Source organism: Streptomyces sp. NPDC002537, from assembly GCF_053594975.1.
The window spans coordinates 1-110,310 of sequence record NZ_JBSFWT010000015.1; the positions used below are offsets into that span (position 1 = coordinate 1).

Genomic DNA, 110,310 nt, shown 5'->3' on the forward strand with positions numbered 1-110,310 from the left:
GTCGCCCTCCACGAACTCACCCGCACCGTCACCACCGAATGCGCCGCCACCAAGGACGCCCACGCACACAACATCACCATCCGCGCCCACACCACGCCCCTGACCGTCGACGGCGACCCCGTCCTCCTCGCCCACCTCGTACGCAACCTCGTCACCAACGCCGTCCGCCACAACCACCACGACGGCCACGTACAGGCCGACATCCACGGCCGCACCCTCACCGTCACCAACACCGGCCCCCACGTCCCGCCCGAGACCGTCCCCTACCTCTTCGAACCCTTCCGCCGCCTGCGCGAACGCGGACACGCCCCCGGCGAGGGCGCGGGGCTGGGGCTGTCCATCGTCACCTCCATCGCCCGCGCCCACCAGGCCGAGGTCGACGCCGAGGCCAACCCGGACGGCGGCCTGACCGTACGCGTCACCTTCCCCTGACGGCCGGGGCCGTCGTATGTGCCCGGACGTCAGCCGCAGTTGCCCGCCGGGCGGGTGCGGGTGACCAGGTCGGTGGAGCCGGTCGTCGCGTCGATCCACACCACCTGCCTGCCGCCCGCGGCCGCGGGCGCGAGTTGCTCGCCGCGGTTGCAGGAGACCCGGCCCTTGCGCGAGCCGTCCGGCGAGAACTGCCACAGCTTGCCGAGCGTCTCGTTGCGCACCTGGGTGTCGGGTGTCCGCGCGGCGACGGTCACCGCGTCGTCGGAGGCGGTCAGGCCGACGCCCCGCAGCGCGTCCTTGCCCGTGCCGGGGCTGAGGTCGACGAGGCCCGTGCCGTCGAGGTTCGCCCGGCGCACCGAGGTCGGCCCGTCGGCCCAGTCGTGGTCGGCGAGCCAGTACACGTACGTGCCGGTGATGGCGGTGTGCCGGATGTCGGGGGCGTCGGGCTGCCGCACCCGCGTCCGCTCGCCGGTCGCGACGTCCACGATCTCGACGTCCCATCGCCATCCGGTGGGTCCGCGGTGCAGATCACTGAAGGAGATCCTGCCGTTGCCGAGAGACGGGGCCTCCGTCGCGGCATAGCGTGCGTAGGGGTCCGGGGAGACCACGACCGGATCGGTCTCGCCCATCCTCAGATACACCACGCGGGGGCCGGCGCGGTGCGGGTAGACCGTGAAGGCCACGGTCCTTCCCTCGACGCGCAGGTCCTGGACGCGGCCCAGGAAGGAGCCGCTGTGGAACAGCGTCTTGACGGGGCCGCCGGCGAGCGGCCGCGCCAGCACCTCCGAGGTGAGGCCGTGGTCCACCTTCCACACCACGGTTCTGCCGTCGGTGACCGGATCGGTGTGGTAGCGCCCGTCGTTGGGGCTGATCAGCTTCTTCTCGCCGGTGCCGTCGAGGCGCCCGGCCCAGACCGAGTACGGTTCGGAGCCGTCGCCGTCGGACCTGGACGCGACCCACCAGCCGCCACCGGCCCCCACCGCCGTGCCATGGCTGTCCTTGGTGTCGACCTTGCCGAGCAGCGGGTCGGAGTCCACGCCCATGGCCGTCTCCCAGCCGGGGACGATGCCGTGGGCGTCGAAGGCGCGCCCGACAGACCTGAACTGACCGACTGTCACCTCAAGGTCCCTGGCGGCGGCGAGCACCGCGGCGCGGCCCTCGGTGAAGCCGTCCAGCGGGGTCAGGTACTCCGTGAGCGCCTTGTAGACGATCCTGTCGGCGAGCGTGCGGTCCAGATCCTTGCGGATGTCCCACAACGCGCCCGAGAAGATGGTGGAGTTGAGATGGACGCCGCCGTTGTCGGTACCGATCGAGACGCCGACGAAGGACTTGGACGTGGTCCTGCCGTCGTTCATGTCGCGGGTGGCGCACTCGCGCGGGGCCTTCGTCCGGCACAGCGCCCCGCCCACCAGCCCGGAGTCGGGGCCGTCCATGGGGATGCCGTACGTGTCGGTCCTGACGGCGCCGCCGAAGTAGTCGGCGATCGCCTCGTCCAGGGCGCCGGACTGGCCCGCGTAGACGAGGTCCGCGCTGTTGTCGACGACCGCGTAGGTCATGTCATGGCCGACGACGTCCAGCGCGGCGGAGAAGGAACGGTACTCCTTGTCGCCCTCTCCGTAGATCATCTTGGTGCCGTCCCACAAGGCGTTGGCGTACGGCTGGTGCGGGCCGACGCCCACAAGCGAGTCGACGGCCGTGCCGTGGCCGTCGAGGCCGTTCCGGCCGTGGACGTCCTTGTAGTAGTCGTGGACCTTGCCCGCGCCCCAGTGCGCGTCGACCGCGCCGGTGTCGGTGGCCTCCTGGCCGAACGACGGGTCCGGTGAGGCGAACTCCTTGATGCCGGGCGGCCAGACGCCGCTGACGTCGTACCACTTCAGGCCGCGCGCGTCCCAGGTGGAGATCCGGTTCTTGTCGCCGCCTTCCGAACGGGAGCGGTCGCGCAGCACGTACGCCTTGCGCGCCTCGTCCCGGTCCACCTTCAGCTCGACGGTCCGCCCGTCGAGCCCGACCCCGGAACCCTTCGTCCCGCCGTCCCGCACAAGGGCCCGGCGGGCCCGGTCCGGTGAACCGGCCGCACCAGCCGCACCGGCCGACTCCGCGGGGCCCATGAACGTCTTGATGCCGCTGTACTGGAGCAGCGGATGACCGGACCGGGCGTCGACGTACACCTCGCGCAGCACGGGATCGCCGGTGGCCGGGTCGGTGCCCCGCACGGTGACGTGCTGGGTGAGCACGCCCGCGCCCCTGGGCAGGACGACCGGACCGTGGGCGGTGCCGGTCAGCGTCTCCTTCTCGTCCGGCCCGTCGGCCATGCTGCCCGGGGCGGGCCGCCACGGGCCGAGCCGCTCCTCGACCGCGTCGACCGCCCGCTCGACCGCCGTCTTCTCGTCGATGCCGGGCTCGGTCGCGACCTTCAGGGCGGTGAAGTACCTGCCGGAGGTACCGGTGACGACCCGCTTGCCGTCCTTCTTCTCCATCCGGACGACGTACTGCCCGCCGAGAACGTCCACTCCCCGGTGCCGCTGCTGGAACCGCACGGTCTCCGAGCGGCCCGCGGTGACGGTCCGCACCGGCCGCAAATCCCGGTCGGGACGAGGAATCCGGTAGCGGCTCTCCTTGTCCGCGAGATGCCCGCGCGCCGCGTCGGCGGCGCTCCCCGCCGGCTTCGCCTGCTCCCGGAGGCCGGCCACCAGAGCGGGTGTCACGGTGCGCTGCCCCGGGACCACCTCCCCGGGACGGGAGGGCGGCGCCGCGGCCGCGTGCGCGGGCACCGCGGAAACGACGAGTGCGGCGACGCCGATCAGCGCCGCCGCACCGGATAAGCCGCCCCGTGCTCCGGATGCTTTCGTTCTCGGCCTCGTTCTCGGCCTCGGTCTTGCCGTACGGGCCACGGGCTTTCGCACGGTATCTCCTTCCAGGAGACATCTGACAGAACATGCCTGACAGCCGGTCGCCGGTGCCGTGTCACTGCACCGGGGTGCCCACCCGGAGGCGGTTGCCGTCCGGGTCGCGAAGCTCGACCTCACGCGCCCACGGGGCAACCTGTACGGACACCCCGAACTCGGCGGCCACGGCATCGACATCGCTCACGCGGAGATACACCAACGTATCGGGCCGGGCGTCGCCCCGGTGCTCCGACAGGAACAACCGCACGCGGCCACGCGCGACCTCGACGAAGGCGGGCAACCCCGGCTCGAAGCGATGCTCCCACTGCTTGGCGAAGCCCAGGCGGGCGTACCAGCCGACCGCCGTGGCGGCGTCCTCGACACGAAGGATCGGAATGACTTCCTCGTCCATGGGTCCATGTTCTCAGAGTTCTCAGAGAGGGTGCGAGGTGAGGGCAGGCTACCCTCCACGCGCCCCCTCGGTGCGCCATGAGCCGTTGTGCGGTGCTGGTGCGTGCGTCAACAATTCGGGAGCGGACGGGGCCGGGGCGGGCGTGATCGGCGCCGGTGCCGGTGCGAGATCCTGACTGCCTTGACGCAGGGGGAAGTTCATGAGTGTTTCTCTGTCGAAGGAGAACGTGCCGCCGGGCGGGCCGGCGGCGGGAACGGCCGCGGTGACGGTCGGCCTCGGCTGGGGCGTGTGCGCCACGGCGGACATGGAATGCGACCTCGACGTCTCCGCCTTGCTGTGCGACCGGTCCGGCAAGGTGCTCTCCGACCGGCACTTCGTCTTCTACAACAACCTTTGCAGCCCCGACGGTTCGGTCCAGCACATCGGTGACTGCGTCACCGGCGGTGGTGACGGCCTCGACGACGAGCAGATCCTGATCCACCTCTCCGCACTGCCGGCCGAGGTGGCCAGGATCGCCTTCCCGGTGTCCATCCACGAGGCCGACAAGGGCGGGAGGAAGTTCGGACAGGTGTCCGGTGCCTTCGTCCGTGTCGTCGACCAGGCGGACGGCCGTGAGATCGCCCGCTGCGACCTCACGCAGGAGGCCTCCACCGAAGCCGCCGTGGTGTTCGGGGAGATCTTCCGGCACGGGGCGTCCTGGGAATTCCGTGCCATCGGGCGCGGGTATTCCTCGGGCCTGCCGGGAATCGCCAGGGACTTCGGCGTCAGTGCCTGAAGCGTCAGTGCTTGAAGCGTCGGTGTCTGAAGCCTCGGTGCCTGAAACGTCGGTGACTGAGTCGGTGACTGAAGCGTCGGCGTCCGAGCCGTGAGCCTCTGATCCCGCCGGTGGGCGGTCGACAGCCTTCCCCCTTCCGAACCCTCGCCGAACCCCCGCCGACCCAGAGGCGATCACCAGGAAGGACCGTGGAACATGCGGTGGGAACACCGACGCAGGCGTAAACCGGCCGCCCCCTCCCGCACCCCGGCACCCACGTCGATACCCGCGCCGAGCGAGGCGGGCGGCAGCCTGTGGGACTACCTCATGCGCAACCGCAGCCATCCCAGGGGGAACGCCTTCAAGGATCCGCTGCACAGCCGGCTGTCCAAAGGCCACCCGGTGGTCTCGCTCGCCGACCACGGCGCGACGGCCGGCACCCTGCGGGTCAACCTGACCTGGCAGGCACCGTCGGCCGAATTCCGTCCACCGCGGGCACCCCTGTTCCCACGGCGGCCGAGGCAGCCCGCCCCCTGGCAACAGGCCCCGGGCCCGGTCATGGTGACCGTGGACCTCGACCTGGCCTGCATGTACGAACTGGCCGACGGGCGGAAGGGCGTGGTCCAGCCGCTCGGCGGCCTCTGCGGAAACCTCCACCGCCCGCCGTACATCACGCTGGGCGACGACAACCGCTTCGGCGCCGCCTCGGGGGAGACCCTCTACATCAACCTGGACCGGGCCGACGAGTTCAAACGCCTGCTGATCTTCGCCTACATCTACAGCGGCGCCCCCGCCTTCAGCCGCGTGCACGCCGCCGTCACCCTCCATCCGCCGACGGGGCAGCGCCTGGTCGTCGAGCTCCACGAACGGGACCCCCACGCCCGCTCGTGCGCGGTGGCGCTGATCGAGAACAGCGCCGGGCGGCTGACCATGCGCCGCGAGGCGCGCTACGTCTACGGCTACCAGGCCGACCTCGACCGGCTCTACGGCTGGGGTCTGCAATGGGGGCGCGGCCGCAAGGCCACCGAATGACCGGCTGATCGCGTCCGTCACCGTGCCGTGCCGCAGGTGACGGGGCCACGGGCCGACCGTCGTAGGCAGGGGGAGCAGGTGTCAGATGTCGTCAACGTCCGGTTCGCAGTCCGAGACCGCCTCGTGCCGGTCCGGCACACGGAACCCGAGCAGCCTCCCGCAGGGATGGCGGACCGGCCCCGTCACCTGGCGCACGTATCTGCGCGCGGTCGGGCCCGGCCTGGTCGCCGGTGCCTCGGACACCGACCCGACGACGGTGGCCACCATGGCCGTCATCGGGTCGGACACCGGCTACGGCATGGGCTGGTGCGTCGTGCTGCTGTTCCCGGTCATCGCCGTGATCCAGTCGATGGCCACCCGGGTCGGGATGGCCGGCCGGCTGGACCTGCAGGAGGCGGTCACCGCCATCCACCGTCCGGCTCTCGGACGGCTGCTGCTGGGCTCGATCCTGGCCGTCAACATCGTCACCGTCGCCGCGGACCTGGAGGCGGGCGCCACCGCGCTCGGACTCCTCACGGGCCAGGACTGGCACTGGTTCGCGGCCCCGCTCTCCCTGGCCCTGCTGGCGGCGGTGCTGCTGCTGGGCTACCACGTGCTCCAACGGGCCCTGAAATACCTGCTGCTCGTCCTGCTCGCGTACGCCGTCGCGGCGGTACTGGCGCACCCCGACTGGGGCGCGGTGGCCTACGGCAGCCTCGTCCCGCACGTGCGCTGGAGCCGGACCTTCCTCTTCGATGTGCTGTCACTGATCGGCACGACGGCCACGAGCTACGTCTACGTCTGGCAGACCATTTCCCAGTCGGAGGAGAAGGTCCCCTGGCGGTGGCACCGCGTCCGGCAGTTCGACGCGCTGGCGGGCAGCCTCTTCGCCACGGTGGTGTTCTGGTTCATCCTCGTCGCCACCGGGGCCACGCTCGGGGTGCGCGGACTGAGCGTCACCACGGCCCAGGACGCCGCGCAGTCCCTGCGGCCCGTGGCCGGGGCCTGGGCCGGCGACCTGTTCGCCCTCGGCCTGCTGGCATCCGCCCTGGTGGCCCTGCCCGTCATCATGGCCACCACGGCCTACGTCACCGGAGCCCACCTCAACTGGCGGCGCGGCCTGTCCCTGCGCCCCCGGGAAGCGCCGCGGTTCTTCACCGCCATGGCGACGTCCATCGTGGTCGGCCTGGTCGCCACCTACGCCGAACTGCCGCCCATCCAGCTCCTGTACTGGGTCGGTGTCGCCGGGGCCGTCGGCACCCCCATCGGCCTGGCCCTGCTTCTGCGGGTCGCCTCGCACCGCGAGCTGATGGGGGGACACGCCATAGGAGCCGGGACGAAGGCCGCAGGGTGGGGCATCACCTCGGTGATCACGGCGGTCGGCGTCCTCGGGCTCTACCAGCTGATCACCGCCGGGCCCTGAACCGGGCCCGCCCGCTCGCAGGACCGATATTCGCGCAACCGGACGCGAGGGAGCAGCAGTTGTCACAGGGACAGTCACCGCCGACAGGCAGCGCCGCGGACACGCGCATCGCGGAAGTGATGTCCGAGATCGAGGCCCTGCGCTGCGCGCTGCGCGCCACCGGCGACGGCCCCCGCCGCACCAGGCTGCTGATCGAGATCGCCCTGGCCGGCCAACGCCTCGCGGACCTCGCGCTCGTGCTGTCGGGAAGCGGGGAACCCCCGCCCCGTTCGCGATGGGGGCGCCGACGGGTGCTGGCGGCCCGTGGAGCCGCCTGGATCCTCTCGTGGACGAGCCGCGACAGCCACCGTGACAGCCGTCGGGACAGCCGCCACGACGGGCATGACCTCCGGGAGAAGTGATCCGGAGACACGGCCCGCGGAGGCCGTCGCGGCCCGGCGCGGATGAACCGACCGTGCGCGGTTGGTGTGAGATAACTGTGGATCTGCCCCAAAAACCCTCTGATACGCAACACTTGATGCGGGTGGTTGAGGATGCGGGGGAGGGCGACCATATGCAGAGTTCGTCGGCCGTGCTGCGGAAGGAACACCGCACGGAAGCGGAGGGCCTGGTGCGACGGGCCGTGGAGGAGGAGGTACGCCGGTCCGGAGGGCGTACGGACGGCGAGGCGCTGATGCGCCGGGCGCTCGGCGAGGTGGATGCCCTGACGGCCGCCGCCGGGGAGGAATACGCGGCGTACGTACGGGCCCTGGACGCCGACGCGGCCTCGGTGCGGCCGCTGGCCGCCCGTCTCTCGCGGGCCTCGCTCGGCACCCCCGCGCTGGCGGCGGCCGTGGCGGCGGTCGCGGCCTGCGGGGCGGACCTGGGGTACGGCACCTCGGCGGCCACCGCCGTCGGCACGGGGGTCGTGGCGGCGGTGGCGGGTTCGGCGGCCGCCGTCGTGAAGCTGACGGCCGGTCATCTGCCCGCCCTGCACCGGCGCGCGGGCAGGCGCGGACAGCCCGGAGGCGCCGAGCAGTTGCGGCTGCAGTGGCTGACGGCGGTCGAGGTGCGGGGCGTCCGGCCGTTCCTGGACCACCAGCGGATGGTCTCGGGCTCGACCCGCGGCCGCATCCCGCGGCCGGACAAGGGCGGGGCGGTCACGGGGAGGGGACCGGCGATCCGCGGCGTGGACCGCAGCGCGGCGGCCCAGCGGCGCAACGCGCTGGGACGGTCCTTCGACCGGCTGCCCGAGGCCGTGGGGCCGTTCGCCGGACGCCAGGCGCAACTGAACCGGATCGCCCAATGGGTGCACCAGGCGCGAGCGGCCACGGAGACCAAACCGACGGTCGTGGTGCTGCACGGGGCGCCGGGTTCCGGCCGGTCCACGCTCGCGCTGTGGGCCGCGCACCATCTGCGCGACCAGTTCCGCGCGGCCGGTGCGGTGGACCTGCGCGGCGAGAGCCCGGACGAGCAGCCGATGCCGACCAGGGACGTGCTGATGCACCTGCTGAACCAGCTGGGCGCCCCGCGCGAACAACTGCTCTTCCGGGAGCGGTCCTCGCAGGAGCAGCACCTGACCAGGCTGACCGAGCTGTACGACCGGCACTTCACCGGTCTGCCGGTCATCATCGTGCTGGACGACGCCTCCGACGCCGAGCAGGTCCGCACGCTGGTCCCGCGGGGCTCCGACAGCCTGGTCCTGGTCACCACCCGTACCCCGCTGCCCCTGCCGCCCGACCTGGCGGCCTGGGTGCACGAGCTGCCCGTCGACCCGCTGGACGCGGCCGGCACGGAAGAGCTCCTGCGGAACGTGACCGGGGAATCCGCACCGGGCCCCTACGACGCGACCGCGCTGGCGCGCGTGCGGGAACTGTGCGGCGGGCTGCCGCTGGCGCTCCGGATCGCGGGCTCGGCGCTGGGACCCCGCAGCCTGCGCGCGCTGGGCGCCGAACTGGCGGCCTCCGGGCAGAGCGACCCGGTCGAACGGGCGCTGTGGCTCCGCTACTTGGACCAGAGCGACGGCGCCCGGCGGCTCCTGCGCCGCCTGGCACTGGTGGGACGGGCCTCGCTCGGCCCCGCGGCGGCCGCCGCGCTGCTGGACGAGGACAAGCACGAGGCCTCCGAGGTGCTGACGGCGCTGGCACGGGCCGGTCTGGTCGAGCCCGTCCGCGCCAGCCGGTACCGGATGCACGACCTGGTGCGCTCCTTCGCACAGGCGCGGCTCCAGGACGAGGACGGGCCGGACGAGCGCAACGCCGCACAGGACCGGCTGATCCGGAGCTACGCGGAGCTGGCGGACACGGTCATCAGGATGGTGGACGGAAAAACCTCGACCCGGGCCGACATGTTCAGCAAGGGCGCCGCCGGGGTGCACGGCTTCACCTCGCTCGACGCCGCGCTGCGCTGGCTGGACGACGAGTCGGGCTTCATCACGGCGGCCCTGCGGCACGCGGAGGGCACCGACCAGGCGGCCGTCCTGCACCTGCTCGGCGCCCTGTGCGACTACTGCCTGCTGCGCGGCGACCTCCACCGGCTGGGCGAGCTCAACGAGCTGGCCCAGGCCATGGGCCAGGGGCTGCTGGTGCGTTCGGTGCAGTGGCGCACCGGCGTCGCGGCCCGTCAGCTCGGCGAACTGGACAAGTCCCGCGCGACCCTGTCCTCGGTCGTCGACCTGTACTTCGGCGCCCAGAACCAGACAGGGGCCGCGCGGGCGCTGCGCGACCTGGGCATCACCCTCCACCACCAAGGTCAACTCGCCGAAGCCGCCACGAAGTTGCGCGAGGCGCTGGATCTGCAGGCCGCACCCGACCTCGGCGGCGACAGGGCCTGGACGCTGCACGCGCTCGCGGCGGTCGAGCGGGACCGCGGGGAAGTCGGCAGGGCCCTCACCCTGCTGAACGACGCCCTGGCGCTGCACCACGACAGCGAGAGCCTGCACGGCCAGGCCTGGGCACACCTCCAACTCGGCCAGGTGCGGCTGTGCGCGGGCCAGGCGGGCGCGGCGGAACGGGAGCTCGGCCGGGCCCTGGAGCTGTACCGGCAGACCCAGGACGCCCGCGGCGAGGCATGGGCGCTGACCCAGCTCGCCCGTACCGCCTTGATGAACGGCAACGCGTCGGCGGCGGCCGACCAGTTGCGGCGCGCGGCCGCCCGGCACCGGGAGCGCGAGGACGCCCGCGGCGAGGCCTGGACGCTGTACCACCTGGGGCAGGCACTGGAGGACCTCGGCGACCGGGCCGCTGCGGTGCGCGAACTGGAGAAGGCCCGCACGATGTTCAACCGGATGCGGGACGCGTACGGGCTGGCCTGCGCCCGGCACCACTCGGGCCGCGTCACCCGCGACCAGCGGGCCGCCCAGACGGGATCGCTGCGCAACAGCGGTTTCGCCCGGCAGCTGCTCCAGGAGGCCCGGACGGACTTCCGGCGGGCGGGTGCCCCGCACGGCGAGGCGTGGTCCTGTGTGGAGCTCGCCGTCGTCGACGCGGGCAACGACCGCACCGCACCGGCACTGGAGCTGGCGGACGAGGCCGTACGCCTCTTCACCGGCTACGACGACCAACGGGGCGCGGCCTGGGCCCGTTTCCTGCGCTGCACCCTGCTGCCGTTCACCTCACCGGGCGGCTCGGTGGTCGGCACGGCGGTGGCCGAAGGGGAACTGACCCAGCTCCAGCGGGAACTGCGCGACGGCGCATGGCCCGCCGACCCGACACTGGAGGAGGCCGCGGGCGCGTACGCCCTGGTGCTGCAACAGGACGTCGACCCGGAGACGGGCTGGCAGCCCTGGCACCTCGGCATGGTCCCGGGACGCCGCGCCCGCGATGTGCTGGCGGTGCTGCCCGAGGGCGTATGAGCTGTTGCTCCACGTGCCGAAGGCCGTGGCACGATATCGCGACGCGGACGTCCTGATGGCCGCCGGTCAGGACCCGGCGATCCGCCCGTGGAACCTTCTGGTGGTGGAGTCGCCGGAGGCCGGGCGGGAGAGGATCGAGCGCATGCACCGGCGGTGGCAGGACGAGGAGGGCGCGATCTGGGCCATCGCCCGGTCGGGCGGCGGCGCGGCCATGGGGCTCATCGGGTGGAGCGACATCGACCTGGAGGGCGGCAGCGCCGAGATCGTCCATTGGGTCCTGCCCGCGGGCCGCGGCCGTGGCGTCGTGGTCGACGCCGTGCGGCGCGTCAGCCGGTGGGCCCTGGAGGACCTCGGCCTGCACCGCCCGCGGCTGTGCCACTCGGTGGCCAACCCGGCCTCCTGCCGAGTGGCGGCGAAGGCCGGTTACTCCCACGAAGGCACCATGCGCAGCGCGCTGTTGCACGCGGACGGATGACACGACCAGCATCTGCACGCCCTCGTCCAGGGAGACACATAAGGCGGCCGGCAGGCGCGGTGCGTTCTTCACGGCGGTCGTCGGTGCGGGCATGCTGAAGGCGTGTGAGCAGGACGCAACCGACCTTCAGGAAGGTGTCGCCGTGTTGTACGCATTCGGCTTCGAGCGGATCGGCGTGGTGGTGAGCGACCTCTACTTCGTCGATCCCGATCCGTTGCCCGGCCAGGAAAGCCCCGAGAGAGGGGTCCGGCTGGAGCTCCGGCTCTTCGAACGCGGAGAGCTGAAGGGGGACATCTATTCCGCGCGTCCCGTCGCGATCGACAGGCCGCTCTGGCGGGTGGATCTGCTGGAGTCGGTGGACTCCGCCCCCGGAAGCCTCGACCGGGCCCATCATCACCCGCGTTTCCAGGGCTGGAACCCGGGCTCCAGGGTGTTCGTCAAGGAGCTGTCCGCCGACCCCGTGCCATGGCTGACCGGGAAACTCGCGGACGTCGACGCGCTCCTGGAGGAGATCGGGGTGTCCCCGGAAGAGATCGCGCCGACGGACCCGGCCGAACTCCGGGCGGCCGCACCGCAGATCGTGGACGTCGTCGGACGCCTGCTCGCCGGGGTACGGGCCGGAGAGCTCGCGGTGGCGCCGGGCGACGGGCCGGTCAGCAGCGCCCGCGTCAGCTGGCTCTGACCGGCCCGGACGGGAGCGGCCTCCGTCAGCCTCTCCGCGGCCGGCCGGTCCTCACCCCCTGACGGCTCCGGACCGATGACCGGGTGATGCCTCCAGGTCCCGGCGCGGGGCGAAGGCGAGGATGGCGACGTCGTCGTGGAGCGAACGGGCGTGGCGGGGGAGGTCGGTGTCGAGGAAGTCGATGACGTCGGTGGGCCGCGGGGCCGGCCGGCCGGCGAAACGGTGGCGGAGCCGGTCGAGAAGCGGGTAGAAGGCACCGTTCCGGTCACGGGCCTCGATCAACCCGTCGGTGCAGAGCAGCAGGACGTCGTCGTGCGCGAAGCGATGGGTGTAGGCGACGGGGTGTTCGGGAACCAGGGAGCCCAGGCCGAGGGGGAGCGCGGGCGGCCCGGTGAGGGCGTGGACCTCGCCGCGCGAGATCAGGACGGGCTCGATGTGGCCGTGGTTGACGATCGTCACCCGCTGGGCGACGGGGTCGTGCTCGATCAGGACGGCGGTGACGAACAGTTCGTCGTCGAGGATCGCTTCGGCCTCGTGGGCCATGCGGCGTTCCATGCTGGCGGCGACCTGCTGCAGGCCGCCGGGATCGTAGGCGGCCTGCCGGAAGCTGCCGAGGACGTCGACGACGGTGCGTACGGCCTCGAGGCCTTTGCCCCGTACGTCGCCGATGATGGCGCGGTCGCCCGTACCGGTGGCGCGGATGTCGAAGAGATCGCCGCCGACCATGGTGCGGGCCTCGGCGGGACGGTAGAGGCTGGCCGCCAGCACATGGCCCACCTTGTGCGGAACCGGCGGCAGCAGGGTGTGCATCAGCGCCTCGGCCACCGAGTTGGCGCGGACCAGATGGGCTTCCTGATGCTTCCGGTGGGCGGCCAGGGCCGTGCCGAGGACGCCGACCAAGGCGGTGGAGACATACGCGCCCACGTAGTGCCGCTCCCACAGGAGGTGCGCGGCGCGGCCCGCGCAGCACACGGTGCCGGCCAGGACGCCCTCGAACGCGATCGCGAAGGCCGTGACGCCGGCGACGCCGACGGGACCGAGGGTGAAGGCGGCGACCAAGGGCAGCGCGATGAGCGCGAAGCTCACGGGCCACTCGACCGGTGTCACGGGTTCGAGCGCCAGGACGGCGGCGACGTAGGCGGCCGGCATCCAGCGCATCCAGGCCGGCGGGGAGGGCACGCCCAGGCCGGTGTTGCTCAACCTCGTCGCGAGGTGTTCCGAGGCATCGTCGGCATCGCCGCGGTGTCGCTGGTTCACCTATCACTCCCAGCAGGGTGCAGCGGGCTCCTGAGACCATGGGCAGGGCTCGCAGCGTGCCGTGGAAACCGCCCCGACGCCGCCATTACGCCATCGGCGGCATGTCACGCGCTCCCCGGCCGGGCCCCGCGCGAGGCGGGGCCCGCTCCTCGGCGCCCGTCGCCCGGCGCGAGGGAGCGGCCGGGCGATTTTCCGTCCATCGGAGGAATCCGGGTACCGTACCCGGCCACTGCCGGGGCATCCGCGACGCACACCGACCGGCCCGGCGGTTCAGCCCTCCAGGAGGGTTCTGCCCAGCCAGTCCTTGGTGTCCCTGACACCGGGCAGGGCGAAGAAGTAGCCGCCCCCGGTCGGCGAGATGTAGTCGACGAGCGGCTCGTCCTTCAGGCGTTCCTGGTTGGCCTCGAACTGCCGCCGCACGTCCTGCTGGTAGCAGCAGAACACCAGGCCCATGTCGAGGTTGCCGACCTGGTCGATGCCGCGGTCGTAGTTGTAACCGCGGCGCAGGATGCGGGAGTCGTCCGTCTTGGCCGTGCGGGGATTGGCCATGCGGATATGGGCGGTGAGCGGAATGGCCTCGCCCTTGGGGTCCTTGGCGTAATTGGGGCTGTCGGTCTCCTTCGCCCCGTCGAGGGGGGCGCCGGTGTCCTTGCGGCGGCCGAACATCTTCTCCTGCTCGGTGAGCGAGACCCGGTCCCAGAACTCGACCAGCATGCGGATGATGCGGATCACCTGATAGCTGCCGCCGGCCGTCCAGGCGGGCTCGCCCAGCTGGCCCGTCACCCACACCAGATGCTTCATCTCCCGGGCGGACTCCGTGTCCGGGTTGACGATGCCGTCCTTGAAACCGAGCAGATTGCGCTGCGCCCCCGTCGGGCGCGGCGCGTTCTGGAACCCGTCGATGCGCCACTTGATCTGCATCGCGCCGCGCGTGTGGCGGGCGATGTCGCGCAGCGCGTGGAGGACGACGTCCTGCCGGGCCCCGCAGATCTGCAGGGAGAGGTCGCCGTGGCACTCGGCGGCCTGCAGGTCGTCGTTGGGGAAGGTGCGCATCGGGGTGAGCTTGCGCGGCTTGGAGCGGGCGAGCCCGTACCGGTCGTCGAAGAGCGAGGCGCCGACGCCGAGGGTGACGGTGAGCTCGTCGGCGGGGACCGTCGGACCGAGGATGCCGCTGTCCGAAGGCGGTGCGCCGACGCCCAGGTCGGCCGGGGTGCCGCCCGCGGTCAGCAGGCGGGCCCGCTCGGTGACGGTCCGGAAGAGGTCCGTGAGGTCCTTGCGGTTGTCGGCGATGACGTTGAAGGACACGAAGCTCGCGGCGGCGGGCTGCGGGGTGGTGATGCCCGCCTGGTGCATTCCATGGAAGTCGACCTTCCGGCCCTCCCCGCCCGTGCTGTCGGCGGCGTGCGCCTGCCCGGCACCGGCCTGGCCGAGCGCGAAGCCGCCGCCCGCCAGGGCGGCTCCGGCCGCGCCCGCGCCCAGCGCCGTCCTGACGAAACCCCGGCGGCTGGCGGCGAAGCCGTCCTGTGGGCGTGCGGAGTCGGCGGTCATGTCGTGGTTCCTTTCGGGGACGTGCAACTGCGGAGCGCGGGTCAGGCGGACTTGCGGATCTCGAGGAGGTCGGGGATCGGGGCGAGATCCTCCAGCAGCTGCCCCGTGGCCCCGTCGATCCGGGCCCGGCCGTCCGCGTCGAGCCGGTCGACCGGCGTCCACCCGCTGTCGTGGTGCGCGCTGTCGAGGAGCTTCTGCACCCGGGCGATGTCGCCGTCGATCGTGGCGATCAGCTTCGGGTCGCGCCGGACGAGCAGCGGATGCAGGACGTCGAGGAGTTCACGGGTGCCCGCGAGGTTGGCGTCGGCGGTGGCCAGGGTGGAGCCGCTGCCCTGGTCGGCGGCGCCGGTGAGTTCGAACTGGAGGGTGTTCTCCAGGATCTCGTGCGTACGCAGCGGCAGGTCGGCGGGGTCGAAGTCCTGGGTGGGGAAGGCCTTCTGCAGCCCCTTGACGTTCTCGGTCAGCTGCTGCGCCGGTGCGCGCAGGTCGTCGGCGGACTGGCCGTGCCACAGGCCGTACTCGACGCGGTGGAAACCCGTGAAGTCCTTGTCCCGCACTCCGTCCGGGAGTCCGGCGGTGCGCCCGTTGATCTTCTTGTCGAAGTCCTGGAAGGTGCCGTAGGCCGCGCCGAGGGAGGAGTAGGTGCGGTGGGCGGTGAGCCAGTCCGTACGGGCGGCGTCGAGGTCGCCGCCCTGGATGTCGGCGTCGAGCTTGTCGGTCTGCTCGGTCAGCGTGGCCAGGCCCTTGGCGACGTACTCCTTGTAGGAGCGCAGCGGGGCTTCCAGGTCGGCCTCGGAGACGGGCACGACGGCCCTGGCGCTGCCGCCGCCGCTCACCCGTACCGGCGCGGAGGTGACGGCCTTGCCGCCGGTGGGGACACAGCGCCAGGCGTACTGGCCGCCGCCGACGGTGGCCACCAGGTCGCGGGTGGTGCCGGGGGCGAGGCCCTCGATCTCGCCGTAGACGGCGTTGGAGGCCGGGTCGACGAGGTAGACCTCGGAGGCCTTGTCGCCGGTGTTGTGCATGCGGAACGTCCGGCGGCCGGGCTCGGGTGCGGAGAACCCCTTGCCGCACTCCTTCTCGGAGACCGCGATGGTCTGCCCGTCGGAAGGCTTCGAACCGCTGAAGGCGACGACGGCACCGGCGACCACGGCGGGCACGGCGACGACGGCCGCGGGCACCACCCACGCGGGGCGGTGGCGCGGGGTTCTGTCCGGTGCGGCGTCAGGACCGCCCTCGGGGGACCCGCCCTGCCCGGTGCCGCCTTCCGCCGCGACGGCCTCGGCCGCGCGCTCGGGCCGGACACCCCGTACGCCTCGTACGAAGAGGGTCAGCACCACGGACAGATAGGCCACGTAGGCGACCACCTGCAGCCACGTCATGGCCGGGGTCAGGTTGAACACGCCCTGTACGAGGGTGCTGTACCAGGAGCCGGCGTCGATGCTCCCGCTCACGTCGAAGGCGAAGGCGGCCTTGCCGGGCAGCACCCCGCCCTCCTGCAGATCGCGCAGGCCGTAGCCGAGCACGCCCGCGGCGATGACGACGAGGACGATGCCGGTGGCGGTGAAGAACTTCGTCAGGTTGATCTTCAGTACGCGGCGGTAGAGCCCCCAGCAGAGGGCCGCCGCGATCACGAGTCCGGTACCGGCGCCGGTCATCGGGCCCGCCGATTCCCCGGCGGCCCGCGCGGTCGTCCACAGGAACAGTGCCGTCTCCAGTCCCTCGCGGCCCACCGCGAGGAAGGAGGTGACGATCAGCATTCCGGCGCCCATGGCGAGCGCGCCGGTGACCTTTTCCCGGATTTCTCCGGAGAGGTTGCGGGCCGAGCGCCGCATCCAGAAGACCATCGCGGTGACGAAGGCGACGGCGATGACACTGAGGGTGCCGCCGAAGGCTTCCTGCGCGGTGGCGGAGAGGGTGGCGGCGGTGAAGGTGAGCACCGCCCCGAAGCTCATGGACAGGGCTATCGCGGCCAGCACGCCCGTCCACACCTGCGGCAACCGTGATTTCTCCCCCGCGCGCACCAGGGTGGCGACGAGAACGGAGACGATGAGCCCGGCCTCAAGCCCTTCTCTCAGACCTATCAAGAAGCTGGGAAACGCGTCGTCCCACATATCTGTTCCCTCCCGGCACAAGGCCGGCTCACCCTGGTTAGCGAAGGCATACCTTAGCCAGGCGAACCTGAGGTGATGACAAAGCCGCAGTCAAGAACTCGTGTTATTCCGGCATGGTCGCTTGACTGCGCAATTCATGATCTTGAATTTATTGCCGAGGTCTTTGCCGAGGGTGTCGGGACGCCGTCGCCCGGGGTGGTGTCAGCCGATGCCGAGAACCATCCCTCCGGTCGCACTGGTGAGTCCGGTGGTGAGGCACTGCAGGAACCCCGCCTGGGGAATCGTAATGATCTGCACCGCTTTGCGTCCCTGGAAGCGTCCTTGGGTGACGGTGCCGGTGATCGTGGTGATGACCTGGCCGGCCACGGCGGTGCTGCTGCCGGTGGCGTCGACGACGCTGGTGTCGCCGGTGTCCCAGGTGAAGGTCCGCTGGACCGTGAAGCCTTCGAGGAGGTTGTTGCAGCCGGCGAAGAGGGTGAACCGCTCCGCGTACGACCCGCTCGTCACCTTTGCCCTGTGCTTTGCCCTGCCTGCGCTGTCGGTGCTGCCTGTGCTGTCGGTGCACGAGCCGAAGTGCCCTTCGGTCGTGACGGTGAAGTCCCGCGGCAGGAGCGTGACCCCCGGGCTGTAGGCGACGGACTCGGTTCCGTGGCACTGCAACTGCCCGGACGGGGGCGGGTGGGCGGAACTCGTCGTCGGAACGGTTGCACCGAGCAGGGCGACGGCTGCCAGGGCCGTGCAACGCATCCATGATCTGCCGAGGGCCACGGGCGGTCTCCTTCGTCTCTCTCGGGATGTGTGACGTGAGGAGTGCGATGCCCTGCCCGGCCGCCTGTGAGACGAGCGTACGGAAGTGAGAAGAGTGCGAGCGATTCCGCGGAGGGCGCGCGACGGCGTGCGCGCGCGTGCCACTGCCGGGACGCTGCGTCGGGCCGCCCGGGAACAGCGGGGGCCGTGTACCGAACCCCTTGTCATCAGTAGCCTTGTCGCGATCCTCCGACGGCGTACCGGTTCCGGACCTGGAGCGTGATGGACACCCTGGAGACCGGCACGCTGGCGGTACCCGGTGCGAGGCTCCACTTCGAAGTGCGCGGCACCGGGCCGCTCCTGCTGCTCATCGCGGGCGGCGGCTCCGACGCGGCCGTCTTCGCACGCCTGGCCGCCGTCCTCGCCGGGCACCACCGCGTCGTCACCTTCGATCCGCGCGGCAACTCGCGCAGCCCGCTGGACGGTCCGCCGGAACAGCAGCGGATCGAGGTGCACACCGACGACGCGTACCGTCTGGTGCGCCACATCGCCGGTGCGGACGAGCCGGTGCGGGTGTTCGGCAGCTGCTCGGGCGGGCTCGTCGCGCTGGAACTCGCGACGCGCCACCGGGACCGGGTCCGGTCGGTGGTCGCGCACGAACCGCCCGCGATGACACTGCTGCCGGACGCCGGGCGGCACCTGGCGCTCTTCGACGAGGCCTACGAGACGTTCCGCCGCGAGGGCGTCGCGCCGGGCCTGCGCGCGCTCCGGCCCGTCTTCGGCGGCCGTCCCGCGCCGCCGCTGCCCGAAGCGCACGACAACAGCGCGTTCTTCCTGGGTCATGTGATCCGGTCGACCACGCGCCACGTCCCCGACCTCGCCGCGCTCGCGACCGTCGCGGACCGGGTCGTCATGGCGGTCGGCCGCGACTCGCGCACCCACGTCATCGGCCGCCCGGCGGCCGTCCTCGCCGAGCGGCTCGGCCGCGGGCCGGTGGAGTTCCCCGGCGGCCATGCCGGCTACGCCGGACACCCGGCCGGCTTCGCCGCGCGGCTCGTCGACGTGCTCACCGCCCCGCCCGCCCCCGTGCCACGGCACCGGGGCTGACGCCGTGCGCATCGTCATGGGAGCCCAGAACTGCGGCTTCGGCCCGGCCGCCGAACTCGTCGCGGTCTCCCGGCTGCTCCCCGGCCACGAGCGGGTGTTCGTGGGCGACGGTGTGGCGGCGGCGTTCGCGCGCCGCAACCCGGACGCGTTCGACGACATCCGCGTGACCACGGGCACGCACGGGACGGCCGGGACGGCCGGGACCATGTCGGCGATGGTCGACGACCTCGTGGCGTCCGGTGATCAGGTGGTCTCGGTCATGGACGCCGACCTGGTCGTGCGGTCCGTCGTGGCGGGGCGCCCGGTGGTCATGGTGGACAGCCTGTTGAGCTTCTGGCGGATCGGCCGCCCGCTGACCCGCATCCGTGACCTGTGCGCGAGCATGCCGCGCTCCTCCTTCGCGGCCGCCGACCGGCACTTGAGCGAACTCTCGCCGCACGAGCGCGTCATCGCGGCCCACCTGCTCGCCACGCACAGCGTGGTGCAGAACTTCCCCGGAGTCGCCCGGCGCATGGCCGAACTCGCCGGCCTCGGCACGGGCCTCACGATGTACGCGACCGGCTCGGTCGTCGACCTCGAAGGGCTGCGGAACGTACCGCGCGACGCGGAACCGGAATACGACCTGCTGGTCAACGTCGGCGGATTCAAGAACTTCCTCCTGGACTTCGACGTCAACAACGACTACGTGCTGCTGCTCCACCGGTGGATCGGGGATCTGCTGCGTGACTGGCACCGGTTCTCCCGCGTCCTGGTCTGCGGCGGCCCCTTCGGCGAACACCGGGAGCGGACCGTCCAGGTCGCCGGCCGACAGGCCCACTGCCGCTTCCTGCCGCAGCGCGAACTGCTGCGGCACGTGGCGAGCACACCCCATTACCTGCTCGCCCCCGGACTCACCGCGCTCCACGAGTCGACCGCTCTCGGCCGGCTGCCACTGGCGATCCACGAACAGCACTACGCGCACGTCTTCACCCTGCGACAACTCGACGGCACACTCTTCGGCCGGACCGCCGCCCGGTTCGCGGACGCCGTGCCGCGACACCGCATACCCGAGGACGACTTCGCCGGGACCGCCGCCCTCGTCGGCATCGCGGGCCGCGTCCGGGAGGACGACGACCTCTACGCCCGGTTCCGGCGGACGTTCAACGAACGGATCGAGCGCCATGTCGCGCTCACCCCGGCACAGCGGCGACAAGGCGTCACGGAACTGCGGGACGTGCTCGGGGGCGACCCGATCTCCTCGGTGATGGCCGAGATCATCGCTCCCCGGCACACCGGCTGACAGGGTGTCCGCACGGCATTCCGGCGGGGCCGGCGTCAGGAGGAGTCCGGGCACACGGGATCGGACGTCTGGCCCCGAAGGTACGAAATCCGTTCGTCCTTGGTGAAGTCCCGGTGGAGAGCCCGGCAGATCCTCCTGCCCGCCTCGGCCGCGTCGGGAAGGTCCATCGCCCAGAGCCGCACGGTCGTGTCGCTGCCGGTGGTGGCGAGGGTCCTGCCGTCCGGGCTGAATGCCACCGAGGTCACACGGCTGGTGTGGCCGGTGAGGGTGCTGCGGGGCTTGCCCGTGGCCACATTCCACAGCCGCGCGGTCTCGTCGCCGCTGGAGGTGGCGAGGGTCTTGCCGTCGGGGCTGAACGCCACCGAACTGACCGGCCCCGTATGGCCCGCGAGGATGGTGCGGGGCCTGCCCTCGGCCAGGTCCCAGAGGCGTACCGTCTCGTCGTCACTGCCGGTGGCCAGTGTCGCGCCGTCCGGACTGAAGGCCACCGATGCCACGACGTCGCTGTGCCCCGTGAGGACGGCGCGGAGTACGCCTGTCGCCACGCTCCACAGCCGTACGGTCCTGCCGCCGGTGGTGGCGAGGACGGTGCTGTCCGGGCTGAACGCCGCCGATGCCACGCTGTCGCTGTGACCGGTGAGGGTGATGCGGAGCGCTCCTGTCGCGACGTCCCAGAGCCGCGCGCTCTTGTCGCCGCTGGTGGTGGCGAGGGTCCTGCCGTCCGGGCTGAAGGCGACCGACGTCACGCCGTCGGTGTGACCGGTGAGCGTGCCGCGGGTTCTGTCGGTGTACAAGTCCCAGAGCCGTACGGTCCTGTCGTCGCTGCCCGTGGCGAGGGTCTTGCCGTCCGGGCTGAAGGCGACGGACGTCACGCCGTCGGTGTGGCCGGTGAGCGTACGGCGGGTCTCTCCGCCGTACGCGGACCAGAGCCGCACGCTCTTGTCGCTGCCGGCGGTGGCGAGCGTCGCGCCGTCAGGGCTGAAAGCGACCGCGGTGACGGTGTCGGTGTGGCCCGTGAGGGTGTTGTGAGGTTTGCCCGCGCTCAAGTCCCAGATCCGCGCGGTCTTGTCGTAACTGCCGGTGGCCAGCGTTCTGCCGTCGGGGCTGAAGGTCACCGAGGCCACATGATTGCTGTGACCGATGAGGACACCGAGGGGCTTGCCCGTGGCCGGATCCCAGATCCGCGCGGTCTTGTCGATGCTGCCCGTGGCGAGGGTGTTCCCGTCCGGTCCGAACGCCACCGACATCACGCCGTCGGTGTGCCCGGTGAGCGTACGGCGGGACGTTCCGTCGGCCGTGTCCCAGAGCCGCACCGTCTTGTCGTGACCGGCGGTGGCCAGGGTCCTGCCGTCGGGGCTGAAGGCCACCGACGTCACATGGTTGCCGTGCCCGGACAAGGTGTTCCTGGATCTCCCCGTGCGCAGGTCCCAGAGCCGCGCGGTCCTGTCGTCGCTGCCCGTGGCGAACGTCCTGCCGTCGGGGCTGAAGGCCACGGACGTCACGGCGTCGGTGTGGCCGGTGAGGGTGTCGCGAGGCCGGCCGGTGCCCACGTCCCAGAGGCGTACGGTCCCGTCGTCGTCGCCGGTGGCCAGGATGCCCCCGTCCGGGCTGAAGGCGACGGACGTCACGCCGCCGGTGCGGCCGGTGAGCGTACCGCGGGGTTCGCCGGTGGCCGCGTCCCAGAACCGGACGGTCCTGTCGCCGCTGCCGGTGGCGAGGATCTTGCCGTCCGGGCTGAAGGCGACCGAGGTCACCGTGTCCGTATGGCCGGTGAGCGTGCGGCGGCGTTCGCCACCGGCGGTGTCCCAGAGCTGCACGGTCCTGTCGTGACTGGCGGTGGCCAGGGTCCTGCCGTCCGGGCTGAACGCCACCGAGGCCACCGTGTCGGCGTGCCCCATGAGGCGCTGGCGAAGAGGGAGCGCGGCGGCCATGTAGAGGCTGGCGGTGGCTTCGTCGGTGGGGCTCGTCCGATGGGCCTGAAGGGCCAGGAGCGAGGCCAGATCGGGGTCGGAATCGATCAGGGCGCCGGATTGCGCGGCCAATTGCCGTGACTGGGCCTGGTGCTGGGCGGTGACGGCCGACTCCCGCTGCCGGAACGCCACTCCCGTGGCGATCAGGGCCAGCGCCATGAGGACCGCGAGGCCGCCGGCCAACTGGCGCAGCCGCCTCGTACGGCGGCGCTCCCGCTTCCGCTCGGCGGCCTCGTGGTCGGTGCCGGTGTCGAGGAACGCCTGTGCCACGGGCCCCAGGGTGACGCGGCGCGCCGGGTCGGTGGCCCACTCGCGGGCGATGGCCAGCCGGGTGCCCCGGTAGAGCAGTCCCGCGTCGCGGCCCTCGCGCTCCCAGGCCTCGGCCGCCTCCAGGAGCGACTGCCGGGTGCGCAGCGCCGCGCGGTCCTCGTCGATCCACTCGCGCAGCCGTGGCCAGGCGCGCAGCAGGGCCTCGTGGGCCAGCTCCACGTGTTCGGCGTCCAGGGTCAGCAGCCGGGCCTGGGTGAAGACGTCGAGAACGGCCGCGGCGGTGTCCGGGTCGGGGGCGCGCTCCAGCAGCCTGCCGCGCTCCATGCGGTGGCTCGTCTCGCCGGTGTCGTCGACACGGACGAGATGGAGCAGCAGATGCCGTGCCACGGTCTGCCGGTCCGGGGGCAGTGTGGTGTACGCGCGTTCCGCGGTGGCGGCGACGGCTCCCGAGATCCCGCCGGTCAGCTGGTAGCCGTTCACGGTCAGGGTGTTGTTCTCGCGGTGCTGCCACGTGGTGAGGAGGGCGTGGGAGAGGAGAGGGAGGATTCCGGGGCGCAGTGTCCCCGGGGCCGGGGTGTTCCCGGTGGTGTCGGAGGTCATGGTGGCGTCGCGGAGGAGGATCTCCACCAGCCCCGGTTCGATGTCGAGGCCCGCTTCGTCGGCGGGGCCGGTGATGGCCACCCGGAGCTGGGTCACGTTCATGGGCCCCAGGGGGACATGGCCGTGCTGCAGGGCGGCGACCAGCTCGGGGCAGGTCAGGCACTGGCCGTAGAAGTCCGCGCGGATGCCCAGGACGACCAGCCCGGCGGAACGCGTGGGTCCGTCGGCTTCATCGGCCTCGTCGGTCTCATCGGCCTCGCCGGTCTCGTCGGCGCGGGAGGCCAGGGCGTGCAGCGCCCGGACGAAGGTCCGGCGTTCCCGCGGGTCCTGGCAGAGGGTGAAGGTTTCCTCGAACTGGTCGACGACCACGACCACTTGGACCGCTTCACCGGCCGTCCCGTAAGGGGTGTGCGAGGGCTCCGGATTCATCGCGGCGGACACCGTGGCGGCCAGGCGCCGCGCGGAACGGCCGAGGGCCCGGACGAGGTCGGCACGGGGAGCCCCCGTCGCCTCGGCGATCCCGGACAGAAGCTGTTCGACCGGGTGCTCGCCCGGTGTCAGCAGCACCACGGGCCACTGGCTGGACTCCGCGACGGGGAGAACACCGCGGGCGAGGGCCGGGAGCAGCCCGGCGCGCAGCAGGGACGACTTCCCCGCGCCCGAAGGAGCGACCACCAGCAGTGGACCGACCCCTTCCAGATGGTCCGTCAGCTTGGCCAGCAGGGAGGCGGTGGCCTGGGACCGTCCGAAGAACCAGCGGGCGTCGTCGGGGCGGTACGCGGCCAGCCCCCGGTACGGGCACACGTCGTTCGGCTGCCGCCCGGAGCCTCCGTGCGCGTCGGCCCGGGACTCCGGGAGCATCTTCTCCAGCACGCCGCCGGAGTCCAGGGCCCGGTCGCACGCGCGGGCCAGATCGAGCGTCAGCGGCTTCTCGCCGTTCTCCACCTTGCTCAGGTGGCCCTTGCTGTAGAAGGCCATGCGGGACAGCACCGCGAGCGAGACCCCCCGCTCCTGACGCAACCTCCGTAACTCCGCGCCTGTTTCACCCCGGCCCTCGCTCCCGGGCCGGTCCTGTTTCCCGGAACCCGGCCGCTTCTCCTGTTCCTGTGCCACGCGTGAGCCACCCTCCTCGGTGCCTTCCAGGAGCGCATTGTCGGCGCGGGCGAGGCGATTTCGGAAGCCGGACGGTGGGCTTCGGCCATGCGCTTTCCCCCTCGCGGAGTCCTTCGACGGGACGAGGCTGCCACCGGGAGCGTCGCGTTCCCCGGTGGGACCGGCGCCGACCCCGGTCACCCGTATCTGATCGCCTCCAGGTATGCGCAGGTCAGCAGCGGTTTCCCTGTCCGGCGCCGGGAAAGGAAACAGGAAACGGCTCGACTCCCGGCGCCTCATCGGCTGAGCTGTTGGACGTCGGCCGACCCGGACCGGGGGAATGGCGATTCCCAGCTGGAGTCCATCGGGGGGCAGCTGGGAATCCGCCGGGGTCGGCCGACGCCGCGTCGCGGAACCACATGTACGAGGGGCGGAAACTTGTCACGGTGGGATCGTCCGGCACGGTGCGAAGCCGCGACGCGACGGTGCCGCGCCCCCCGCCGTCACCCGCTCCGCCGCGCCGGCCGCCTGGGCTCCGCCGCCCGGCCACCGGACCCCCGAGGTTGGAGGCAGTGATGCCAGAGTTCACGATGACCATCGGCGGCAGAAGCGTGTCGGCGTCGAGTGCGTTCGGGGTCGTGAATCCTGCCACCGGCGAGGAGGCGGCGCACGCGCCCGACTGCTCGCCCGAACAGCTCGACCAGGCGATGGCCGCCGCTGCCGCTGCCCGCCGGGCATGGAGCGCGGACATCGACACGCGCCGCAAGGCGCTCCACGCCGCGGCGGACGTGCTGATGTCGCATGCGGGCGAACTCGCCGCCGTCCTCACCACCGAGCAGGGCAAGCCGATACCGAACGCCAGGTCGGAAGTGATGAGTTCCGGATACTGGCTCAAGCACTTCGCCGACCTGGAGATACCCCGCCAGGCCGGCGAGGACGACGGGAAGGCGTCCGCCGTGATCGTCCGGCGGCCGGTCGGCCCGGTCGCGGCCATCACGTCCTGGACCTTTCCGCTCGCGCTGGCCGCCTGGAAGATCGGACCGGCGCTGCTGGCGGGCAACACCATGGTGCTCAAGCCGTCGCCGTACACCCCGCTGTCCACGCTGAGAATGGGCGAACTGCTGCGGGACGTGCTGCCCGCGGGAGTCCTCAACGTGGTCAGCGGCGGTGACGAGCTGGGCGCCCGGATGACGGCCCACCCCGTACCCCGGAAGATCAGCTTCACCGGCTCGGTGGCCACCGGCAAACGGGTCGCCGCGGCCGCGGCACTCGGCCTCAAGCGGGTCACCCTGGAACTCGGCGGCAGCGCCCCGGCGATCCTGCTGGACGACGTCGATCCGGCGGGTGTGGCCGACAGGATCTTCGACGCCGCCTTCCGCAACAACGGCCAGTGGTGCTCGGCGCTCAAGCGGGTGTACGTGCCCCGGGCGCTCTACGGAGAGGTGGTCGAGGCGCTGGCCGGCCGGGCCCGGTCGGCGGTCGTCGGCAACGGCGCCGATCCCGGTGTCCGGTTCGGCCCGGTCAACAACAGGCCGGCGTTCGACCGGGTCGCGGAACTGGTCACCGACGCGCTGCGCGGCGGGGCGCGGGCCGCGGCGGGCGGCAAACCCATCGACCGGCCGGGGTACTTCTACGAGCCGACCGTGCTGGCCGACGTCGACGACAGCAGCCGGATCGTGGCCGAGGAGCAGTTCGGACCGGCCCTGCCGGTCGTCGCGTACGCCGAGCCGGCCGACGCCGTGGACCGCGCCAACGCCACCCGCTTCTTCTCCGGTTCGGTATGGAGCGCGGACCCGGAGCGGGCGGCTCATATGGCCGGACAACTGGAGTGCGGCACGGCCTGGATCAACGCCCATGGCCTGCTCGCCCCCCACGTGCCGGCGAGCGGCCTCGAATGGCGCGCCGCCGGCGTGGAAAGCGGAATCTGGGGAGTTTACGAGTCCACCGAAATCCAGGTCCTGCACCAGGCCCGGGTCTGAACACGCGATCAGCTCAGGGGCTTGATGAACATCTCCCTGGTTGTCGGGGCGGGAACCGTGCATCGCATCGCGCGATGCACGGTTCGGCGGAACGGCCGGGCCCTACGTCCGGTCGGCTCGCAGGCCGGCGATCAGCCACTCGACGGCCGGACCCATGCCGGGGTCGGCGGGCAGACCGCCGAGCACCGAGACGAGCCGCCGATACCGCTCGTAGCCCGAGGCGTTGCCGATCTCCATACGGTCCAGCAGCCAGGCCCGGAACTCCGGCCCGTCCTCGCGGCCGACGTCGAGGCCGCCGAAGGCGCTGTCGACGAAGTCGTGGATCAGGCGGGCAGGTTCCGCTCTACGGCCGCCACGACCTCGGCGGAGTCCGGCTCGGTCCGCGGGGAGAAGCGGGCCGCCACGGTGCCGTCCGGGGCGATGAGGAACTTCTCGAAGTTCCAGCGGATGTCCCCGGTGTGGCCCTCGTCGTCCGCGGTGGTGACGAGTCCGTCGTACAGCGGGTGCCGCCCGTCCCCGTTGACCTCGATCTTCTCGGTCATGGGGAAGGTCACCCCGTACGTGGCCGAGCAGAACTCGGCGATCTCCGCCGCCGACCCGGGCTCCTGGCCCAGGAACTGGTTGCAGGGGACGCCGAGGACGGTGAAGCCACGAGCGGCATACCGCTCGTGCAGGCGCTCCAGACCGGAGTACTGAGGGGTGAGGCCGCACTTGGAGGCGACGTTGACGATGAGCACGGCCTTGCCGCGGTACTGCCCCAGGTCCGCGGGACCGCCCTGGAGCGCGTTGATCTCTACTTCGTGAACAGACATGCCCGGATGCTAGCCGGGCACCCGCGACCATGGACACGGGCCCTGGGGCCGGGTGCGAAAATCGGATGCGCGCGGGTGCGCCGGTCCGCACACTGACCGTCATGGACGCTGCGCGAGTCAGGCCGATGCGACCGGACGACCTCCCCGCCGCGGAGCGCGCCTCCGCGGTGACGTTCTTCGAGGCGGACCGGCTGAGCAGGCGGGTCTGCGAGCCGGAGATCGAACCCCGCTCGGCGTCCGCCACGCGGCAGTGGATCGACCGGGTGGGGTATTTCCTCGCCCGGGACCCCGGGGGCTGCTGGGTGGCCGTGGACGACGCCGAGGTCGTCGGTTTCGCGGTCGCGCAGAATCGCGGCCGGTTCTGGTACCTCGCCACGTACGGTGTCGTGCCCGCGCGTCAGGCCAGGGGCATCGGGCGGCGGCTGATGGACGCGGTCCTGGCGCACGCCGACGGCCGGCAGGGCATGTTCTCCTCGACCGTGCACCCCGGAGCGACCCGGCGGTACCGGCTGGCGGGCTTCTCGCTGTATCCGCAGATGCGGATGGTCGGCACCGTCGACCGGTCCACGCTCCCGGCCGTCACCGGGCTCCGCGAGGGGCGGGCCGACGACATCGACTGGATGAACCGGCTGGACCAGGACCTCCGCGGGGCCGGTCACGGATCCGACCACAGCCACATGCTCGCCACCCTGCGGCTCGTCGTGTCCCGCACGAACGGCGGGCCGGGCTATGTGTACATCGACGACCGGGGAAGAGCGGCGCTTTTGGCCGCCGCGGACACGGACACCGCGCGGAGCCTCCTGTGGGAGGCCCTGGCCGCCTCCCGTGGAGACACCCTCGTCAACTGCGTCACCACCGCCAACGAGTGGGCGGTCGACGTCGGCCTGGCGGCCCGCCTCGACATCGGCCAGGAGGGATACCTCGCCGTCCGTGGCATGACGGCCCCGGCACCGTACCTGCCCAGCGGACACTTCCTGTGACCCATGCCGCCGTCCCGCCGTCCCGCCGTCCGGTGGAAGATCAACGGTGTGCGAGTGCGGCGCGGAACTCCTCGGTGGTGGTCAGCACGGCGTCCCCCGCGAAGCGCAGTGCCGCCAGTGACCGCTCGGCCGCCTCCGGGTCGCCCGCCCCGCAGGCGTCGGTGACGACGACCGGGATGTAGCCGAGGTCCGCCGCGTGGCGGGCGGTGGGCTCGATGCCGATCTCCAGGGCGACACCGACGACGGCGACCGCCGTGACCCCGCAGTCGCGCAGGGCGATATCGAGCCAGGTGCCCTCGAACGCCGACATGGTGATCTTGTCGATCACCGCCTCGCGGTCCATGGGCCGCAGCCCGGGGAGGAGTTGGGTGTGCGCGGCGTGCGGCGGGAAGGGGGACACCACATCGGCCGCCCGTTCCGCCCGCTGCCAGCCGCGCCACATGCGCAACTGGGAGACGCCCATCAGCTCGACGGGAAGCGTGACATGGCGCAGGAAGTACGTACGGACCCCCGCGGCACGTGCGGCGTCGAGCACCTCCGTCACCCGGCCGACGACACGGTCGCGCTCGCCGATCTGCTCCAGGATGCCGACCTGCATGTCGTACACGAGCAGTGCCAGGCGCGCCGGGTCGCACACCTCCGCCAGGGAACGGGGAACGGCCAGGCCATTGCGTTCGTCCATGGAGGGAAGCTATCCGCTGTCCCGGTCGCGGCCGCGCATGCGCGCGGGAGTCATGCCGACGGCGTCGCGGTGACGGGTGGGCGGACTTCCAGGACGGTCGCGGTCCCGGCCACCGTCCGGTCCTCGTACATGGTGATCCGCCGGCCGGGCCGGAGGTGCCGCCACCGGGAGGGGACGAGGGGGGAGAGCCGGACCGGCGACCGGCCGCCCGGTTCCAGGGAATGCCTGCCCTCGACCCACAGCGCGGCGATGTTGACCGCCGGCTCACCGGCGGGGGAGCGATGCCCGATGTCCCACATCGGCCGCAGGATCCCGGCGCCGGGGACGGGCGTCTTGCGGCGAGCTTCCTCGGCGGGCCGCAGCGTCAGGTCCGCCCGGATCACACCGTTGAGGGCTTCGTAATGGCGCCAATGGCACCAGGCCGTGCTTCGCTCCAGCCTCAACTGCCGGGCGGCGTCGGCGAGTGTCTCCCAGAACTCCGGGGGCAGCGGACGGCCGTCGCCGAGTTCCTCGAGCAACTCCAGGGCGACGTCCCACTCGTCGCCGACGAGGTGGTCCCAGACGTCGTTCACCGTGATGTCGTTTCCGGTGGCGGTCTCTTCGGGAACCAGCAGGGAGGCGGCTTCGAGCAGCTCGGGGACGTTCATACGGCGATTGTCGGTCATGTCCGTCGCGGTCCGCGTCGGGGGCGGCCCGTGGAAAACTTGCGCAGTCCTGACCCGGCGCACACCCCGGGCAGAGGCACCACGGGGTAGAACCGAAGTCATGACGATCTATCAGCATCTGCCGCACCCGCACATCGCCTCACGGGACGCCCAGGGACCGGTGAAGGTCACCGACCAGCACCCGCAGGGCAACGCGGTCACGCGGTTCAACACGAAGGTCGCGATCGTCGTCACACGGGCGGTCGGCAGCATGTGGTGCGCCTACGTGTTCGCGCTGTTCGACCTGATCAGCCTCCCGGACGCGATCAAGGCCGGTGCGGCGGCGATCGTGTCCTGGGTGGCGCAGACGTTCCTGCAACTCGTCCTGCTGTCGGTCATCATGGTGGGCCAGAACGTACAGGCCGCCGCGTCGGACAAGCGCTCCGAGGCGACCTTCCACGACGCGAGCGCGACCCTGCACGAGATGGCGCACCTGCAGGGCCACCTCGCCGCGCAGGACGTCCTGCTGACCCGGATCGCCGAGAAGATCGGCCTCGAACCGGTGCCGGTGATCGACCCCCCGGCGGGCACCGAGCCGGAGGAACAGCGGCCGGCGGGCTGACCGCGGCCCGGCTCCCGCACGCGTACGCCGACGGCCCGCAGTACGGTGCGGGTGCCGGTCGGCCGCCCCCGCACAACGGTTGACCAACCCTTCCGAGCCCCCTACCTTCAGCCTGAGGCCCGGCCCATGAACGGGTCCCGCCACGGCACTTCGGGGGGCGAACGTGCACTGGTACGTGGATGTGCTCAAGAAGTACACGGCATTCAGCGGGCGGGCAGGCCGCCAGGAATTCTGGATGTTCACTCTGATCAGCTTCGTCATCAGCATCGTGGTGGCCGTCGTCGACGCCGCGCTCGGCACGAGCCCTCTCCTCGGGGCGCTGTACAGCCTCGCCGTGCTCCTGCCCAGCATCGCCGTCGGCATCCGCCGGCTGCACGACACCGGCCGGTCGGGCTGGTGGCTGCTCATCGGCCTGATCCCGTTCGTGGGCATCATCGTCCTGGTGGTGCTCTGGGCCCTCGACAGCACGCCGCACGACAACGCCTACGGCCCGAGCCCGCTGCCCGCATAGGCCCGCTGAATATCGCGCACTGGCAGGGCGGGCGCTGTCAGGAACCCGCGCATTCCCCGTCCCGCGTCACCGCGAGCAGCGCCATGTCATCGGTGATGCGGCCGCCGGCGTGCCGGCCCACGTCGGTGAGAAGAGCGTCGAGCAGCGCGTCGGGCCCGGGGAAGTCGTGCCCGGCCAGCCGGGCGCCGGGGTCGTAGAAGACCCCGGCGCGGTTCCGCGCCTCGGTGAGGCCGTCGGTGTACAGCAGCAGGGTCGTCCCAGGGGGGAACGGCACCGTGTCGGTCCGGTCCTCGCCGGTGCCCAGCTCCCCCAATGCCAGAGGGAGTGCCGGAACGGACGGTTCCGCACAGTGCACTTCACCGCCGCGCAGCAGCAGCGGGGCCGGGTGGCCGTGGTTGACCAGCCGCAGTTCGTCGCCGGAGTGCGGGATCTCGGCGAGGAGTCCGGTGACGAACCCCTCGGTCTGCTCGGGTCCCGTCCGCCGCCTCGCCTCCCGCAGCAGCGCCCGGTCCAGCCTGGCCGCGATCCGGACGAGCGTGGGCTCGTCGTCGGCGGCCTCCCGGAACACCCCCAGCGCCACGTCCACCGCCTTGACGGCCTCCATGCCCTTGCCCCGTACATCGCCGATCAGACAGCGCACCCCGTACGGGGTGTCCTGCACGCTGTACAGGTCGCCGCCGATCTGCGCGTCCTTGACGGCCGACTGGTAGCGCACGGCGATCCGCAGCGGCCCGATCGAGGCCGGCGGCTGCGGCAGTACGGCGCGTTGTACGGCGAGGGCCACCTTGCGCGCGGACCGCAGGCGTACGTCGCTGTAGTACATCAGACGGTTGACGACGACGGCGAAGGCCGAGACGGTCGCGACCGCAGCCAGCTCGCTCCGCCCGCCGGAATCGTCGAGGAAGCCGAAGTGGGCGAGCAGCGCGGCGTCGGCGGCGCAGGCGCCGAGGCCCGCCAGGACCGTCGCGCGCAGCGACAGCAGCGCAGCGGCCGTCATCGGGGCGGCCGTGTAGAAGGCCTCGGCGCTGAAGTGCGGAGAGGTGTTGTAGTCGAGGATCACGCCGACGACGAGGAGGAGGACCGGCAGCAGCTGGAGGTGACGCAGGCACCAGCGCCCCATGGCAGCGCGCCTCGCACCCGGTGCCCTCACGTACCCGCTCCCGCTCTTCCGCGTTGTGCGACACGCTCCAGCATCCTCGGGCCGGATCACGGCTGCCAGTCGTGGCGCGGCCGTACGGGTACCCAACGAGGTAGAGATGGAATTCATTTTCATGTACGGTCGCCGATGACGCCGATCACCTCACTCAGGAGACCCTCATGGCCGTCCCGAAGCGGAAGATGTCCCGCAGCAACACCCGCCACCGCCGAGCCCGGTGGAAGGCCGCGACGCCGCGGCTGGTGCCGGTGACGATCGACGGATCGGTGCACCGGGTCCCGCAGCGGCTGGTGAAGGCGTACGAGCGCGGCCTGCTGCGCCCCGAAGGCTGACCGGCATGGCGCGCGAGCGACTGCCCGTGACCGTTCTGTCCGGGTTCCTGGGGGCGGGGAAGACCACCCTGCTCAACCATGTGCTCGGCAACCGGGAGGGCCTGCGGGTCGCGGTCGTCGTGAACGACATGAGCGAGGTCAACATCGACGCCGCGTTCGTCCGCGGTGGTGAGGCCGCCCTCTCCCGCACCGAGGAGCGCCTGGTCGAGATGACCAACGGCTGCATCTGCTGCACCCTGCGGGACGACCTGCTGGAAGAGGTCGCCCGGCTGGCCCGGGAGGGCCGCTTCGACCATCTGCTCATCGAGTCCAGCGGCATCTCCGAGCCGATGCCCGTCGCCGCCACGTTCTCCTTCCCGCGCGACGACGGTGCGACGCTCGGCGACCTCGCCCGTCTCGACACGATGGTCACCGTCGTCGACGCCGCCACCTTCCTGACCGAGCTGGAGGGCGGGGACGAGCTCGCCGAGCGGGGGCTCGACCAGTACGAGGGCGACGAACGCACCGTCAGCGACCTGCTGATGGACCAGGTCGAGTTCGCCGACGTCATCGTCGTCAACAAACTCGACCTGGTCGACGCGGACGCGGCCGACCGCCTGCGGGCGATGCTGTCCCGGCTCAACCCGGCCGCCCGCGTCATGTCCACGACCCACGGACGCGTGGCACTGGAGGATGTCCTGGGCACCGGCCTGTTCGACCTCGAACGCGCCCAGCAGGCGCCCGGCTGGGTCAAGGAGCTCAACGGCGACCATGTGCCGGAGACCGAGGAGTACGGCATCTCCTCCACCGTGTTCCGCTCGCGAGCCCCCTTCCACCCGGGGCGTCTGTGGACCTTCGTCACCGAGGAGCTCGACAGCGGTACGTACGGCCGGGTCCTGCGCTCCAAGGGATTCTTCTGGCTGGCCAGCCGCCCCCGGGTGACCGGCCTGTGGTCACAGGCCGGGGCGGTGGCCCGCTTCGAGCCCTCCGGCGCCCGCGAACCGGGCACCGCCCAGGGCCAGGAACTCGTCTTCATCGGCACCGGCCTGCGCGCCGAGGCCCTGCGGGCGGCGCTCACGGCGTGCCTGCTGGCCGAGGGCGAACCCGTCCCCGTCGAGGACGGGTTCCCCGTATGGGAGACATACGGGATCGACGCCGCCTGCGAACACGAACACGCGGCCGGCGCGGCCTGAGGGTGAGGTCGTTGCGTGCCATGGGGCCGGTCCGGGCGGTATGCATGTACTCACACAGAAACGCTCGCTCGGTGGAGGCCCCATGACCCCCGTGACCGGCAGGACCGTTCTCATCACCGGCACCTCTTCCGGCATCGGCCTCGCCGCCGCGGTCGGCGCGGCGCGTGCCGGCTGGCGGACCGTCGCGACGATGCGCGACCCGCGCAAGGCGGACGCCCTGCTGAAGGCCGCTTCCGAGGCGGGCGTCGGCGATCTGGTCCGGGTCGGGCGGCTGGACGTGACCGACGCCGGGTCCGTCACGGACTGCCTGGCGGAGGTCGTCGCCGAGTACGGGCGGCTGGACGCCGTGGTCAACAACGCGGGCGCCGGTCACATCGGAACCGTCGAGCGGGACGACATGGCCGCCGTCCGCGCCGCGATGGAGGTCAACTACTTCGGCGTCGTCGAGGTGACGCGCGCCGCGCTGCCGCACCTGCGGGCGTCGCGGGGACGCGTCATCACCGTGACGAGCGTCGGGGGAGTGGTCGGCCAGCCCTTCAACGAGGCCTACTGCGCGGCGAAGTTCGCGGTGGAAGGGTTCATGGAGTCGCTGGCCCCGGTCGCGGCATCGGTCGGCGTGCACGTGACCGTGGTCGAGCCGGGCGCGGTCGCGACCGAGTTCGTGGCCGGACTGGGGCTCGACATCCCGGCCCTGCTGGCCGCGTCCGGCCCGTACGCCCCCGCGCTCCAGGCGTACATCGACCGCGCCCAGAAGTCCTTCGGCACCGCGCAGTCCCCGGCCGAGGCCGCTGCCACGGTCGTCGACGCGCTGACCGCCGAGTGGCCGGTGTTCCGTGCGCAGACCTCCGACTGGGCCCGTGACTTCACGGCCACCAAGCTCGCCGACCGCGACGGCTCGGCGGTCCAGTCCCTGATGGCCACCTGGGTGGGCACCCGGGGTTCCGGCGACTGATCCGGATCGGAACGGGCAGCCCGTCCTCAGGGCCGGCTGCCCGGGCGAGGCCGTCAGGTCGGCGACGAGCGTCGGCGCCTTGCCGGAGCGGCCCTGACGGCACACGGCTGAGCGGCCATGAGGAGGGGGCGGCGAGAGCCGTCAGGCGGAGACCGCGGACAGCAGGACGCGCAGCGACTCGTCGGCGAGGCGCCGGGCGCGTGGGGCCGGGACCAAGCCGTCGACGTGGCTGAAGTTCCAGGCGAGGCCGCCGTGGCTGGTGTTGGCGGTCGCCACGATGGCGCCCGTCACCGAGACGGCCGCGACGAGCTGGGTGTCCGAGATGCTCCAGGGGCCCAGCCGGCCGGGGAAGTCGTAGCGGCCGATGTTGGAAAGGCACAGGTTGAGCGGCCCCTGCTCGTCCATGTACCGCATGAAGGCCTCGCCGTCGGCGGAGGTCTTCGGCCCGGCCCGGTCCATGAGGTTGAGCATGGTCAGGTGCTCCTCGCGCTTCCGGCGGCCCGTCAGGTCCCGGCCGATGGCGCGGGCCATGGGCCACAGGCCGGCGCCGGGCTCGTAGCGGACGCGGGAGGGCAGGGTGGAGGCGTAGCTCCCGGCGTCCTCGTAGGAGACGGCCGTCTCCAGCTCCCGGCGGAAGTCGACCGGGGAGCCGATCGAGAAGTACGCGGGTTCCGTGGTACCGGCCTCCTGGGCGACGGCGGTCACCATCGCGGCGGCGAGGGCCCCGTGGACGGTGGTGTCGTGCCGCTTGCAGGCCTGCGCCAGCAGCTCCGACTGCCCGGCGGTGAGCGACCGGTGCACCAGCCGGGTGCGCCGCCGCTCGAAGGGCACCGCCCGGCTGGGGAGGACGCGGCGGGGCCGCAGCCGCCGGACTTCCTCCTCGTCGCGCCGGAGCAGCTCCTCGAGGGCGGCGGCCGCCTCGGCGCCGCGGTGCCGACGGGGGAGCAGGTCCTCCGCGGCGGGCAGTGCCGGGCGCGACGCGCGCGTCGGTTCCCCGCCCGCGGCCAGTTGTGCGGCGATGCCGAGCAACTCCTCGAGCAGGGACAGGCCCGTCATGCCGTCGGCGACGCAGTGGGAGGCCACCATGAGCAGGTCGTGGACGGCCTCCGGGTGCTCGGCGTCCGCCTCCCGTGTGATCAGGGTCGCGCGCAGCAGCGGGCCGGTGCGCCAGTCGACGCGCTCCATGAACTCGTGCTCATTGGTCTCGTGTTCCCACCGGGTATCGGCCTCGGGGTCCCCCGGTGCCACCTCGACGTGGCGCAGCGGTATCGGCGTCTCCACGGGCCGGAACGCGAGGCGTTCCCCGTCGCCGTCACCCGTGATCGCGACGCGCAGCAGCGGGTGCCGGTCCTGGAGGACGTCCAGGGCGCGGCGCAGCAGCTCCGGCGGCAGGTCCCCGTGGACGCGGGTGCGGACGAGGCCGCTGAGCGGCGAGGTCCGGTCGGCCGTCCAGTACCAGCGCTCCACCGGGCTGAGCTCGCGCCGCAGATGGGTGCCGGTGCCGGTGACCGGTCCGGGGTGCTGCTGTGACATGGCGTCAGTTCTCCTCGGGGATCGGCGGGACCGCTCATGATCGACATCATGTCCGGGGAGAAGCGGGGCGATGCCGGGAGAGTGTGACGGCAGGGTGGATCAAGCCGGGGGCCCGCCGACGGTTCTCGACGCCTTCGGCAGCCGCATATCGGGTCGAAAGGTTCAGTGGTGCTTCAGTCGACCCCGTCCGATACGGCGTGGCATGTCCGGACTACCGCCGAGAATGGCGGGAATTGACGGGTGTCGAACCTGCCGGTCGACGGCGGCTCCCCGGCCGCCCTCCCGGAGGCCCGTACACGGCGTCCGGAGGGCGGCCGGGAACCCGGCCTCAGACCGTGACGATCGCCGGGTCGCTCACCCCCGGCTCGCCGTTCTCGACGTGCCCGGCGAAGCGGCGCAGGAAGCCGCGGTCGGTGTCGCAGACCACGGACACGTCGTACCAACGCCTGCTGTGCCGTAGGTCGACCTTCCGCACCACGCGCTTGCCCGCCCGCACCCGGACCGTCTCGCTCTTCCCGCCGTAGGCGTCGGTGAGGGTGAGGCGGCAGTCGGCCTCGCCGTGGTTGGCCAGGGTCAGTTCGACCCGGCCGCCGTGGGCGTCGTGCCGGGCGGTCACCTCGGGTCCCGCCGTGGTGCCGGAGCCCTTGAAGGCGCGCAGGAAGCCGTTCGGCCCGTGCACCGCCAGGTCGTACGCCCCGTGCGAGGAGGCCGTGTTCCAGGTGTCGGAGAGCCCGGCGCCGGCCGCGGTGGTGTACGTCCACGGCCCGTCCGCGCGGTTCGCGGAGGTGACGGTGAAGCACACGCCCGCCGCAGGGCCCCCGCTGAAGGTGAGCGTGACGCGCCCGGTCGAGGGTGTCACCGCCGCGTCCACCACCGGGGCGTACGGCAGCGGGCGCGCGGGCCGCGAGCCCCGCTCCTGCTTGGGCAGCGAGGGGTGGGCGGGCGGCGTCGGCACATAGCTGGTGTGCCGGAGCCGGTCCTGCGGCGCGTACGCGCGGGTGTCCGGCAGCCGGGCGGGCGCCGTCTGCCGGAGCCGGAAGTCGAACGCCGAGGTGAGGTCGCCGCAGATCGCCCGCCGCCAGGGCGAGATATGGGGCTCGCGCACACCGAAGCGGCGCTCCATGAACCGGATGATGGAGGTGTGGTCGAAGACCTCGGAGCAGACGAAGCCGCCAGTGCTCCAGGGGGAGACCACGAGCATGGGCACGCGCTGACCGAGTCCGTAGGGCCCGGCCGCGTAGTGGGCGTTGCCGGGGAAGAGGTCGAGCGCGGTGTCCACGGTGGAGGCGCCCCGGGCGGCGGAGGCGGGCGGGAACGGCGGTAGCACGTGGTCGAAGTAGCCGTCGTTCTCGTCGTAGGTGATGAACAGGGCCGTCCTGCTCCACACCTCGGGGTTCGACGTGAGGGCGTCCAGGACCTGGGAGATGTACCAGGCGCCGTAGTTCGCGGGCCAGTTGGGGTGTTCGGAGAACGCCTCCGGGGCGGCGATCCAGGAGATCTTGGGGAGCTTCCCGGCCTTCACGTCGGCCCGCAGGACGTCGAAGTAGCCGTCACCCTTCTTGACGCTGGTGCCGGTGCGCGCCTTCTCGAAGAGCGGGTCGCCGGGCTTGGCGTCGCGGTAGCGGTTGAAGTACAGCAGCGAGTTGTCGCCGTAGTTGCCGCGGTAGGCGTCGTCGAGCCAGCCCCAGGAACCGGCCTTGTCCAGGCCGTCACCGGTGTCCTGGTAGACCTTCCAGGAGATCCCGGCCCGCTCCAGCCGCTCCGGGTAGGTCGTCCAGTCGTAGCCGGCCTCCTCGTTGCCGAGGACGGGGCCGCCGCCCTTGCCGTCGTTGCCCGCGTGGCCCGTCCACATGTAGTAGCGGTTGGGGTCGGTGGCCCCCATGAAGGAGCAGTGGTAGGCGTCGCACACGGTGAACGCGTCGGCGAGCGCGTAGTGGAAGGGGATGTCCTCCCGCGTCAGGTACGCCATCGTGCCCGTGCCCTTGGCCGGGATCCACTGGTCGTACTTCCCGCCGTTCCACGCCTGGTGGCCGCCCGCCCAGTCGTGGTTGAGGCCCGCGATGAACTGCATCCCGAGGTCCTTCGCCGTCGGGCGGTAGGGCAGCACGTCCTTGGTGCCGTCCGACTGGTGCCAGACCGACCTGCCGCCGGAGGGCGCGGCCGGACGGGGGTCGCCGAAGCCGCGCACTCCCTTCAGCGAACCGAAGTAGTGGTCGAAGGAACGGTTCTCCTGCATCAGGACGACGATGTGCTCGACGTCCTCGACCGTGCCGGAGCGGCGCTTGGCGGGAATGGCGGCGGCGCGCTCGATGCTGCTCGACAGAGCCGCGAGACCCGCGGTCGCGCCGGCGATCTGGAGGAAGCGCCGGCGATTGAGTTCGGACATGAGACGGGGACCCCTTGGGGTGAGGAATACGGAGCCTGCGGTGCGATCCAAGAGCAGCGAGCATGGAAGAGGGGAAGGTGTCGCTGGAGTGAAGCAATGCGGTACGCGAGGCGAACGTAGCGGACGGCGTGACCGTGCACCAGGGGTCTCCGGCAGGCTCTCGGCCCCCCTCAGCGCACGGCCGCCGCCGGCACCTCGTCGTAGGGCAAGGGGGGCAGGGGGTCGTGCCGGACGCGTCCGGCGGGCAGCCCCGCACCGGCGAGCCGCGCCACGGCCGCGCGCACCATGGCGGGCGGGCCGCTGACGAAGGCGAGGTGTCCGGACCGGTCGCCGTGGCCGGCCGCCGCGTCCACCAGCGGCCCGTACGGGTCCGCGGCCGGGCCCTCGCCGATCACCGGGACCACGCGCAACCACGGGCGGCGGCGCTCCAGATCGGCAGGCGACTCCTCGCCGTACAGCCCGCCGGGACCGGGGACGCCGAGGAACAGGAATACGCGGTGGTGCGCCTGCCGACGGGCCGCCAGCTCCTCCAGCAGCGCCTTGACGGCGGCCCATCCGACATCGCTCGCCACCATCAGCAGGTCGCGCGGGAGGCTGTCGTCGAGTGTCATCGTTCCGCCCGCCGGGCCCAGCCGGAGCGTGTCCCCGACACGGGTGCGCAGCACGAGCGCCTCGCTGACCCCGCCCGCGCCGGTCAGCCGCACATGGAACTCCAGCTCCCCGTCCGGGTGCGGGGCGCGGGCCAGCGAGTACTGCCGCCACGCCTGCGGCAGCAGCGGGGAGGCCACGGACGCGTACTGCCCGGCCCGGTACGGGTAGGGCTCGTGCGGCCGCACCCGCAGGACGGCGAGGCCCGGCCGGCGCGGCTCGTGCGAGACCACCGTGGCCTGCCAGGCCGGGGGTTCGGCGAGGGCGGCGTCCGCGCCCTCGGCCATGGCCGTGACGGCGAAGCGCAGCATGCGCAGCCAGGCTTCCTCCATGGCCCGGTTCCACCGTGTGCCCGCCGTGCGGCGCAGGGCCTCGCGCAGCGCGGCCTCGAACGTCGCGAAGTGCGCGGGCCGCACCCCGAGCTTGCGGTGGTCGCGCCCGAGCCGGGCGAAGGCCTCCCGGATCTCCTCCGGCCGGTGCAGGTTCTCGATCAGGTAGTGGAGGATCGCCGCGAGGTGGCGGCGCTGGAACTCCATCGAGGCGGGGAACAGCGACCGCAGGAAGGGGCGTTGCGCGAACATCGCGTCGTAGAGGTGGCCGATCAGCTCGTCGAGGGGCAGCACGAGATCGAGGTGACGGAGGATCACCCGCTGGTCGGCCGCGCCGTCGTGGCGCCGGGCCGTCTCGTCCGCGGCACGGTCCGTGTCCGTGTGCCGCCCGGGGGACAGCAGCCGTTGCCGCAGCCGCATGGCGTCGTGCCGGGCGAGCAGCGCGTGGTAGTCGGCGTTGACGGGGGTCACGGTGGGGGCTCCTTACGCGGGCGCGGCATGTCGCGCCGATGGGTCCGGCGGGCGGGGGTTCCGGCCCGTCCGGCGGGTGGGCGGCGTCAGTATGGCAACCCCCGGCAGGGCCCGTTCGGCCCTATCCACCAGGGCCGTTCGGCCCTGCCCGGCAGGTGGGCGGGGGTTTTCGGCCGGCACCGCACCACCCGGCGAGGGCGACCCGCGCGCGTCGCCGTGCCGGGCACCGGCATACAGTGGACCGGCAATTCGGTACATCCCGCCCGACGGAGTGAGCAACGCATGGACAGTTCTGCGGCGCCCCTGCGCGTCTTCGTCCTCGACGACCACGAAGTGGTGCGCCGAGGGGTGCGCGACCTCCTGGAGGCGGAGGAGGACATCGAGGTGGTGGGGGAGGCGGCCACCGGACCCGCCGCGCTCACCGGCGTGCTCGCCGCCCGCCCGCACGTGGCGGTCCTGGACGTACGGCTCGGCGGGCGCGGCGGCGACCACGAAGGCATCGGGGTCTGCCGGGAGTTGCGGGCGCGGATGCCGGATCTGGCCTGTCTGATGCTGACGTCCTTCGACGACGACGAGGCCCTCTTCGACGCCATCATGGCCGGTGCGGCGGGCTACGTCCTCAAGCAGATCAACGGCTCGGACCTGGTGACGGCGATCCGCACGGTGGCCTCGGGCGAGTCGATGCTGGACCCGCGCACGGCCTCGCGCGTGATGGCCCGGCTGCGCGCGCCCGAGGCGTCGCGGGCGGAGCCGGACGGCCCGGCGCTGGACCGGCTCTCGCCCCGGGAACGGCAGATCCTGGAGCTGATCGGCGAGGGATTGACGAACCGTCAGATAGCGGACAGGCTGCTGCTGGCGGAGAAGACGGTCAAGAACCGCGTCTCCTCCCTCCTGGCCAAGCTGGGCGTGGGCCGCCGGGTCCAGGCGGCGGAGATCGCCGGGCGGGCCCGCGGACAGCTGGAAGGGCGGGGCGCGCGGCGACCCTGACGGGGACGCCTCCCGCGAGCCCGGCGGTCACCCCGGCAGCGGTACGCGCCAGACGATCCTGGTCCCGCCGGCCGCGGGTGACTCCACCGACAGCGCGCCGCCGTGGAGTTCGGCCCGTGACCGCATGTTGGCCAGGCCGCCCGTGTGCGGGCCGCCGCCGACGCCCACACCGTCGTCCGCCACCGTCAGTGTCACGTCGTCGGCCACCACCAGCGTGATGTCCACGCGGCGGGCACGCGCGTGCCGGGCGGTGTTGCTGAGGGCCTCGACCGTCACCGCCAGGACCTGCGCGGCCAGTTCGTCGGGCACCTCGGTGTCCGCGGGGCCGTCGATCCGCAGAGCGGGCGCGAAGCCCAGCGTACGGGTGGCGGCCTGCACGGCCTCGGCCATGCCGCGGCGCAGCCCCGCACCGCCGTCACCGGCCGTGCGGAGCCCGAAGATGGTGGACCGGATGATCCGGATGGTGGTGTCCAGGTCGTCCACCGCGCGGCCGACGCGCTCGGCTGCCTCCGGGCGGTCGATGAGCCGGGTCGCGCTCTGCAGGGTCATGCCGGTGGCGAAGAGGCGCTGGATCGCCAGGTCGTGCAGGTCCCGGGCGATCCGGTCCCGGTCGTGCAGCACCGCCAGCTCCTCCGACTCGGCCCGCCGCCGGGCGAGTTCGAGGGCGATCGCGGCCTGGTCGGCGAAGCCCGAGACCAGCCGCACCTCGGTGTCGTCGAACGCGGGCCGCCCGGCCAGCCGGCTCAGCCGCAGCGCGCCGCGGGCGCCGGAGCCCGTCGGTAACGGGACCGCGATGGTGGGCCCGCAGCTCGCCTCCGCGCTCTCGTCGCTCTCGTCGAGGGGGTGCGCCCGCGGGTCGGAGCGTGCGTCGGCGCTGGCCACCGGCGACCCCGTGCGCGCGGCGGTCCCGGCCAGCGAGCCCGTCGCCGGGACCGTCCGGCCGCGCAGCCGGTCCGCGCCGGGCCCGTGGGCCACCCGCACGGTCAGCAGGGGCTCCGTACCGGACGCCGGAGCCGGGAGCAGGACGACGGCGCGGTCGGCGCTCGCGACCTCCATCGCGCGCTCGGCGATCGACTGGAGCGCCGCGTCGGCGTCCGTACCGGACAGCAGGCTCCGGGTGATCTCGCCGAGGGCCTCCAGCCAGCGCTCCCGGCGGCGGCTCTCGTGGTACATGCGCGCGTTGTCGATGGCCACGCCCGCCGCCATGGACAAGGTCGTCAGCACGGCCTCGTCGTCCTCGTCGAAGGCGCCGCCCCGCTTCTCGGTGAGGTAGAGGTTGCCGAAGACCTCGTCCCGGACCCGGACCGGCACGCCGAGGAAGCTGCGCATCGGCGGATGGTGCTCGGGGAAGCCGGAGCTGCGGGGGTGGCGCGAGAGATCGGTGAGCCGCAGGGGCGAGGGGTTGTGGATGAGCTCGCCGAGGATGCCCCGGCCGCAGGGTGTGCGGCCGATCCGGGCCGTGAGCTCGTCGGACATCCCGACGGGCAGGAACTCCGACAGCCGCTGCCCGTCGCCGACCACCCCGAGCGCGCCGTACTCGGCGTCGGTGAGCGTGACCGCCGCCTGGACGATGCCGCGCAGCACCTGGGGCAGCTCCAGACCGTGCCCGAGGCTCATCACGGCGTCGAGCAGCCCACGGACCCGCTCCGGTTCGAGCAGCTGCGGCCGCAGCTCCTCCCGTGCACCGTCCGCGGTTGTCGACATGGCTGCTCCGAGGGTCAAGTTGCCTGGTCAGAAGCCTACGCCAGCCTTTCGGCGGCCATCGGCGCGGGTGGTCACCCCGGGTGTGCGAGCGGTCGCTCCGGGTCGGCCGGGAGGCCGCCCCGTGTGAGGCCGGGCATAGGAGCCAGATCACTTACGAACCTCGGTAGTGACCCCCGCAAGCGGTCGAACCGGGCATTTCTTTGGGTCCCGGCGACCCCGGCGGTATGAAGCGCGGTAGTAGGTCACACCTTTGCCAGCGCCTTTCGCCGCCGCTAACAATTGCCGAGTCGCACGGCGCCGTCGATCGAGACACGGCGCTTTTCGTTCGCGCCGATCCGGGCCACTGCGACTCACGCGATTGGAAGAGGTTCAGCACATCATGCGCTCCACCATCTCCGGCTATACCCGTCTGCCCAAGGCTCACAAGATCTCCGCCGCAGGCATCGCCGCGGCCGGTGCCGCCATCCTGGCGTGCGCCGCCGTCCCGAACGCCTTCGCCGCCTCCGACACCCAGCCGGTGGCCGTGAAGACCGTCGCGTGGAACACCACCGCTTCCGACGACTCCGGCCAGGCGCAGCAGGCCCAGCAGGCCGCTGTCACCCAGGCCCACGCCGACGCCGCCAAGACCAAGGGCGACCGGGCCGCCCAGCAGGCCGCCGCGAGCCGCTCCGAGGACCGCAAGCCGGTCGAGACCCGCAAGGCGTACGCGAACAACCTGGACGGCTGGATCACCGAGGCGCTGGACATCATGCACGCCAAGGGCATCCCCGGCTCCTACGAGGGTCTGAAGCGCAATATCATGCGCGAGTCGACCGGCAACCCCCAGGCGATCAACAACTGGGACTCCAACGCCGTCGCCGGCATCCCCTCCAAGGGCCTGCTGCAGATCATCGACCCGACGTTCAAGGCGTTCCACGTCGACGGCACGTCCTGGGACATCTACGACCCGGTCGCCAACATCGTCGCCTCCTGCAACTACGCCGCCAAGACCTACGGCTCCATGGACAACGTCAACTCCGCGTACTGATCCGGAGCCCGGCTTCCCACCCGCCGAAGGGCGGCGGCACCACCACGGTGCCGCCGCCCTTCGGCGTACCCGGCTCCCGTCACGGGAGACGGCCACCACGCAGACGGTGCTGTCAGCCGGCCAGTTCGCGGGCGGCCAGGGCGGTGCCCTCGATCCGGGCGCGGATCTTGGCGAAGGCGGTGTCGCGGGAGGTGGAGGTGTCGTCGGCGAAGGGCGCGAAGCCGCAGTCGTCGCAGGTGCCGAGGCGGTCGGCGGGCAGATGACGGGCGGCGGCCAGGACCCGGTCGCGGACCTCCTCGGGGGTCTCGACGCGCGGGTCGATCGGGTCGGTGACGCCGATGAACACGCGGGCGTGGCCGGGCAGACGGTCGGCGAGGAGACCGAGAACCTTGTCCGCTTCCGGCTCGCCGGCCAGCTGGACGTAGAAGGCCCCAGCCTTGAGCCGCAGCAGCGCGGGCAGCAGGGTGGCGTAGTCCACGTCGAGGCTGTGGGTGGAGTCCTGGTCGCCGCCGGGGCAGGTGTGCACGCCGATCCTGGTCCGTTCGACGGCGGAGAAGCGTTCCAGCACACGGTTGTTGAGCGCGACGAACCGCTCCAACAGGCCCCCGCCCGGGTCCAGCTTCAGCGCGAGGCGCGCCTCGGTGAAGTCGAGCTGGACGACATGCGCACCGGCGTCCAGACATCCGCGGATGTCGGCCTCGGCCTCGGCGGTGAGATCGTCGAGGAAGACTTCCCGGGGGTAACCGGCGATGCCTTCCGGCGGGTAGAGCAGGCTGAGCGCCGAGGGGGCGATGACGGCCTGTTTGACGGGAACGGTCGCGTACCGGCGGGCGGCCCGCAGATACCGGTCGGCGTGCACGGCGTAACGCAGCGGCCCCGCCGTCAGACGGGGCAGCCGCCGCTCGTGCCCGTCGGCGAAGGGGATGACGACACCGTCGGGTGCCAGCCGGTCCAGTCCGGCGACGGGGTAGGTGGCGAAGCTGGGCTTGGACTGCTCTCCGTCGGTGACGACCGGCGAGCCGATCTCCTCCAGACGGCGGACGGTGTCACGGACCGCGCGGTCCTGGACGGCGGCGAGTTCGTCGTCCCCGATCCGCCCGGCGCCATGGTCCGCCATGGCCGCGAGCAGCTCGGCGGGCCGGGGGATGCTGCCGATGGGCTCGGTGGGGATCCCCACGAAGGCCCCGGTCACGGCCGGATCTCCAGCTGCGCCTGGCCGTTGCTTCCCTTGATGCCGGAAGCGAGGCACTCCGTGGACAACTGGCGAGGCAGCGCGAGGAGCACGTCCCGCCGAGCCGACTGCCCTTCGCCACGCCCTGCGGTGACCCGGCCCGACAGGGTGACGTCAAGGGCGCCGGCGACACGGGTGGTCGTCCCGCTGTCGTAAACGATCGACGACCACTTGCCGTCGGCATACCGCACGGTTTCCGTGAGGCGGGGGCTGGCCACACCGTTGCAGGACGCCGCCGGTGACACTCCGTCCAGAGAGCCGGTGGCCGATTCGGTCCGGCCGGGTGCGACGGTGCACGCGTACTGGGCCTCCGTGTGGACGCGGGTATCGCGTGGCGCAAGCGTCAGCGGCGGGTCGTACGTACTCTCGCTGGGCCCTGTGCACAGGACGCCCCATCTGTGTCCGCTCCCGTCAGCCTGACCGGTGGGCGCCCACACCAAGGACGAGCCCACCAGGAGCAGGGAACTCAACGCCACTGCCGCACCACGCCCACCGGCCATGCACCCTCCAGAATCCCGAATCCGCTACCGCCCCTGACTACCCCGGATCCCTCCCGCCGTCCCCGGCTCCCGGCAGCGGGTCGCCCGCGCGCGTTCCGCCCGTGCGCGGGACACGCGCCACACACACCACATCACCGTGACGCGAGCCGTCCGGGCCGCCTTGAACCCCGGGGTGCCGGGTAAGGACAGCCGAGCGCGAACGCCGCGCTCACGACCGGATGTATCCGATGTATCTGGAGAAAGGGATCTGGTGGACGACATCACCGCGAAGCGACTGGTCTTCGCCATGCTGGACGCGGACGGAGACGGGGTCATCTCGAAGGCCGAGTACTCCGCGCGGGCCGAGCGCGTGGCACTGGCCACGGGACATGCCGAGGACGATCCACTGGTCGTCGTCGCCCGCACGGCCGGACAGCGGGCGTGGGCATCGATGGACGCGGACGACGACGGTGGGGTGACCTTCGACGAGTACGCGGCGTGGGCCGGCGCCGAGGCGTTCGACAGCATCTGCGAGCCCGTGCTCGGCGCACTGTTCGACCTTGCGGACACGGACAAGGACGGCGCCCTGCGCCTGCCGGAGTTCACGATGTTGCGCACGGCGCTGGGGAATCCGGTCAGCAGTGTCGAAGCGGCCTTTGCCGCACTGGACACCGACGGCGACGGTCGCATCAGCCGTGACGCCTACCTCGCCTCCGTCCGGGCCCATGTCTCCGGGGAGAGCTCCCCCATGGGCGAGGCCCTGTACAGCAGCACGACAGCGGGTGCCGTAGAGGCACGGTGAAGGCCGGCCCCCCGGCGCTCGCGCAGGGGGCTCCGCCGCCGGCCGTGCCGAGTCATACGTCGGCCGCGTGCAACTCTCGCTGCGCCCTGTCCAAGCCGTGGAGCACCAGGGTCTCGACCGTGTCCGCGCAACGGTCCAGAAGTGTCGGCAGCTCTGTTCGTTCGTCCTCGGAGAACTCCTCCAGGACGAACTTCCCTATGGTCCGGCCCTTCGGCGGCCGGCCGATTCCGAAGCGGAGACGCATACACTCGCGGGTGCCCAGAGCGTTGATCACCGAGCGCTGTCCGTTGTGCCCGCCCGGACCGCCACCACGCTTCAGCCGGATGTCGCCGAACGGGAAATCCAGGTCGTCCTGCACCACGAGCAGACGATCGGCCGGAATGCCGTAGTTCCGCATGACGGTGACGACGGGGCTGCCGGACAGGTTGATGAACCACTGCGGTTCGGCCAGGATCACACGACGACCGCCGATCTCGGTCTCCGCGACACGGGACCGGACCTTGTGCAGCCTGAACGTCGCTCCATGACGCTCGGCGAGCCGGTCGACGACCAGGAATCCGGCGTTGTGCCGCGTGCCGCGGAACCACGGCCCCGGATTGCCGAGCCCCGCGACCAGCCAGCACTCATCGGAATTCATGGGCCGGGACCTCCAGATGTCAGCTTTCCGCCGACTCCGAACCGGCCGACGCGACAAGCATTCTGACGGACGGCCCCGAAACCGCGGAGCCCGGCCCACGGACGCGACCGCGTCGCTCAGCAGAGTTCCTCGGGAACAGCCAGCTGCGCCACCTTGGCGGTCGTCAGCTCGGTGGCCAGGACGCTGCGCTCCAACGGCAGCAAGCGGTGCGCCTTGCAGTGCTGCGTCGGCAGTGCCGCGTAGCCCTCCCCGACGATCCGCGTCCAGGACGGGTCGAACCGCACCCGGACGATGAGGTCCTGCACCTTGTCGGAGACGATCGACGATCCCAGCAGCCACAGACCGGGCTCCCGCCCGCGTTCCGTGCCCGGCGGATCGAAGGCCAGGTGCAGCAGCCCCGCCGAATGCCCCTGCGGATCGCGCAGCCGGTGCCAGTCGATCCGTCCGTCCTCGTCGATCCGGCCGAATGTGCCGGTCCCCGCCTCCGCCGTGCCGAGCAGCACCACCCAGACGCCGCCGGGCCCGCTGATCAGCCCCACCGGTGTGCTGCCGCGCTCCGCCGGAACGGGAATCTGCGACGTGCGCCCGCTCCGCGGGTCGATCCGCAGCAACGAACTCGCGCTGTCCTGACTGACGTAGAAGTCCCCGCTGACCGGGTGCCGGGCGGCGAAGATGGGCTGGGACTTCGCCTCGAAGAGCCGATGGCGGTCCGGACACGTGTGGTCCAGGGCCAGTACCTGGTTGCTCTCCTTCAACGTCACCCACAGCACGTCGCCGTACTCGTTGACGTAGTGCGGCCCGTGGCCGCCGCCAGGGACGGCGATCTCCCGCTCCACACGCGGCGCGGCATCGAGCGCGTCCGCCCCCGGGTCCACCAGAAGCAGCCGGTTCCCGCCCTCGTGCGTGGCCCAGATCCTCCCGGGGTGCCGCGCCGAGACGGCCAGTCCGTGCAACAGCGCGTCCGACGGCCCGAGAGGGAACGCCTTGATGCCCGTCACCTGCTCGGTACGCGGGTCGAGCCGCAGCTTCACCAGATGGCTGTTGGACATCTGCGACACCAACACCATCGGCCTGCCGGGCATTTTGACGATCTCATGCGTCTCCGCGGCGAACGGCAGCCCGTGCTCCACCACCGATCGCGGCATCCCCTTGCCCACCGGACCGGCGGTCGCCGCCTCCGGTGCCCCGAACAGTGCTCCGGCCGCGGTCAGACCCCCCAGGGCGAGCAGCCGACTCTGAAATGTGCGGCGGTCCAAACGGTTCCCCCTCGTGCGCGCAGCCCCTCGTCGACGGATCCATGGAAGCGGTGTGTCCCGACCATCGGATGACAGACGTACTGTTCTCACCCTTGTGGGTGACTGGATCGGACGGTCCCGCCCCGTCGGCGCCCCTGGCGGTCGGCCCTACCGCGGCGTTCACGGCGCGTCCACTTCGCCGTAGTAGGCGAAGGATTCACGGTATGGCCGAAATCAAGTGGCATGCGCACGTATGCTGTTGAAGCTTCACTGTCAGCCGACTATCGTGATTTTCGGCTCGATTAAGGCGCTATTTCCGGGGTGAGTCGGTTGCCTGATCACGGTACGGATCCTGCCCACCCCCGGGGCCGCGAGCGTGAATGGTCGCTCGTGCCCGTGGTGTTGCTGCGCCAGGCCGGGTTTCCGGCCGATCTCCTGCGGCAGTTCACCGACCGTCCGGCCGCCGACGCCGCCGACGCCGTACTCGCACAGGACGGCACGGTGCGCCGTCTCGCCCGACAGGTCAAAGCCGAACTGCGGACGGCGCGCGTCGGCCGTGAGGGAGACCTCGCCTCCGGCGTCGGCATGGCCCGTCCCCTCCCGCGGCGGGAGCTCGCCCGGCTGCGTGCCCGCCTCGCGCCGCCTGCCCTCGGCGCGGTCGAGCGCTACCAGGACGCCGTCGGGCTCCTGGACGCGATGTGGACCGCATACGAAAGGGACTTCACCGAGCGGTTCGCCGATGCGCGCCGCCGAATGGCCGGGCTTTTCGGCGAACCGGACCTGAAGCAGGTCCTCCTGCTCTCGAACGACGCCCGCTTCGGGGAATTCGAGGCGTGGATCGACCAGGGGGCCGGCGGGTCGACCGGCCACGTCCGGCGCATGACCGACCTGCTCGCGATGTACCTCCAGCGCGTGACCACGAAGAACGAGACCCACGCACACTTCGGCCCCCTGTCCGTGGCCAGGGTGACCCCGGAGGCCACCGGCATCTCGTGGGACGTCGGACCGCTGCGGAGGGTGGCTTTCCTGAGCCACTGGGCGGGGGAGCGGCTGGCGGAGGTCTTCAGCCGACGGCCCGCGGCGTTCGAGGGAGTGCGGCCCCGGCGGCGGCCGCTCGCGTTCACCGAAGGCGCCGACATCGCCCTGTACGCCTTCGAGACCACCACCGGCATGCCCGACGACTGGCGTTTCGTCGCGGTGGCCACCGACACCCTCGACGCCGACCAACTGTGGCTGTGGCAGCGGTGCGACGGCGAGCGGACGGTCGCGTCACTGCGCGCCGAGTGGTCCCGCCGTGGTGGCGGACCGGACCGGCTCGACCGCGCCCTGCACGAACTGATCGAGAAGGACTGGCTGGTCGGCCGCTGGGAGATCCCGATCGGAACCGCGGACCCCTTGGACGTGCTGAGCGAGCACCTGCGGCACACGTCGAGCGGAGCGCGGGACCTCACGACTGTCCGGAAATTCCACGACGGTCTGCGGGAGTTCGCGTCCGGAACCGCCGAGAGCCGCCCACCGCTGCTCGCCGCCATGAAGAAGACCTTCGAGGACGTCACGGGAACCCCGGCCAACCGGTCCGCCGGCGCGCACTACGCCGACCGCGGCATCTTCTACGAGGAGGCGTACGGCCCGGTCCGTGACATGCGCATCGGCCAGGACATCGCCGATCTGATCGGCCGTGAGCTGTCCGTGGTCTACGAGTTGGCCCTGCTCGCGCCGCGGCTGCGCGTCCGCCGGGAGCGGGAGATCCTCCGCCGCTGGGTCGAGGAGCGCTTCGGTCCGGGAACCACGGTGCCGCTCCAGCGCTTCTACGCCGGCTTCTACGCCGACAAGCCGGGCCTCGCCCGGGAGTGCGAGGAGATCGACCAGGACATCGCCGCGCTGGACCGGGAGATCACCGCGGCACTTCTGGAGGGCCACGCCGACGGCGAGCACGAAGTCGCCGTCGAGCGGGGACGCCTGGAGGAGTTGCTCGACCGGTTCCCGGCGGCACCGCCCGCCCTGTGCAACCCCGACGTCATGCTCGCCGCGGCGGACGCCGGCGCGCTCGCCCGCGGGGACTTCCTCGCGGTCGTGGGCGACTGCCACGCCGTACGGGAGGCGCTGACCCACTCCAGCCTCGCGCCGCTGATCCACGCCGAGGCCCCGGAACTCCTCACGGAGGTCCACTCCCGCTATCTGGATCTCCTGGCCGAGGACGAGGTCCTCGTCGACCTGGCCCGCGCGCACCCGGACAAGACCGGGGCCCAACTGGTCTATCCCTGCCCGGATCTGGAGGTCCACGGCCTGTCGCCCAAGGGCCGGGAGCGTGTGCTCCACCCGCAGCAGCTGTACGTCACGGCCCGGGACGGGCGTCTGGATCTCCGCGCGCACGGGACCGACGGGCGGCTGAAGCTGCTGGCCCCGCTCGCCGGGGGCCCCGGCATCCGTCAGGACCCGCTCTCCCCGTTCGCCTTCCCCCGGCACTTCGGCGGCGTCGGGCTGCGCGGCGCCGGCCGCGACCACCTGCCGAGGATCCGCTGCGGCCGCGTGGTCCTCCACCGCGAACGCCGGCGGATCCCCGCGGCAGCCTTCCGCGGGTGGAGCCCCGGCGTGCACCCGGCGCGCGGCGACGCGGCCGAATTCGCCGCCGGACGCCGGCTCCGCCGCGACCTCGCGCTCCCGGACCAGGGCTTTGTGAAGATCCCCGGCGAGCCGAAGCCGGTGTTCGTCGACTGGGAATCCCCACTCCTCGTACGACAGCTCTTCCGCCTCGCACGGAAGAGCGGATCCCCCGTCGAATTCAGCGAAATGCTGCCCGCCCCGCACCAGCTGTGGCTGGAGATCGAAGGACAGCGCCACACGAGCGAGCTGCGTTGCGCGGTCTTCTCCCGAGGACAGCGCGGACAGGACTGACGCGGCCGCACCGGAACGGAAAGGAGCCCGTCTCTCTCCGAGCACTCCCCGAAGAATCCCATGAGCGGGGGAACCATGACCAAGAGCTGCATCGTCCAATTGCCCTTCCCCTCCACACAAGACCCCGACACACGGCTGTCCGCCTACTACGAGGACTACGACCGCCGCTTCCGCGCATTCCTCCCGGAATACTTCATCCCGTCGGACGGACTCTGGGAAATCCCCCTGTGGGTGGCCCATTTGACGGCTCTGCTGGACAGCGCGGGAATCGAGTCCTGCTTCCGCGACCTGTCCCGCACCCCGGCCGACACCGAGTCCTGCCGCGATCCGCTGCTGGCGTCGACCGCACCCGGCGACCTCGTCCTGATATCGCCCCTGGCGCAGAACTTCCGGCTCGCCCTGGACCTCGCGCGCGAGCTGGAGAGCGCCGGACGGCGCGTCGTCCTGGGCGGCAACATGGCCCCGCTGGCCCCCGAAGGCGCCGTGCACGCCGTGCACCGCGGCCAGCTCGACGCCGGCTTCGCGGCCGTCCTGGTCGAGCTCGCCTCGGGACGCGGCGGCCGTACGGAGAAGCCCGCACCGCGCGGGCTCGTCGCCGAGCGGATCACCTGGGCACCGGACTACCGGCACCTCGGCGGCTACAGCGGCAAGGTGCCGATGCTGCGTCTCAACGCCAGCCACGGCTGCCTCTACCGGTGCGCCTTCTGCGGCGACGCCTGGAGCAAACAGCTCACCCTCGTGGACAGGAACGCCCTCGCCGCCGAAGTGGACCAGCTCGCCGGCCGCTTCCCGGACACCCGCATCGTCTACATCGGCGACAAGACCTTCGGACAGTCGAAGAAAGCGGTGGACAATCTGCTGGAAGTCTTCCGCGACCACCCCGGATACAGGTTCATCGCGCAGACCCACGTCATGCAGGTGAAGGACTGGGTCATCGACGCCATGCTCGAACTCGGCGTCGCCGTGGTCGAGCTCGGATTCGAATCCGCCGATTCCCGGATGCTCAAACAGCTCGGCAAACTGTCCCGCGGTCTCGACGACTACACCGAGAAGATCCACGCACTCAATGACGCCGGTCTGAAGGTCGTCCTCAATATGATGGGCGGGCTGGACGAGGAGACGGAGCGCTCCCACACCCAGACCGTCGACTGGCTGGAGACCAACAGCCGGGCACTGTGGCTCTTCAACCTCTACAACTTCGTCCCCTATCCGCTCACCCCCGACTTCCCGCGCCTGCGCGGCCGCATCTTCAACTGGGACTTCGCCCAGTGGCGGGAGGACGCCCCGGTCGTCTACCGGCCCGCCCACCTGGGTCCGGAACGCAGCTGGGAGCTCTTCCAGGAGAAGATCGCCGCCGCCCACCGCATCGTGCGCACCCCCGAACCGGCTCCCCCCGACCGCTCCGCAAGGGAGGCGACATGACCGAGATCCCCGACTTCGAGGCGCTCCACCGCAGCGTCAAGCCGGAGGAGTTCGAGGCGGACCCGCTGCCCGGCTGGGCCGGTCTCGCCACCCTGTTCGGCGCCCCCGTCACGTCCCCGGCGCAAGTGGACGTCGGGGACGACGGCTGGGTCGCCTCCGCCGTCCCCTTCGACGCCACCGCCAGCTCCCGGCCCGGCGCGGCCGAAGGCCCCCGGGCCATCCGCCAGGCGAGCCTGGTGTTCTCCAGCTACCTCACCAGCCTGGGCCAGTGGCGGATGCTGGACACCCGCAGCGGCCGGACGTTCCGCTACCGCGCCCCGCGCGTGGCCGACGCGGGGGACCTGCACATCTACCCCACCGACACGATCCGCACCTTCCAGGCGGTCGCCGCCGGGAGCCGGAGGCTCAGCCGTACGGCCCCGCACCTGATCTTCCTCAACGGCGACCACTCCGCCACTTTCCCGACCTTCGCGGGCTTCCGCGCGGGCAGGCTCGACCGTGGCGCGCGGCGCGTGGGATTCGTGAACATCGACCACCACTTCGACTTCGGCAACTGGAGCACCCTGCACGGCCCGCTCTACCACGGGTCGAACTCCCGCCGGATCAGCGAACTCCCCGGCATGCGCCCCGAGGACATCGCCTTCGTCGGCGTCGGCGACGTGACCAAGTACGACCAGTTCCGCGACCTGATCGACCGGGGCTTCCACGTGGTGCCGGGGGCACGGATCCTCCGGGACGGCGCGGCCGCGGCCCTGCGCCCGCTCGTCGGGGAACTCGGCGAGCGGTGCGACACCGTGTACGTCTCGCTGGACATCGACGTCCTCGACAGCGCCGTGGCGACCGGGACCGGCCATGTGACCATGGGCGGCATCGGCACCGGACACCTCCTGGACGTCTACGAGGAACTACGGGCCTTGCCCGTGGAGGCCGTGGACATCGCGGAAGTGGCCCCGCGCTACGACCCGTCCGGCAGCACGGCCCAGATCGCCGCCCGGCTGCTGTTCGAATTCCTCTTCCGTACCGATTGCGCCGCGCCGGACCTGGCGCCCTGGACGGACCCGCGGGAGGAGCCGTGAGGTTCGCACCCTCCGAGGCGCAGCTGGACTGCACCGACCTCGTCCGCACACCGCCGGGCGGACCCGACGCGGCACTGGAGCGGCTGGCCCGTGAGGCCGCCGGGCTGCTGCACCGGACCGGCTACGCCGTCTTCCGCATCGGCCGCCTGCGACTGGGCGTCGAGGACAGCAGGCGGCTGGCCCTGGCCCTCGCGGAACGGCTCCGGGACGCCCTGCTCGTCCGGGGCGCCCCGGCGGGCATGCGGCTGGAGGTCGACAAGCCGCAGCCGACGTACGTCCCCGAGGGCTTCACGACGCGCACGCTGCTGCCGCACCACGACGGGCAGCACTGCTCCTACCTCACCCCCAGCCTGCTGGACGCCCCCGACTGGGATCCCGCGTGGCGGGAGTTCGGCTCCGCGGGCTACACCACGACCCCGGCCCACAAGATGTACCAGGGCATCTTCCTGCCCGCCGCGGGCGAGGGACTGAGCGTCACCACGTACTACGACTGGCTCGCCATCATCGAGGACACCCTCGACCGGCGCGCCGTCCCCACCGGCCACGACCCGGTGGGGACCGCGGCCCGCTGGCTCGGCCACAACGTGCGGACCGCGCTGGAGCGCCAGTCCGAACACGGCTGCCCCTACCCGTCGTTCGGCGCCATGCTCGGGCTGGAGGAGCCCCTCTGGCACGGCCTGTCCTTCCACCATGGCGAAGCGGAACTGACCGAGGAGGACCGCATCCGTTACCCGGCCGCCGTTCCGCTGTCCGGCCGCTGCGCGTGCGAGGAATGCCGGGGCGCGGCGGCACGGCTGTTCTGCCACCAGGTGACCATGGCCACCGGCTCGACCTGGGCCTCCTTCCGCTCCCGCTGGGAGGTGCTCGTGCCGGGAGACCAGTGCGACCTGGTCTTCGGGCACAACCTGACGATGCTCCACGGCGGCCTGGCCGGCGGGCCGGGCCGGCTCATCGAGCCGCTGTGCCTGGTCGTGGACAACCCGTCGGGCCCCGCGTACGAGCGCTGGCTCGCCGCGTCCTGGCGGCGCTCGTTCCCGGAGGACCGTTGATGCCCGGCGTACCCGCACACCGCACCACCCCGGCCGACCTGCACCTGCACACCCGCCACTCCGACGGCGACGAGTCCCCCGCGGAACTCGCCCGCCGCTGCCTGGCCGCCGGACTGCGGGCCGCCGCCGTCACCGACCACAACACCCTCTCCGGGGTGGGGGAGTTCACCCGCGCCGTCCACGGGGCGCTCACCGTCGTGCCCGGATGCGAGATCACCACCGAGTGGCGCGGCGAGGAGACACACTGCCTCGCCTACTTCGTCGACCCCGGCGACCCGCGGCTCCTGCGCGGGCTCCGCCGCGTGCACGACGCCGAACTGGAGTGGTGGCGCGCCTGGACCGACCGCGCCCAGCACATCGGGGTACCGCTCACCTGGGACCGGGTGACCGACCGGCTGGGCGGGGACCGCGTCGCCTACGTCGGCGACTACCTGACGCTGCTGGTCGAGGCCGCGGGCGACGACCCCCGATTCACGCCGTACACCCCGGCCTCGTACGACCGGCTCAGGGCCGACTGGTGCCGCCCCGGCAAACCGCTCCACATCGAACGGCCCTGGCGCCCCCACCTGCCGGAGGTCCTCCACTGGATCGCCGAAGCCGGTGGCGTCGCGGTGCTCGCCCACCCCGCCCGCGCCCTCGACGCCGCGGACGAGACCCCGACGGCGCTGCTGAAACCGCTCCACGACACCGGGCTGGCCGGGCTCGAAGCGTGGACCAGCTGGCACACCCCCGCCCAGAGCGCGCACCTGGCGCAGGTCTGCGCCGAGCTCGGCCTGGTGGCCACGGCGGGCTCGGACTACCACGGGCCGCGCGTGAAGCCCTGGGTGCGCGGCCCCGGACTGCTGCCCGCCCTCCCACCGGACCCCATGGCCGTCCTCGACGCCCTCCACGAGCAGCGGCCGCCCACCCGACCCGCACCGACGACGGGACCTCTGTGACCTCTCCGACAACCTCCTTCTCCGATGGATCCGATGGATCCGATGAATTCGATGGATCCGACGAAGACGTCACGCCGCCGGGCAACCCCGCCTGGCACCTCGTTCCGGTCGTCGTGCTCCGGCAGGCCGGTTTCCCCATGGAACTGCTCGACCCGCTCGTCGACCCTGCCGCGGCGGAAGAGGCCGAAGCGCTCCTCGGCCACCGGGACCGGCTCGCCGCACTGGCCGACGAGGTGAAGGCACTGCTGCGCGCCCACCATGTATCCGGCCGCCAGCGGCTGTCCTCGTGGGTGGGCCAGCTGCGGTCCGTCCCGGCCGCGGAGCTCGACGCCGCGGCCGCCCTGCTGCCCGGCCCGGACGCCGGGACCCTGCGCCGCTACCAGCGGACGGCCACGGAACTGACGGAACGCCGGACCGCGTTCGCCACCCGGCACCGCGCGCGGCTGGACGCCGCGGGCCTCGCCGTCACCCGCGCCTTCGCCGACGAGGCGCTGCGCGAGGTGCTCCTGCTGTCCAACGACGCTGCCTACCCCCAATTCGCCGCCTGGCTCGACTCCTTCGACGGCACCACCGGACGGCACACCCGCAAGATGACCGACCTGCTGGCCATGTATCTGCAGAGGGTCACCACCAAGAACGAGACACACGCGCACTTCGGCCCCTTCACCGTAGGCCGCGTCGGTACCGCCCCGGGCATCACCTGGTCGTCGGAACAACCGCTCCAGCGCCACGCCCACTTCACCCACTGGGCCGCGGAACGCCTCGCCGCCGTGGCGGGGGAGACCCCGGGGCTCGCCGACTGCGTCCGGCCCAGGCGTCGCCCACTGGCCTTCCTCCGCGACAGCCGCATCGAGCTGTACGCCTTCACCACCCCCGACGGACTCGACACCGAATGGGACTTCCGCCATCTCGGCGGCGGCGAGGTCTCCGCTGCCGAGAGCGGGCTGTGGATGTGCTGCGACGGCGCCCGTACCGTCCGGGAACTGCGCGCCGGCTGGGAGGACACCCATGGACCGGACCCACTGCGGTCCTTCGACCGCGCCCTGCGGCGGCTCGCCGAGCACGGCTGGGTGATCTGCGAGTTCGAGATCCCCGTCGGCGACCACCGGCCCCTGGCCGCCCTGCGCGACCTGCTGTCCACCGCACCCGACGAGGCGGCCCGGCCCCTCCTCGCCGCGATCGCCCGCTTCGAGGACGACCTGGCCCGCTTCTCCGCCCTGCCACCGGCCGGACGCCCCGCCCTCCTGGCCGACGCCAAGGACCGCTTCGAAAAGCTGACGCGCGGCCCCGCCAACCGCAACCGCGGCCTGCACTACGCCGACCGCAGCATCCTCTTCGAAGAGGCCCACGGCGAGCCGGACGGCCTCACCGTCGGCCCGGACATCGCCCGGTTCATCACCGACGAACTGTCCGTCGTGTACGAGACCGTCCTGGCCGGGCCCCGGCTGCGGATGCGCCGCGAACACGCCGTCCTGACCCGCTGGACCGCCGAACGCTTCGGCACCGGCACCGAGATCCCGCTCGACCGGCTCTACGCGGCGTTCTTCCACGACCGCGACCGGCTGGCCGCCGAATGCGCCGCCGTCGACGCCGAACTCACCGCCCTGGACGACGAGATCACCCACGCCCTGCTCGGCGACGCCACCGACCGGCCCGAGACGGTGGTGCCGCGCGCAAGGGTGGAAGCCGTACTCGGCACCCACCCCGCCACCCCCTCCGCCGTCTGCAACCCCGATGTGCTGTTCGCCGCCACGAACCGGGAAGCCCTCCGGAACGGCGACTTCACCGCCGTCATCGGCGACTGCCACGCCGTCCGTGAAGTCATCACCCACACCAGCTTCGGCCCCCTCGTCCAGGAACGGGCCCCGGAACTGCTGCCCGAGGTCCACCGCGGTTACCTCTCTCTCCTCGACGACGACGAGATCCTGGCCGACCTCTCCCGCGGCCACCCCGACAAGTCCTCGACCCAGCTCACCCACCCCTGCCACGACCTCGAGGTCTACGGCCGCTCTCCACAGACCCGCGACAGGGTCCTCCAGCCCTCCCAGCTCTACGTCCTCGTCAAAGACGGACGGCTGGAGCTGCGCGCCCACGGCGTCGACGGCCGACTGCGCCTCATGGCACCTCCCGCGGGCGGACCCAGCATCCGCCAGGACCCGCTCTCGCCGTTCGCCTTCCCCCGCCACTTCGGAGGCGTCGGCCTGCGCGCCGGAGCACTGGCACACATCCCCCGCATCCGCTGTGGACGCGTGGTCCTCCAACGCGAGACCTGGCGGATCCCCGCCGCACGACTGCACGGAACGGCTCTCTCCGGCAGCCGGATGTCCGCCGACGACGCGGCCGAATTCCTTGCCGCCTGCCGGCTGCGCTCCGCCCACGGCCTGCCCCGGCACGTCTTCGCCAAGGTCCCCGGCGAGCCCAAGCCGCTCTACGTCGACTGGGACGCCCCCCTCCTCGTGCGCCAGCTCTGCCGACTGGCCAGGAAGACCGACGCCACCCTGGAGTTCTCCGAGATGCTGCCCACCCCCGACCAGCGCTGGCTCCACGTCGGCGGCCACCGCTACACCAGCGAACTGCGCTGTGCCGTCTTCTCGCCCGGACGTCCGCGTTGACCACGGAGACCACCCACCCCTTCAGCCCTGCCTACCACCGCTTCACCGGCGCCGCGGGAGTGTCGGCGATCGGCGACGGGATGCGCTTCGCGGCGCTGCCCTTGCTCGCGGCCGCCCTGCTGCACGACTCCTTCCGCGTGTCCGTGGTCACCGCCGCCACCACACTGCCCTGGCTGCTGTTCGGGCTCCACGCGGGCGCGTACGCCGACCGGTTCGACCGAAGACGCCTGATGGTGTGCGCCGACCTGCTGCGCGCCCTGACCCTGGCCGTCCTGGTCGCCCTGCTCATCGGGGGACGGCTGACGTTCTGGCCCTTGGCGGCGGCCGCGTTCCTGCTGGGCGTGGGGGAAGTGGTGTTCGACTGCGCCTCGTTCGCGCTTCTGCCCGGTATCGTCCCCAGGGACCGGCTCGAAGCCGCGAACGGCCGCCTCTTCGCGGTGCAGACCGTGGGACGCGACCTGCTCGGGCACCTGCTCGGTGGCATCCTCTTCGCGGTCGGCCGGGCCGTACCGGCGGCACTCGACGCACTGTCCTTCCTGCTGTCGGCCGCGCTGCTCAAGGGCGTCCGCGCCCCGAAGCCCGAGCCCTCCGCCGCCCGGCAGCCTCTGCTGACCGAGATCGGAGAGGGCCTGCGCCTCGTGGGACGTGACCCTTTGCTGCGTGCCCTGACCATGACGGCCGGGCTCATCAACGCCGTCTACCTCGGGCAGGTGGCCGTCTTCGTCATCCTGGTGCGCGATGTCCTGCACCTGCCGCCGGCCGCGTACGGGGCGCTCGTGGCGGCCGGTGCCGTCGGCGGGGTCGTCGGCGGCGCGACGGCCGCCCGCCTCAGCCGCGCGGCCGGCCGGGTCCCCACCCTGCTGGGCGGCCTGGCCCTCATCGGCGTGGCCGGGACCGCCGTGGCCGCGACCACCAGCGTGTATGTGGTCGCCGCCGCGTACTGCGCGAGCGGGTTCGCCCTGATGCTCTGGAACGTCGTGGCGGTCTCCCTGCGCCAAGGCATCGTCCCCGACCACATGTCGGGCCGGGCCACGGGCGTCTACCGCCTCTTCGCCTGGGGCACGATGCCCGTCGGCGCCCTGCTCTTCGGCACGCTCAGCGAGTCCGCCGGTCCGCGGGCCGCCTTCGCGGCCGGGGGAGTGGCCATACTGGCCCTGTCCCTCCTCGTCGCCCCCGTCCTCCTCAAGGACGAGCGCACCGCCTACGAGACGCTCTACAGCCCGGCCGACGACTGAACGGATCGCCCGCCACGATGACCGAACCCAGGACAGCCCTCGACGACCTGGCCGAGCGGTGGAAGCTCGACGACCTCGTGCCCGTCGGCAGCGGCCTCGAATTCTCCGTCTACCGCGCCCTCGACCGTGACGGACGACAGGTCGCCCTGCGCCTCGCGCACCGCCGCTTCGACACCAACGCCAACGATCCGCACGTGGACACCCGCGTGCTGCTGAGCCAGGAGTACGCGATCACCCGGCACCTGGCCGCGCACGGCCTGCCCGTCGCCGAGCCGCTGGAACTCCTCCTCGCCCGGGAACCGGGGGTCCCCGACGTCCTGCTGTCCCGCTACGTCCCCGACGACGGCTCCGACATCGACTGCCTCGCCCTCGGCAGCCTCCTCGCCCGCCTGCACCGGCTGCCCCCGCCTCCCGGTCTGGTCCCCGTGGCCTCCGAGGGCCTGACCACCCAACAGGCGATCCTCTCCCGCATCCACCGCCGCTGGACCGAAGTCGGCCGTCACGTCGACGACTGGCCCGAGCCCCTCGACCTCACCACGGCCGCACGCCATCTCGACGGTGTCGGCACGGCGGCACTGGCGCACCTCGATGTGCGCAGCGCCAACATCCGGCGCCGGGACGGTGCGGTGGCCGCGCTGCTGGACTGGTCGAACGCGCTGCTGGGCGACGGCACCGTGGAGTTCGGCAGGCTGGCCGAGTACGCCCGCTACCCCGAGAACCACCTCGACATGGCCGCTCTGCGAGCAGGCTACGCGCGGGAGTCGGCGCCGCCACCGGGGGACGAGGCCGCGCCGGTGCTGGTCTGCCGTCTCGATGCCGCCCTCATGCTCGCCCTCGTCTTCCTTTCCGAGGCCCCGGACCCGGATCGCGGGCCCGCGGCGGCGGACCGTGCGCGGGTGCTGGCGGAGGCGCTGAGCAGGGTGGGGTGAGGATACGTCTGCGCCGAGTCGCCGGTGACGGGGCAGGGGGCTACCCCCACCCCGATGCGGGGGCCAGCACTCTTCTGACGGCCCGCTGTCTTCTCTAGCGTTCATGTGAACGCGAACTCAAGGGACGGGACTCAACTCCCGTCGGAGAAGAGGCTGTTGTGGGGCTGGGAATTCGACGGGCAGGCGTCGCTGTCACGGCTGCCGCGCTACTGGCCGGGCTGGCCGGGACGAGCGCGGTTGCCGCGCCCGGTGCGACCGCCGCGAGCGCGGACGCCGGTGCCGGGCAGGATCGTGCGGCGCTGCGGGAGGCGATGAACGAGCTGGCGGCGGCCGGGGCCGCCGGGGTGCAGGTACGGGTACACGACCGGCTGGGCGACTGGACCGGCAGTGCCGGTGTGAGAGAGCTCGGCCGGGAGGAGAAGCCGTCGACCGACGGGCGGTTCCGGGCGGGCAGCATCACCAAGACCTTTGTGGCCACGGTGGTGTTGCAGTTGGTGGGGGAGGGCAAGGTCGGCCTGGACGATCCGGTGGACCGCTTCCTGCCCCGCTTCGGCCTGGACCGGCGGATCACCGTGCGGATGCTGCTGCAGCACACCAGCGGCCTGTTCAACTACACCGGCGAGCCCAAGGCCGACGGAACCGTCGACCCCGGCATCCCGCTGTGGGGACAGGAGTTTGTGGACAACAGATTCCATACCTACAAGCCCGAAGAACTGGTCCGGATCGCGCTGTCCAAGCCCGCGCGGTTCGCACCGGGCACGGGATGGTCGTACTCGAACACCAACTACCTGTTGGCGGGGCTGCTGATAGAGAAGCTCACCGGAACGCCCTACGCCACTCAGGTCGAGCGCCGGATCGTGCGGCCGCTCGGACTGCACGGCACCAGCCTGCCGGGCACCCGCACCGGGATCGCGGGCCCGCACGCCCACGGCTACTTCGGCTACCAGGACAGCGGCAAGCTGAAGGTCGCCGACGTCACCGAGTTGAACCCGTCCTGGGCGGGTGCCGCCGGGGAGATCATCTCCACCACCAAGGATCTCGACACCTTCATCTCCGCGCTGCTGGGCGGCCGGCTCCTGGCCCCCCGACAGCTGGCCGAAATGCGTAAGTTCAATGTGACAGGCGATGTCGGCCGCGACGGCCTGGGGCTGTTCCAGGTCGACTTCGGCCCGGGGTGCTCGGCGATCGGTCACACCGGCGGCGTCCAGAACTACACGTCGTACATGTACAGCTCGGCCGACGGCGGCACACGCTTCGAGATGTCCGTGAACCACGGCGTCGTCGACGCCTTCGACCCGGCCGCACGCGAGAAGTTCGACGACGCGCAGAAGAAAGTCGCGGCCTCCGTGCTCTGCGACAACCCCCGGCGGGCCGGAGGCCGGTGAACCGTCGCCGATGAACACCGTCAGTCGGCGGTGCTGTCGTCCGTCGCATGCATCTTGGTGGCGAGCAGATAGCCGAGATGCGTGCGGTTGCGGGCGCCGAGCTGCGCCATCATCTTGGCGATGTGATTGCGGCAGGTCCGCTCGCTGATGCCCAGGTGGCGGGCGATGGCGGCGTCCTTGTCCTCCCGGAGCAGCAGCCGGGCGATGGAGCGCTGGATGTCCGAGACGATGAGTTTGTCGCGGCGGGTCTCGTACGCCGAGGCGAAGGGAGTGGCGCAGCGCCAGGCGGTTTCGAAGGTGGCCATCAGGAAGGCCACGATGTCCGGCTGGCGTACGAGGAGGGCGCTGGAGCCGGTGCCGGCGGGGATGAAGGCGGTGCGCCGGTCGAAGACCAGCAGGCGGGGGAAGAGGACGTTCAGGGTGCGGATCTCCGCGCCCGCGTCGATGAGGTGTCTGCTGTAGGTCTCGGTGTGCGAGCTGAAGCGCGCGCTGTGCTGGTAGAGGGTGCGCATCCGTACCCCCCTGGCCAGCATCGCGGTGTCGCGGTCGCGGGCCTCGTCGAGGGCCGAGGCGGGGCGGGGGCCGCCGGGCTGTGCGGTCATGAGATCGGAGGAGCACTCGGCGGCGACTTCCTGCAGCATGGTGTTCACGTCCGGCCCTTCGAGCAGCAGGACGGATCCGTCGCCCCCCTGCCCCCGGTCCGTGGACGCGTTGTACAGGTCGCGCAGGGCGCCGAAGCCGGTGGTCGCGTTGTCGATGCTCTCCTGGACGGTCCGCAGCCGGCCGCGCAGCAGGGCGAGGGTTGCCGCCTCCGCGACATGGGGAGCCTGGACGCGGTAGGCGCCGTGCCGGTCGTCGGCAGGCTTGAGCAGGCCGATCGCCAGGAGCCGGTCGCGGGCGGCGGCGTCGGCCGGCGGCAGGTCGGGGGAGGCGCACGGCCCCTCGGGGCTGTCGGTGCTGCGGCGCGCGATCTGGTCGTACATCCGCAACATGTCGCCGGTGATGCTGGGCTGCTCGCACGTCGCGCACATGTGGAGTTGGTCCTTTGTTCAACCTGTGTTCATGTTTAGGTAAGTCCTATTCATGATCCCTCATGCCCATGGCAACGCCTAGCGAACAGGGCAAAGATGACATCAGACCGACATCGCGCAACCGGACGATGCCGGAGATGTCGCTGTTCAAGCGATTTGAAACATGGGGGAACGACATGCGCAAGCTCAAGGGCTGGCTCTTCGCGGCCATTGCGGCGGCCGCCGTCATCCAGGCGACGCAGGTCAACATCGGCACCACGGCCGAGGCCCGGCAGGGGCCCGGCCGCTCGCACACCGCGGCCGTGAGCTTCTTCGACACCGGTTGGGGCTGAGCGGGCCGCACTCCGTGCCGCTCGCCGCTGACCGTTTCCGACAGAAAGCTCTGGCAATGGAAGAAAAAGCCCTCCTGCTGATGGTCCGCGTGGGATGTCTGCGCGAGCAGGCCCTGACCACCTGGGCCACCCGGCCGGACCTCCGCCTGGCACTGGCCGAGAGCGCGACCGCCGCGTACCTCAGGCTGGCCGACCACCAGGTACCGCTGTCCCCGCAGCGGTCGGCCGAGGAGACGTACGAGGCGTGCCGTGCGGCGCTCGCCTCGACCACGGGGGAGAAGGGCGTCATCGGCTTCCTCGACTCCACACTGCCCCTGGTGGCGCGCCTGGCCGAGGAGTTCGGGCTCCCGGGCTGCTCCCCGCGGACCCTGAAGAACCTCACCGACAAGACGTGGGCCCGCGCCCGGCTGGCCGAATCGGGCGTGCCCGGCCCGGGATTCCGGCCGCTCGACGCCGCCCTGACCGACCCGGCGGACCGCCGCGCGGCCGTCGGCGGCCTCGGCTACCCGCTCATCGTGAAGCCCGCCGACTCCTCCGCCGGACGCGGTGTGGTGCGCGCCGGGGACGAGAGCGAGCTCGACGCCGCCTGGGACACGGCCGCCCGGTTCACCAAAAACGGCACGCTCCTCGCCGAGGAGGAACTGATCGGCGACGAGATCAGCGTCGAAACGGTCACCGTCGACGGCCACACGGCCGTACTGGCCTGCACGGAGAAGCTCAGCACGCGCGGCGACTCCTTCGTCGAGCTGGGCCAGGCACTGCCCGCCCGGCTCGGGGACGGCCTCGGCGAGCGGGTGCGGTCCGTCGCCGTCGCCGCGCTCGCCGCGGTCGGCTTCGACCACGGCATCGCCCACACGGAGATGATCCTGACCCCGGACGGCCCGCGGGTCGTGGAGGTCAACCCCCGCCCGGCCGGCGACTGCATCATGGACCTGATCCGCCTCACCACCGGCACCGACGTCTACGGCATCGCCGCGGACCTCGCGCTCGGCAGGCCGGTCGACCCTGCGGCCCTGGACGCCCCGGAGTTCACCGGCGGCGCCGCGATCCGCTTCCTGGACGCCGCCGCACCGGGCGTCGTCCGCTCGGTCGAGGGCGTCGCCGAAGCCGCACGCCTCCTCGACCCCGCCCACGAGCGCCTGGTGCTGCTCACCAGGCCCGGCGACACCGTCGAGGCCGTCACCACCAACCTGCACCGGCTCGGGTACGTCGTCGCCGTCGGCGCGGACACGGCCCTCGCCGTCGAGCGGGCCGAACACATCGCCGCCATGGTCGGCATCGTGACCTCGCCCGCCACTCCGGGAGAGCGGCCCGCCCACCGGCTGCCCAGCTCCGAGTGCTGGACCTGACGGCCACCCGCACCACCGAACAAGGAACTTCATGAACTCCCCTGATTCCTGCTGGCTGGACACAGGCCCGCACTGGACCGGCGACAACACCCCCCTCCCCGCACGCACCGCCGTCGCCGTGCTCGGCGCCGGCGTGATGGGCTCCACCCTCGCGTACTGGCTCGGCCGCGCCGGACAACAGCCCCTGGTGCTGGAACGCAACCCGAGCCCCGCCATGGGCTCCTCCGGCCGCAACGCCGGCCGGATGATCCAGGGCGGCAACGCCCAGCACGCCCTCGCCGTCGAGAAGTTCGGCCACGCCGAAGCCCTCGCCATCTACCGCGCGACCCTGGTCAACCGCGACCTGATGCGCGAGGTCACCACCCGGGAGGGCCTGGAGGCGGCCCGGGTGCCCACCGCGAAACTCGACCTCGCCGACAGCGAGGACGAGGCACTCGAACTCAAGCGCACCGCCGAAGCCCTCCGGGCGGACGGCATCGACGCCGAATGGCTCGACCTGCCCGAGGCCCGCGAGGTGTTCGGCGCGACCCTCCCCGACACCGTCCTCGGCGGCCTCCACCGGCCGGACCAGGACGCCGTGCACTCCGTCGCCTACGTACGGGGCATCGCCGCCGCCGCGCAGCGGCACGGCGCCCGCTTCTCCTTCGGCGTCACCGTCACCTCCGTGGAACCCGCGCCGGGCGGCGACGGCTGGCTCGTCACCACCGACGCCGGACAGGTGATCGCCGAGCAGGTGGTCGTCGCCCTCAACGCGTGGACCCCGCACGTCGTCCCGGAGCTCGCCCCCTTCATCACCCCCGTCCGCGGCCAGCTCGTCCAGACCGCGCCCGTGCCGTTCCGCATCCCGCAGTGGGGCCTCGACCGCGGCCTGGTCTACGGCGGACAGACACCGGACGGATCGCTGCTGCTCGGCGGGTTGCGCAACACCGTCCCCGGCCGCGACGAAGGCATCGAGGTGCCGTCCGGGAGCAACACCCCGGCCTTCGACCGGCCCTTGGCCGACCGGCTCGCCGCCGTCCTGCCCACCCTCGTACCCGAGGCCGCCGGAGTACCCGTGACGCGGGCGTGGAGCGGCGTCATGGCCTTCACCCCGGACCGCTGCCCCCTGGTCGGCGCCCGGCCGGGCGCCGAGGGCCTGTGGCTCATGGCCGCCTTCAACGGCCACGGCATGCCGTACTCCCAGGTCGTCCCGCAGCAACTGGCACAGCGGATCCTCGGCGGCCGCGGCGACGGCATACCCGCGGCCTTCGACCCCGCACGCTTCCTCGGGGCGGGAGCACCATGACACCCCTTCCGACGGTATCCCGGCCCCGCCCGGCGGACCTGCCCGCACACCACGACGGCGGTGCCCCGCTGCTCGTGATCGGCGCGGGCCCCAAGGCCATCGCCCTCGCCGCGAAATCGAGCGTGCTGCGCTCGCTCGGCTTCGAGGCCCCCGAGGTCGTGGCGGTCGAACGCGCCCGCACCGCCGCCAACTGGCACGCCGGAGGCGGCTGGACGAACGGACGCCAGCACCTGGGCACCCTGCCCGAGAAGGACCTCGGCTTCCCCTACGACCACTCCGTCTGGGGCGGCCAGGACTGGGCGACCCGGGAGATCGCCCGCCGCATGACCGGGTTCAGCTGGACCAGCCACCTGCTCGCCCAGGGCACCTACGCCCGATGGATCGACCGCGGCCGGCCGCAGCCGAGCCACCGCGAATGGGCCGACTACCTGCTGTGGGCGGCCCACGAAGCCGGCCTGCGGACCGTGACCGGCGAGGTGCTGGGCGCCGAGATCGAGCACGGCGCCTGGAACCTCACCGTCCGGGGCACGGCGGGCCGCGAGACCGTACGCGGCCGCGGACTCGTGGTCTCCGGGCCCGGCCCGGTCACCGGCGCGCTGGCCACCGACGGCGTCCGCGTCCTCGACACGGCGGGCTTCTGGCGCCTGTCCCTCGACGGCATCCCCGACCATGTGCGCTCCGTGGTGGTCGTCGGAGCCGGCGAGACCGCCGGGACGATCGTCCGCGAACTCGCCTGCGCGATGGAGCGGGACGTCACCGTCGTCACCCCCCGCGCCACGCTCTTCAGCCGCGGCGAGAGCACCTTCGAGAACCGCTACTACAGCAACCCCCGCGGCTGGACCGGCCTATCGGAGGCCGACCGCCGGGAGTTCATCCGCCGCACCGACCGCGCGGTGTTCTCCCAGGACGTCCAGCGCGACCTCGCGCTCACCGACCGCGTCGGCTGGGAACCGGGCCGCGTCGTGACCGCCGAGGCACCCGCCGACGGCCCGGTACGGGTGACGCTCTCGTACGCCGGGCGCCAGCGCGACCTCCGGGCCGACCTCGTGGTGGACGCCACGGGCGGCGACCCCCTGTGGTTCACCCATGTCCTGGGCCCCCGCGCCCGGGAAGAGATGCGCACCGCGCTGGGCGGCCCCGTCACCCGCGAACGGGTGGAGCGCTCCATCGACTGGTCGCTGACCGTCGCCGGACTCTCCGCCCCCCTGCACCTGCCCAACCTCGCCGCGCTGGCCCAGGGCCCCGGATTCCCCAACCTCAGCGCGCTCGGCCTGCTGTCCGACCGGGTGCTGGCCGCCCACGTCCCCCGGACCGCCCCCGCCTCCGGCAACGGCGACGAAGACGCCCACGTTCCGCTCGGCTCCGCCGTACCGGCGCCCGTGGCCCACCAAGGAGAGACACTGCGATGACCGCCGCACCCGCGCCCGAGGCCGACTTCGTCCAACTGCTGTTCACCGACATCGCCGGACGTCTGAAGACCCTGGAGATCCCCGCTGCGCGCTGGGCGGCCGTCCGCGACGAGGGCTGGACCGTCGACGGCTCCGTCCTCCTCGGCTACGGCGACCCCGCCCACAGCGACCTGCGCCTCGTCCCCGACCCCGGCACCCTCCTCGACCGCCCCTGGCTCACCGCCTCCGGCCGCCGCGTCGCCATGGTCTTCTGCGACGTCCTCGACGCCCAGGGCCGCCCCTTCGCCGCCGACCCCCGAGCCGTGCTGCGCCGCGCGGTGCGGGCCTCCGAGGACCGCGGGCAGCGGCCCGCCTTCGGCGTCGAGGCGGAGTTCTACCTCCTGCGCGACGCCGGGCCGGACACCGCGGGCCTCCCCTCGGACCCGGGCGGCTACTGGGACCTCGGCGTCGACGAAGAGGCCGACGAGGTCTGCCGCGACATCAGCGAGGCCCTCGACCTCATGGGCTTCACCGTCACGGGACACCACCACGAAGTCTGCGCCGGCCAGCGGGAGATCGTCTTCCAGTACGGCGACGCCATGGACACCGCCGACCGGCTGCTCCTGCTGAAGCACACCGCACACGTCATGGCCCGCCGCCGCGGCATGACGGCGGTGTTCATGCCCAAGCCGCTCGCCCACCTCTACGGCAACGCGCTGCACGTCCACGCCTCGCTCACCGCCACCGGCGACGACCCCAAGCCGCTGTTCCACGACGCCACCGACCCGCACGGCATGTCCGCGCTCTTCCGCAGCTCGCTGGCGGGCGTCCTGGACCACGCCCCCGCACTGACCGGCCTCGGCAACCCCACCGTCAACTCGTACAAGCGCCTCGTCCCCGCCTCCGGCACCCCGGTCCACCGCAGCTGGGCCCGGCACAACCGGTCGACCGCCTTCAAGGTCGTCGGCAACACCGACGTACCCGCCTCGCTCCGCCTGGAGATGCGCAGCCCCGACCCGGCGGCCAACCCCCACCTGCTCTTCGCGGGCATCCTCGCCGCCTTCGCCGACGGCCAGGACCGCGCGCTGAAGCTGCCCGAGCCGTGCGAGGAACCGGCCGACGAACTCGTGCCCGCCGACCTGGCCGCACGCGGCATCGCACCGCTGCCCACCGACCTGCCGACCGCCATGCGGTCGCTGGAGGAGGACGGCGTGATCCGCGCGGCCCTCGGCGACCTCGCCACCGACGCCGTCACCCGCAACAGCCGCGCGGACTGGGCGGCCTGGCACCGCGTGATCACCCCCTGGGAGATCGAGCGGTACGCGGAAACCGTCTGACCATGCCCCCGCACCCACTCCAGCACAGCCGAGGACCTGCCATGCACACAACCGTCGACACCACCGAGGGCCCCGCCACCGTCCCGTCCCCCGACCACCGCTGGACGGCGCTCTTCTTCATCACCGAGCCCGGCATCGGCGAGGTCCTGCCGGAACTCGCCGGCTGCACCACCGGCCTGTGCTCGGTCCGTGACGACGCCGCCGCCTTCGCCCGCGCCGGCGCCCGCGTCCTGGGCGTCAGCGCCCACGCCCCCGGCCACCTCGCCGAGTTCGCCCGGGAACGCACCCTCGGCTACCCCCTCGTCGGCGACGGCGAGCTGACCCTGGGCCGCGCCCTGGGCGTCCCCGAGGTCACGGCGGACGGCCGGACCCTCTTCGCCCGCGCCGCCGTCGTCCTCGACCGGGACGGCGCGGTACGGGCGCTGATCCACCCCGTCCCCGACCCCGAGCGGCACGCCGCGCTCGTCCTGGAGAAGCTCGCGGAGCTGGAGGGCGAGCCGGCAGCGCGCCGAGGCGGAACCACGCGTGCCTGACACGTCCGTCACGGGGCGGGTACGCGCGTCGCTGCCCGCCCCCGGGGCACCCCGCGCCCTCGCCCTGTCCACCTTCGTCGGCCAGACCGGAAGCGGCCTCTTCCTCCCCCTGAGCGCCCTGTTCTTCACCCGCTCCGTCGGCCTCGCACCCTCCCGGGTCGGCCTCGGCCTCGCGGTCGCCGGACTGATCGGACTCGCCGCCGCCGTCCCCATCGGACGACTCGCCGACCGCTACGGACCCCGCGGCACCTACGCCGTGACCCTGCTCGTCCAGGCCCTCGCCACGGCCTCGTTCGCGCTGGTCCACTCCTTCTGGGCGTTCGCCGCGGTCAGCACCGTCGCCGCCCTCGCGGAACGCGGCGGCAGCGCCGCCCGCGGCGCCGTCATCGGCGGCGTCGGCGCGGGCGAAGCGCGCGTACGCCTGCGCGCCATGCTCAAATCGGTCACCAACGCGGGCCTGAGCCTCGGCACGGCCCTGGCCGCCCTCGCCCTGGCGGCCGACACCAGAACCGCCTACCTCATCGTCGTCTTCGTCAACGCCGCCAGCTACGTCCTGGCCGCACTGCCCCTGACCCGCGTCCCCACGATCGCGCCGACCGCCCGGGACGGCGCCGCCGCACCGCGCCGAGCCGTCCTGCGCGACCGGCCCTACGCCCTGGTGACCGTCCTGTGCGGACTCACCAGCATCCACTACGACGTGCTCTCCTTCGCCCTGCCGCTGTGGATCGCCGGACACAGCAGTGCCCCGCGATGGAGCATCTCCGCCGTCATCCTGTCCAACACCGTGCTGGTGGTCCTGCTCCAGGTCCCGTTCTCCCGCGGCACCGGCGACCCGGCCGCGGCCGCCGCCGCGGTCCGCCGCTCCGGCTGGGTCCTGCTGGCGGGCTGGACGCTTATCGCCTGCGCCACCTTCCTCGGCTCCCCGGCGGCCGCGCTCGCCGCCCTCGTGACCGGCATGGTCCTGCACACCGCGGGCGAACTCTGGCACTCGGCGGGCAGCTACGGACTCAGCTACGAACTGGCCCCGGCCGGATCACACGGCGAATACCAGGGCTTCTTCTCCCTCGGCCGCGGAGCCACCGGCGCCCTCGCCCCCGCCGTGCTCACCGCCGTATGCCTGACCGGACGGTCCGACGGACGCCTCGTCACCGGCTGGCTGCTGACCGGCCTCGTCGTCGCGGCCGCCGCCACCGCCGTCCCCCTCGCCACCCGCCGGGCCCGGCAAGCGGCAGCCCCTCTCGACACCACGCCCACCCGCATCACCGCACAGGAGCCGGTATGACCCTCCCCGGACCGCAGCAGAACACCCCCACCGACGGGGCGGTCCTTGTCCTCGGCGGCGGCACCCGGCTGCCCGACGCCCTGCGCGCACACGGCCTGTACGTCGTCTACGGCGGCGCGCCCGAAGAGTTCACCCCCGCCCACCGCGCCGCGTGCGACGAGGCCTGGCTGCTCGCGGACGCCTCCGAGGACGACTGGGTGCGCCGGGCCACGGCCCTGCACCGGCAACTCCCGCTGCGCCGCGCGGTCACCGTGCGGGAACGCTTCCTCGTCACCGCCTCCCGCATCAACGACGCCTGCGGGCTGGGCGGCAACCCGCTGGACACCGTGCTGGCCCTCAAGGACAAGTCCCTGATGCGCCGACGACTTGAGGACGGCGGGGACAGCCGCGCCGTACGGGCACGGCTGATGCGGGACCCGGCCGACCTCGATGCCTTCGTCACCACCGCCGGCCTCCCGGTCGTCCTCAAGCCCCGCGACGGCTCCGCCAGCGAGGGCATCACGATCGTCCGCGACGCCGACGGCGTACGCGCCGCGCGGCAGGACATCGCCGCCCGGCCCGGCCGACTGCTCGCCGAGGAATTCCTCGACGGACCGGAGTTCAGCGTCGAGACGCACTCCGCCGACGGACGGCACGAAGTCCTCGCCGTCACCGAGAAGTTCACCGGCGAGCACTCCGTCGAGATCGGTCACGTCGTACCCGCCCGCGTCGGCGCCGACGACCGCGCCGCGCTGGAGACGGCCACACGTGCCTTCCTCGACACGATCGGCCTGACCGAGGGCCCGGCCCACACCGAGATCATCCTCACCCCGCGCGGGCCCCGCGTCGTCGAGTCGCACAACCGGCCCGGCGGCGACGGCATCGTCGACCTCGTCCGGCACGTTTGCGGCGTCGACGTCCGTGACCTGCTGGCCGCCCAGGTCGCCGGCGCCCCCGCGCCCACCGCCGGGACCGACCCCGCGGGCGCCGCCGCGACCTGGTTCCTGACCGCCGCCCCGGGCATCGCCACCGAGGTCTCCGGCTGGGAGACGGCCGCGGGCATGCCCGGCGTCACCGACGTCTCGCCCGCCGTCACCGCGGGGGACACGGTCACCCCGCTGCGCGGCTCCGGCGACCGGTGCGGTTCCGTGACGGCCGTCGCGGCAACGCCCGACGAGGCCCTGGACCGGGCCCGCCGAGCCCTGGCCCATGTCGTCGTCCGCACCGAGGCCGCCCCCCGGAACCCCCAGGAGACCCACCACCCATGAGCACCACCGTCCACCCGCGCCCCATGGGCCGCAACGCGCTCACCGAACGCTACCTCGGCTCCCCGGCCGGCGCCTCGCCGGTCCGGCCCGACGAGCCCGACCCGGTCCGTCTGGAGATCCTGCACGACTCCTTCGAGAGCCGGTACCTGACCCGCCCGGTCTTCCTGGAAGCGGCGGAGGTACGGGGCCTCGAAGCGGACCTCAACGGCATCATGGACCTGCTGTTCTCCCTGCCCGACCGGCTCTTCGACGGGGACCCGCACGCCTTCGCCGCCGCCGTCGGCCTGCGCCCGGAGCAAGCGCGCCTCGCGCTCCGTCCGCCGGTGCGGGAACCGGCCCGGATCGGCCGCGCGGATCTCTACCACGACGGCACCGGCTTCCGGCTGCTGGAGTTCAACCTCAGCAGCGCGCTCGGCGGCCCCGAGATCCCGGAGCTCAACCGGCTGATGCGCGCCGACCGGGCCCTGGCGGACTTCGCGGACGCCGAGGGCCTGGTGTTCCCCGACACCATGGCGGCTCTCGCCGAGGCCATCGCCGCGGCCGCGGCGGGCTCCGGCACCCCCACCGTCGCCGTCATGGACTGGTCGCCGGGCTACCACAAGACGGCACCGGCACTCCGCGCGTTCGCGGCCCTGCTGGAGCCGCACGGGATCGACGCCTTCGCCTGCCACACGGACCAGGTGCGCGAGCGCGACGGCCGGATCACCGTCGACGGCCGTCATGTCGACGCCGTCTACCGTTACTTCACCCTGGGCGAACTCACTGCCGACGCCGCCTCCACCGCCAAGGCCGGGGAACTCCTCGACGCCTTCACCCGTTGCGACGTCCCCGTCCTCTCCCCCCTGCGCACCTCGATGCACGGCAACAAGCGAGCCCTGGCCATGCTCTGGGAAGAACGCTGCCGCGCCACCCTCGACACCGCCGAAGCCGCACTGGTCGACCGCTTCCTGCCCTGGACCCACGCACTGCGGCCCGGCACCGCCGGGATACGCGGCGAATCCGCCGACCTGCTCACCCACTGCCGCCGGCACCGCGACCGCCTGGTCCTGAAACCGTCCCACGGCCTCGGCGGCAGCGGAACGGTCCTGGGCCGCACCGTCACGGACCACGAGTGGGACCGGGTCCTGCGACAGGCCGCCGGGGAGCGCTACATCGTCCAGGAACTGGTGGAGCCCCGGCCCGAACACTTCCCCTCGGAGAACGGCACGGGACTCACCCCCTGGGCCCTCAACTGGGGCACCTTCCTCATCGGCCGCCGCTACGCGGGCTCCTTCCTCCGCGGCCTGCCCGCGGGCGCGGCGGACGTGATCTCGTACGACAACAAGGCGTACGCGGGGTGCGTCTTCCAGGAACCCGCCGGGCCACGGGACATCTGATCCGACGTGGACGCGTTACCTGCCAACAGCCCCGTCGTTTGCGGGGCATGACGAGAAGCATCAGGTTGCGCCGTCGTCTCGCGGCGGCGCTCGTAGGTCCGTTGTCCCTCCTGGCGGCATGCGCCACCGGCTCCGCGTACGCCGACTCCGGCCCGGTGGAATCCCGCCCCCACGTCGGCTACGCGGCCTTGGGCGACTCGTTCGCCTCGGGCGTCGGCGCCGGCCGGGCCGGTGGCGACTGCCGCCGCAGCACCCTTGCCCACCCCGCGCTGTGGGCCGCCGGGCACCACCCGGAACGGTTCGACTTCGCGGCCTGCGCGGGGGCGAGCACCACCGATGTCACCGCGACGCAGCTGTCCGGCCTCGACCGCGGCACGACACTGGTCAGCATCACCGTCGGCGGCAATGACGTGGGCTTCGCCGATGTCATGAAGACGTGCACCATGAACAGCGAGAGCGCCTGCCTGGAGAGCGTCGCCCGATCCGAGCGGACCATGGACCACGACCTGCCGGGCAGGCTCGACGCCACCTACCGGGCCATCAAGGACAGGGCGGCACACGCCCGCGTGGTCGTACTCGGCTACCCGCACCTGTTCGCCACCCGCGCGTGCTTCATGGGGCTGGTGACCCCGCGGGACCGGTCCGCGCTCAACACCGCGGCCGACCACCTCAACCGTGTCACCGCGAACCGCGCCCGTGCGCACGGGTACACCTTCGCCGACGTCACCCCCGCCTTCGCCGGCCACGAGCTCTGCTCCGCCGATCCGTGGATCAACGCCCCGTCACTCTTCACCACGGACGTGGCCTACCACCCCACCGCGAAGGGTCAGCGCGAGGGCTACCTCCCCGCCCTGACCACGGCGGCCGACCCCGGCCGTACCTGACCTTCCCGGTTCCCCGGCGGGCGGGCCCGCCCAACTGCCGCAGCGGCGGCGGCCGTTTCCGCGGGCCCGCCCCACGGCCGCCCGTGCCGTCACCCGTGTCCCGGACGTCGCGGCCCGCCGCCCGGGGCGAGTCCTCCTACGAGGCGCCGCCGCTCCACAGTTCGGCACTGTGGGCGTCGACGAGCGCGCCGATCCGGGCGAGAACGTCCTCGACGGGCAGTGGATCGAGCCGCCGCCCGTCGCGCAGACGCAGGGCGACGTGGGCGTCGGCGGCCTCCCTGGCGCCGATGACCGCTTGGTAGGGGACCAGGCGGGCCTGGCGGACGCGGGCGCCGAGGCTGCCGCACTCGGGCCCGGCGACCTCCGCGCGCAGTCCGAGACCGGCGCAACGCCGCGCGAGCGCCACGGCGTCCGGCATCTCGGCCTCGGAGACCGGGAGGATCGCCAGCTGGGTGGGGGCGAGCCAGGCGGGGAAGGCACCGCCGTGCTGCTCGACGAGGTGGGCGACGGCGCGCTCCACGCTGCCGATGATGCTGCGGTGGACCATGACGGGCCGGTGTTTCGCACCGTCCGCGCCGATGTAGTGGAGGCCGAACCGCTCGGGCTGGTGGAAGTCGACCTGGACGGTGGACAGGGTGGACTCCCGTCCGGCGCTGTCGGCGACCTGGACGTCGATCTTCGGCCCGTAGAACGCGGCTTCTCCCTCAGCGGCCTCGTAGGGGAGCCCGGAACGGTCGAGGACGTCGGTCAGCAGGGCGGTCGACCGCCGCCACATCCCGGGTGCGGCGACGTACTTCCCGCCGGGCCCGGGGAGGGAGAGCCGGTAGCGGGCCGGGTTGATGCCGAGCGCCCCGTAGGCCCGGCGGATCATCTCCAGTGCCGCAGCCGCCTCTTCGGCCGCCTGGTCCAGGGTGCAGAAGATGTGCGCGTCGTTGAGCTGGATGGCCCGCACCCGGGTCAGCCCGCCGAGCACGCCCGAGAGTTCGGAGCGGTACATGCCGCCGAGTTCGGCCATGCGCAGGGGCAGTTCGCGGTAGCTGTGGGGGCGGGAACGGTAGATCACCGCGTGGTGGGGACACAGGCTCGGGCGCAGGACGACCTGTTCGCCGCCGAGGTCCATGGGCGGGAACATGTCGTCGCTGTAGTGCGACCAGTGCCCCGAGATCTCGTACAGCTCCCGCTTGCCGAGCACCGGCGAGTACACATGCCGGTAGCCCGCCCGCCGCTCGGCGGTGCGGATGTACTCCTCCAGGCAGTGGCGTACGGCGGCTCCGTCGGGCAGCCAGTACGGCAGCCCCGCGCCGATCAGCGGATCGGTGTCGAACAGGCCCAGCTCACGGCCGAGTTTGCGGTGGTCGTTCATGACGGTCTCCTCGCGGACAGCGGGCGAGCGGACCCCATGCCGAAGCCCCGGGGCACTCGCCCCGGGGCTTCGGACTCGAACATCGGTCAGCGCGCCGGGACACTCTCCGGCGTCGTCGTCATGGCAGCGCGCTTCATGCCGGTCACGGTAGCAGCGGTACGGCGGCGCCCGCGAGGGGATTTCCGCGCCGCCGCCTCATTCCTCGGCGGTCTCGAGGGCCGTGGAGCGGGCTTGGGCGGTGACGGCGATGGCCGTCACCATGGCGGTGGCGGCCAGCAGGGACCAGCGCAGACCGACGTGTTCCATGAGGGCGGCGCCGAACGCGGCACCGAGGCACAGGGCCAGCACGACGCCGAGCCGGCGTGCGGCCTGCCGACGGCCGCGGGCCGCGCCGGAGTCCTGGACGAGGCCGATCAGCGCCCCGGTGAGCCCGAAGGTGACGACGAGGTCCGGTACGCCCAGCCTGCGGATCGTGGCGCACCGGACCCCCATCGCCGTCGCGAGCAGGGCCGTGATCGAGTCCCGGGCGAGCGGCGAGGTGTCCGGGGCGAGCCAGGCGAGCGCGGTGGTGGCGAAGAGGAAGACAACCTCGACAGCCAGCGCGCAGCGGAACCACCGCTGCCGCCCCCGTTGCGCGGTCAGCCGCTCACCGAATCCGGCCACGAGTATGCCCGTCACGAAGCCGACGATGGCGACCACCGGGCCCGGTTCGGAGAAGCCGGGGACGCCGCCGAAGGCGAAGCCGAGCACGATGACGTTGCCGGTCATCATCCCGATGAAGACCTTGCCCAGGCCGAGGAAGCTGATGGCGTCCACCATGCCGCCCACGGCCGTCAGCGCCAGGATGAACGGGGGCAGCGGGTCTCTGTCGACGAGTGCTTTTCCTGACCGGGTCCACTGCATGGCTGCGTCCTAAGAGCTGGGGTGATGTCCCTCCTCCCTATCAACACCCTCCGTACGGGAGCGAGAACGCGATGTGATTCCCGCCATCGGCGAAGCAGGAATCAAAGGGATATGGCGAGCACGGCCTTGACATGGCAGGAAAATGCTCGCCATCTGAACTCTGTTGAAAGGGAAGGAAGGTTCGGGCGGCGGGGCCGCGCGACACCGGGGCGGGGAACGTCACGAACGCGCCAGCGGCCGTCCCGTCCAGGCCAAGGACCATCGACCGGATTCGGGGCGTCCGTAGAGGCTGTGCCGCTGTCCGGCCCGATCGTGAAGCTTCGGCACGTCTTCGGCCGTCGGCACCGGCCACCGGCCGCGATGCCTCTACGCTCCGGGCGTGGGAGACCGAGGAGGAGCAGTGCCGGACGAGCCGGAGACGGTGCACGCCCCTGGCGTGCGGCCGCGGAAGCGGAAGCTGTGGTACGAGCTGATCGAGTGCGGGCTGCACGGACACCGCCTCGTCGGCACCGACGCCGCGCGACTGCGGCCCGCCGACGCCCTGGTCGCGCGGGAGACCGACGACGGCGTGCGCTGGCACCGCTGCCTGCGCTGCGACGCCTGGCTGCCCCTCCCGCCGCCGGACACCCCCGGCAGCGAGACACCGCCGGACCGCGACGCGATCGAACTCCCGCTACGGGGCAAGCCGCTGCGCGACCGGTACGTCCTGCGGCTGATCGCCATCGACCGCCTGGTGCACTTCCTGGTGCTCGGTGTGCTGGCCGTCGCCGTGTTCGCCTTCGCGGGAGAACGCAAACGGCTCAAGGACCCCTTCTACCGCATCCTGGACGCCCTGCAGAACGGCGTCGGCGGGCCCAGCGGCCGCTCCGGCCACGGATTCCTCGGCGAGCTCGACCGGGCGTTCACCGCCCACACCTCCACGCTGTGGATCGTCGGCGCGGTCATCGCCGCCTACGCGCTCCTGGAGGGCGTCGAGGCGGTCGGACTCTGGCACGCCAAGCGGTGGGCGGAATATCTCACCTTCATCGCCACCACCGTCCTCCTCGTCCCCGAGATCTACGAACTCACCGGCCGTGTCAGCGCCACCAAGGTCCTCACCCTCGTGATCAACCTGGCGGTCGTCGTCTACCTTCTCCACGCCAAGCGCCTCTTCGGCCTGCGCGGCGGCGCCCTCGCGGAAGAGGCCGTCCGCGCACGGGACATGGGGTGGCACGCCCTCGAACGCGTCTACCCCGGCCGCCCCGCTCCCGGGAACCGGCCCTCCCCGTGACGTGCCCGCCATGGCCGGGGCCCTTCCGCCGCCGTGGCGGAAGGGCCCGCCGGGATCAGGCCTTCGGAGCCGGGAAGGTGGGGTACTCCACCCCGGAGACGTGCTGGACGACGCGGATCACCTGGCACGAGTAGCCGAACTCGTTGTCGTACCAGAGGTAGAGGATCGCGTTGTCCCCGTCGACCTTGGTGGCGCCGGCGTCGACGATCGAGGCGTGGCGCGAGCCGATGAAGTCGCTGGAGACGGCGTCGGGGGCGGTGGTGAAGTCGATCTGGCGCTTGAGCGGCGAGGCCAGCGACACATTGCGGAGGTAGTCGAGGACCTCCTCGCGGGTGGTCTCGCGGGCGAGCCGCAGGCTGAGGATCGCGATCGAGACGTCCGGCACCGGGACGCGGATCGAGCTGCCGGTGATCGGCGCCTCGAGGTCGGGCAGCGCCTTGGCGACCGCGGAGGCGGCACCGGTCTCGGTGATGACCATGTTGAGCGGCGCCGAACGGCCGCGGCGGTCGGAGCTGTGGTAGTTGTCCAGCAGGTTCTGGTCGTTGGTGAACGAGTGGACGGTCTCCACGTGGCCGCGCAGGACGCCGTACTCGTCCGCCATCGCCTTCAGCGGCGGGACGATCGCGTTGGTGGTGCAGGACGCGCAGGACAGGATCTGCTCGTCCGGCTTGATCATGTCGTGGTTGACGCCGTGGACGACGTTGGGGACGTCGCCCTTGCCCGGCGCGGTCAGGACGACCTTGGCGATGCCGGGGCGGAGGTGGTTCGACAGGCCCTCGCGGTCGCGCCACTTGCCGGTGTTGTCGATGAGGATGGCGTCCTTGATGCCGTACGCCGTGTAGTCCACCGCCGACGGGTCGTCGGCGTAGATCACCTTGATCTCGTTGCCATTGGCGATGATCTTGCTGTCGGCCTCGTCGACGGTGATCGTGCCGTGGAACTGGCCATGGATGGAGTCGCGCCGCAGCAGCGAGGCGCGCTTGATGATGTCCTGATCGCCGCCCCGGCGGACGACGATGGCGCGCAGCCGCAGGCCGTTGCCGGAGCCCGCCTTCTCTATGAGCAGGCGGGCGAGGAGGCGGCCGATGCGGCCGAACCCGTAGAGCACGACGTCGCGCGGCTCGCGGCACGCGATCTTGTTGTCGCCCGTGGCCCCGGCGACGGCCTCGGCGGTGAATTCCGCCACCGACAGACCGCGGTCGTCGGTCTTGTACGTCGCGGCGAGCATGCCGATGTCGATCTGGGAAGGACCGAGGTCGAGCGTGGTGAGAGCCTGCAGGAACGGCAGCGTCTCGGTGACCGAGAGTTCCTCACCGTCGATCTGCCGGGCGAACCGGTGGGTCTTGAGGATGCTGACCACCGACTTGTTCACCAAGGAGCGGCTGTGGAGGAGGACCGTGACGTCCAGCTCCCGGTGCAGCTTCCCGATGACGGGGATCATCGACTCCGCGATCTCCTCGCGGGTCTTCCAGTTTGTGAACGAGTCGTCGTTGACAGTCACAGGCTTCTCTTTCGAGCTAGATGGCGCTCACATGCTAACCCGACACCGGTTCGACCGTTCGAGCGCGGTGATTTTTCTGTTATGCGCCTTTTATGGCCCTTGGCGGGAGGCCATCGCAGGCCGGCCGATCCGGACGCTGTGGTCGGCCGGTTCGCCCGTCGGAAGAGCCGAACCGCCGCGCGGCAGGCCGATCGACCGTACCGTTGAGCGCGTCAGGTGACCGCAAGCTCCACTGACCATGGAGACGGCAGGAGGACGGATGACCGCCGCGGTGGCACACCGGTTCGTCGAAGTGAACGGCGTCAGACTGCACATCGCCGAGCAGGGGCAGGGCCCGCTCGTCCTGCTCCTGCACGGCTTCCCGGAGTGCTGGTACTCCTGGCGGCACCAGTTCGGGCCGCTGGCCGAGGCCGGGTACCGGGTGGTCGCGCCGGACCAGCGCGGCTACGCCCGGAGCGAGCAGCCCGAGGACATCGCCGCGTACAGCATGCTGCACCTCACCGGGGACGTGGTCGCGCTGATCCACGCGTTGGGGGAGCGCAGCGCGGTGCTCGTCGGCCACGACTGGGGCGCGCCGGTCGCCTGGACGACCGCGATCCTGCGGCCGGATCTCGTGCGCGGCGTGGCAGGGCTGAGCGTTCCGCCCGCGCCTCGCGGGCCGGTACCGCCGCTGCGGGCCGCGCGCTCGCTGTTCGGCGACGGGTTCTATCAGCAGTACTTCCAGGAACCGGGCGTCGCCGACGCCGAACTGGCCCATGACCCGGCGGCGACGTTCCGTGCCGTCCTGGCCGCCGGCTCGGGCGACAGCCCGCTCAACGACCCGCCCCGCCCATGGGTCGTCCCCGACGGCAGCACGCTCCTGGACACTCTCCCGGAGCCCGAGCCGCTGCCCGCGTGGCTCGACAAGAGCGACATCGACACCTTCGTCCGCGAGTACGGCACCCATGGCGACAATGCCTTCACCGGGGGCCTGAACTGGTACCGCAACATCGACCGGAACTGGGAGTTGCTCGCCCCCTTCCAAGGCCGCGGAGTCGAGGTCCCCGCCCTGTACGTGGTCGGCGAACGCGACATGTCCCGCTCCTTCCCCGGCATGGACCGGCTGCCGGCCACCCTGGAACGGATCGCGCCCAGGCTGCACCGCAGCCTGACCCTGCCCGGCTGCGGCCACTGGACCCAGCAGGAGCGCCCCGAGGAGGTCAACTCCGCACTCGTCGAATTCCTCGGCGCGCTGGACGCGGACCGCTGAAACCGCCGGGCCCGCCGGGGTCACAGCGCTTTATGGTGCCTCCTCCGTTTCGGACCGATCGGGTGCCCCGCGGCGGGCCGTTCCGTCGTCCAGGGCGATCCGTACGGTGTGGAGGTCCGGGCCGGATACGACAGTGCTCAACTCCCTCGCGATCCGCAGATACAGCGCGGCCGCCAGTGCCCAGTCCGCGTCCATCGGCCCCGCTGCCTGCCGGGTCTCCCACAAAGTGATCAGTACGGCGATGAGGGACCGGCCCGAGAGGTCGGCCTGGATGCGGCCACCCTTGATGTCCTGGACGGCGGGTGGGGTGCGGAAGTGCTGATGGCCGGCGGCCTGCCCGGCGACGAACTCCCAGGTGTCACGGTGGCAGACCAGCTCGACGTGGGACATCCCCGCCGCGGTCAACAGCAGCGCCCCGTGCGCCACCTGAGGGCTCTCCGGTTCCCGTGGCCCGTCCCCGGCGGTCTGCTGCGGGGGAGAGGGCGGGGCGGCGGCGCCGGGGTCGAGACAGGAGCGCTCGGCGGCCTGCTTGAGCGTCCTCCACTCGCTCACGTCGTCATCCGGGGCGCTGACCACCGGCGTCCCGTCCCCGGGCGGTTCGGAGCCGCTGCCCTCGCCGTGCACCATGAGCCTCTCCTCATCGCAGTCACCGGTGGCCGTGGCTGTCACCGCCAGAGCCTGGGCGGTCTCGAGACGCACGGTGCGGAGCTCGGCCCGTGCTGCGGTCAGTTCGCGGAGCATCTTGTCCTGGCGGAGGCGCAGTTCGGCGGTGTTGGCCGACACGGCGTCCAGCAGCTTCTCGCGCACGTGGTCCAGATCGCGGTGCAACGAGGCCGGCCCGGCGACGGGGTCGTCCAGGCGCCTGCGTATCTCCCCGAGTTCCTTGAGCGCCTTGTCGACCTCGCTCCTCCACCCCATGCGGCCCCCCTCGCCACGCAATAACGACCATTCATCCCTCCCCAGACGAATCGTTGGGTAAGACGATTTTTTCGGCCAAGCCGTGGCGGGGACCGGCGTAACGCATGGCAACGCCCGTCGTTGAGGAGGTGATTGGGCCTACTTGCCCTTGTCTGTTCCCGCTGTCGAGACCCTGGAACGATGATGCGCTTCTTCCGCCCCGCGGCTGCTGCCCTCGGAGGGCTCCTTCTCGCTCTGTCCCTGCCCGCCGGCACGGCGGCCGCCACGAACGGCCAGTTCCTCTGGGAAGGGCCCAAGGGCAAGATCTACTACGTGGAGAACCCTCCCGACGACAAGTGCCTCTCCATGGACCAGGAAGCACGCGCGGCGCGGAACAACACGAAGGCGCCACTCGTCGTCTACACGACGAAGCAGTGCGGGGGGAAGTCGTACCGCGTGGAGCCCGGGAAGCAGGCGCCGCACAGCTTCTCGTTCGCGAGCGTGAAGTTCAATCCCGCGTAGCACCCCGGTCGGGGAGGGTGCGGCGGAGCCGGTCGGCCATGGCCGACCGGCCCTCGGCGGCCAGTTGTCCGGCGAGGCGGGATCCGACCGCGCGGCGCAACTCGCCGGTGCTCGCGGGCACGGTCATGGACCGTTCGACGAGGTCCGTGGCCTCGGTGAACAGAGCGACGGCCTCGTCCAGGCGGGAGCCGCCCGCCTCGGCGCGGATTCCCGTGGCGTTGAGCAGGGCGGCCGCGAGTCGTGAGGCGGCGCCCGGACCGGACTCCGCCGTCCGACGGTGCACGGCCACACACTCGTCCGCCATGGCGAGAGCCTCGTCGTGCCGCTGCGTGACGAGCAACATGGTGCTGAGCGCCCCCAACGCCTCGGCCAGCATGCGTCCGTGGACAGCGGGCTGTCGTACCGCCAGCCGACGCAGGATCGCCACGCTTTCGTGGGCCACGGGCACGCCCTCCGCCGGTTGCCCCGCTTCGAGCAACCGCGCGGCGAGCCCGGACAGCACGTCCGCCAGAGCGCTTTCGTAGACATCGGGATTGACCGCGGCGAGCTCCCGATAGAGGCCCGCCGCCTCGTGCGCGGTGGGAACGCTGTCGGGGTGGCCCGTCCGGGAGAGCGCCGCGGCGAGGTTGGACAGGGCGTTGGCGAGGGCCGGGGTGTACGCGGCCGGTTCCGCCGCCGTGAGCTGGCGCAGCAGAGCCACCCCTTCCCGCACCGTCGTCACGGACTCCTCCGGCCGTCCGGTCCGCCCGTGGCACAGCCCGAGCGCGACCAGCGCCGCAGACAGGTTCGACTCGAACCGTCCGGGGTCGGACGCGGCCAGTTTCCGGTGCAGGGTCACGGACTCCCGCACGACGGCGGTGGCGTCGTCCCAGCGGTCCGCGTGGGACAGATCGCGTCCGAGGGTGTGCAGCGCGCTCGCGAGATCCGGCAGGAACTGCTCGTCGTCCCCCGCCAGTACCCGCTGCACGGCGACGGCCTCCTCGGTGGCCGCCAGCGCCTCCGCGTGCCGCCCGAGGGAGGACAGCCGGGTGCCGTACGTCTTCAGCGCGATCGCGAGGTTGGCCTTGACCTTGGCCACCAGGTCGGGGCCGGGAACGTCACGCAGGTCGATCGCCCGCAACTCCGCGAGGGAGGCCTCGGCCACGGCCAGGGCCTCCTCCAGCCGCCCGGCGTGGTAGAGCCGGACACCGAGTTGATGCCGTTCGACGATGCGGTCGTTGGGGTTCACGGCGCGCGCGAGCCGGTGCGGGAGCAGACGGACACTGACGGCGGCGATGCCCGGATCCAGGTCCGTGGTGGGCCGCTTGAACGGCGGGAAGTGCGCCGCGACGGCCTCGAGGAGCTCAGGGGCGATGTCGTCGAGCGCGGCCAGCGTGGTCAGCGCCGCGCTGCCGCCGGCGACGGCGAGCCGGGGAGCGGCTTCGAGAAGCGGGAACAGATGCCGGGGACCGACGTGCGGCCACCGCTGGGCGGCGGCCGCCAGGAACGTGACGGCGCGGGGCGTCCAACTCCCGGCCGCCGCCCCGCCGGGCGCGTCGGAACCGGCCAGCAGAGCACCGACGGCCGGCCCGGCCCACGGCTGCGCCGGATAGTCGGCCCGGTGTCCCGGGAGGGTGAGGGCCAGGAAGTCCTCGCTGAGCCGGTCGGGACAGAGCGGCTCCAGGACGGTGTCCCGGGCGGCATCCGCCGGCGGGTAGCACACCGCGTGGTCCGCGAGGACCCGGTCGACCGGTAACCGCAGGTCCAAGCCACCGACGGCGGCCCGCCCCGCCGCGGGCGCCACCGGGCCGGTGAGGGCGGCGGTGAAGACCGTACGGTTCATGACGTCGGGTGGTGTGACGAACGCCGTGCCGGACGGGGTGATTTCGTGGCTGCCGTCGCCGTGGAGCCGCGCCCAGTGGAGGTGTTCACGGTCCAGCAGGTATCCCGTCAGCCCGGCGAGGCCGGTCGGTGCCCGGCGGCCGGTGCCATGGGAGTCGACGGCCACCAGCGCGGCCATGTGCACCGTCAGGGTCAGGCCGAAGTCGGTGCCGGCCAGCCCGGCGGGCACGGCGATCCCCGCGGCCGGGATGCCGTAGCGGGCGGCGAAGCTGTCGCGGGCGACGGCGAACATCTCCGCCCGCGGGGACCCGGATCCGGACCCGGCAGCGGATTCGGCAGCGGACTCGTCGGGCAGTGGCGCGAGGAACTGGGACGACGTACCGGCCTGATGGTTGGCCAGGGCGGCACGCACGCCGGGCCAGGCATCGTCGCTGCGGGCAAGCAGCAGAACGCGGGCACGGCGCCCGTCGGACCGGTGCAGCAGGGCGTTGCTCAGCAGCCACAGCAGATGGGACAGCGGCCAGCGGTCGGCGTAGTCGACGACCAGCAGCGTCCCGGCACCGGACGCGGGACCGAGGTCCTGGCTGCCCGGCGGCGGGAGCACGGTCCCCGGACCGTGCGCGGCGGTGACGACCTGCCAGCCGTCGTCCGCCGTCTCCTCGGCGAACCGGTCGGCGAGCCGGGTCTTGCCCTGGCCGCCCGGGGCATGCAGCCACCGTACGGCGAGGCGCGGGCCGTCGTCGCGCCATTGCCGCAGTGACGCGAGCTCGGCCGCACGTCCGGTGAACTCCACCACACGGAACCGGGCATTGAGCATCCGGCTCGGCACCTCGCGCAGAAACACGTCATCGGGAACGGACGCCGGTCTCCAGCGTTGCAGCAGGTACACCGGCACACCGTCGCCGAAGACATGGATGTCCGCGCCGACCACACCGTAGGCGAAACCACTCTCGGCGCGCACGGACTGTTTCACGAACCCGTCCCCCCGGGGTCCGCCGGGCGGGGCGCCGACGGAGGGTACGGCGGGGCGTGGTGGTGGATGTGCACACTGCTCCCCGGCCCCAACGCCCCGTACGCCGAGCCGCCATTGCCGGCCACGATGTTCTGATGCCAGACGGGCTGGGCGACCCGCACCCGGCCGCGCACCTCGTCGGTCAGCGCGCGCAGCTCGTCGGCGGCGCCCGGATCGCCGCGCAGCAGGTCCTCCAGGTCCACCCGCCAACGCCGCTCCTGGTCCTGCCGGGCGGCCTCCTGATCGGCGGCGTCCAGTACCCGGGCGGCACTGGCCTCCAACTCGGCCCGCACGGAGTCTCTTCCGGCGCTCTCCCCGCCGTCCCCGTGCCCGGCATCGTGACGGCGCCGGAACAGTGCCACGGTCCGTTCCCGGGCCTCCTCCCACGCGGTCGTGGCCATGGCGGAGACGATGGCACTGGCTCCGGTCATGGCAAGTATCGACAAGGGATCCGACAAGACGACCTCCTCGCACCCGGGAAGCGGCCGGACGGCTGCTTTCGGGCAAGCGTACGCCCGCCCCCACCCGGGTGCGGCGAGGTCATCGACATCCCGTGTCCCATGGACCGCTGGGAACCGGGGTGTTGGTGAGCTCCGGTCAGACCTCGGCCGGGGTCTGCTCCTCGGCGGCCTCGGGCTCGGGTGCCACCGTCAGTGGTGCGGTGTCGTCCTCGCCCGTGGGCGCGGTGTAGAACACCGAACCCTGCTTGCGCTCGCGCTCCAGCCTTCCCTTGGCGACGAGCGCCTCCACCGTGTTGCGCACCACCTGGGCGCTCACGGAGCGCTCCGGGTGGACCCGGCCCAGCTCCGTGACGATCTCACCGACCATACGCGGCTCGTGGTGCCCGGCGAGAAGGCCGAGAACCAGTTCACCCAGCGTGGGACCGTCGCTCTTCCTGGTCCGCCCCCGGGGTGCCCGCGGCGCATCCGCGCTCGCGGCCTGCGCCGGCTTCTTCCGACGTCCCGGCGCGGCGGCCTCCTTCCTCGTACGGCGCGGCCGCGGAACACTTGCCGCGGTCGCCGTGTCCTCGGCGTCACCGACCGCCTTGCCCGCGGCCTTTCGCTCCCCTGCCACGGTGCCACGCATACCCAACAGCCATGCGTGCTCCTTCTCCAGTTGCTGCAGGCGGGCGCGGAGCGCCTCCTGCTCCTTCTGGTTTCTCTCCAGGTCGTCCGCGAACTGCGCCGCATAGCGTGCCTGGATACCGGCTTCGCCTGTTTCCTCGCTCATGACTGCCCCTCTCTTGGATTTGAGGTGTTGCTGCGGGATGGTACTCACCTCAGCGCGGTGTGTGTGCCACCTGCTGCGCGAACACCTCTATCACTGCCCAGTACGAGGCTGTTCGATCATGCCGGGAAACCTGGATGCGGACGGCCTGTTGAGGGGTCGGGGGTGTGGATGTGGGTGGGTGTGCCATGAGAAATGTTTGCCGCGAGCTGTGTTGACGACGGGCGACGGGCGGGTTGTTGTGCGTCGGTCCTGGACAACATCCCCGGAGAACTACGGCGTCAACTGGAGTACAAGGTCCGCCTGTTCTCATGCGTCCACTGCGGGTACGGGTAGCTGAGGGGAATCACCCCCGTTCACGGGGCCGAGGACGGTCAACGGCACAGAGGAACCGGTGACAGGTTCTCCACATAGCGTGCCGCGACGTAGCCGGGCCTGGTGGCCAGCAGATACCACAGGTCGTTGCCGTCGACGTTCTGTCCGTGTTTCTTGCAGGACAGCTCGACGACCGTCCCCGGTTTGAGCGCGCCGAGGAACTTGGCGGAGGACTTGGGCTGTTCACGGACCGACAGGGGCAGTCTGGAGACCACTTCGCCCTTCGGTGTGACGGGTTTGGCGGAAACCGCGGCGGCGGCGCTCCGGAGGTGTCGGTTCGGGCGGGTGCGGCGTCGTGGGCCCCGGCCGGGGCGGCGGCCAGGAGTACCCCGGAGCCGACCAGCAGGGTCGCCGCGCTCGCGGCGGCCGTACGACGCATCGACGGATACATCATCTTTCTCCCTTTCCATCCTTGAGGGAATCAACGGGAGGTTCAAGGCGTATGACCCGCGGGGACGTGGGATGGTTGTATCGCATCACGGCTCGTCCGACTCCCCGGGGCATGGGTGCCGGGGTGTCCGGGTGCCGTCAGGGCCGGGTCACGACCAGAAGGTCCACCACATAGGTCTCTTCGACGCTGCCGTCCGGGAACGACGCCCGCAGGTGGGCATGTTCCTCGTCGAGGAATGTCCGTGCCGCGGGCTCGCCCAGGACGAGGAACGCGGAGCGGCTCGCGATGTTGGCGAGATGCGTGTGGAACGGGACGGTGCGGCTCCAGCGCATCAGACGCCGTGTGCAGCCGAGCCCCGCGACTCCCGCGAGTTCGACGGCGCGCGCGTCGTCGGGGCGCTCACCGGTCTTGGGCGCGGTCCCCAGGAAGCGCGCGACGCGTTCCTGCTGGGCCAGGGCCCACGGGGTGTCGACGGCATCTGTGTTCCACCACAGCGCGAGCGCGCCGCCCGGCCGCAGGACCCGCAGTGCTTCGGGGACGGACCTGGCGGTGTCGGTCCAGTGCCAGGACTGGGCATAGGTGATCAGGTCGCGGGAGGCGTCGGCGAGGGGCAGCGCGTTGCCGTCGCCCTGGACGACGGGCAGGTCCGGGAGCGCGCCGCGGAACGCGGCGACCATCCCGGCGCCCGGCTCCACGGCGATCACGTCGGCGCGGCGCTCGTGCAGCAGGGCGGTGGCGATACCCGTTCCCGCACCGACGTCGGCGGCCCGGGAACCCGCGAGAGGGCGTCCCCAGATCTCCTCGACGGCGTCCAGGACAGCGGGCGGGTAGGAAGGGCGACTTGAGGCGTACCGATCGGCGGCCGTGTCGAACGCGTGAGCACGTGAGCTGTCAGGCATCCCTCCATCATGCCGCCGCTTCACGAGGGACCTCGGAATCTTCACGAGGGACCTCGGAATCGGGAACGTCCCGCGCGTTCACAGCAGCCCGGTACGAGCCGCCTGGATGCCGGCCTGGAAGCGCGTACGGGCCCCGAGGGAGTCCATCACCTCGCGCACCCAGCGCTGGACGGTGCGCGGCGAGACACCGAGCTGCCGGGCGATGCTGTCGTCGGTGAAACCCGCCGAGAGCAGGGTGAGCAGCTCCGCCTGGTGACCCGCCGAGGTGCGGGCGCGGTCCTGGGTGTCGGGAACCCGTACCGCCCGGCCCCAGTACGCCTCGAACGTGCCCGTGAGGGTCGCCAGCAGCGGGGAGGAGCGGATCAGCATCGCGCCGTGCAGTTCGGCCTCGGCGGACAGGGGCAGCATGGCCCAGCGGTCGTCGACGACGGCCAGTTTGCAGGGGAGTTCGGGGAGGACACGGGCGTCCTCCCCCGCGGCGGCGAAGGCCCGGATCTCGGCGAGGCGGCCGGGGGCGTTGACGGAGGCGGCCTCGTAGACGACGCGGATGCGCACCCCTCTGGCGAGCAGGGAGGACTCCAGGGCCGTGTCGGCCCGGACGATGTGCGGCGGCTTGTCGAAGAGCAGGACCTGTCGGCGCGCCAGGTGCTGCATGCGCCGCCAGAGCTCGGCGACGGCCGCCGTGCCGGTGACCACCTCGACGAGTTCGGCGGCGTGCGGGCGGCGCGTGGCGCGGTAGGCGCGCATGAGCTCGTCGATCCGGCCCCGGGTGCGGCACAGCTCCTCCTCGCGGCGCAGCAGCAGTGCTTCGAGGGCGAGGTCGGGCACGGCGGCCGACCAGCGGGCGGGTGTGCCCGGACGGTGCCGGAGCAGACCGCGCCCGGTGAGCGAGGCCAGGAGCCGTGCGGCCTCCTCGGGAGTGGTGGCGAGCTCGTCGGCGATCCGGGCGGCGGTGCAGCCGGGGGCCGCCAGGACGCGCAGATAGGCGTTCTCCTCCGCCTCGGTGACGCCGAGGGCTTCGAGCAGTCCGGCCGGAGCCGGGCGGGCATCGCGAGCAGGCACGGGCGACCGCCTTTCGTGGAGCCGCGGTGCGATCGGCCGGTGTCCCTTCGGCCGGCCGGTCCGCTCCCCACACCCATCATGTCATGTTCCCGCCATGACGGATTCCGGCCGTGGCCACTCCCTTGAGGGGCGCGCCCGGAGGCGCCCACCATGAGCACCCCCGGCCGGGACCGCTCAACTCCCCCTCCCTCACCTGCACTTCTCGCCCACCCCCCAAGGAGCGTGCCTCATGGGCATATTCGCGGGCACCGAAGGCCGCACCGGCAGCAGACGCGGAGCCCTCACCACCGCGGCGGCCGTGGTGCTGCTGGCCGGTGTGTCGGCACCGGCGGGCATCGGCGCCGCCGGTGCCACCACCCCCCACTACGGGCCGCAGGCCGGCCACCTACGGGACAGCAACTGGGGCGGCTACGTCGCCCAGGGCTCGTTCTCCACCATTACGGGGTCCTGGACCGAACCCCACGTCACCTGCAACAGCACCAACGACCTCTTCGCCCCATGGGTGGGCATCGACGGCTACGGCTCGCAGTCGGTGGAGCAGACCGGCGTACAGACCGACTGTTCCAGCGGCTCGCCGGTGCTGTCCGCCTGGTACGAGATGTACCCGGCGGCCCCGGTCTACTGGAACGACCCCGTCTCGGAAGGCGACAACTTCACCGGCTCGGTGACCACGGACGGCAGCGGCACCTACACGCTGACCCTCACCGACAACACCAAGGGCTGGAGCGAACGCGTCAGCCAGTCCATCGGCGGACAGAACGCCAGCGCCGAGGCCGTCATCGAATCGCCGACCAGCAGCTACCCCTCCTTCAGCCGACTGGACTTCACCGGCGTGACGGTCAACGGAGCGCCCTTCGACTCCGCCGCCCCGCAGCCGCTGACCAGCGGCGGATACGCGCCCGGCCCGCTGCAGGGCGGCTCGTTCTCCATGAGTCCGGGCGGCGGAGCCACCCCGGCCACGCACCACCGCCAGCCGGGCGCCGTCCACTACTGACCGGGTCTCCTCCTCCGGCGAACCGGGCGCGGCCACCCCCCATCGATACCGCGCCCGGGGCGGACCCCGGGATCCCGCTCACCGACGGACGGGCCGTCAGCCCGCCGCGTCCGCGAACCGCACCCCGTCGACCGAGCGCACCAACTCCGGGTCGGACCCCAGCGCGTGCTCGGCCACCCGGGACACGACCGACGCCGGAATGTCGTCCAGCCCGTACGTGGCGTGCCCGTCGTGCGGGAGGACGACCTCCAGCCCGGCGGCGAGCGCGCCGTGCACCGTGGCGCTGACGCACATCTCCGAGAGCACCCCGGCGATCACCACACGCCGCACACCGCTCTGTTCGAGCAGCGGACCGAGCCCCGTCCCCGCGAAGCCGTCGTCGTCCGCCTTGCCCACGACGTGCTCGCCGGGGGAGTCCGCCACCGGGAAGTACAGCTGCCAGCCGGGCGTGCCGGGCTCGTCCACGGCTCCCGGCTCCCCGTCGTTGCGCAGGTGCACCACCACCGCACGGGCCTCGCGGGCCCGCTCCAGCAGTGCCGCGAGCCGACCCACGAGATGCCCGGCATCCGGTACGGCCTCTGCCCCGGACAGGAACGCGACCTGCGCGTCGACCAGGATGAGCGCGTGAGCCGGGGCGGTCACGGTCTCCAGCCGCGGGACGGAGACCCACACGCCGTCACGTATGAACCCACCTGCCGCCGCGTCGTGTTCGGTTTCCCACATGGGCCTCATCCTGCCATCACGGCACAGACCCGAACATCCCGCCACCCTCCTGAGCCCCCGCCGAGCGGACCGGTGGCCCGAGCCGGACCTGAGGGCACCCGGCTGTACGGGGCCGGTACCGGCGTGGTGCAGGATTGCTCCTCGCGATTCTTGTCGAGAACAGGCAGGTACAAGGTGACAAACCGTTATTCCCGGCTTCCGGCGGCGTCCGACGCCGCCGCTCCGCTCTCCATACCGCGCAGGGGGCGTCGGTGAGCCGGGCTCTGACACTGGACGACATCATCCTCGCGGGCATCGCGATCGCCGCCGGCCTGGCCGCTGCCCTCGTGCTGCGGGTGCTGCTGCGCTGGCTCGCCAAGCAGGCCCTCCGGACCCAGTGGGGCGGAGACGACATCATCGTCGACGTGCTGCGCACGCTCGCCCCCTGGGGCGCGGTGGCGGGCGGAGTGGCGGCGGCCGCCGCGGCCCTCCCACTGACCCACCCCGTCGGGAACGCCGTCAACCACATACTGACGGCGTGCGTCATGCTGGTCGCGACCTTCACCGCCGCCCGTGTGGTCGGCGGCCTTGTGCACTCCGTGGCACAGGCCAGGTCCGGTGTGGCCGGATCGGCCACGATCTTCGTGAACATCACGCGCATCGCGGTCCTGGCGATGGGCTTCCTCGTCATCCTGCAGACGCTCGGCATCTCCATCGCCCCGCTGCTCACCGCCCTCGGCGTGGGCGGCCTCGCGATCGCCCTGGCCCTGAAGGACACGCTGGCCAATCTCTTCGCGGGCGTGCACATCCTCGTCTCGAAGACGGTCCAGCCCGGTGACTACATCCGGCTCAGCAGCGGGGAGGAGGGCTACGTCGTCGACATCAACTGGCGCAACACCGTGGTGGAGCAGCTGGCGAACAACCTTGTCATCATTCCCAACGCCAAGCTCGCCGGCACGAACATGACCAACTTCAGCCGGCCCGAGCAGAAGCTGAACGTCACCGTGCAGGTGGGCGTCGCCTACAACAGCGACCTGGAGCACGTCGAACGGGTCACCATCGAGGTCGCCGGGGACGTGATGAGAGACGTCGCCGGTGCGGTTCCCGACCACGAACCGGCGGTCCGGTTCCACACCTTCGGAGACACCCGGATCGGCTTCACGGTGATCCTCGGCGTCGGCGAGTTCAGCGACAAGTACCGCATCAAGCACGAGTTCATCAAACGCCTCCACCAGCGCTACCGCGCCGAAGGCATCCGGGTCCCCGTACCGGAGCGGACCGTCTCCCTGCGCCGGGGCGACGAGATCGTGATCCCGCATCCGCGCGCTGAAGTGGCCGGTTAGCACACGTCAGGAGCCCGTGCCCCGGCCCAAGAAGGGCTGGGGCACGGCCATCCCTGAAATGTGGACGTCGATCCCGGCCGGAATGGACGCGACCTGGGGAGCGGCAGGACCCCCACCCTCGATCGCGACCTACGATCCAGGGTGGGCGATGGCAGCCACCTGCGCGGTGACAGCAGCTATAAGAGTGACTGGGGCTGACCGGACGGTGTCGAGGGCGCAGCCGAAGCCCTCCGTCCCGTGCTCGACCTCGCCCCCGCCCAGCGCAACCGCGGCATCATCGCCTCCGCCGCCCGCGTCGGCAACACACCCTTCTCGGGCCTGCCCGTGACGCGGCAGCCGCGCAGGAACTCCGCGCGGAGACCGAGACATACAGCCCCCACCGGCTTGCCCTCCTATGCTGACGCGCACCGGTAGAGCGCCCTGGCATGTCCCCGGTCAGCCGCCGCGCCTGGAGCTCCGCGAACTCGCCACCAACACCCTGATCGGCTTCGGCCGCCTGGCCCACGACCCCACCAGCAGCGCGCAGCCGCCTTGGGCTTCGCGCTGCGCCCCGATGTCTGGGGCGTCGGCTACGGGCTGGAAACTGTTCAACTGCTCCTCGGCCTCGGCTTCGAGGACCTGGACCTCCACAGGACCTGGGGTGCCCGATCACCGCTCAACGAGGCATCGGCCAAGACGATGCTCCGGGCCGGCATGGTCGAGGAGGAACGCATCCGCGAGCACGTCCAAAAGAACGGAGGCCATCTTCACGGAGCGGAACGGGGCAGTCTCGGCGCGGAGCGCCACCCACAGATCGGCGACTTCGGCCATAGCGTGCACCGCCATTCGTGAAGAGGGCATACCCAGGCGGATGCTGCGTCAGCAAGGCATAGGGTGAGTCCGGGCGCGACCGCACAGAGACTCGGAACCCGGTGTTTTCGGCTCGATGGCGGACAATTCGAATGGCCGGTATCCGGTATCCAGGAAGGGGCGCGGCCCGGACTGTCTGTTCACCCGTTCATGACAGCCGTACTCTGAGTCCGCCTATCGCGCCATCGTTGGATCCGTCATGTCGTTGAGACACGAGAGGGATTTCCGTGGCCCATCTTCTGCGAAGAATCACCACCATGTCTGTCGGCCTGGCCTTTGCTGTCGGCGCAGCGCTTGTCGTTGCACCTTCTGCGGCTGCGAGCGGTTCCGCGGTCCGGAACAACAATGACGGGCTGTGCCTCGGCGTCGACCAGAACAGCAGCGCATGGGGCGCCCGCGCCGTCCAGTGGGAATGCAACGGGAACGCCGACCAGAGATGGACCTTCCACCCCACCGGCAACGCTTCCTACTACACGATGACCAACGACCACGGGCTGTGTCTCGGGGTCGACAACGCCGGCAAGTCCTGGGGAGCGCAGGCGGTCCAGTGGGAATGCAACGGAAACCCCGATCAGAAGTGGCTCTACAGCGCCATCAGCGGGAACTCTTTCCGCCTGATCAACCTCAACTCCGGCCTGTGCCTCGGCATCACGAACGCCAGTACCGCCTGGGGTGCTTCGGCGGTCCAGTGGGAGTGCAATGGGAACGCCGACCAGAACTGGCATTTCTAGCAGGATCAGGGAATCACACACGAGGCCAACCCAGTGCTAAGGACTGGGCCGAGTACTTCGACTGGAACTACGACGCGGCCACCTGCTCCGATGAGCCGTACTCCGCGGCGCTGTTCTCCGCTCCCACGGGAACCGACGCCTCCACGGGAACGAATGTGAGTGCCTCCGTGAGCAGCACCTCGTTGAGCAGCACGTGCGCCAACCAGGCGAGCGTCACGAGGGACAACGAAGTCACCACGCACCGGGATGCCATCGGCAACTCTTCTTCCGGACCGATCACCGGAATCGCCGGGAAGTGCGTGGGAACCGACACCTTCACGCAACTGGAACTGCAGACGTGCAGTCAGTGGCAGGACGGTCAGAACTGGGTGCTGGCCAATGACGGCAGTTTCCATGTGCAGTTCCAATGCATGACCGTCGACGGTTCCGGTACCTCCAGCGGCACCAACGTCCTGAGGGGGTACTGCGACGGCTCAGTCGGCCAGAAGTGGCAACTGACCAGCGGAACCCTGGTCAACCCGAACTCCAACAAGTGTCTTGACACCGCGGACGCAGGCAGTGCCGACGGGACGGGGTTGGTAATCCGGGACTGCAACAGCGGGGCGAGCCAGGAGTGGTACCCCCCGTCCTGATTTCTACCCGAAGGCTCATAAGCGAAGCCATAGTCGGACGACGGCAACGATGACGGTGCCGTGAAAGAAACATACGCGCTTGCCGAAGCGGGACGCCACGGCCCGGAAGCCCTCAGAGGGCCGCACACTGCTATCGGGTTGACCGGAAATCCTCTGGCTGGTGGAGAAGGTGGTGCGAGTCTCAAGGCCCGTGTCCGCAATCCCAGCCAGGGGGTCCAGGACTGCACCGGTTGATCAGTGGAAGGAGAGGGAAGGCCATGAACATGAGGAGCCTTGCAGCCTCGGCCGCCCTGACCGCTTGTACCGCCATTGCCTTGGTCATCGAAGCCACCGGCAGTGCGCAGGCCGCGCCGAACTTTGCAACCAAGGCACAGTGCGTTTCAGGTGGCGGGTTCGCGGTACTCGGACCGGAGGGATTCCAGCACTTCGACGGGCTCTACGACGGTGAGCCCGTCATGGGCTGACCAGAGCCACATCCCGATGCATGGGTGAGGCGACCTCGGCTCGTGCACCAGGCGGCTCGGCGTCCCCTGGTGTCGTACAGGGTCAGGCTGTACGTCGGCAACGGGCTCGCGGACTGCGGCCACGCTTCGCTCGCTCACGTCGGACACTGCCTCCAGCGGTCTCCGGCAGAAGGGCGGAGTAGTGACGAACTCCGCTCGTCGCCGTCAGTGGACTGGCTCAGGAACAGTGAAGCCCCGCCAACTTGGTTCTCGCTGGTCAAGAGGGCTGGTGTGCTGCTGCCGAGGGGTCCTCGGGTCGGTGGCGGGCGGTAGCCCGCCGTCTTGATCGTCGGGTAGTGGTCACAGTCGCCGAACGCGTCGCCGCCTGCCGGGCCGAACTCGACATGGATTCAGCCCCGGGTCCAGTCCAGGGATTTGCGCTGTTCAAAGGGGTGAAGGACGCCACTGTTGATGGGTAATCGAGATCTACGAGAAGACCTGCAAGCCATGTGCCCAACAGCTTGTCACGCTGCGTGGATCAGCGGCTGATGGTCGCAGGCTACCGAGTGAACCGGGTGTGATTCCTTGACACTCTTCGATCTTGAATGCATCGTTGCCGAGTGGGTTGTCGGCATGTGATCCGTTACAGCACTTGCGTGCAGCCGCGGAACACGTACCCGGTCAGCGAGATGAGGAGTGGTGCATCGTGGACAGCTCGAGATCGGTTTCCGTGGCGCAAATCGGTTGTGTGCCAGGTGATATCGATGCAAACCTACGGCGGATAACGGAAACGGCCGAGGCGGCGGCAAGCACGGGGGTCGAGCTGATCGTATTTCCCGAATGCGGCCTGACGGGTTATTTATTCGATTCTCGCGGCGAAGCTGATGCCGTCGCCGTCACGGCCGACGGCCCCGAACTGGCAACAGTCGCCGAACTCTCGGCCCGGCTGAATCTACATCTGGTTGTCGGTGCTCTCGAGAAGGATGGTGGCAGCCTGTACAACTCGGCGTTCGTAATCGGCCCCGAGGGGCACGTCGGGGTCCACCGCAAAGCTCACTTGCCGCCGCTGGGGGCGGACCGGTTCGTGGACGAACCTCCCGCGTCGGGTGTCTCGGTCTTCGACACGCCATTGGGGCGCTTGGGCGTGATGATCTGCTATGAAACGAGATTCCCCGAAATTGCTCGCACGCTTGCACTTTCTGGTGCGGACATAATCGCGGTGCCCACCGTCTGGTCGGTGCAGTCGCGCATTCTGGCCGAGCATTTCGCGCGGGTACGCGCGGCCGAGAACCTGGTCTATCTGTTGGTGGCGAATCGACCCGACAGCGAAAAGACAACAGACTTTCTCGGATTCAGCCAGATCGTCGCACCCAATGGCGAAGTCCTCGCTGTTCAGCAAGCCCGGTGTGAGGAAGTGCTGACGGCTCGGATCGATCTCGACCGTTTCCGTGGCAAACGCCTCGTCTTCGACGACGGAGTGTCGATTGCCCCGCTCGAGGACAGGCGGCCGAGCACCTACGCCCTCTGACCCCGCAGCGCAGGTCCGACCGGCTCGGTGTGTCCACCAAGCCGCCCGCCTGATCGTCCGTCAGCGGTTGACCTCGAGGTTCGTGAGTACCAGCAGGGCGCGCAAGAGGCCGGTGGCGCGGGCGGGGTCGGTGCGAAGCTTGGTGAGGGTTCGCCACATTTTGAGGTGGGCGAAAAAAGCCGTGTTCGACGGGGGCGCGTGCGGCGGCGAGCACGCGGTTGGCTTTCTTCTGGCCGTCGGTGAGCTTGCGGGCGCGGGTGGCCTTGTAGCCGGTGACGACGACCGGGGCGTCGGGATCGTTGTCCAGGCCGAGGAAGCCGAGGTCGGCCAGGGCGCCGAGACCGGTGGCACGCAGTTGCTCGAGGATGTGGTCGCGGCGGGCGGCGGTGATGTCGTGGGTGCGGCCGGGGCGGGCCCGCGGAGATCCAGATCAGGTGGCCCTTCTTGTCGGTCAGGGCGAGGAAGCGCAGGCCGTGACGTCGGTGTTTTCCCGAGTAGTTGGGCCGGTTGTCCTTGCCGGTGCGGCGGACGGTGGGGATGAAGGTGCCGTCGATCAGGACGACTTCGCCGCCCCGCCTGGCGATCCTTTTCAGGGCGCGGTCCAGGCGCGGGGCGCGGGCGGCGAGCAGCGTGATCAGCTCGTCACGCCAGCGCCGTATCGTCGTTTCGCCGATCTGGTTGCCGCCGGCCATGTCGGCGATGCGCGGGCAGCTTGCGCAGCCAGCCGCGGCCGGACAGCTTGGCCAACTTGCCGCGCAGCGGCTCCAGCCGCCCCTTGACCTCGACTTCGAGGCCGAGCACGGTGCCGACGTCTTTGACGCGTACCGGGCCTCCCGCCTCCCGCACGATCTGCATGATCCGCTGGTGGTCCGGCGGCAGCGCGTCCTCGCCGACGCCCGCCTCCCGGTGCGGGACCAGCAGTACGCCACGGCCGCCTACCTGCGTGGGCACCGCCTGCGTGGTCGCCTTCTCCGTCTGAAGCTGGGCGTGCATGCGCTCCCACACGCGCATCGCCGCGGCGAGGTCCTCGCGCTCGGGGCGGACCTTCTCGAGCTGCTCGACCAGGAGCTTCTCCTCCTCCTCGAGTTCGGCCCGGCAGGCGGCGACGCGTTCGGCGACTTCGCTGATCTCCGTCATCCCGCGAGCCCACGAACCCGCTCTGCCCCGTGACCTGGAAACGGGCAGACCGCCCGTGACCACTGCCCGACGATCAACACGGCGGGCTACCGCCCGCCACCGACCCGAGGACCCCTCGGCAGCAGCACACCAGCCCTCTTGACCAGCGAGAACCAAGTTGGCGGGGCTTCAGCCTAGGCCGCTGCGGTGACATGCGCTCAGAAACCGCATGAGCAGCGGCTACAGAGTTGCAGAGAGCCTGGAGAGTCTGCCCACGTACTTGCTGCCGTGGCATGCGAGCGTGGTGTCCGTCAGGACGGCGAAAGGCAAGGTACCGGGCGCGCTCACGGTCGGTGCGAGCGGCAGGATCTGCATGTCGCGGGTGTAGGGCCGGACCAGGAAGTCCGGGTCCCGCGGCACGAGGTAGACGTCTTCCTGGGCGTTGGCGCCGCTGCGTGGGAAGGCGCCGGTGTTGCCGCTCTGGTAGGCGCTGGGCCCGGTGTTGGCCGAGCTGTTGGTCAGCAGGTTCGTGCCGGTGTCGATGATGGACGTGGTGGCCGTGCCGGTGGTGTCGAAGGCGTCGACTATCCCGACGAGCGACTCGGTGCCGGTGGCAGTGCCCCGGTAGACCTTGTAGAGGACCGGGGGGCGCCGTCCGGCAGGTTGGTCGGGGTGGCGAAGGACAGGGTGACGGTGCTGGTGGAACCCGTGGTGGTCTGTGACGGTGCCGTCGAGTTCGATCTGGCGGAGGTCGCCGACGATGTCGCGGGTGACGGTTTGCGCGTAGCCGGTGATGCTGTCGACGGCCTGGTAAAGCCTGATGTTGAAGACGGCCTGCTCGTAGGTGGAGTTACCGATCGGCCGGGCACCGCCATCCACTACGCCACCGGAATCCGGGCGCTGGGTGCGGCGGTTGAAGAAGTACTGCGTAGAGTTCCACTGCTTCGACGGGATCGCGGCCAGCAGCGGGGCTTACCGGCGCTGGTACTTCAGCAGGACGGGGTCGATCGCTTTAGGGATGAGCGGGGAGACGGCTCCCGCGGTGGTGATGGCCTCTTCGAGCTCTGTGGGCACGAGAGGCACCTCTTCTCGTGCAAAAACCCCACCGGATGCTCACCGGACGGGGCTGGATGGAGCTGGGTGGGGGCTGGGGATGGCGAAGGCCCCCGCAAGCGGGGGCTGCAGGGGGGCAGCTGGCTGTTACGGGGCAGGCTGGTGGCCGCGCCTCCGGTGGGCGGGGCGGTCTTAGCGAGGGCTTCGGTGACGACCTGAGCGGTGATGAACGTGCCGGGCTTCAGGTCGCCTGCGGCTGCGGCGGCCCGGACGGCGTCGAAGTGCTCGGCGGTGAGCAGCGGGCCGGGCACAGGCGGAGCGGACTCGCCGCTGCTGGTGCCCATGTCGCCGTCGGTACCGGCGTGGGGAGCGCCAGCGACGTCGATGTCGGCGTCCATGTCCGGGTCCATGGCCTGGAGCGCCTCCACGGCGGCGGTCATGGCCGCGGCTGTGATGGTGCGGAGTTCGGCCGGGTCGATGCCGCAGGCCCGCATGGTGAGGCTGAGGGGCCCGTTGTAGGCGTCGATGCAGAAGCCGTCGCCGCCCTCGGGGCCGTCGGGGTAGAACTCGCGGATCTCCCCGAGCCGGGTGGAGAACGTTTCCTCCATCGAACCGTCCTTGTTCCAGGTATCGGGGATCATCGACACCAGACCGAGGGCGGTGGCGCGCTGGATGATGTGCCGCCGGATTACGTCGTGATCTGCGCCGCCCCGGCCCACGGCACGGATCGCGCGGCGCAGGTCGGCCCGGGTCCTGATGGAGTACGAGCCGTCGGTCATCGCCTGGCCCCGGCCGGCCATGGCCCGCCGCTGTTTCGCCGAATATGCCTCCCCAGCCGGGCGTTCGCCGAGTGGCTCGACGCTGGCCTGGACGGACTCGCTGATCAGGATGCGCCCCGCCGACTCCGTGGTCGGCGTCTCGTCCGGTGTGTAGGAGGCGGCGGTCACCGTCGCCCCGGTCACCCCCGGCGTGGCGGTGAAGCCCACGGCGTCGGTCTCCAGGTCATCGGCGGTCGTGACCGTCTCACCCTCATGTTCGATGCGCTGGAGCGAGCCGAGCCAGTAGGCGCTCCCGCATCCGCCGCGGCCCTGGGAGCCGGGTGTCCGGGTGGCTGGGCCGCCTGGCGGCCTATGGCCGGCGCCTTCTGCCCGGCGCTCTGCGGGGAGGGCCGGTTCACTCCTGTCCGGCAGCCGTCCGCTCCTCTACTGTCTGACCGCCCGCACTTCCCTGGAAAGGAATCCAGCATGCGAAGACGCTCGTTACCCGTCCTCCTCGCTTCGTTCTTCCTGTTCCTCGGTTCCTTCCTCGCCCCCGCCGCAGCGACAGCCGCGCCGACCGTGAAGGCGTGGTCCGGCTGGGAGTCCCTCGGCGGCGGCCTGACCTCCGCCCCGGCCGTGTCCTCCTGGAGCAACGGCCGCCTGGACACCTTCGTCCGCGGCTCCGACAACGCGCTCTGGCACAAGTGGTACGACAACGGCTGGTCCGGCTGGGAGTCGCTCGGCGGCAGCCTGGCCTCCGCACCCGCCGCCGTGTCCTGGGCACCGGGCCGCATCGACGTGTTCGCCCGAGGCACGGACAACACCCTCGTGCACAAGTGGTACGACAACGGCTGGTCCGGGTGGGAGTCCCTCGGCGGCTACGTGACCGACACGCCGGCCGTGTCGTCGTGGGCCCGTGGCCGACTGGATGTCTTCACCCGCAGCGGCGACAGCGCACTCTGGCACAAATGGTTTGAAAACGGCTGGTCCGGCTGGGAGTCCCTGGGCGGCAGCCTGGCCTCCGCACCCGCCGCCGTGTCCTGGGCACCGGGCCGCATCGACACGTTCGCCCGCAGCACGGACAACACGATGTGGCACAAGTGGTACGACAACGGCTGGTCGGGCTGGGAGTCGCTCGGCGGCTACTTCACCTCCGACCCGGCCGTGTCGTCCTGGGCACGTGGCCGCCTGGACACATTCGTCGTCAGCGGCGACGCACTGGGGCACAAGTGGTACGACAACGGCTGGTCGGGGTGGGAGACACTGGGGAACGGCCTGACCTCGTCCCCGGCGGCGACATCCTGGGGACCCGGGCGCATCGACGTCTTCGCCCGGGGGAATGACGGGACGATGTGGCACAAGTGGTGGGGCTGAGCCACCAGTTCGCCCAGTGGGGACAGGACCGGGCCCTGGCCCCACTGCCTCGGCACGCTTCCCCCAGGCCGGAGAGTCCCGTCGGCGCGCCGGGACTCAGCCGATCCGCTTCGCGATCAACGGCAGCACGTCCCGCACCCGCGTCGGATGCCCGGATCCGATAGAGCCCTCTCCCCTTCTACCTGCCGGCCGGGACGAGGAGCTCGTCGGGACCCGGCAGACGGTGATCGGTCATGTAGCGGATGACGTCATCGAAGGACGCGAACGGACCGACGGCGCGGCCCTCGTGGTGGCTGTACCAGCGGACATGGAAGCCGGTCAGCCGGTCCGGCTCCGGTTCCGCACGACAGCCTCGCGGGGGCTCCGGAGCTGGTTCAGATCCGGGCGAGGGCTTCGTCCAGGTGCCGTCGGTAGAGGTCATCCCACACCTCCCGGGGTGGCATAGCTGCGGTGGGGTGTCGAGGAGGTCGGCGAGGTGGTGTGCGTTGTTCCAGGTTGTGCTCGCGATGGGGGTGGTGAGCAGTTCCGGGGCGGTGCCCAGGGTGGAGGGGAGCAGGGCGGGGGTGCCGCAGGCGAGGGCTTCGGCGATGGCCAGGCCGAAGCCTTCCCAGCGGGAGGTGGACAGCAGGTAGTCGGCGCTGCGGTACAGCCCCGGCAGGTCGTTGTCGTGGAGGTCCTGGACGACTTGGACGTGGGGGTGCTGGTGGAGGGCGACGGGGTGGTGGACCAGGCCGTGACCGAGGACGAGGGTGACGACGGCGCGGTCGGTCAGCATCGGGAGAAGGTCCTGGAGGCGGTCGAAGCCCTTCATTACGGTCATCTTCCCCAGCCACAGCAGTCGGTGCCGCATGTCGCCGGGCCGGGTCGCGAGGCGCTGCCACAGGGCGTCGGTGTCCGGGCACGCCCGCGGCAGCGGCTCCCGCTGGGATATCTGCCCGCCGGGGGTGAGGCGCACGAGGTTCCCGGCGTGCAGGGGTGCGTTGCGGGGACCAGGGACGAAGCGGGGTGCGGTCCACTCCGTTGTGCAGGACGGGCAGGCGCCGGCCGTAGGCGGCATGGATGTCGTCGGCGGCGAAGTGGCTGACAGCGACGGCACCGTCAGCCACGCTCAGAAGCGTGTTCTCGTCGTCGGCGAGACGGTGATTGCCCAGGGCGCGGGCGGAGAACTCCGCGCGCACCAGGACCGGGGCGCGACCCTCGCGGTCGCGTGAGGCGTAGTGGAGGAGTTCGGCTTCCCAGGTGGAGCACTCGGCGACATCGGGCCGCAGGTCGTCGAGTACTTGGCTGACGCGGGCGCGGGGTGTGCTGGGTGATGAACGTGGCCTCGTGGCCCAGACGGGCGGCCAGGCTGCGGTAGAGGGTGCAGATGCCGCCGCGGGTGATGGCGTGCAGGTCGCGGTGGACGAGCGCGATGCGCATCAGGGCCTCCGGGGGTGCGGGTCGCGGTGCAGGCGGGCGCGCAGCGCCGTCCAGTCGCGTTCCAGGCCGTCGAGTCGGCGTTGGGCCCAGGGGGCCGGGAGCTCGTCGCGGTGGGTGCGCAGCTCGCGGGTGAGCACCATCGCGGTGTTGACGGTGAAGGCGGCGGCGCGGGCGGGGCCGCCCTGGTGGACGCGTTCCTCGATCAGGACGCGGGCGCTGGGATCGGAGGCGAGCAGGACCCACAGCAGGGCCCAGTCCAGGTGGGGCAGGTAATAGCCGGCGAACTCCCAGTCGATCAGGGAGACATCGTGTCGGCGTTCGTCGGGGCGGGTGTTGATGAGGATGTTGGCGGGCAACGGGTCTCCGTGGGCGAAGTGCCGGTCGGCCCCGGCGGTGTCGAGCAGGTGGGCCAGGGCCCGGTGGTCGTCCGTGTCGAGCAGCCCGTAGCCGTGGTAGCGCTGGAAGCGCTGCGGGTAGTCCCAGACCTGCGTGAACGCCCCGGGTGCGGGGCGCCAGTGGGCGAGCCGTCCCACGGTGTCCACGGCCGCCCGCACCCGGGAGGGCTGAAGCGGTACGGGAGGGCAGCGCTCGGTGTGGAGCGGCTGGCCGGGCATGCGTTCCAGGATCACGATGCCCGCCTGGGCGTCGGCGCCCAGCAGGCGCGGCAGGTGCACCGGCGGGGTGCTGCGGGCGAAGGCGTGGTACGCGGCCGCTTCCCGGGCGAACTTCTCCCGCCAGAAACCCTCTTGGGCCATGAGGATCTTGGTGACGGCCGGGGTGTCGCCGTAGATGCCGTCGACGAGCAGGGTCTTGTCCGTGTGGTGCAGCAGGCTGAGAGCGGCGAAGGCGGGGAAGCGGTGTTCGGCGCGGGTCGGGCTGGAAACTGTTCAACTGCAGTCCGCGTCGGCCGCCGGAGGCGGGCGTTCAGCGGGAGGTCCCCCGTATGAGCAGCTCATCAATGCCAACAGCCGAAAATGCGTTGACGTGCTGGCCTTCAGCACCCAGGACGAGACGCGCGTAGAGCAGTACACCTGCAACGCCGGCACCAACCAGCAGTGGACCCTGGTCTGACCCCTCCTTTGGCTCTCCCCATGGCCGGTCGGGCGTGCTGCCAGGGTCTTTTCGGCGGGTTGTGTGACTCCTGAGCGTTTCTGATCGTTGCAGTCTCTGTCCCCGTCTTTCCTGGCTGAACCGGGAACGCTTCCAGGCCTGTTCCGGCGCTGTCCCCTATCGGGACGCTTCCCGCCGGTAGTCTCAAGGAGCTGTCAACCCGAGGGAGAAGGTGGCGTGAAACTCACTGTCCGAAGGTTCGCCGGTGTCGGCACCGCGCTCGCTGCGGCCATGGTGCTCTTGGCTTCCCCCGCTTCGGCCGTCAAGCCGGGCGAGCGGTTCCGCTACGGCAGCCTGGACTGCGTCGCCACGGCAGACACCGCGTGGAACGGGGCACTGAGCTGCACTGGCACCATGAACGTTTCCTGGCGGGCCAAGGTCAAGTGCTACGCGGGCTTCACGTACTACGGTCCGTGGCAGAACAACGCCACCGGCGGTGCCAAGGAGTCCAAGACCGACTCCAAATGTGCCTTCTACGTCGACGACATCGCCATCGACGCCATCTGACCCACGTCCGATGGGGGCCTGTCGCAGCATCCATCGCTAGCAGGTGACTTCGAGATCGTTGGCAGAACAGGCGATTTCGGAATGAAATTCACCGTCCTCCGCGACCGCCCGGAAACGCCCGCCATGCGACTTGTCGTCAGGGAATCCGTCGATGCGCGCGAGGAGTTCGTCCACCGCGGCGTCGAAAGCCCACTGGTCGGCCTCGGCCACACCCTGGCCGGACGACAATGGCCAGATCAACTTGAGGACGAATTCGTAGCTGGGCATGCGGCGGACGTTGGCGAAGCGCTTGTCGTGGATCGTGAGCCGAAGGACGAAGACATTGGTGCTGCGCTTGCCCGGGGTCCTGGGCTGGTAGGCCTGGATGTTGCCCCCACGGGCCGCCCGCGGTGGCCAGCAGAGCAGGCAGTCCGTCGCCGCTGGTGGTCAGCCAGGCGGCTTCGCGGTCGACGGCATCCGCTGTGCTCATCGGTGCCTCCGGCGACGCTCGGGGTTCCACCGCGCTCGTGGCAGGTGCAGGCGGGAGTGGCGGACGCGGCCGGTACGGGGCCGGTGACGGATGTAGTGCACGGCACGCAGCCGGCGCCGGTGGTGACGCAGACCGGTACGGGTCCCGGCATGCCCGGCCTGGTGCATGCCCGAGCGACGTCGCCGATGCACCGCGACCTGGTGGCGGGGATGGCGGCCACGCAACCGGGCGGCGATCTTCGCCCGAGTGGCCCCTGAGAGCCGAACGGCCCCTCGGTGTCCGTGCGGCCGCCGATCGGCGTGCAAGAAGCTGAGAGTTGGGGTTGAACCTGCCGTAGCGGAAGCCTCTACCGTCCTGAGCAGGGCCGTGGGTTCCGGCCCGGTGAAGCACGGGTGAGGGAGGCGGCGGTGGCCTGGTCGATCGCGGAGGTTGCCCGGATGTCGGGTGTGACGGCCCGGACGCTGCGGCACTACGGCGAGATCGGCCTGCTGCCGCCGGCCTGGATCGGGGCCAACGGCCGCCGTTACTACGAGGATCGCCAGCTGCTGTGGCTGCAGCAGGTTCTCGTGCTGCGGGCGCTGGGCCTGGGGCTGCCTGAGATCGGCCGGATTCTGGCCGCGCAGGTCGGCGAGTTGGAGGCTCTGCGGGGCCATCACCGTCGGCTGCTCGCCGAGCGCGACCGGCTGGATGCCCTGGCCGGCACCGTCGCCCGCACGATCACCGAACTGGAGCAGTCCAGGAAGGAGGGCGCAGACATGATCAGTATCAGCCGGCCGGAGAACCTGTTCGAGGGTATCCGGCCTGCCGAGTGCATGAAGGTCCTGCGTGGTTTCCCGGAGCTGGTCGGGGCCGTCGAGCGGCGTACCGCGGCGTTGAGTAAGACCGATATCGAGGCCGACGAGCGTGAGCGCACGGCGCAGATGATCCGGCTGGCGGAGCTGTTGGCCACCGGCCTGCCCGCTGACGCCGACGCGGTGCAGGCCGAGATCGGCACCCAGTACCGGACGCTGGCCCGGAGCCGGGCAGCCACCGCCGAGGAGTACCGCGCGATCGGGCGTTGCTGCGTGGAGAACGAGCACTGGCGCGCGGTGTACGAGTCGATCGCGCCGGGCCTGGCCGCGTACCAGCGGGCCGCCATCGAGGTGTACGCCGCAACCCGGCTGTGCTGAGCCGGGACCGGGCCGCCGCCACGGGGGTGTGGCGGCCCTGCCGGATCGGGCCACTTGCCGGCTCCGCCGGTAAAGGGTGCACAGCTGTCGAGGAACGCCTGCCTCTGCCCAGAGGCACCGAGCCCCGCCGGCTGAGCCCCTGTCGTTCCGGGGCCGGCTGCGCGCAGCCGGCCCCTTCTCGCCAGGACGGGGATCAGCGGTGGCTCACCACATTGACCACCCGGCCGTTGGGGTCGCGGACGAAGAACCGGCGCACACCCCACTCCTCGTCGGTCAACGGGTACACGATGTCCGCGCCGCTCCCGCGCATCGCCTCGTACACCGCGTCCACGTCGTCCACCTCGACGCTCATGTCGGGCACGACCGGAGCGGTCATGTCCCTGCTCAGGAAGCTGACCTGGGCCGTGGGGTTCGACGGTGAGACGAGCGTCATGATCCAGCCGAGGTTCATCGCCTCCTCGAAGCCCAGCAGGCCGTAGAACTCCCGGCTCTCCTCCAGGGCGTCCGACCGGACATCGGGCACCACGCGACGGACTGCCATCGACGACTCCTATGGGTGGGGAGCGAACGTGCCTCTCATCATGCCAAGGGGGTTTCGGCGTGTGCGCGGAACGCCCCGGGCCGGTCGTGACGCCGTGGCCGACGGGCTGGACGCGCTGGACCGGGCCTCGATCCATTAAGCTGATTGGCCAACCCGGGCCCCGCAGGCCGAGACTGTCGGCCCCGTCGCACCGGACAGAAGAGTGGACCCGACACTGACGTACAACCGAGACACGCTGCCCTTCCCCGAGAACCGCGTGCCCCCCGCCGCGCCCACGGACCTGTCGCATTGGGACGATCTCGATCCGGCCCGACACCTCTTCACATGGGACGAGGACGAGGAAACCCGCCTCTGCGCACTGATCCGCGAATGGGTGCCACCCGTGCTCTCCGGCAGGGAGGGTTGGTGGGAGGGGGAGCACTGGTGCGAACGCCAGGTGGACGCGATCATCCGGGAGCGCTACGGGAACTGGGCCCTGGGGTGGAACTGGTGCTACCGGCACGGCGGGGTCATCGGCAGCTGGAACGGGGTCTCCTCGGTGACGACCCCCGAGGAGACTGCCGCCCGCGCCGTCGCCGCGCTGCTGGAGTGGCGGGAGTGGTTGGAGAAGCTGGCCCGGTCCTTTGCGGAGCTGGCGCCGCCGCTGGCAGCCTCCCCCGAGGACCGCAGCTGGCATCTGGAGCGGGCCTCGGTCCGGCTCGTGACGCTCGTACTGGACTCGGGCGGGGAGAGCGGCTGGTACGGGCTGGCCGAACTGGCGCTGTGCTGGTTCCTCACCAGCATCGGCGTGGACCGGGCCGAGGCCGGTCAGGCGGTGGAGACCGCGATCGGCGGCCGGTTCAAGCGCTGGGCCACCCCCGGCCGGATACTGATCGACTCCGTCGGCGAGGACCTCGCCGTCGCTCTCACCGGCCGTCTCCCCTACCGGGACCACCGCGAGCGGGCCGCCCTGGAGGAATTCCACGACCGCCTGCCCCGCGGACGGAACATGTCGCCTCAGGGTTGACGGGGCTGTCGGGTTGTCAGATGCGCGTGTCCTCGACGACGGGCAGCTGGTGGACACCGGTCCCGTTCCGGGTGAGCGAGCGCTTCTGCGGAGTGGCGGCGGCCGGTGCCTTGCCGCAGAACGTGGGCTCGAGAGTGTTCGTCAGGCCCTGGGTGATGACCCCGTTGTTGGACGCGTTCGCGAAGAGGACGACGGTGCGCTTGCCGTCCGGGGTGGCGAACGTCTGGGTCTGGTAGCCCTGGACGATTCCGCCGTGGCCGAGAACCTTGCCGCAGGAGAGGGAGAACTCCCGCACACCCAGCCCGTAACCGACCTTCGCCGTGTTCGTGGGGAGCACGCTCGTCATCTGCCGCAGCGAGTCGTCGGAGACCAGCCCGCCCGAGCCCCCGGCGAGCAGCGCGGTCATGAAGCGGTCGAGGTCACGGGCGGAGGAGACGACGCCTCCCGCGCTCCAGACCCAGGACGCGGTCTGCTCGGTCGAGTCGAGCAGCGGCTTGCTGCGGTCGTCATTGGTGAGGTAGCCGGTGACGTGCGGCCCGGCGATGCTCTTCTCGGGCACCGTGAAGGAGGTCTGGCGCAGCTTCAGCGGTTCGAAGATCTGCTCGCGCAGCAGGTCGGCGTAGGGGCGCCCGGTGAGGTGCTCGGCGGCCAGACCCATCAGCACGTAGTCGGTGTTCGAGTACGAGTACGCGGTCCCCGGGGTGTACTGGAGGCCGTGCTTCACCGACATGGCCACGAGATCCCTGGGCTCGTAGACGTTGTCGCGGATGCGCTTCTCGAAGGCGGCGGTGGTTTCCTCACCGGGCTGTTCTAGGAGGTCGTTGGTGTGGTCGTACACCCCGGCGCGGTGCTCCATCACCTGGCGCCCGGTGATCTGCCAGCTCTCCGGAAGCGTCCCCTGCGGCAGGTAGTCGCGCAGCGGCTTGTCCAGGTCGATGCGCCCCTGTTCGGCCAGGCGCATCACGAGCACCGAGGTGAACATCTTGGTGTTGCTGCCCACCCTGAACCGCCAGTCGGCGTTCATGGGCGTGCCGTCGAGGTCGGCCCGGCCGATGGCCAGCGACCGGCTGAGCTCAGGGTTGCCGTGATCCCGGATCACCGCGAACGCGCCCGGCGCCCCCGAGTCCACGATGTGCTGCAGTGCGTCGCGCACCCCGGACAGGTCCGGCGTGGCGGCCGGGACCTCCGTGGCGGCCGCGCCCGTCGCACCTCCGGCCACCAGTGCCACGGCGGCCGCGAGAGTGGTCACCGAACGCGCGATCTTGATTCTCACCATGAGTAGAGATACCTCTGTTCCCCGGCGACTTGTGCATGGTCCCGGTTGCGTGGCAGGTGTGCGACCAAGATCGTATAGGGATGCCGGGGGTTGGTTTCCGGCCAACCCACCCGCCCCGGCCCGCACCGCCTCAGGCCCGTACCGCCTCCACGATCGACAGGACGGTCCCTGTCGGGATGACCCGCGCCAGCCGCAGCCCCGCGTCCTCGAAGAGCCCGGCGAACTCGGTCCCGGTCCGTTCCCGGCCCACGAGGGAGGCCATCATCATCAGGTCCAGCGTCTTGCCCTGATGCGGGGCGTTGCCGGCGGGGATGACCGCGTCGACGACCAGGACGCGGCCGCCCGGTGCCATCGCCTCGCGGCAGTTCCGCAGGACGCGTACGCACTGGGCGTCGTCCCAGTCGTGCAGGATGCGCTTGAGGAAGTAGAGGTCACCGCGTGGCACCGTGGTGAAGAAGTCGCCCTCCTGCGTGGCCCAGCGACCCACGACGTCCTCCGCGTCCGCCAGCCGGTGGCCGGCCAGGACGTGCGGCTGATCGTAGAGCACGCCGCGCAGGCTCGCCGGGCCCGTGCGCAACGCCGCGAGGAGCAGGCCGCCGTGGCCGCCGCCGACGTCCACGACCGTGGCCGGCGCCGTGGGGTAGTCGTACGCGTCGGCGATGGGCTCGTTCTCCGCGTCGGACATCGAGGCCATGCCCTCGTGGAAGATCCTGGCCGTGTCGGCGTCCTTGGCGAAGTGATCGAAGAACGGCATGCCGAAGATGGACGGGAACGCCGACGTACCACCCTCCAGACAGCGGGTCATTTCCCCGGCCGGCAGCCACATGGTGCGGTCCGTCAGCATCAGCACGGCTGAACGTACGGACACGGGCGCGTCCGTACGCAGCGCGTCGCCGGCCTCGGTCAGGCGGAAGCGGCCCTCGTCGTCCTCCTCGAACAGGCCACGGGTGGACAGCAAGCGCAGGACGCGGCGGAGGCTCACCGGGTCGGTGCCGGTGGCCTCGGCCAATTCCGCGGGGGTGCGGGGGCCTTGGGCCAGGTGGTCGGCCACGCCGACGGATGCCGCCGCGCGCAACGCCGCGGGGTAGAGGTACCCGACGGCTTCCTCGATCAGCCGCGCGGCACTCTCCCGCGCGGCGCTGCCACATACGTCTGTCACGTTCACTGCCTCCGTGAGTCGGCCTTGAGGATCTTCCTCCCCGTGCCGTCCAGCCTGCCCGTTCCTCCCGTCCTCCGAGCGATGACTTTGCGACTTTGGCTGTAGGAAGTACTTGCCGCACACGGGTACTCAGGTGCCCTGCACCGCTGGCTGGATCTCTACGAGGAGAAGCTCGAGGAATTCCCCGCCGCTGTGGCTCCCGTCACCGACACCGACTGGCGTGCCGCACTGGGGGACCCGCGCCGGGCCGCCGACTGGATCGCGTACTTCACCCGGGCCGTCGCCGATCACCCCGGGAAGGATCTGCTGGCGGTGTGGTGGCCCGCGGCTGACCGAGTTGGTATGGGTGCCGGGTCTGCACGCGGCGTGGACGGCCTCCGCGGCGGTGACGGCGATGTACGCCACGGAGGACCCGGTCCCGTACGTGGCCCCCGGCCGCGTCAGCGCCGAAGAAGTTTTCGAGCGGGCCCTTGCTCACGGTGATGAGCATGTCATCAAACTGGCCGACACGGCGCTGGACGTAGGCGACGAGCGAGCGCTCGCTGCAGCGCTCCGCGCCGTCGAACTCAGCGAGCCCATGGGCTGAATCGGAGGAACCGGCGCCCGGCGAGCCGGATCCAGCCCTTCCTCCGGCGATCCGGTCGCGTCGACAATGGCACCACCGGGAAGCGGTAATGGAACTACTAGGGTTGGCGCATGCCGACCCGTCAGCAGCATCCCAACATCGATACCGCGATGCGCTATCACCAAGCCGTTGCCCGGTGGGCGAGCAGCGAAGAACTCGCCGAATTCCTCCACGAGGACGTCAAGCACCGCGAGTTCCCCAACGCCCTCTTCCCGGACGGTGTCGTACGCGACCGGGACGCCATGCTCGCGGCCTCGGAGCGGGGCCGCGCGACGCTCGCCCACCAGCAGTTCGAAGTGCTCAACGCGGTAGCGGTGGGGGACCAGGTTGCCATGGAGGTCTTCTGGACCGGGACCTTCACCGCCGCCTTCGCCGCGGCGCCCTGGGGCGAGAGCGTCCTGTACGCCCATATAGCGACGTTCCTCGAATTCCGCGACGGCAAGATCGTCGCTCAGCGCAACTACGATTGCTACGAGCGGGGGCCCCGTGACTGACGTGGGGCCGAAGGGATTCTTCGCCCGCCAGACATCAACTTCATGACAGTTGACCGCCGTGGCCGAAACCTGGGAGCAGGCATGTCCGAGTCGCACCCCACCCTTGAGCAGGCAGACGCAGCATCGGAAGCGCGCCGAGTGCCGGGCGACGGCCTGGTGGTCGTGACCGAGAACGGAGTCGGCACCTACGGGCAGCACATCCAGGCGGGCCCCCATGTACTGGTGGCCGACGAACCCGAGCCGGCGGGTGCCGACAGCGGCCCCAACCCTTACGACCTGCTCCTCGCCGCCCTGGGCACCTGCACGTCGATGACGGTGCGCATGTACGCCGAACGCAAGGGATGGCCGCTGGAGCAGGTGACCGTATCCCTGCGCCACCAGCGCGTCCACGTCGACGACTGCGCCGAGGACTGCGCCGACGGTGAAACCGGCCGCGGGGGGCTGATCGACAGGATCACCCGGGAGATCCGGCTCGACGGCGACCTCGACGCCGACCAGCGTAAGCGGCTGATGGACATCGCCGAGAGGTGCCCGGTCCACCGCACCCTCACCTCCAGGACCCTGATCGCGACCACCGAGTCCGCACAGGGGTGACCGGACAGAACGCGGTGCGCCGCCCCGGGGGGGGGGGCGGCGCACGGGCAGTGGGAGCGGCTACCGGCGCAGGAGTTCGCCGGTGGCGGCCAGGCGGTCCAGGACCTCCCGGGCGGTGGCACTGGCACGCGGCCGGTCGCCGTGTGCCAGGTAGGCGATCTCGGCGATCTCCCGGGACGCCACCGGCTCACCGGAGCCGTCGGCGGTGAAGCAGAACGTGCGCACCACCGTGCCGGCCGGTTTGCCGTCGGCGGCGGCCTCCACGATCAGCGTGGCCGTCACGGTCGCCGCGTCCAGGGTCACGCCGAGCTCCTCGGCGATCTCACGGACCAGCGCCTGCTCATGGGTTTCACCGGGTTCGGGCTTGCCGCCGGGCAGGTAGAAGAGGTCACGGCCGTGGGTGCGGGCGGCGAGGAGGCGGCCCGCGTCCAGCCGGAGCCATGCCACCTTCTCGATCACATCGGACATGGGCACACCTCTCAGACGGCGGTGGGGGCGCCGGTCACGCGGCGCTCGCCGCCGTTGCGGTCCTGCCACAGCTTGTAGACGTCGACGGCGGCGTCGCGCGCCTCGTGGCGCATGGGCAGGCGCCGCTCGGTCCAGTCCTTGGCGAACTCGCCGTAGAAGGTGTCGAGTTCGAAGTACTTGCGGTCGTCGACGTAGTGGGGCTCGTAGGCGTCGCGCGTGGTGAGGAAGACGACCTCGTCGGGGGAGCAGTAGTAGAGCGAGCCGAGGCACATCGGGCAGGGGTGGGCGAGGACGTAGATGGTGGTGCCGGTCAGATGCTCGGTGCCCAGCTTCACGCAGGCCTCGCGGATGGCGAGCACTTCGGCGTGGGCGGTCGGATCGTTGGTCTGGGTGACCAGGTTCGGGCTCTCGGCGAGGATCTCACCGTCCTTGACGATGACGGTCGCGAACGGGCGGCCGCCCTCTTCGACGTTGCGTCGGGCGATGTCGATGGTGCGCTGTGCGAAGTCCATGGGATTCCTCCGGGGGAGCGTTTTTCTGAAGGGGGAAAACCGGTGGGGGCCGCTCGGGCCCCCGTCCGGTGGGTCAGAAGGGCTTGGTCGGGAGGTACTTGCCGTCGAGGGTGATGACGGCGCGCTCGCCGCCGTCGGGGTCGGCGACCTTCTTGACGTC

Annotated in this window: 99 protein-coding genes and 5 pseudogenes; 58 read left to right on the forward strand and 46 right to left on the reverse strand. The window is 71.5% G+C overall.

Annotated features, from left to right (window positions below; genetic code table 11):
* On the forward strand, positions 1-432 hold a 432-nt coding region (locus tag ACWD4A_RS09610), incomplete at its 5' end, for a sensor histidine kinase (protein ID WP_451191581.1).
* Positions 433-461: 29 nt separating this feature from the next.
* On the opposite strand, the gene ACWD4A_RS09615 is transcribed toward ACWD4A_RS09610, so the two are convergent.
* Both ACWD4A_RS09615 and ACWD4A_RS09620 read right to left on the reverse strand, forming a co-directional pair.
* Entirely contained in the window at positions 462-3,137 is a 2,676-nt protein-coding gene (locus ACWD4A_RS09615) for a M4 family metallopeptidase (protein WP_451191584.1), read from the reverse strand.
* Positions 3,138-3,396: 259 nt separating this feature from the next.
* Complete coding sequence (locus ACWD4A_RS09620) at positions 3,397-3,729, reverse strand: glyoxalase superfamily protein (protein ID WP_451191587.1); 333 nt, start codon at positions 3,727-3,729, stop codon at positions 3,397-3,399.
* A gap of 199 nt (positions 3,730-3,928) precedes the next feature.
* Between ACWD4A_RS09620 and ACWD4A_RS09625 the strand changes: the two genes are divergently transcribed.
* The 7 genes from ACWD4A_RS09625 to ACWD4A_RS09655 all read left to right on the forward strand — a co-directional run bounded on the left by ACWD4A_RS09625 (position 3,929) and on the right by ACWD4A_RS09655 (position 11,906).
* Positions 3,929-4,504 (forward strand): TerD family protein, encoded by a 576-nt coding sequence (locus ACWD4A_RS09625; protein WP_451191589.1) that lies wholly within the window; start codon positions 3,929-3,931, stop codon positions 4,502-4,504.
* Positions 4,505-4,810: 306 nt separating this feature from the next.
* Entirely contained in the window at positions 4,811-5,515 is a 705-nt protein-coding gene (locus ACWD4A_RS09630; protein ID WP_451191842.1) for a Tellurium resistance, read from the forward strand.
* Positions 5,516-5,600: 85 nt separating this feature from the next.
* On the forward strand, positions 5,601-6,917 hold the full coding sequence (locus tag ACWD4A_RS09635; RefSeq protein WP_451191592.1) for an NRAMP family divalent metal transporter: 1,317 nt from the start codon (positions 5,601-5,603) through the stop codon (positions 6,915-6,917).
* A 59-nt stretch (positions 6,918-6,976) separates the two neighbouring features.
* Positions 6,977-7,318, forward strand: a complete 342-nt coding sequence (locus ACWD4A_RS09640; RefSeq protein ID WP_451191595.1) for a hypothetical protein — start codon at positions 6,977-6,979, stop codon at positions 7,316-7,318.
* A gap of 152 nt (positions 7,319-7,470) precedes the next feature.
* Positions 7,471-10,749 (forward strand): tetratricopeptide repeat protein, encoded by a 3,279-nt coding sequence (locus tag ACWD4A_RS09645; protein ID WP_451191845.1) that lies wholly within the window; start codon positions 7,471-7,473, stop codon positions 10,747-10,749.
* A gap of 25 nt (positions 10,750-10,774) precedes the next feature.
* Positions 10,775-11,224 carry a GNAT family N-acetyltransferase gene (locus ACWD4A_RS09650; RefSeq protein WP_451191598.1) on the forward strand — a complete coding sequence of 150 codons (450 nt, stop codon included), beginning with the start codon at positions 10,775-10,777 and terminating at the stop codon, positions 11,222-11,224.
* 142 nt (positions 11,225-11,366) lie between these two features.
* A complete protein-coding gene (locus tag ACWD4A_RS09655) occupies positions 11,367-11,906 on the forward strand; it encodes a hypothetical protein (protein ID WP_451191600.1) in 540 nt (179 codons plus the stop codon).
* A gap of 51 nt (positions 11,907-11,957) precedes the next feature.
* Here the strand turns inward: ACWD4A_RS09655 and ACWD4A_RS09660 are convergent, their stop codons facing one another.
* From ACWD4A_RS09660 to ACWD4A_RS09675, 4 genes are all read right to left on the reverse strand, one after another.
* The gene (locus ACWD4A_RS09660; protein ID WP_451191602.1) at positions 11,958-13,163 is read right to left on the reverse strand and encodes a PP2C family protein-serine/threonine phosphatase; all 1,206 of its coding nucleotides are present in this window, start codon (positions 13,161-13,163) and stop codon (positions 11,958-11,960) included.
* 270 nt (positions 13,164-13,433) lie between these two features.
* On the reverse strand, positions 13,434-14,711 hold the full coding sequence (gene efeB / locus ACWD4A_RS09665; RefSeq protein WP_451191604.1) for an iron uptake transporter deferrochelatase/peroxidase subunit: 1,278 nt from the start codon (positions 14,709-14,711) through the stop codon (positions 13,434-13,436).
* Between the two features lie 41 nt (positions 14,712-14,752).
* Positions 14,753-16,825 carry an iron uptake transporter permease EfeU gene (efeU, locus tag ACWD4A_RS09670; protein ID WP_451191606.1) on the reverse strand — a complete coding sequence of 691 codons (2,073 nt, stop codon included), beginning with the start codon at positions 16,823-16,825 and terminating at the stop codon, positions 14,753-14,755.
* 201 nt (positions 16,826-17,026) lie between these two features.
* Complete coding sequence (locus ACWD4A_RS09675; RefSeq protein ID WP_451191608.1) at positions 17,027-17,593, reverse strand: hypothetical protein; 567 nt, start codon at positions 17,591-17,593, stop codon at positions 17,027-17,029.
* A gap of 261 nt (positions 17,594-17,854) precedes the next feature.
* Between ACWD4A_RS09675 and ACWD4A_RS09680 the strand changes: the two genes are divergently transcribed.
* Both ACWD4A_RS09680 and ACWD4A_RS09685 read left to right on the forward strand, forming a co-directional pair.
* Entirely contained in the window at positions 17,855-18,679 is an 825-nt protein-coding gene (locus ACWD4A_RS09680; RefSeq protein ID WP_451191611.1) for an alpha/beta fold hydrolase, read from the forward strand.
* A 4-nt stretch (positions 18,680-18,683) separates the two neighbouring features.
* Positions 18,684-19,958, forward strand: a complete 1,275-nt coding sequence (locus ACWD4A_RS09685) for a hypothetical protein (protein WP_451191615.1) — start codon at positions 18,684-18,686, stop codon at positions 19,956-19,958.
* Between the two features lie 35 nt (positions 19,959-19,993).
* Here the strand turns inward: ACWD4A_RS09685 and ACWD4A_RS09690 are convergent, their stop codons facing one another.
* Positions 19,994-23,911 carry an nSTAND1 domain-containing NTPase gene (locus ACWD4A_RS09690; protein ID WP_451191618.1) on the reverse strand — a complete coding sequence of 1,306 codons (3,918 nt, stop codon included), beginning with the start codon at positions 23,909-23,911 and terminating at the stop codon, positions 19,994-19,996.
* 554 nt (positions 23,912-24,465) lie between these two features.
* Here ACWD4A_RS09690 and ACWD4A_RS09695 point away from each other — a divergent pair.
* Complete coding sequence (locus tag ACWD4A_RS09695; RefSeq protein ID WP_451191621.1) at positions 24,466-25,869, forward strand: aldehyde dehydrogenase family protein; 1,404 nt, start codon at positions 24,466-24,468, stop codon at positions 25,867-25,869.
* A 102-nt stretch (positions 25,870-25,971) separates the two neighbouring features.
* Here ACWD4A_RS09695 and ACWD4A_RS09700 read toward each other — a convergent pair whose 3' ends face one another.
* Positions 25,972-26,106: a hypothetical protein gene (locus ACWD4A_RS09700; RefSeq protein WP_451191623.1), complete on the reverse strand. Its 135-nt coding sequence runs from the start codon at positions 26,104-26,106 to the stop codon at positions 25,972-25,974.
* Positions 26,107-26,192: 86 nt separating this feature from the next.
* Positions 26,193-26,681, reverse strand: coding sequence for a glutathione peroxidase (locus ACWD4A_RS09705; protein WP_451191626.1), 489 nt, complete (start codon positions 26,679-26,681; stop codon positions 26,193-26,195).
* 101 nt (positions 26,682-26,782) lie between these two features.
* Between ACWD4A_RS09705 and ACWD4A_RS09710 the strand changes: the two genes are divergently transcribed.
* Positions 26,783-27,661, forward strand: coding sequence for an N-acetyltransferase family protein (locus ACWD4A_RS09710; protein WP_451191628.1), 879 nt, complete (start codon positions 26,783-26,785; stop codon positions 27,659-27,661).
* Positions 27,662-27,701: 40 nt separating this feature from the next.
* Here the strand turns inward: ACWD4A_RS09710 and ACWD4A_RS09715 are convergent, their stop codons facing one another.
* Together ACWD4A_RS09715 and ACWD4A_RS09720 are read right to left on the reverse strand one after the other, a co-directional pair.
* Entirely contained in the window at positions 27,702-28,343 is a 642-nt protein-coding gene (locus tag ACWD4A_RS09715) for a cysteine hydrolase (RefSeq protein WP_451191631.1), read from the reverse strand.
* 50 nt (positions 28,344-28,393) lie between these two features.
* On the reverse strand, positions 28,394-28,990 hold the full coding sequence (locus tag ACWD4A_RS09720; protein WP_451191633.1) for a hypothetical protein: 597 nt from the start codon (positions 28,988-28,990) through the stop codon (positions 28,394-28,396).
* A gap of 118 nt (positions 28,991-29,108) precedes the next feature.
* On the opposite strand from ACWD4A_RS09720, the gene ACWD4A_RS09725 reads away from it, so the two are divergent.
* The gene (locus ACWD4A_RS09725; protein ID WP_451191636.1) at positions 29,109-29,609 is read left to right on the forward strand and encodes a hypothetical protein; all 501 of its coding nucleotides are present in this window, start codon (positions 29,109-29,111) and stop codon (positions 29,607-29,609) included.
* A 163-nt stretch (positions 29,610-29,772) separates the two neighbouring features.
* Positions 29,773-30,120, forward strand: a complete 348-nt coding sequence (locus tag ACWD4A_RS09730) for a DUF805 domain-containing protein (protein ID WP_451191638.1) — start codon at positions 29,773-29,775, stop codon at positions 30,118-30,120.
* Between the two features lie 37 nt (positions 30,121-30,157).
* Here ACWD4A_RS09730 and ACWD4A_RS09735 read toward each other — a convergent pair whose 3' ends face one another.
* Positions 30,158-31,240: a PP2C family protein-serine/threonine phosphatase gene (locus ACWD4A_RS09735; RefSeq protein ID WP_451191640.1), complete on the reverse strand. Its 1,083-nt coding sequence runs from the start codon at positions 31,238-31,240 to the stop codon at positions 30,158-30,160.
* Positions 31,241-31,437: 197 nt separating this feature from the next.
* On the opposite strand from ACWD4A_RS09735, the gene rpmF reads away from it, so the two are divergent.
* From rpmF to ACWD4A_RS09750, 3 genes are all read left to right on the forward strand, one after another.
* Positions 31,438-31,608 (forward strand): 50S ribosomal protein L32, encoded by a 171-nt coding sequence (gene rpmF / locus ACWD4A_RS09740; RefSeq protein ID WP_451191643.1) that lies wholly within the window; start codon positions 31,438-31,440, stop codon positions 31,606-31,608.
* Positions 31,609-31,613: 5 nt separating this feature from the next.
* Positions 31,614-32,780 carry a GTP-binding protein gene (locus ACWD4A_RS09745; protein ID WP_451191645.1) on the forward strand — a complete coding sequence of 389 codons (1,167 nt, stop codon included), beginning with the start codon at positions 31,614-31,616 and terminating at the stop codon, positions 32,778-32,780.
* Positions 32,781-32,862: 82 nt separating this feature from the next.
* The gene (locus ACWD4A_RS09750; protein WP_451191648.1) at positions 32,863-33,732 is read left to right on the forward strand and encodes an SDR family NAD(P)-dependent oxidoreductase; all 870 of its coding nucleotides are present in this window, start codon (positions 32,863-32,865) and stop codon (positions 33,730-33,732) included.
* A gap of 141 nt (positions 33,733-33,873) precedes the next feature.
* On the opposite strand, the gene ACWD4A_RS09755 is transcribed toward ACWD4A_RS09750, so the two are convergent.
* The 3 genes from ACWD4A_RS09755 to ACWD4A_RS09765 all read right to left on the reverse strand — a co-directional run bounded on the left by ACWD4A_RS09755 (position 33,874) and on the right by ACWD4A_RS09765 (position 39,099).
* Positions 33,874-35,265, reverse strand: a complete 1,392-nt coding sequence (locus tag ACWD4A_RS09755) for a phthiocerol/phthiodiolone dimycocerosyl transferase family protein (RefSeq protein WP_451191651.1) — start codon at positions 35,263-35,265, stop codon at positions 33,874-33,876.
* A 328-nt stretch (positions 35,266-35,593) separates the two neighbouring features.
* Entirely contained in the window at positions 35,594-37,651 is a 2,058-nt protein-coding gene (locus ACWD4A_RS09760) for a phosphocholine-specific phospholipase C (RefSeq protein WP_451191653.1), read from the reverse strand.
* A 170-nt stretch (positions 37,652-37,821) separates the two neighbouring features.
* Positions 37,822-39,099, reverse strand: a complete 1,278-nt coding sequence (locus ACWD4A_RS09765; RefSeq protein WP_451191656.1) for a globin domain-containing protein — start codon at positions 39,097-39,099, stop codon at positions 37,822-37,824.
* A gap of 282 nt (positions 39,100-39,381) precedes the next feature.
* Between ACWD4A_RS09765 and ACWD4A_RS09770 the strand changes: the two genes are divergently transcribed.
* The gene (locus tag ACWD4A_RS09770) at positions 39,382-40,086 is read left to right on the forward strand and encodes a response regulator (RefSeq protein WP_451191659.1); all 705 of its coding nucleotides are present in this window, start codon (positions 39,382-39,384) and stop codon (positions 40,084-40,086) included.
* 27 nt (positions 40,087-40,113) lie between these two features.
* Here the strand turns inward: ACWD4A_RS09770 and ACWD4A_RS09775 are convergent, their stop codons facing one another.
* Entirely contained in the window at positions 40,114-41,790 is a 1,677-nt protein-coding gene (locus ACWD4A_RS09775) for a GAF domain-containing protein (protein WP_451191662.1), read from the reverse strand.
* Positions 41,791-42,169: 379 nt separating this feature from the next.
* Between ACWD4A_RS09775 and ACWD4A_RS09780 the strand changes: the two genes are divergently transcribed.
* Positions 42,170-42,817 (forward strand): transglycosylase SLT domain-containing protein, encoded by a 648-nt coding sequence (locus ACWD4A_RS09780; RefSeq protein WP_451191665.1) that lies wholly within the window; start codon positions 42,170-42,172, stop codon positions 42,815-42,817.
* 112 nt (positions 42,818-42,929) lie between these two features.
* Here the strand turns inward: ACWD4A_RS09780 and ACWD4A_RS09785 are convergent, their stop codons facing one another.
* Both ACWD4A_RS09785 and ACWD4A_RS09790 read right to left on the reverse strand, forming a co-directional pair.
* Positions 42,930-44,009, reverse strand: a complete 1,080-nt coding sequence (locus ACWD4A_RS09785) for a cobalamin-independent methionine synthase II family protein (RefSeq protein ID WP_451191667.1) — start codon at positions 44,007-44,009, stop codon at positions 42,930-42,932.
* Positions 44,006-44,266 carry a hypothetical protein gene (locus tag ACWD4A_RS09790; RefSeq protein WP_451191670.1) on the reverse strand — a complete coding sequence of 87 codons (261 nt, stop codon included), beginning with the start codon at positions 44,264-44,266 and terminating at the stop codon, positions 44,006-44,008. Before ACWD4A_RS09790 ends, ACWD4A_RS09785 begins: the two co-directional genes overlap by 4 nt.
* 532 nt (positions 44,267-44,798) lie before the next feature.
* Between ACWD4A_RS09790 and ACWD4A_RS09795 the strand changes: the two genes are divergently transcribed.
* A complete protein-coding gene (locus tag ACWD4A_RS09795) occupies positions 44,799-45,329 on the forward strand; it encodes an EF-hand domain-containing protein (RefSeq protein WP_451191673.1) in 531 nt (176 codons plus the stop codon).
* A gap of 52 nt (positions 45,330-45,381) precedes the next feature.
* Here ACWD4A_RS09795 and pth read toward each other — a convergent pair whose 3' ends face one another.
* Entirely contained in the window at positions 45,382-45,966 is a 585-nt protein-coding gene (pth, locus tag ACWD4A_RS09800) for an aminoacyl-tRNA hydrolase (RefSeq protein WP_451191675.1), read from the reverse strand.
* 116 nt (positions 45,967-46,082) lie between these two features.
* Positions 46,083-47,222, reverse strand: a complete 1,140-nt coding sequence (locus tag ACWD4A_RS09805; RefSeq protein WP_451191677.1) for a hypothetical protein — start codon at positions 47,220-47,222, stop codon at positions 46,083-46,085.
* Between the two features lie 369 nt (positions 47,223-47,591).
* Between ACWD4A_RS09805 and ACWD4A_RS09810 the strand changes: the two genes are divergently transcribed.
* The 9 genes from ACWD4A_RS09810 to ACWD4A_RS09850 all read left to right on the forward strand — a co-directional run bounded on the left by ACWD4A_RS09810 (position 47,592) and on the right by ACWD4A_RS09850 (position 60,742).
* Positions 47,592-50,096 (forward strand): lantibiotic dehydratase, encoded by a 2,505-nt coding sequence (locus tag ACWD4A_RS09810; RefSeq protein ID WP_451191680.1) that lies wholly within the window; start codon positions 47,592-47,594, stop codon positions 50,094-50,096.
* 75 nt (positions 50,097-50,171) lie between these two features.
* Positions 50,172-51,518, forward strand: coding sequence for a B12-binding domain-containing radical SAM protein (locus ACWD4A_RS09815; RefSeq protein ID WP_451191682.1), 1,347 nt, complete (start codon positions 50,172-50,174; stop codon positions 51,516-51,518).
* Positions 51,515-52,594 carry an arginase family protein gene (locus ACWD4A_RS09820; RefSeq protein WP_451191684.1) on the forward strand — a complete coding sequence of 360 codons (1,080 nt, stop codon included), beginning with the start codon at positions 51,515-51,517 and terminating at the stop codon, positions 52,592-52,594. The genes ACWD4A_RS09815 and ACWD4A_RS09820 overlap by 4 nt, the downstream gene beginning before the upstream one ends.
* A complete protein-coding gene (locus ACWD4A_RS09825) occupies positions 52,591-53,643 on the forward strand; it encodes a hypothetical protein (protein ID WP_451191687.1) in 1,053 nt (350 codons plus the stop codon). The genes ACWD4A_RS09820 and ACWD4A_RS09825 overlap by 4 nt, the downstream gene beginning before the upstream one ends.
* Positions 53,643-54,581, forward strand: a complete 939-nt coding sequence (locus tag ACWD4A_RS09830) for a PHP domain-containing protein (RefSeq protein ID WP_451191690.1) — start codon at positions 53,643-53,645, stop codon at positions 54,579-54,581. Before ACWD4A_RS09825 ends, ACWD4A_RS09830 begins: the two co-directional genes overlap by 1 nt.
* A 137-nt stretch (positions 54,582-54,718) precedes the next feature.
* A complete protein-coding gene (locus ACWD4A_RS09835) occupies positions 54,719-57,193 on the forward strand; it encodes a lantibiotic dehydratase (protein WP_451191693.1) in 2,475 nt (824 codons plus the stop codon).
* Positions 57,190-58,428 carry an MFS transporter gene (locus tag ACWD4A_RS09840; RefSeq protein WP_451191695.1) on the forward strand — a complete coding sequence of 413 codons (1,239 nt, stop codon included), beginning with the start codon at positions 57,190-57,192 and terminating at the stop codon, positions 58,426-58,428. The genes ACWD4A_RS09835 and ACWD4A_RS09840 overlap by 4 nt, the downstream gene beginning before the upstream one ends.
* 17 nt (positions 58,429-58,445) lie before the next feature.
* Positions 58,446-59,357, forward strand: coding sequence for a phosphotransferase family protein (locus ACWD4A_RS09845; RefSeq protein ID WP_451191698.1), 912 nt, complete (start codon positions 58,446-58,448; stop codon positions 59,355-59,357).
* A gap of 158 nt (positions 59,358-59,515) precedes the next feature.
* Positions 59,516-60,742, forward strand: coding sequence for a serine hydrolase domain-containing protein (locus tag ACWD4A_RS09850; protein WP_451191702.1), 1,227 nt, complete (start codon positions 59,516-59,518; stop codon positions 60,740-60,742).
* Between the two features lie 20 nt (positions 60,743-60,762).
* On the opposite strand, the gene ACWD4A_RS09855 is transcribed toward ACWD4A_RS09850, so the two are convergent.
* A complete protein-coding gene (locus tag ACWD4A_RS09855; RefSeq protein ID WP_451191705.1) occupies positions 60,763-61,773 on the reverse strand; it encodes a LuxR C-terminal-related transcriptional regulator in 1,011 nt (336 codons plus the stop codon).
* A 176-nt stretch (positions 61,774-61,949) separates the two neighbouring features.
* On the opposite strand from ACWD4A_RS09855, the gene ACWD4A_RS09860 reads away from it, so the two are divergent.
* The 10 genes from ACWD4A_RS09860 to ACWD4A_RS09905 are packed head-to-tail and all read left to right on the forward strand — an operon-like array spanning position 61,950 to position 72,786.
* Entirely contained in the window at positions 61,950-62,105 is a 156-nt protein-coding gene (locus ACWD4A_RS09860) for a hypothetical protein (RefSeq protein ID WP_451191707.1), read from the forward strand.
* 56 nt (positions 62,106-62,161) lie between these two features.
* Entirely contained in the window at positions 62,162-63,454 is a 1,293-nt protein-coding gene (locus ACWD4A_RS09865; protein ID WP_451191709.1) for an ATP-grasp domain-containing protein, read from the forward strand.
* A gap of 31 nt (positions 63,455-63,485) precedes the next feature.
* Positions 63,486-64,739, forward strand: coding sequence for an NAD(P)/FAD-dependent oxidoreductase (locus tag ACWD4A_RS09870; protein WP_451191712.1), 1,254 nt, complete (start codon positions 63,486-63,488; stop codon positions 64,737-64,739).
* Entirely contained in the window at positions 64,736-66,148 is a 1,413-nt protein-coding gene (locus tag ACWD4A_RS09875) for a SidA/IucD/PvdA family monooxygenase (protein WP_451191715.1), read from the forward strand. The genes ACWD4A_RS09870 and ACWD4A_RS09875 overlap by 4 nt, the downstream gene beginning before the upstream one ends.
* Complete coding sequence (locus ACWD4A_RS09880; protein ID WP_451191717.1) at positions 66,145-67,464, forward strand: glutamine synthetase family protein; 1,320 nt, start codon at positions 66,145-66,147, stop codon at positions 67,462-67,464. The genes ACWD4A_RS09875 and ACWD4A_RS09880 overlap by 4 nt, the downstream gene beginning before the upstream one ends.
* A gap of 41 nt (positions 67,465-67,505) precedes the next feature.
* Entirely contained in the window at positions 67,506-67,997 is a 492-nt protein-coding gene (locus tag ACWD4A_RS09885; protein ID WP_451191719.1) for a redoxin domain-containing protein, read from the forward strand.
* The gene (locus tag ACWD4A_RS09890) at positions 67,990-69,279 is read left to right on the forward strand and encodes an MFS transporter (RefSeq protein ID WP_451191721.1); all 1,290 of its coding nucleotides are present in this window, start codon (positions 67,990-67,992) and stop codon (positions 69,277-69,279) included. The genes ACWD4A_RS09885 and ACWD4A_RS09890 overlap by 8 nt, the downstream gene beginning before the upstream one ends.
* Positions 69,276-70,526, forward strand: coding sequence for an ATP-grasp domain-containing protein (locus ACWD4A_RS09895; RefSeq protein ID WP_451191724.1), 1,251 nt, complete (start codon positions 69,276-69,278; stop codon positions 70,524-70,526). Before ACWD4A_RS09890 ends, ACWD4A_RS09895 begins: the two co-directional genes overlap by 4 nt.
* The gene (locus tag ACWD4A_RS09900) at positions 70,523-71,902 is read left to right on the forward strand and encodes a hypothetical protein (RefSeq protein WP_451191727.1); all 1,380 of its coding nucleotides are present in this window, start codon (positions 70,523-70,525) and stop codon (positions 71,900-71,902) included. Before ACWD4A_RS09895 ends, ACWD4A_RS09900 begins: the two co-directional genes overlap by 4 nt.
* A 47-nt stretch (positions 71,903-71,949) precedes the next feature.
* Positions 71,950-72,786 (forward strand): SGNH/GDSL hydrolase family protein, encoded by an 837-nt coding sequence (locus tag ACWD4A_RS09905; protein WP_451191730.1) that lies wholly within the window; start codon positions 71,950-71,952, stop codon positions 72,784-72,786.
* A gap of 136 nt (positions 72,787-72,922) precedes the next feature.
* On the opposite strand, the pseudogene thrS reads toward ACWD4A_RS09905, so the two are convergent.
* Together thrS and ACWD4A_RS09915 are read right to left on the reverse strand one after the other, a co-directional pair.
* Positions 72,923-74,155: pseudogene (thrS, locus tag ACWD4A_RS09910) on the reverse strand (threonine--tRNA ligase); the annotation flags it as partial.
* 189 nt (positions 74,156-74,344) lie between these two features.
* The gene (locus tag ACWD4A_RS09915; protein ID WP_451191732.1) at positions 74,345-75,052 is read right to left on the reverse strand and encodes a YoaK family protein; all 708 of its coding nucleotides are present in this window, start codon (positions 75,050-75,052) and stop codon (positions 74,345-74,347) included.
* Positions 75,053-75,452: 400 nt separating this feature from the next.
* Here ACWD4A_RS09915 and ACWD4A_RS09920 point away from each other — a divergent pair, with 400 nt between their 5' ends.
* Positions 75,453-76,322: a DUF2127 domain-containing protein gene (locus ACWD4A_RS09920; protein ID WP_451191735.1), complete on the forward strand. Its 870-nt coding sequence runs from the start codon at positions 75,453-75,455 to the stop codon at positions 76,320-76,322.
* A 55-nt stretch (positions 76,323-76,377) separates the two neighbouring features.
* On the opposite strand, the gene ACWD4A_RS09925 is transcribed toward ACWD4A_RS09920, so the two are convergent.
* The gene (locus ACWD4A_RS09925) at positions 76,378-77,823 is read right to left on the reverse strand and encodes a glyceraldehyde-3-phosphate dehydrogenase (RefSeq protein ID WP_451191738.1); all 1,446 of its coding nucleotides are present in this window, start codon (positions 77,821-77,823) and stop codon (positions 76,378-76,380) included.
* A gap of 259 nt (positions 77,824-78,082) precedes the next feature.
* On the opposite strand from ACWD4A_RS09925, the gene ACWD4A_RS09930 reads away from it, so the two are divergent.
* On the forward strand, positions 78,083-79,072 hold the full coding sequence (locus ACWD4A_RS09930; protein ID WP_451191741.1) for an alpha/beta fold hydrolase: 990 nt from the start codon (positions 78,083-78,085) through the stop codon (positions 79,070-79,072).
* Positions 79,073-79,102: 30 nt separating this feature from the next.
* Here the strand turns inward: ACWD4A_RS09930 and ACWD4A_RS09935 are convergent, their stop codons facing one another.
* Positions 79,103-79,990, reverse strand: a complete 888-nt coding sequence (locus ACWD4A_RS09935) for a hypothetical protein (protein ID WP_451191744.1) — start codon at positions 79,988-79,990, stop codon at positions 79,103-79,105.
* A gap of 180 nt (positions 79,991-80,170) precedes the next feature.
* Here ACWD4A_RS09935 and ACWD4A_RS09940 point away from each other — a divergent pair, with 180 nt between their 5' ends.
* Positions 80,171-80,491 carry a hypothetical protein gene (locus tag ACWD4A_RS09940; RefSeq protein WP_451191747.1) on the forward strand — a complete coding sequence of 107 codons (321 nt, stop codon included), beginning with the start codon at positions 80,171-80,173 and terminating at the stop codon, positions 80,489-80,491.
* Here ACWD4A_RS09940 and ACWD4A_RS09945 read toward each other — a convergent pair.
* The 6 genes from ACWD4A_RS09945 to ACWD4A_RS09970 form a co-directional block, all read right to left on the reverse strand.
* Positions 80,478-83,285 carry a tetratricopeptide repeat protein gene (locus tag ACWD4A_RS09945; RefSeq protein WP_451191750.1) on the reverse strand — a complete coding sequence of 936 codons (2,808 nt, stop codon included), beginning with the start codon at positions 83,283-83,285 and terminating at the stop codon, positions 80,478-80,480. The two genes, ACWD4A_RS09940 and ACWD4A_RS09945, sit on opposite strands and share 14 nt — an antisense overlap.
* Positions 83,282-83,755 (reverse strand): hypothetical protein, encoded by a 474-nt coding sequence (locus ACWD4A_RS09950; protein ID WP_451191753.1) that lies wholly within the window; start codon positions 83,753-83,755, stop codon positions 83,282-83,284. The genes ACWD4A_RS09945 and ACWD4A_RS09950 overlap by 4 nt, the downstream gene beginning before the upstream one ends.
* Before the next feature lie 166 nt (positions 83,756-83,921).
* The gene (locus ACWD4A_RS09955; protein WP_451191756.1) at positions 83,922-84,554 is read right to left on the reverse strand and encodes a hypothetical protein; all 633 of its coding nucleotides are present in this window, start codon (positions 84,552-84,554) and stop codon (positions 83,922-83,924) included.
* 371 nt (positions 84,555-84,925) lie between these two features.
* Entirely contained in the window at positions 84,926-85,141 is a 216-nt protein-coding gene (locus ACWD4A_RS09960) for an SH3 domain-containing protein (RefSeq protein WP_451191759.1), read from the reverse strand.
* A 313-nt stretch (positions 85,142-85,454) separates the two neighbouring features.
* Positions 85,455-86,216, reverse strand: coding sequence for a class I SAM-dependent methyltransferase (locus ACWD4A_RS09965; protein WP_451191762.1), 762 nt, complete (start codon positions 86,214-86,216; stop codon positions 85,455-85,457).
* Between the two features lie 78 nt (positions 86,217-86,294).
* Complete coding sequence (locus tag ACWD4A_RS09970; RefSeq protein ID WP_451191765.1) at positions 86,295-87,278, reverse strand: helix-turn-helix domain-containing protein; 984 nt, start codon at positions 87,276-87,278, stop codon at positions 86,295-86,297.
* A gap of 229 nt (positions 87,279-87,507) precedes the next feature.
* Between ACWD4A_RS09970 and ACWD4A_RS09975 the strand changes: the two genes are divergently transcribed.
* Positions 87,508-88,272 (forward strand): G1 family glutamic endopeptidase, encoded by a 765-nt coding sequence (locus ACWD4A_RS09975; protein WP_451191768.1) that lies wholly within the window; start codon positions 87,508-87,510, stop codon positions 88,270-88,272.
* A 96-nt stretch (positions 88,273-88,368) separates the two neighbouring features.
* Here ACWD4A_RS09975 and ACWD4A_RS09980 read toward each other — a convergent pair whose 3' ends face one another.
* Positions 88,369-88,995, reverse strand: a complete 627-nt coding sequence (locus ACWD4A_RS09980) for an isochorismatase family protein (protein WP_451191771.1) — start codon at positions 88,993-88,995, stop codon at positions 88,369-88,371.
* Between the two features lie 251 nt (positions 88,996-89,246).
* Between ACWD4A_RS09980 and ACWD4A_RS09985 the strand changes: the two genes are divergently transcribed.
* The 6 genes from ACWD4A_RS09985 (at position 89,247) to ACWD4A_RS10010 (ending at position 94,500) form a co-directional block, all read left to right on the forward strand.
* Complete coding sequence (locus ACWD4A_RS09985; RefSeq protein ID WP_451191774.1) at positions 89,247-90,317, forward strand: mechanosensitive ion channel family protein; 1,071 nt, start codon at positions 89,247-89,249, stop codon at positions 90,315-90,317.
* 531 nt (positions 90,318-90,848) lie between these two features.
* The gene (locus ACWD4A_RS09990; RefSeq protein ID WP_451191777.1) at positions 90,849-91,148 is read left to right on the forward strand and encodes a GNAT family N-acetyltransferase; all 300 of its coding nucleotides are present in this window, start codon (positions 90,849-90,851) and stop codon (positions 91,146-91,148) included.
* A 275-nt stretch (positions 91,149-91,423) separates the two neighbouring features.
* Complete coding sequence (locus ACWD4A_RS09995; RefSeq protein ID WP_451191780.1) at positions 91,424-91,897, forward strand: RICIN domain-containing protein; 474 nt, start codon at positions 91,424-91,426, stop codon at positions 91,895-91,897.
* 167 nt (positions 91,898-92,064) lie between these two features.
* Entirely contained in the window at positions 92,065-92,529 is a 465-nt protein-coding gene (locus ACWD4A_RS10000) for a ricin-type beta-trefoil lectin domain protein (protein WP_451191783.1), read from the forward strand.
* 257 nt (positions 92,530-92,786) lie between these two features.
* Entirely contained in the window at positions 92,787-92,993 is a 207-nt protein-coding gene (locus ACWD4A_RS10005) for a hypothetical protein (RefSeq protein WP_451191785.1), read from the forward strand.
* A gap of 685 nt (positions 92,994-93,678) precedes the next feature.
* Positions 93,679-94,500: a carbon-nitrogen hydrolase family protein gene (locus ACWD4A_RS10010; protein ID WP_451191787.1), complete on the forward strand. Its 822-nt coding sequence runs from the start codon at positions 93,679-93,681 to the stop codon at positions 94,498-94,500.
* 235 nt (positions 94,501-94,735) lie between these two features.
* Here the strand turns inward: ACWD4A_RS10010 and ACWD4A_RS10015 are convergent.
* From ACWD4A_RS10015 to ACWD4A_RS10035, 5 genes and pseudogenes are all read right to left on the reverse strand, one after another.
* Positions 94,736-94,891: pseudogene (locus ACWD4A_RS10015) on the reverse strand (IS5/IS1182 family transposase); the annotation flags it as partial.
* 61 nt (positions 94,892-94,952) lie between these two features.
* A pseudogene (locus tag ACWD4A_RS10020) lies at positions 94,953-95,192 on the reverse strand (IS5/IS1182 family transposase); the annotation flags it as partial.
* The gene (locus tag ACWD4A_RS10025; RefSeq protein WP_451191790.1) at positions 95,143-95,637 is read right to left on the reverse strand and encodes a hypothetical protein; all 495 of its coding nucleotides are present in this window, start codon (positions 95,635-95,637) and stop codon (positions 95,143-95,145) included. The gene ACWD4A_RS10025 and the pseudogene ACWD4A_RS10020, both read right to left, overlap by 50 nt.
* A 219-nt stretch (positions 95,638-95,856) precedes the next feature.
* A complete protein-coding gene (locus tag ACWD4A_RS10030) occupies positions 95,857-96,495 on the reverse strand; it encodes a hypothetical protein (protein ID WP_451191792.1) in 639 nt (212 codons plus the stop codon).
* A gap of 110 nt (positions 96,496-96,605) precedes the next feature.
* On the reverse strand, positions 96,606-97,655 hold the full coding sequence (locus tag ACWD4A_RS10035; RefSeq protein ID WP_451191795.1) for a hypothetical protein: 1,050 nt from the start codon (positions 97,653-97,655) through the stop codon (positions 96,606-96,608).
* Positions 97,656-97,913: 258 nt separating this feature from the next.
* On the opposite strand from ACWD4A_RS10035, the gene ACWD4A_RS10040 reads away from it, so the two are divergent.
* Positions 97,914-98,801, forward strand: a complete 888-nt coding sequence (locus ACWD4A_RS10040; protein ID WP_451191797.1) for a hypothetical protein — start codon at positions 97,914-97,916, stop codon at positions 98,799-98,801.
* Positions 98,802-98,979: 178 nt separating this feature from the next.
* Here ACWD4A_RS10040 and ACWD4A_RS10045 read toward each other — a convergent pair whose 3' ends face one another.
* Positions 98,980-99,756, reverse strand: coding sequence for a glycosyltransferase (locus ACWD4A_RS10045; RefSeq protein WP_451191801.1), 777 nt, complete (start codon positions 99,754-99,756; stop codon positions 98,980-98,982).
* A gap of 100 nt (positions 99,757-99,856) precedes the next feature.
* Between ACWD4A_RS10045 and ACWD4A_RS10050 the strand changes: the two genes are divergently transcribed.
* Positions 99,857-100,012 (forward strand): hypothetical protein, encoded by a 156-nt coding sequence (locus tag ACWD4A_RS10050; protein WP_451191803.1) that lies wholly within the window; start codon positions 99,857-99,859, stop codon positions 100,010-100,012.
* Positions 100,013-100,219: 207 nt separating this feature from the next.
* Here the strand turns inward: ACWD4A_RS10050 and ACWD4A_RS10055 are convergent, their stop codons facing one another.
* Positions 100,220-100,975, reverse strand: coding sequence for a phosphotransferase (locus ACWD4A_RS10055; protein ID WP_451191806.1), 756 nt, complete (start codon positions 100,973-100,975; stop codon positions 100,220-100,222).
* Between the two features lie 34 nt (positions 100,976-101,009).
* Here ACWD4A_RS10055 and ACWD4A_RS10060 point away from each other — a divergent pair, with 34 nt between their 5' ends.
* Positions 101,010-101,291, forward strand: coding sequence for an RICIN domain-containing protein (locus ACWD4A_RS10060; RefSeq protein ID WP_451191808.1), 282 nt, complete (start codon positions 101,010-101,012; stop codon positions 101,289-101,291).
* A gap of 216 nt (positions 101,292-101,507) precedes the next feature.
* A complete protein-coding gene (locus ACWD4A_RS10065; RefSeq protein WP_451191811.1) occupies positions 101,508-101,837 on the forward strand; it encodes a hypothetical protein in 330 nt (109 codons plus the stop codon).
* A 36-nt stretch (positions 101,838-101,873) separates the two neighbouring features.
* On the opposite strand, the gene ACWD4A_RS10070 is transcribed toward ACWD4A_RS10065, so the two are convergent.
* The gene (locus tag ACWD4A_RS10070; RefSeq protein ID WP_451191814.1) at positions 101,874-102,104 is read right to left on the reverse strand and encodes a hypothetical protein; all 231 of its coding nucleotides are present in this window, start codon (positions 102,102-102,104) and stop codon (positions 101,874-101,876) included.
* Positions 102,105-102,713: 609 nt separating this feature from the next.
* Here ACWD4A_RS10070 and ACWD4A_RS10075 point away from each other — a divergent pair.
* Entirely contained in the window at positions 102,714-103,475 is a 762-nt protein-coding gene (locus tag ACWD4A_RS10075; protein WP_451191817.1) for a MerR family transcriptional regulator, read from the forward strand.
* A gap of 193 nt (positions 103,476-103,668) precedes the next feature.
* Here ACWD4A_RS10075 and ACWD4A_RS10080 read toward each other — a convergent pair whose 3' ends face one another.
* Positions 103,669-104,016, reverse strand: coding sequence for a VOC family protein (locus ACWD4A_RS10080; RefSeq protein ID WP_451191820.1), 348 nt, complete (start codon positions 104,014-104,016; stop codon positions 103,669-103,671).
* Positions 104,017-104,218: 202 nt separating this feature from the next.
* Between ACWD4A_RS10080 and ACWD4A_RS10085 the strand changes: the two genes are divergently transcribed.
* The gene (locus tag ACWD4A_RS10085; protein WP_451191822.1) at positions 104,219-105,022 is read left to right on the forward strand and encodes a hypothetical protein; all 804 of its coding nucleotides are present in this window, start codon (positions 104,219-104,221) and stop codon (positions 105,020-105,022) included.
* A 16-nt stretch (positions 105,023-105,038) separates the two neighbouring features.
* Here ACWD4A_RS10085 and ACWD4A_RS10090 read toward each other — a convergent pair whose 3' ends face one another.
* Both ACWD4A_RS10090 and ACWD4A_RS10095 read right to left on the reverse strand, forming a co-directional pair.
* Positions 105,039-106,298 carry a serine hydrolase domain-containing protein gene (locus tag ACWD4A_RS10090; RefSeq protein WP_451191825.1) on the reverse strand — a complete coding sequence of 420 codons (1,260 nt, stop codon included), beginning with the start codon at positions 106,296-106,298 and terminating at the stop codon, positions 105,039-105,041.
* 130 nt (positions 106,299-106,428) lie between these two features.
* On the reverse strand, positions 106,429-107,457 hold the full coding sequence (locus ACWD4A_RS10095; protein WP_451191828.1) for a methyltransferase: 1,029 nt from the start codon (positions 107,455-107,457) through the stop codon (positions 106,429-106,431).
* A 105-nt stretch (positions 107,458-107,562) separates the two neighbouring features.
* On the opposite strand from ACWD4A_RS10095, the pseudogene ACWD4A_RS10100 reads away from it, so the two are divergent.
* The 3 genes and pseudogenes from ACWD4A_RS10100 to ACWD4A_RS10110 form a co-directional block, all read left to right on the forward strand.
* A pseudogene (locus ACWD4A_RS10100) lies at positions 107,563-108,043 on the forward strand (hypothetical protein); the annotation flags it as partial.
* 110 nt (positions 108,044-108,153) lie between these two features.
* Positions 108,154-108,576: a nuclear transport factor 2 family protein gene (locus ACWD4A_RS10105; protein WP_451191831.1), complete on the forward strand. Its 423-nt coding sequence runs from the start codon at positions 108,154-108,156 to the stop codon at positions 108,574-108,576.
* A gap of 81 nt (positions 108,577-108,657) precedes the next feature.
* Positions 108,658-109,170 (forward strand): OsmC family protein, encoded by a 513-nt coding sequence (locus ACWD4A_RS10110; RefSeq protein ID WP_451191834.1) that lies wholly within the window; start codon positions 108,658-108,660, stop codon positions 109,168-109,170.
* Between the two features lie 60 nt (positions 109,171-109,230).
* On the opposite strand, the gene ACWD4A_RS10115 is transcribed toward ACWD4A_RS10110, so the two are convergent.
* The 3 genes and pseudogenes from ACWD4A_RS10115 to ACWD4A_RS10125 form a co-directional block, all read right to left on the reverse strand.
* A complete protein-coding gene (locus tag ACWD4A_RS10115) occupies positions 109,231-109,638 on the reverse strand; it encodes an NUDIX hydrolase (RefSeq protein WP_451191836.1) in 408 nt (135 codons plus the stop codon).
* An 11-nt stretch (positions 109,639-109,649) separates the two neighbouring features.
* Entirely contained in the window at positions 109,650-110,150 is a 501-nt protein-coding gene (locus tag ACWD4A_RS10120; protein WP_451191839.1) for a nucleoside deaminase, read from the reverse strand.
* A 73-nt stretch (positions 110,151-110,223) separates the two neighbouring features.
* Positions 110,224-110,310 (reverse strand): annotated as a pseudogene (locus ACWD4A_RS10125) (cyanase); the annotation flags it as partial.

Bases quoted from the DNA above. Each gene is read 5' to 3' on its own strand.
- ACWD4A_RS10055 (WP_451191806.1), bottom strand. From the start codon at position 100,975: ATGGCCCAAGAGGGTTTCTGGCGGGAGAAGTTCGCCCGGGAAGCGGCC.
- ACWD4A_RS09760 (WP_451191653.1), bottom strand. From the start codon at position 37,651: ATGTCCGAACTCAATCGCCGGCGCTTCCTCCAGATCGCCGGCGCGACC.
- efeB (WP_451191604.1), bottom strand. From the start codon at position 14,711: ATGACCGCCGACTCCGCACGCCCACAGGACGGCTTCGCCGCCAGCCGC.
- ACWD4A_RS10040 (WP_451191797.1), top strand. From the start codon at position 97,914: ATGCGAAGACGCTCGTTACCCGTCCTCCTCGCTTCGTTCTTCCTGTTC.
- ACWD4A_RS09995 (WP_451191780.1), top strand. From the start codon at position 91,424: ATGTCTGTCGGCCTGGCCTTTGCTGTCGGCGCAGCGCTTGTCGTTGCA.
- ACWD4A_RS10025 (WP_451191790.1), bottom strand. From the start codon at position 95,637: ATGACGGAGATCAGCGAAGTCGCCGAACGCGTCGCCGCCTGCCGGGCC.
- ACWD4A_RS09735 (WP_451191640.1), bottom strand. From the start codon at position 31,240: ATGGGGCGCTGGTGCCTGCGTCACCTCCAGCTGCTGCCGGTCCTCCTC.
- ACWD4A_RS09855 (WP_451191705.1), bottom strand. From the start codon at position 61,773: ATGTGCGCGACGTGCGAGCAGCCCAGCATCACCGGCGACATGTTGCGG.
- ACWD4A_RS10110 (WP_451191834.1), top strand. From the start codon at position 108,658: ATGTCCGAGTCGCACCCCACCCTTGAGCAGGCAGACGCAGCATCGGAA.
- ACWD4A_RS09935 (WP_451191744.1), bottom strand. From the start codon at position 79,990: ATGGGGTGGAGGAGCGAGGTCGACAAGGCGCTCAAGGAACTCGGGGAG.
- ACWD4A_RS09770 (WP_451191659.1), top strand. From the start codon at position 39,382: ATGGACAGTTCTGCGGCGCCCCTGCGCGTCTTCGTCCTCGACGACCAC.
- ACWD4A_RS09845 (WP_451191698.1), top strand. From the start codon at position 58,446: ATGACCGAACCCAGGACAGCCCTCGACGACCTGGCCGAGCGGTGGAAG.
- ACWD4A_RS09700 (WP_451191623.1), bottom strand. From the start codon at position 26,106: ATGGAGATCGGCAACGCCTCGGGCTACGAGCGGTATCGGCGGCTCGTC.
- ACWD4A_RS09830 (WP_451191690.1), top strand. From the start codon at position 53,643: ATGCCCGGCGTACCCGCACACCGCACCACCCCGGCCGACCTGCACCTG.
- ACWD4A_RS09715 (WP_451191631.1), bottom strand. From the start codon at position 28,343: ATGGACGAACGCAATGGCCTGGCCGTTCCCCGTTCCCTGGCGGAGGTG.
- ACWD4A_RS09645 (WP_451191845.1), top strand. From the start codon at position 7,471: ATGCAGAGTTCGTCGGCCGTGCTGCGGAAGGAACACCGCACGGAAGCG.
- ACWD4A_RS09755 (WP_451191651.1), bottom strand. From the start codon at position 35,265: ATGTCACAGCAGCACCCCGGACCGGTCACCGGCACCGGCACCCATCTG.
- ACWD4A_RS09915 (WP_451191732.1), bottom strand. From the start codon at position 75,052: ATGCAGTGGACCCGGTCAGGAAAAGCACTCGTCGACAGAGACCCGCTG.
- ACWD4A_RS10080 (WP_451191820.1), bottom strand. From the start codon at position 104,016: ATGGCAGTCCGTCGCGTGGTGCCCGATGTCCGGTCGGACGCCCTGGAG.
- ACWD4A_RS09975 (WP_451191768.1), top strand. From the start codon at position 87,508: ATGGGCATATTCGCGGGCACCGAAGGCCGCACCGGCAGCAGACGCGGA.
- ACWD4A_RS09905 (WP_451191730.1), top strand. From the start codon at position 71,950: ATGACGAGAAGCATCAGGTTGCGCCGTCGTCTCGCGGCGGCGCTCGTA.
- ACWD4A_RS09885 (WP_451191719.1), top strand. From the start codon at position 67,506: ATGCACACAACCGTCGACACCACCGAGGGCCCCGCCACCGTCCCGTCC.
- ACWD4A_RS10090 (WP_451191825.1), bottom strand. From the start codon at position 106,298: ATGGTGAGAATCAAGATCGCGCGTTCGGTGACCACTCTCGCGGCCGCC.
- ACWD4A_RS09865 (WP_451191709.1), top strand. From the start codon at position 62,162: ATGGAAGAAAAAGCCCTCCTGCTGATGGTCCGCGTGGGATGTCTGCGC.
- ACWD4A_RS09880 (WP_451191717.1), top strand. From the start codon at position 66,145: ATGACCGCCGCACCCGCGCCCGAGGCCGACTTCGTCCAACTGCTGTTC.
- ACWD4A_RS09625 (WP_451191589.1), top strand. From the start codon at position 3,929: ATGAGTGTTTCTCTGTCGAAGGAGAACGTGCCGCCGGGCGGGCCGGCG.
- ACWD4A_RS09720 (WP_451191633.1), bottom strand. From the start codon at position 28,990: ATGAACGTCCCCGAGCTGCTCGAAGCCGCCTCCCTGCTGGTTCCCGAA.
- ACWD4A_RS10115 (WP_451191836.1), bottom strand. From the start codon at position 109,638: ATGTCCGATGTGATCGAGAAGGTGGCATGGCTCCGGCTGGACGCGGGC.
- ACWD4A_RS09745 (WP_451191645.1), top strand. From the start codon at position 31,614: ATGGCGCGCGAGCGACTGCCCGTGACCGTTCTGTCCGGGTTCCTGGGG.
- ACWD4A_RS10070 (WP_451191814.1), bottom strand. From the start codon at position 102,104: ATGCCCAGCTACGAATTCGTCCTCAAGTTGATCTGGCCATTGTCGTCC.
- ACWD4A_RS10050 (WP_451191803.1), top strand. From the start codon at position 99,857: ATGGATGTCGTCGGCGGCGAAGTGGCTGACAGCGACGGCACCGTCAGC.
- ACWD4A_RS09750 (WP_451191648.1), top strand. From the start codon at position 32,863: ATGACCCCCGTGACCGGCAGGACCGTTCTCATCACCGGCACCTCTTCC.
- ACWD4A_RS09635 (WP_451191592.1), top strand. From the start codon at position 5,601: ATGTCGTCAACGTCCGGTTCGCAGTCCGAGACCGCCTCGTGCCGGTCC.
- ACWD4A_RS09835 (WP_451191693.1), top strand. From the start codon at position 54,719: ATGGAACTGCTCGACCCGCTCGTCGACCCTGCCGCGGCGGAAGAGGCC.
- ACWD4A_RS09815 (WP_451191682.1), top strand. From the start codon at position 50,172: ATGACCAAGAGCTGCATCGTCCAATTGCCCTTCCCCTCCACACAAGAC.
- ACWD4A_RS09695 (WP_451191621.1), top strand. From the start codon at position 24,466: ATGCCAGAGTTCACGATGACCATCGGCGGCAGAAGCGTGTCGGCGTCG.
- pth (WP_451191675.1), bottom strand. From the start codon at position 45,966: ATGAATTCCGATGAGTGCTGGCTGGTCGCGGGGCTCGGCAATCCGGGG.
- rpmF (WP_451191643.1), top strand. From the start codon at position 31,438: ATGGCCGTCCCGAAGCGGAAGATGTCCCGCAGCAACACCCGCCACCGC.
- ACWD4A_RS09725 (WP_451191636.1), top strand. From the start codon at position 29,109: ATGACGATCTATCAGCATCTGCCGCACCCGCACATCGCCTCACGGGAC.
- ACWD4A_RS10005 (WP_451191785.1), top strand. From the start codon at position 92,787: ATGAACATGAGGAGCCTTGCAGCCTCGGCCGCCCTGACCGCTTGTACC.
- ACWD4A_RS10120 (WP_451191839.1), bottom strand. From the start codon at position 110,150: ATGGACTTCGCACAGCGCACCATCGACATCGCCCGACGCAACGTCGAA.
- ACWD4A_RS09870 (WP_451191712.1), top strand. From the start codon at position 63,486: ATGAACTCCCCTGATTCCTGCTGGCTGGACACAGGCCCGCACTGGACC.
- ACWD4A_RS09620 (WP_451191587.1), bottom strand. From the start codon at position 3,729: ATGGACGAGGAAGTCATTCCGATCCTTCGTGTCGAGGACGCCGCCACG.
- ACWD4A_RS09820 (WP_451191684.1), top strand. From the start codon at position 51,515: ATGACCGAGATCCCCGACTTCGAGGCGCTCCACCGCAGCGTCAAGCCG.
- ACWD4A_RS09940 (WP_451191747.1), top strand. From the start codon at position 80,171: ATGATGCGCTTCTTCCGCCCCGCGGCTGCTGCCCTCGGAGGGCTCCTT.
- ACWD4A_RS09965 (WP_451191762.1), bottom strand. From the start codon at position 86,216: ATGCCTGACAGCTCACGTGCTCACGCGTTCGACACGGCCGCCGATCGG.
- ACWD4A_RS09930 (WP_451191741.1), top strand. From the start codon at position 78,083: ATGACCGCCGCGGTGGCACACCGGTTCGTCGAAGTGAACGGCGTCAGA.
- ACWD4A_RS09875 (WP_451191715.1), top strand. From the start codon at position 64,736: ATGACACCCCTTCCGACGGTATCCCGGCCCCGCCCGGCGGACCTGCCC.
- ACWD4A_RS09705 (WP_451191626.1), bottom strand. From the start codon at position 26,681: ATGTCTGTTCACGAAGTAGAGATCAACGCGCTCCAGGGCGGTCCCGCG.
- ACWD4A_RS09955 (WP_451191756.1), bottom strand. From the start codon at position 84,554: ATGAGCGAGGAAACAGGCGAAGCCGGTATCCAGGCACGCTATGCGGCG.
- ACWD4A_RS09900 (WP_451191727.1), top strand. From the start codon at position 70,523: ATGAGCACCACCGTCCACCCGCGCCCCATGGGCCGCAACGCGCTCACC.
- ACWD4A_RS09630 (WP_451191842.1), top strand. From the start codon at position 4,811: ATGCGCAACCGCAGCCATCCCAGGGGGAACGCCTTCAAGGATCCGCTG.
- ACWD4A_RS09895 (WP_451191724.1), top strand. From the start codon at position 69,276: ATGACCCTCCCCGGACCGCAGCAGAACACCCCCACCGACGGGGCGGTC.
- ACWD4A_RS09710 (WP_451191628.1), top strand. From the start codon at position 26,783: ATGGACGCTGCGCGAGTCAGGCCGATGCGACCGGACGACCTCCCCGCC.
- ACWD4A_RS09980 (WP_451191771.1), bottom strand. From the start codon at position 88,995: ATGTGGGAAACCGAACACGACGCGGCGGCAGGTGGGTTCATACGTGAC.
- ACWD4A_RS09780 (WP_451191665.1), top strand. From the start codon at position 42,170: ATGCGCTCCACCATCTCCGGCTATACCCGTCTGCCCAAGGCTCACAAG.
- efeU (WP_451191606.1), bottom strand. From the start codon at position 16,825: ATGTGGGACGACGCGTTTCCCAGCTTCTTGATAGGTCTGAGAGAAGGG.
- ACWD4A_RS10105 (WP_451191831.1), top strand. From the start codon at position 108,154: ATGCCGACCCGTCAGCAGCATCCCAACATCGATACCGCGATGCGCTAT.
- ACWD4A_RS10060 (WP_451191808.1), top strand. From the start codon at position 101,010: ATGCCGTCGACGAGCAGGGTCTTGTCCGTGTGGTGCAGCAGGCTGAGA.
- ACWD4A_RS09680 (WP_451191611.1), top strand. From the start codon at position 17,855: ATGGACACCCTGGAGACCGGCACGCTGGCGGTACCCGGTGCGAGGCTC.
- ACWD4A_RS09775 (WP_451191662.1), bottom strand. From the start codon at position 41,790: ATGTCGACAACCGCGGACGGTGCACGGGAGGAGCTGCGGCCGCAGCTG.
- ACWD4A_RS09950 (WP_451191753.1), bottom strand. From the start codon at position 83,755: ATGACCGGAGCCAGTGCCATCGTCTCCGCCATGGCCACGACCGCGTGG.
- ACWD4A_RS09860 (WP_451191707.1), top strand. From the start codon at position 61,950: ATGCGCAAGCTCAAGGGCTGGCTCTTCGCGGCCATTGCGGCGGCCGCC.